Origin of the sequence: Bradyrhizobium sp. LMG 9283 (assembly GCF_045571415.1) — a bacterium.
GTDB lineage: Bacteria > Pseudomonadota > Alphaproteobacteria > Rhizobiales > Xanthobacteraceae > Bradyrhizobium.
This window is the reverse complement of record NZ_CP120691.1, coordinates 2,565,012-2,673,871: the sequence shown is the minus strand read 5'-3', so window position 1 is coordinate 2,673,871 and position 108,860 is coordinate 2,565,012. Positions and strand designations below refer to the sequence as shown.

112 protein-coding genes, 1 other RNA gene and 1 riboswitch (2 of these 114 cut by a window edge) are annotated in these 108,860 nt (G+C 64.6%); of the genes, 62 read left to right on the top strand and 51 right to left on the bottom strand.

Translation table 11 applies throughout. From position 1 onward, the window contains the following. An RNA gene (gene rnpB, locus P6U29_RS12460) (RNase P RNA component class A) lies at window positions 1–269 on the top strand (it extends 157 nt beyond the left edge of the window). A 246-nt stretch (window positions 270–515) separates the two neighbouring features. On the opposite strand, the gene P6U29_RS12455 is transcribed toward rnpB, so the two are convergent. Both P6U29_RS12455 and P6U29_RS12450 read right to left on the bottom strand, forming a co-directional pair. Next, window positions 516–1,229 (bottom strand): alpha/beta fold hydrolase, encoded by a 714-nt coding sequence (locus P6U29_RS12455; protein ID WP_407117865.1) that lies wholly within the window; start codon window positions 1,227–1,229, stop codon window positions 516–518. Between the two features lie 73 nt (window positions 1,230–1,302). Beyond that, the gene (locus P6U29_RS12450) at window positions 1,303–1,731 is read right to left on the bottom strand and encodes a DUF983 domain-containing protein (protein WP_407117864.1); all 429 of its coding nucleotides are present in this window, start codon (window positions 1,729–1,731) and stop codon (window positions 1,303–1,305) included. A gap of 78 nt (window positions 1,732–1,809) precedes the next feature. On the opposite strand from P6U29_RS12450, the gene P6U29_RS12445 reads away from it, so the two are divergent. After that, window positions 1,810–3,180, top strand: coding sequence for a PLP-dependent aminotransferase family protein (locus P6U29_RS12445; protein ID WP_407117863.1), 1,371 nt, complete (start codon window positions 1,810–1,812; stop codon window positions 3,178–3,180). 7 nt (window positions 3,181–3,187) lie between these two features. Here P6U29_RS12445 and P6U29_RS12440 read toward each other — a convergent pair whose 3' ends face one another. Next, on the bottom strand, window positions 3,188–3,448 hold the full coding sequence (locus P6U29_RS12440; protein ID WP_407117862.1) for a hypothetical protein: 261 nt from the start codon (window positions 3,446–3,448) through the stop codon (window positions 3,188–3,190). A 231-nt stretch (window positions 3,449–3,679) separates the two neighbouring features. Between P6U29_RS12440 and P6U29_RS12435 the strand changes: the two genes are divergently transcribed. Then, the gene (locus tag P6U29_RS12435; protein WP_407117861.1) at window positions 3,680–4,423 is read left to right on the top strand and encodes a sulfite exporter TauE/SafE family protein; all 744 of its coding nucleotides are present in this window, start codon (window positions 3,680–3,682) and stop codon (window positions 4,421–4,423) included. A 30-nt stretch (window positions 4,424–4,453) separates the two neighbouring features. Here P6U29_RS12435 and P6U29_RS12430 read toward each other — a convergent pair whose 3' ends face one another. The 4 genes from P6U29_RS12430 to P6U29_RS12415 all read right to left on the bottom strand — a co-directional run bounded on the left by P6U29_RS12430 (window position 4,454) and on the right by P6U29_RS12415 (window position 11,146). Then, on the bottom strand, window positions 4,454–5,860 hold the full coding sequence (locus P6U29_RS12430) for an MATE family efflux transporter (protein WP_407117860.1): 1,407 nt from the start codon (window positions 5,858–5,860) through the stop codon (window positions 4,454–4,456). Between the two features lie 54 nt (window positions 5,861–5,914). Further along, entirely contained in the window at window positions 5,915–7,714 is a 1,800-nt protein-coding gene (locus tag P6U29_RS12425) for an ABC transporter ATP-binding protein (RefSeq protein WP_407117859.1), read from the bottom strand. Between the two features lie 336 nt (window positions 7,715–8,050). Further along, window positions 8,051–9,637 (bottom strand): DHA2 family efflux MFS transporter permease subunit, encoded by a 1,587-nt coding sequence (locus tag P6U29_RS12420; RefSeq protein ID WP_407117858.1) that lies wholly within the window; start codon window positions 9,635–9,637, stop codon window positions 8,051–8,053. 213 nt (window positions 9,638–9,850) lie between these two features. Further along, window positions 9,851–11,146 (bottom strand): HlyD family efflux transporter periplasmic adaptor subunit, encoded by a 1,296-nt coding sequence (locus P6U29_RS12415; protein ID WP_407117857.1) that lies wholly within the window; start codon window positions 11,144–11,146, stop codon window positions 9,851–9,853. A gap of 193 nt (window positions 11,147–11,339) precedes the next feature. Here P6U29_RS12415 and P6U29_RS12410 point away from each other — a divergent pair, with 193 nt between their 5' ends. Both P6U29_RS12410 and P6U29_RS12405 read left to right on the top strand, forming a co-directional pair. Continuing rightward, a complete protein-coding gene (locus P6U29_RS12410) occupies window positions 11,340–11,975 on the top strand; it encodes a TetR/AcrR family transcriptional regulator (RefSeq protein ID WP_407117856.1) in 636 nt (211 codons plus the stop codon). A gap of 43 nt (window positions 11,976–12,018) precedes the next feature. Next, window positions 12,019–12,354, top strand: coding sequence for a DUF6665 family protein (locus P6U29_RS12405; protein ID WP_407117855.1), 336 nt, complete (start codon window positions 12,019–12,021; stop codon window positions 12,352–12,354). 80 nt (window positions 12,355–12,434) lie between these two features. Here the strand turns inward: P6U29_RS12405 and P6U29_RS12400 are convergent, their stop codons facing one another. Then, complete coding sequence (locus P6U29_RS12400) at window positions 12,435–13,637, bottom strand: extensin family protein (protein ID WP_407117854.1); 1,203 nt, start codon at window positions 13,635–13,637, stop codon at window positions 12,435–12,437. Between the two features lie 146 nt (window positions 13,638–13,783). Between P6U29_RS12400 and P6U29_RS12395 the strand changes: the two genes are divergently transcribed. Together P6U29_RS12395 and P6U29_RS12390 are read left to right on the top strand one after the other, a co-directional pair. Continuing rightward, window positions 13,784–13,909 (top strand): hypothetical protein, encoded by a 126-nt coding sequence (locus tag P6U29_RS12395; RefSeq protein ID WP_407117853.1) that lies wholly within the window; start codon window positions 13,784–13,786, stop codon window positions 13,907–13,909. Window positions 13,910–14,415: 506 nt separating this feature from the next. Beyond that, window positions 14,416–15,156 (top strand): DUF2147 domain-containing protein, encoded by a 741-nt coding sequence (locus P6U29_RS12390; protein ID WP_407117852.1) that lies wholly within the window; start codon window positions 14,416–14,418, stop codon window positions 15,154–15,156. A 12-nt stretch (window positions 15,157–15,168) separates the two neighbouring features. On the opposite strand, the gene P6U29_RS12385 is transcribed toward P6U29_RS12390, so the two are convergent. Further along, complete coding sequence (locus P6U29_RS12385) at window positions 15,169–15,309, bottom strand: hypothetical protein (protein WP_407117851.1); 141 nt, start codon at window positions 15,307–15,309, stop codon at window positions 15,169–15,171. A gap of 156 nt (window positions 15,310–15,465) precedes the next feature. Between P6U29_RS12385 and P6U29_RS12380 the strand changes: the two genes are divergently transcribed. After that, window positions 15,466–16,929 carry a FecR domain-containing protein gene (locus P6U29_RS12380; RefSeq protein ID WP_407119304.1) on the top strand — a complete coding sequence of 488 codons (1,464 nt, stop codon included), beginning with the start codon at window positions 15,466–15,468 and terminating at the stop codon, window positions 16,927–16,929. Between the two features lie 69 nt (window positions 16,930–16,998). Here the strand turns inward: P6U29_RS12380 and P6U29_RS12375 are convergent, their stop codons facing one another. Both P6U29_RS12375 and asd read right to left on the bottom strand, forming a co-directional pair. Further along, window positions 16,999–17,559 (bottom strand): NUDIX hydrolase, encoded by a 561-nt coding sequence (locus P6U29_RS12375; protein ID WP_407117850.1) that lies wholly within the window; start codon window positions 17,557–17,559, stop codon window positions 16,999–17,001. A gap of 67 nt (window positions 17,560–17,626) precedes the next feature. After that, entirely contained in the window at window positions 17,627–18,490 is an 864-nt protein-coding gene (asd, locus tag P6U29_RS12370) for an archaetidylserine decarboxylase (protein WP_407117849.1), read from the bottom strand. Between the two features lie 35 nt (window positions 18,491–18,525). Between asd and P6U29_RS12365 the strand changes: the two genes are divergently transcribed. After that, on the top strand, window positions 18,526–20,190 hold the full coding sequence (locus P6U29_RS12365; RefSeq protein ID WP_407117848.1) for an aminotransferase class III-fold pyridoxal phosphate-dependent enzyme: 1,665 nt from the start codon (window positions 18,526–18,528) through the stop codon (window positions 20,188–20,190). A gap of 221 nt (window positions 20,191–20,411) precedes the next feature. Here the strand turns inward: P6U29_RS12365 and P6U29_RS12360 are convergent, their stop codons facing one another. The 3 genes from P6U29_RS12360 to P6U29_RS12350 all read right to left on the bottom strand — a co-directional run bounded on the left by P6U29_RS12360 (window position 20,412) and on the right by P6U29_RS12350 (window position 22,968). Next, on the bottom strand, window positions 20,412–21,071 hold the full coding sequence (locus tag P6U29_RS12360) for a hypothetical protein (RefSeq protein ID WP_407117847.1): 660 nt from the start codon (window positions 21,069–21,071) through the stop codon (window positions 20,412–20,414). Between the two features lie 120 nt (window positions 21,072–21,191). Beyond that, the gene (locus tag P6U29_RS12355) at window positions 21,192–21,881 is read right to left on the bottom strand and encodes a methyltransferase domain-containing protein (RefSeq protein WP_122401944.1); all 690 of its coding nucleotides are present in this window, start codon (window positions 21,879–21,881) and stop codon (window positions 21,192–21,194) included. 34 nt (window positions 21,882–21,915) lie between these two features. Further along, on the bottom strand, window positions 21,916–22,968 hold the full coding sequence (locus tag P6U29_RS12350) for a glycosyltransferase family 4 protein (RefSeq protein WP_407117846.1): 1,053 nt from the start codon (window positions 22,966–22,968) through the stop codon (window positions 21,916–21,918). A 275-nt stretch (window positions 22,969–23,243) separates the two neighbouring features. Here P6U29_RS12350 and P6U29_RS12345 point away from each other — a divergent pair, with 275 nt between their 5' ends. Both P6U29_RS12345 and P6U29_RS12340 read left to right on the top strand, forming a co-directional pair. Then, window positions 23,244–23,960, top strand: coding sequence for a L,D-transpeptidase (locus tag P6U29_RS12345; protein ID WP_407117845.1), 717 nt, complete (start codon window positions 23,244–23,246; stop codon window positions 23,958–23,960). Window positions 23,961–24,072: 112 nt separating this feature from the next. Continuing rightward, window positions 24,073–24,492 (top strand): c-type cytochrome, encoded by a 420-nt coding sequence (locus P6U29_RS12340; protein WP_407117844.1) that lies wholly within the window; start codon window positions 24,073–24,075, stop codon window positions 24,490–24,492. A 201-nt stretch (window positions 24,493–24,693) separates the two neighbouring features. Here P6U29_RS12340 and P6U29_RS12335 read toward each other — a convergent pair whose 3' ends face one another. Both P6U29_RS12335 and P6U29_RS12330 read right to left on the bottom strand, forming a co-directional pair. Further along, window positions 24,694–24,966 carry a hypothetical protein gene (locus P6U29_RS12335; protein WP_407117843.1) on the bottom strand — a complete coding sequence of 91 codons (273 nt, stop codon included), beginning with the start codon at window positions 24,964–24,966 and terminating at the stop codon, window positions 24,694–24,696. Then, window positions 24,959–25,753: a DUF899 domain-containing protein gene (locus tag P6U29_RS12330; RefSeq protein ID WP_407117842.1), complete on the bottom strand. Its 795-nt coding sequence runs from the start codon at window positions 25,751–25,753 to the stop codon at window positions 24,959–24,961. Before P6U29_RS12330 ends, P6U29_RS12335 begins: the two co-directional genes overlap by 8 nt. A gap of 150 nt (window positions 25,754–25,903) precedes the next feature. Between P6U29_RS12330 and P6U29_RS12325 the strand changes: the two genes are divergently transcribed. The 7 genes from P6U29_RS12325 to P6U29_RS12295 all read left to right on the top strand — a co-directional run bounded on the left by P6U29_RS12325 (window position 25,904) and on the right by P6U29_RS12295 (window position 34,196). Further along, entirely contained in the window at window positions 25,904–27,124 is a 1,221-nt protein-coding gene (locus P6U29_RS12325; RefSeq protein ID WP_407117841.1) for a helix-turn-helix domain-containing protein, read from the top strand. A 30-nt stretch (window positions 27,125–27,154) separates the two neighbouring features. Continuing rightward, window positions 27,155–27,793 (top strand): DUF5074 domain-containing protein, encoded by a 639-nt coding sequence (locus tag P6U29_RS12320; RefSeq protein ID WP_407117840.1) that lies wholly within the window; start codon window positions 27,155–27,157, stop codon window positions 27,791–27,793. Window positions 27,794–27,934: 141 nt separating this feature from the next. Next, a complete protein-coding gene (locus P6U29_RS12315; protein WP_407117839.1) occupies window positions 27,935–29,506 on the top strand; it encodes a DUF4403 family protein in 1,572 nt (523 codons plus the stop codon). Between the two features lie 356 nt (window positions 29,507–29,862). Then, window positions 29,863–30,987 (top strand): ABC transporter ATP-binding protein, encoded by a 1,125-nt coding sequence (locus P6U29_RS12310; RefSeq protein WP_407117838.1) that lies wholly within the window; start codon window positions 29,863–29,865, stop codon window positions 30,985–30,987. A 54-nt stretch (window positions 30,988–31,041) separates the two neighbouring features. After that, window positions 31,042–32,100 (top strand): ABC transporter substrate-binding protein, encoded by a 1,059-nt coding sequence (locus P6U29_RS12305; protein WP_407117837.1) that lies wholly within the window; start codon window positions 31,042–31,044, stop codon window positions 32,098–32,100. Window positions 32,101–32,106: 6 nt separating this feature from the next. Continuing rightward, window positions 32,107–33,369 (top strand): ABC transporter permease, encoded by a 1,263-nt coding sequence (locus P6U29_RS12300; RefSeq protein ID WP_407117836.1) that lies wholly within the window; start codon window positions 32,107–32,109, stop codon window positions 33,367–33,369. Beyond that, a complete protein-coding gene (locus P6U29_RS12295; protein WP_407117835.1) occupies window positions 33,366–34,196 on the top strand; it encodes an ABC transporter permease in 831 nt (276 codons plus the stop codon). The genes P6U29_RS12300 and P6U29_RS12295 overlap by 4 nt, the downstream gene beginning before the upstream one ends. A gap of 94 nt (window positions 34,197–34,290) precedes the next feature. Here the strand turns inward: P6U29_RS12295 and P6U29_RS12290 are convergent, their stop codons facing one another. Both P6U29_RS12290 and P6U29_RS12285 read right to left on the bottom strand, forming a co-directional pair. Next, a complete protein-coding gene (locus tag P6U29_RS12290; RefSeq protein ID WP_407117834.1) occupies window positions 34,291–34,809 on the bottom strand; it encodes a PRC-barrel domain-containing protein in 519 nt (172 codons plus the stop codon). Between the two features lie 227 nt (window positions 34,810–35,036). Continuing rightward, a complete protein-coding gene (locus tag P6U29_RS12285) occupies window positions 35,037–35,606 on the bottom strand; it encodes a hypothetical protein (protein WP_407117833.1) in 570 nt (189 codons plus the stop codon). A 179-nt stretch (window positions 35,607–35,785) separates the two neighbouring features. Here P6U29_RS12285 and P6U29_RS12280 point away from each other — a divergent pair, with 179 nt between their 5' ends. Next, window positions 35,786–36,526: a response regulator gene (locus P6U29_RS12280; RefSeq protein ID WP_407117832.1), complete on the top strand. Its 741-nt coding sequence runs from the start codon at window positions 35,786–35,788 to the stop codon at window positions 36,524–36,526. Window positions 36,527–36,539: 13 nt separating this feature from the next. Beyond that, window positions 36,540–37,865 carry an ATP-binding protein gene (locus tag P6U29_RS12275; protein ID WP_407117831.1) on the top strand — a complete coding sequence of 442 codons (1,326 nt, stop codon included), beginning with the start codon at window positions 36,540–36,542 and terminating at the stop codon, window positions 37,863–37,865. 8 nt (window positions 37,866–37,873) lie between these two features. On the opposite strand, the gene P6U29_RS12270 is transcribed toward P6U29_RS12275, so the two are convergent. Next, complete coding sequence (locus tag P6U29_RS12270) at window positions 37,874–38,089, bottom strand: hypothetical protein (protein ID WP_407117830.1); 216 nt, start codon at window positions 38,087–38,089, stop codon at window positions 37,874–37,876. A gap of 287 nt (window positions 38,090–38,376) precedes the next feature. On the opposite strand from P6U29_RS12270, the gene P6U29_RS12265 reads away from it, so the two are divergent. From P6U29_RS12265 to P6U29_RS12215, 11 genes are all read left to right on the top strand, one after another. Further along, window positions 38,377–38,910: a transglycosylase SLT domain-containing protein gene (locus P6U29_RS12265; RefSeq protein ID WP_407117829.1), complete on the top strand. Its 534-nt coding sequence runs from the start codon at window positions 38,377–38,379 to the stop codon at window positions 38,908–38,910. A gap of 191 nt (window positions 38,911–39,101) precedes the next feature. Then, window positions 39,102–39,230, top strand: a riboswitch (TPP riboswitch). After that, window positions 39,218–40,243, top strand: a complete 1,026-nt coding sequence (locus P6U29_RS12260) for an FAD-dependent oxidoreductase (RefSeq protein WP_407117828.1) — start codon at window positions 39,218–39,220, stop codon at window positions 40,241–40,243. Its footprint overlaps the riboswitch before it by 13 nt. Further along, window positions 40,234–40,431, top strand: coding sequence for a sulfur carrier protein ThiS (gene thiS, locus P6U29_RS12255; RefSeq protein WP_407117827.1), 198 nt, complete (start codon window positions 40,234–40,236; stop codon window positions 40,429–40,431). Before P6U29_RS12260 ends, thiS begins: the two co-directional genes overlap by 10 nt. Window positions 40,432–40,626: 195 nt before the next feature. Beyond that, window positions 40,627–41,409 (top strand): thiazole synthase, encoded by a 783-nt coding sequence (locus tag P6U29_RS12250; RefSeq protein WP_407117826.1) that lies wholly within the window; start codon window positions 40,627–40,629, stop codon window positions 41,407–41,409. Then, window positions 41,396–42,004, top strand: a complete 609-nt coding sequence (locus tag P6U29_RS12245; RefSeq protein WP_407117825.1) for a thiamine phosphate synthase — start codon at window positions 41,396–41,398, stop codon at window positions 42,002–42,004. Before P6U29_RS12250 ends, P6U29_RS12245 begins: the two co-directional genes overlap by 14 nt. Window positions 42,005–42,176: 172 nt before the next feature. Further along, window positions 42,177–44,075: a phosphomethylpyrimidine synthase ThiC gene (gene thiC / locus P6U29_RS12240; protein WP_407117824.1), complete on the top strand. Its 1,899-nt coding sequence runs from the start codon at window positions 42,177–42,179 to the stop codon at window positions 44,073–44,075. Between the two features lie 70 nt (window positions 44,076–44,145). Continuing rightward, a complete protein-coding gene (locus P6U29_RS12235) occupies window positions 44,146–44,712 on the top strand; it encodes a hypothetical protein (RefSeq protein ID WP_407117823.1) in 567 nt (188 codons plus the stop codon). A gap of 67 nt (window positions 44,713–44,779) precedes the next feature. After that, the gene (locus P6U29_RS12230) at window positions 44,780–45,325 is read left to right on the top strand and encodes a mismatch-specific DNA-glycosylase (protein ID WP_407117822.1); all 546 of its coding nucleotides are present in this window, start codon (window positions 44,780–44,782) and stop codon (window positions 45,323–45,325) included. 242 nt (window positions 45,326–45,567) lie between these two features. Beyond that, window positions 45,568–46,218: a glutathione S-transferase family protein gene (locus P6U29_RS12225; protein WP_407117821.1), complete on the top strand. Its 651-nt coding sequence runs from the start codon at window positions 45,568–45,570 to the stop codon at window positions 46,216–46,218. Between the two features lie 93 nt (window positions 46,219–46,311). After that, entirely contained in the window at window positions 46,312–46,704 is a 393-nt protein-coding gene (locus tag P6U29_RS12220) for a hypothetical protein (protein WP_407117820.1), read from the top strand. 11 nt (window positions 46,705–46,715) lie between these two features. Further along, on the top strand, window positions 46,716–47,408 hold the full coding sequence (locus P6U29_RS12215) for a glutathione S-transferase family protein (RefSeq protein ID WP_407117819.1): 693 nt from the start codon (window positions 46,716–46,718) through the stop codon (window positions 47,406–47,408). Between the two features lie 90 nt (window positions 47,409–47,498). On the opposite strand, the gene P6U29_RS12210 is transcribed toward P6U29_RS12215, so the two are convergent. Next, on the bottom strand, window positions 47,499–47,933 hold the full coding sequence (locus tag P6U29_RS12210; RefSeq protein ID WP_027572634.1) for a hypothetical protein: 435 nt from the start codon (window positions 47,931–47,933) through the stop codon (window positions 47,499–47,501). 490 nt (window positions 47,934–48,423) lie between these two features. Between P6U29_RS12210 and P6U29_RS12205 the strand changes: the two genes are divergently transcribed. The 3 genes from P6U29_RS12205 to P6U29_RS12195 all read left to right on the top strand — a co-directional run bounded on the left by P6U29_RS12205 (window position 48,424) and on the right by P6U29_RS12195 (window position 49,705). Continuing rightward, window positions 48,424–48,807 carry a RidA family protein gene (locus tag P6U29_RS12205; protein WP_407117818.1) on the top strand — a complete coding sequence of 128 codons (384 nt, stop codon included), beginning with the start codon at window positions 48,424–48,426 and terminating at the stop codon, window positions 48,805–48,807. Window positions 48,808–48,952: 145 nt separating this feature from the next. After that, window positions 48,953–49,213 (top strand): hypothetical protein, encoded by a 261-nt coding sequence (locus tag P6U29_RS12200; protein ID WP_407117817.1) that lies wholly within the window; start codon window positions 48,953–48,955, stop codon window positions 49,211–49,213. 240 nt (window positions 49,214–49,453) lie between these two features. Further along, a complete protein-coding gene (locus P6U29_RS12195; protein WP_407117816.1) occupies window positions 49,454–49,705 on the top strand; it encodes a hypothetical protein in 252 nt (83 codons plus the stop codon). 162 nt (window positions 49,706–49,867) lie between these two features. Here the strand turns inward: P6U29_RS12195 and P6U29_RS12190 are convergent, their stop codons facing one another. After that, window positions 49,868–50,353: a J domain-containing protein gene (locus P6U29_RS12190; RefSeq protein WP_407117815.1), complete on the bottom strand. Its 486-nt coding sequence runs from the start codon at window positions 50,351–50,353 to the stop codon at window positions 49,868–49,870. A 111-nt stretch (window positions 50,354–50,464) separates the two neighbouring features. On the opposite strand from P6U29_RS12190, the gene P6U29_RS12185 reads away from it, so the two are divergent. The 3 genes from P6U29_RS12185 to P6U29_RS12175 all read left to right on the top strand — a co-directional run bounded on the left by P6U29_RS12185 (window position 50,465) and on the right by P6U29_RS12175 (window position 52,380). Continuing rightward, window positions 50,465–51,232, top strand: coding sequence for an SDR family NAD(P)-dependent oxidoreductase (locus P6U29_RS12185; RefSeq protein ID WP_407117814.1), 768 nt, complete (start codon window positions 50,465–50,467; stop codon window positions 51,230–51,232). Window positions 51,233–51,503: 271 nt separating this feature from the next. Further along, complete coding sequence (locus P6U29_RS12180; protein ID WP_407117813.1) at window positions 51,504–51,752, top strand: helix-turn-helix domain-containing protein; 249 nt, start codon at window positions 51,504–51,506, stop codon at window positions 51,750–51,752. 106 nt (window positions 51,753–51,858) lie between these two features. Beyond that, on the top strand, window positions 51,859–52,380 hold the full coding sequence (locus P6U29_RS12175; RefSeq protein WP_407117812.1) for a collagen-like protein: 522 nt from the start codon (window positions 51,859–51,861) through the stop codon (window positions 52,378–52,380). Between the two features lie 9 nt (window positions 52,381–52,389). Here the strand turns inward: P6U29_RS12175 and P6U29_RS12170 are convergent, their stop codons facing one another. Together P6U29_RS12170 and P6U29_RS12165 are read right to left on the bottom strand one after the other, a co-directional pair. Beyond that, window positions 52,390–52,605: a hypothetical protein gene (locus tag P6U29_RS12170; RefSeq protein ID WP_407117811.1), complete on the bottom strand. Its 216-nt coding sequence runs from the start codon at window positions 52,603–52,605 to the stop codon at window positions 52,390–52,392. Between the two features lie 94 nt (window positions 52,606–52,699). After that, a complete protein-coding gene (locus P6U29_RS12165) occupies window positions 52,700–52,969 on the bottom strand; it encodes a DUF2277 domain-containing protein (RefSeq protein WP_407117810.1) in 270 nt (89 codons plus the stop codon). 127 nt (window positions 52,970–53,096) lie between these two features. On the opposite strand from P6U29_RS12165, the gene P6U29_RS12160 reads away from it, so the two are divergent. The 3 genes from P6U29_RS12160 (at window position 53,097) to P6U29_RS12150 (ending at window position 55,365) form a co-directional block, all read left to right on the top strand. After that, complete coding sequence (locus tag P6U29_RS12160; protein WP_407117809.1) at window positions 53,097–54,173, top strand: alpha/beta fold hydrolase; 1,077 nt, start codon at window positions 53,097–53,099, stop codon at window positions 54,171–54,173. A 165-nt stretch (window positions 54,174–54,338) separates the two neighbouring features. After that, window positions 54,339–54,692 (top strand): hypothetical protein, encoded by a 354-nt coding sequence (locus P6U29_RS12155; RefSeq protein ID WP_407117808.1) that lies wholly within the window; start codon window positions 54,339–54,341, stop codon window positions 54,690–54,692. A gap of 70 nt (window positions 54,693–54,762) precedes the next feature. Beyond that, entirely contained in the window at window positions 54,763–55,365 is a 603-nt protein-coding gene (locus P6U29_RS12150) for a pyridoxamine 5'-phosphate oxidase family protein (protein ID WP_407117807.1), read from the top strand. A 132-nt stretch (window positions 55,366–55,497) separates the two neighbouring features. On the opposite strand, the gene bfr is transcribed toward P6U29_RS12150, so the two are convergent. From bfr to P6U29_RS12135, 3 genes are all read right to left on the bottom strand, one after another. After that, window positions 55,498–55,986 carry a bacterioferritin gene (gene bfr / locus P6U29_RS12145; protein WP_197963463.1) on the bottom strand — a complete coding sequence of 163 codons (489 nt, stop codon included), beginning with the start codon at window positions 55,984–55,986 and terminating at the stop codon, window positions 55,498–55,500. 137 nt (window positions 55,987–56,123) lie between these two features. Further along, complete coding sequence (locus tag P6U29_RS12140; protein WP_407117806.1) at window positions 56,124–56,396, bottom strand: bacterioferritin-associated ferredoxin; 273 nt, start codon at window positions 56,394–56,396, stop codon at window positions 56,124–56,126. A gap of 161 nt (window positions 56,397–56,557) precedes the next feature. Continuing rightward, on the bottom strand, window positions 56,558–56,866 hold the full coding sequence (locus tag P6U29_RS12135; protein ID WP_407117805.1) for a hypothetical protein: 309 nt from the start codon (window positions 56,864–56,866) through the stop codon (window positions 56,558–56,560). 132 nt (window positions 56,867–56,998) lie between these two features. Between P6U29_RS12135 and P6U29_RS12130 the strand changes: the two genes are divergently transcribed. Together P6U29_RS12130 and P6U29_RS12125 are read left to right on the top strand one after the other, a co-directional pair. Further along, a complete protein-coding gene (locus P6U29_RS12130; protein WP_407119303.1) occupies window positions 56,999–57,319 on the top strand; it encodes a hypothetical protein in 321 nt (106 codons plus the stop codon). A 210-nt stretch (window positions 57,320–57,529) separates the two neighbouring features. Then, complete coding sequence (locus P6U29_RS12125) at window positions 57,530–57,814, top strand: hypothetical protein (protein WP_027572650.1); 285 nt, start codon at window positions 57,530–57,532, stop codon at window positions 57,812–57,814. Window positions 57,815–57,894: 80 nt separating this feature from the next. On the opposite strand, the gene P6U29_RS12120 is transcribed toward P6U29_RS12125, so the two are convergent. Together P6U29_RS12120 and ettA are read right to left on the bottom strand one after the other, a co-directional pair. Continuing rightward, entirely contained in the window at window positions 57,895–59,121 is a 1,227-nt protein-coding gene (locus P6U29_RS12120) for a lytic murein transglycosylase (protein WP_407117804.1), read from the bottom strand. A 7-nt stretch (window positions 59,122–59,128) separates the two neighbouring features. Further along, entirely contained in the window at window positions 59,129–60,778 is a 1,650-nt protein-coding gene (ettA, locus tag P6U29_RS12115; RefSeq protein WP_407117803.1) for an energy-dependent translational throttle protein EttA, read from the bottom strand. A 234-nt stretch (window positions 60,779–61,012) separates the two neighbouring features. Between ettA and P6U29_RS12110 the strand changes: the two genes are divergently transcribed. Continuing rightward, complete coding sequence (locus P6U29_RS12110; protein ID WP_407117802.1) at window positions 61,013–61,228, top strand: hypothetical protein; 216 nt, start codon at window positions 61,013–61,015, stop codon at window positions 61,226–61,228. A gap of 129 nt (window positions 61,229–61,357) precedes the next feature. After that, window positions 61,358–62,320, top strand: a complete 963-nt coding sequence (locus P6U29_RS12105) for a D-2-hydroxyacid dehydrogenase family protein (protein ID WP_407117801.1) — start codon at window positions 61,358–61,360, stop codon at window positions 62,318–62,320. Window positions 62,321–62,377: 57 nt separating this feature from the next. Here P6U29_RS12105 and P6U29_RS12100 read toward each other — a convergent pair whose 3' ends face one another. Together P6U29_RS12100 and P6U29_RS12095 are read right to left on the bottom strand one after the other, a co-directional pair. After that, complete coding sequence (locus P6U29_RS12100; RefSeq protein WP_407117800.1) at window positions 62,378–63,346, bottom strand: NAD-dependent epimerase/dehydratase family protein; 969 nt, start codon at window positions 63,344–63,346, stop codon at window positions 62,378–62,380. Between the two features lie 163 nt (window positions 63,347–63,509). Further along, complete coding sequence (locus P6U29_RS12095) at window positions 63,510–64,706, bottom strand: L,D-transpeptidase (RefSeq protein ID WP_407117799.1); 1,197 nt, start codon at window positions 64,704–64,706, stop codon at window positions 63,510–63,512. A 366-nt stretch (window positions 64,707–65,072) separates the two neighbouring features. On the opposite strand from P6U29_RS12095, the gene P6U29_RS12090 reads away from it, so the two are divergent. Continuing rightward, window positions 65,073–65,849: a hypothetical protein gene (locus P6U29_RS12090; RefSeq protein WP_407119302.1), complete on the top strand. Its 777-nt coding sequence runs from the start codon at window positions 65,073–65,075 to the stop codon at window positions 65,847–65,849. Window positions 65,850–65,883: 34 nt separating this feature from the next. On the opposite strand, the gene sseA is transcribed toward P6U29_RS12090, so the two are convergent. From sseA to P6U29_RS12075, 3 genes are all read right to left on the bottom strand, one after another. Next, window positions 65,884–66,738, bottom strand: coding sequence for a 3-mercaptopyruvate sulfurtransferase (gene sseA / locus P6U29_RS12085; protein ID WP_407117798.1), 855 nt, complete (start codon window positions 66,736–66,738; stop codon window positions 65,884–65,886). 193 nt (window positions 66,739–66,931) lie between these two features. Beyond that, a complete protein-coding gene (locus P6U29_RS12080) occupies window positions 66,932–67,345 on the bottom strand; it encodes a rhodanese-like domain-containing protein (protein WP_028179894.1) in 414 nt (137 codons plus the stop codon). Between the two features lie 125 nt (window positions 67,346–67,470). After that, on the bottom strand, window positions 67,471–68,646 hold the full coding sequence (locus tag P6U29_RS12075) for a vWA domain-containing protein (protein WP_407117797.1): 1,176 nt from the start codon (window positions 68,644–68,646) through the stop codon (window positions 67,471–67,473). Window positions 68,647–68,908: 262 nt separating this feature from the next. Between P6U29_RS12075 and P6U29_RS12070 the strand changes: the two genes are divergently transcribed. Both P6U29_RS12070 and P6U29_RS12065 read left to right on the top strand, forming a co-directional pair. Further along, entirely contained in the window at window positions 68,909–69,154 is a 246-nt protein-coding gene (locus tag P6U29_RS12070) for a GlsB/YeaQ/YmgE family stress response membrane protein (RefSeq protein WP_100235460.1), read from the top strand. 104 nt (window positions 69,155–69,258) lie between these two features. Continuing rightward, complete coding sequence (locus P6U29_RS12065; protein WP_407117796.1) at window positions 69,259–70,101, top strand: AAA family ATPase; 843 nt, start codon at window positions 69,259–69,261, stop codon at window positions 70,099–70,101. A 565-nt stretch (window positions 70,102–70,666) separates the two neighbouring features. On the opposite strand, the gene P6U29_RS12060 is transcribed toward P6U29_RS12065, so the two are convergent. Next, window positions 70,667–71,767: an IS4 family transposase gene (locus P6U29_RS12060; RefSeq protein ID WP_407116497.1), complete on the bottom strand. Its 1,101-nt coding sequence runs from the start codon at window positions 71,765–71,767 to the stop codon at window positions 70,667–70,669. A 52-nt stretch (window positions 71,768–71,819) separates the two neighbouring features. On the opposite strand from P6U29_RS12060, the gene P6U29_RS12055 reads away from it, so the two are divergent. Further along, window positions 71,820–73,103: an IS110 family transposase gene (locus tag P6U29_RS12055; RefSeq protein WP_407117795.1), complete on the top strand. Its 1,284-nt coding sequence runs from the start codon at window positions 71,820–71,822 to the stop codon at window positions 73,101–73,103. A 667-nt stretch (window positions 73,104–73,770) separates the two neighbouring features. Here P6U29_RS12055 and P6U29_RS12050 read toward each other — a convergent pair. From P6U29_RS12050 to P6U29_RS12035, 4 genes are all read right to left on the bottom strand, one after another. Next, window positions 73,771–75,417, bottom strand: a complete 1,647-nt coding sequence (locus P6U29_RS12050; RefSeq protein ID WP_407117794.1) for a GMC family oxidoreductase — start codon at window positions 75,415–75,417, stop codon at window positions 73,771–73,773. A gap of 222 nt (window positions 75,418–75,639) precedes the next feature. Beyond that, window positions 75,640–76,233 (bottom strand): GNAT family N-acetyltransferase, encoded by a 594-nt coding sequence (locus tag P6U29_RS12045; protein ID WP_407119301.1) that lies wholly within the window; start codon window positions 76,231–76,233, stop codon window positions 75,640–75,642. A 118-nt stretch (window positions 76,234–76,351) separates the two neighbouring features. Continuing rightward, on the bottom strand, window positions 76,352–77,290 hold the full coding sequence (locus P6U29_RS12040) for an SMP-30/gluconolactonase/LRE family protein (RefSeq protein WP_407117793.1): 939 nt from the start codon (window positions 77,288–77,290) through the stop codon (window positions 76,352–76,354). Window positions 77,291–77,517: 227 nt separating this feature from the next. Further along, window positions 77,518–78,351, bottom strand: a complete 834-nt coding sequence (locus P6U29_RS12035; protein ID WP_407117792.1) for a GyrI-like domain-containing protein — start codon at window positions 78,349–78,351, stop codon at window positions 77,518–77,520. A gap of 172 nt (window positions 78,352–78,523) precedes the next feature. Here P6U29_RS12035 and P6U29_RS12030 point away from each other — a divergent pair, with 172 nt between their 5' ends. Continuing rightward, complete coding sequence (locus P6U29_RS12030; RefSeq protein WP_407117791.1) at window positions 78,524–79,627, top strand: mandelate racemase/muconate lactonizing enzyme family protein; 1,104 nt, start codon at window positions 78,524–78,526, stop codon at window positions 79,625–79,627. 7 nt (window positions 79,628–79,634) lie between these two features. Here the strand turns inward: P6U29_RS12030 and P6U29_RS12025 are convergent, their stop codons facing one another. Then, window positions 79,635–79,991: a hypothetical protein gene (locus P6U29_RS12025; protein ID WP_407117790.1), complete on the bottom strand. Its 357-nt coding sequence runs from the start codon at window positions 79,989–79,991 to the stop codon at window positions 79,635–79,637. 184 nt (window positions 79,992–80,175) lie between these two features. On the opposite strand from P6U29_RS12025, the gene P6U29_RS12020 reads away from it, so the two are divergent. Then, complete coding sequence (locus P6U29_RS12020; protein WP_024339451.1) at window positions 80,176–80,400, top strand: hypothetical protein; 225 nt, start codon at window positions 80,176–80,178, stop codon at window positions 80,398–80,400. 280 nt (window positions 80,401–80,680) lie between these two features. Here P6U29_RS12020 and P6U29_RS12015 read toward each other — a convergent pair whose 3' ends face one another. Beyond that, window positions 80,681–81,337: a glutathione S-transferase family protein gene (locus tag P6U29_RS12015; protein ID WP_407117789.1), complete on the bottom strand. Its 657-nt coding sequence runs from the start codon at window positions 81,335–81,337 to the stop codon at window positions 80,681–80,683. A 166-nt stretch (window positions 81,338–81,503) separates the two neighbouring features. Here P6U29_RS12015 and P6U29_RS12010 point away from each other — a divergent pair, with 166 nt between their 5' ends. Beyond that, window positions 81,504–82,727, top strand: coding sequence for a polyhydroxyalkanoate depolymerase (locus tag P6U29_RS12010; protein ID WP_407117788.1), 1,224 nt, complete (start codon window positions 81,504–81,506; stop codon window positions 82,725–82,727). A 121-nt stretch (window positions 82,728–82,848) separates the two neighbouring features. Next, complete coding sequence (locus tag P6U29_RS12005) at window positions 82,849–83,535, top strand: helix-turn-helix domain-containing protein (protein ID WP_198028360.1); 687 nt, start codon at window positions 82,849–82,851, stop codon at window positions 83,533–83,535. 16 nt (window positions 83,536–83,551) lie between these two features. On the opposite strand, the gene P6U29_RS12000 is transcribed toward P6U29_RS12005, so the two are convergent. Both P6U29_RS12000 and P6U29_RS11995 read right to left on the bottom strand, forming a co-directional pair. After that, entirely contained in the window at window positions 83,552–85,015 is a 1,464-nt protein-coding gene (locus P6U29_RS12000; protein WP_407119300.1) for an aldehyde dehydrogenase, read from the bottom strand. Between the two features lie 114 nt (window positions 85,016–85,129). Continuing rightward, window positions 85,130–86,335: an ABC transporter substrate-binding protein gene (locus P6U29_RS11995; RefSeq protein ID WP_407117787.1), complete on the bottom strand. Its 1,206-nt coding sequence runs from the start codon at window positions 86,333–86,335 to the stop codon at window positions 85,130–85,132. Window positions 86,336–86,870: 535 nt separating this feature from the next. Here P6U29_RS11995 and P6U29_RS11990 point away from each other — a divergent pair. Beyond that, entirely contained in the window at window positions 86,871–88,064 is a 1,194-nt protein-coding gene (locus tag P6U29_RS11990) for a CaiB/BaiF CoA transferase family protein (RefSeq protein ID WP_407117786.1), read from the top strand. After that, the gene (locus P6U29_RS11985) at window positions 88,061–88,987 is read left to right on the top strand and encodes a hydroxymethylglutaryl-CoA lyase (protein ID WP_407117785.1); all 927 of its coding nucleotides are present in this window, start codon (window positions 88,061–88,063) and stop codon (window positions 88,985–88,987) included. The genes P6U29_RS11990 and P6U29_RS11985 overlap by 4 nt, the downstream gene beginning before the upstream one ends. Window positions 88,988–89,170: 183 nt before the next feature. Here P6U29_RS11985 and P6U29_RS11980 read toward each other — a convergent pair whose 3' ends face one another. The 7 genes from P6U29_RS11980 to P6U29_RS11950 form a co-directional block, all read right to left on the bottom strand. Next, window positions 89,171–89,713: a hypothetical protein gene (locus P6U29_RS11980; RefSeq protein WP_407117784.1), complete on the bottom strand. Its 543-nt coding sequence runs from the start codon at window positions 89,711–89,713 to the stop codon at window positions 89,171–89,173. A 445-nt stretch (window positions 89,714–90,158) separates the two neighbouring features. Next, window positions 90,159–92,015, bottom strand: coding sequence for an ABC transporter ATP-binding protein (locus tag P6U29_RS11975; protein WP_407117783.1), 1,857 nt, complete (start codon window positions 92,013–92,015; stop codon window positions 90,159–90,161). A 198-nt stretch (window positions 92,016–92,213) separates the two neighbouring features. Beyond that, window positions 92,214–93,140, bottom strand: coding sequence for a 2-hydroxyacid dehydrogenase (locus tag P6U29_RS11970; RefSeq protein ID WP_407117782.1), 927 nt, complete (start codon window positions 93,138–93,140; stop codon window positions 92,214–92,216). Between the two features lie 8 nt (window positions 93,141–93,148). Then, complete coding sequence (locus tag P6U29_RS11965) at window positions 93,149–94,477, bottom strand: NAD(P)/FAD-dependent oxidoreductase (protein WP_407117781.1); 1,329 nt, start codon at window positions 94,475–94,477, stop codon at window positions 93,149–93,151. 40 nt (window positions 94,478–94,517) lie between these two features. Next, window positions 94,518–95,393 carry an ABC transporter permease gene (locus P6U29_RS11960; RefSeq protein WP_407117780.1) on the bottom strand — a complete coding sequence of 292 codons (876 nt, stop codon included), beginning with the start codon at window positions 95,391–95,393 and terminating at the stop codon, window positions 94,518–94,520. 3 nt (window positions 95,394–95,396) lie between these two features. Next, window positions 95,397–96,347 carry an ABC transporter permease gene (locus P6U29_RS11955; protein ID WP_407117779.1) on the bottom strand — a complete coding sequence of 317 codons (951 nt, stop codon included), beginning with the start codon at window positions 96,345–96,347 and terminating at the stop codon, window positions 95,397–95,399. Window positions 96,348–96,374: 27 nt separating this feature from the next. After that, the gene (locus tag P6U29_RS11950; protein WP_407117778.1) at window positions 96,375–98,066 is read right to left on the bottom strand and encodes a peptide ABC transporter substrate-binding protein; all 1,692 of its coding nucleotides are present in this window, start codon (window positions 98,064–98,066) and stop codon (window positions 96,375–96,377) included. 216 nt (window positions 98,067–98,282) lie between these two features. Here P6U29_RS11950 and P6U29_RS11945 point away from each other — a divergent pair, with 216 nt between their 5' ends. Further along, window positions 98,283–98,915: a cupin domain-containing protein gene (locus tag P6U29_RS11945; RefSeq protein ID WP_407117777.1), complete on the top strand. Its 633-nt coding sequence runs from the start codon at window positions 98,283–98,285 to the stop codon at window positions 98,913–98,915. 89 nt (window positions 98,916–99,004) lie between these two features. Here the strand turns inward: P6U29_RS11945 and P6U29_RS11940 are convergent, their stop codons facing one another. Then, the gene (locus P6U29_RS11940; protein WP_407117776.1) at window positions 99,005–100,030 is read right to left on the bottom strand and encodes an AraC family transcriptional regulator; all 1,026 of its coding nucleotides are present in this window, start codon (window positions 100,028–100,030) and stop codon (window positions 99,005–99,007) included. A gap of 188 nt (window positions 100,031–100,218) precedes the next feature. On the opposite strand from P6U29_RS11940, the gene P6U29_RS11935 reads away from it, so the two are divergent. Continuing rightward, window positions 100,219–100,668 carry a cupin domain-containing protein gene (locus tag P6U29_RS11935; RefSeq protein WP_024339447.1) on the top strand — a complete coding sequence of 150 codons (450 nt, stop codon included), beginning with the start codon at window positions 100,219–100,221 and terminating at the stop codon, window positions 100,666–100,668. A gap of 107 nt (window positions 100,669–100,775) precedes the next feature. After that, the gene (locus tag P6U29_RS11930) at window positions 100,776–102,263 is read left to right on the top strand and encodes a flavin-containing monooxygenase (RefSeq protein ID WP_407117775.1); all 1,488 of its coding nucleotides are present in this window, start codon (window positions 100,776–100,778) and stop codon (window positions 102,261–102,263) included. Here P6U29_RS11930 and P6U29_RS11925 read toward each other — a convergent pair. After that, complete coding sequence (locus P6U29_RS11925; protein ID WP_407117774.1) at window positions 102,248–102,973, bottom strand: GntR family transcriptional regulator; 726 nt, start codon at window positions 102,971–102,973, stop codon at window positions 102,248–102,250. The two genes, P6U29_RS11930 and P6U29_RS11925, sit on opposite strands and share 16 nt — an antisense overlap. Window positions 102,974–103,145: 172 nt before the next feature. On the opposite strand from P6U29_RS11925, the gene P6U29_RS11920 reads away from it, so the two are divergent. The 5 genes from P6U29_RS11920 to P6U29_RS11900 all read left to right on the top strand — a co-directional run. Further along, window positions 103,146–104,048: a VOC family protein gene (locus P6U29_RS11920; RefSeq protein ID WP_407117773.1), complete on the top strand. Its 903-nt coding sequence runs from the start codon at window positions 103,146–103,148 to the stop codon at window positions 104,046–104,048. Next, a complete protein-coding gene (locus tag P6U29_RS11915) occupies window positions 104,045–105,652 on the top strand; it encodes a bifunctional 3-(3-hydroxy-phenyl)propionate/3-hydroxycinnamic acid hydroxylase (RefSeq protein ID WP_407117772.1) in 1,608 nt (535 codons plus the stop codon). Before P6U29_RS11920 ends, P6U29_RS11915 begins: the two co-directional genes overlap by 4 nt. Then, window positions 105,649–106,497 (top strand): fumarylacetoacetate hydrolase family protein, encoded by an 849-nt coding sequence (locus tag P6U29_RS11910; protein WP_407117771.1) that lies wholly within the window; start codon window positions 105,649–105,651, stop codon window positions 106,495–106,497. The genes P6U29_RS11915 and P6U29_RS11910 overlap by 4 nt, the downstream gene beginning before the upstream one ends. Before the next feature lie 113 nt (window positions 106,498–106,610). After that, window positions 106,611–107,936 (top strand): MFS transporter, encoded by a 1,326-nt coding sequence (locus P6U29_RS11905; protein ID WP_407117770.1) that lies wholly within the window; start codon window positions 106,611–106,613, stop codon window positions 107,934–107,936. Between the two features lie 101 nt (window positions 107,937–108,037). Then, a protein-coding gene (locus P6U29_RS11900; RefSeq protein ID WP_407117769.1) for a hypothetical protein crosses the window boundary here: on the top strand, window positions 108,038–108,860 show its 5' portion. It continues 251 nt past the right edge of the window; the window shows 823 of its 1,074 coding nt (coding positions 1–823); the start codon lies at window positions 108,038–108,040; the stop codon falls past the right edge of the window.

Here is a 108,860-nt window from a genome sequence, read left to right as displayed (position 1 = left end):
GGGGTAAGGGTGAAAAGGTGCGGTAAGAGCGCACCGCGGTTCCGGCAACGGAGCCGGCATGGCAAACCCCACCGGGAGCAAAACCGAATAGGGACGGCATAGCGGGCTGTTCGCGAAAGCGATAACGCCGCGGGGCGATGTCAGGCCCGCCGTCCGGGTAGGTTGCTCGAGGCCATGTGCAAACATGGTTCCAGAGGAATGGCCGTCGCGTATCGCTCGCGCAAGCGGGCGGTGCCCTACAGAACCCGGCTTACAGGCCGGCTGATATTCTAAAGCGTTTTCGAGCGAAGCGGTTTTCCGGTTCGCGTGAAGAAAACGCGTCTCGCTAAGGAAGCAACGAGGGGTTCGATGCTAGCGCATCGGGCCCCTCACCATTTTGGCCAAGCGCGCAGCCATTCAACCGGTGTCGTTCCGGGGCTCGCGAAGCGAGAACCCGGAATCTATCGGGCGGCAGAGACGGAGGAGAAATGGATTCCGGGTTCGTGCTGCGCACGCCCCGGAATGACGAGCGTGGATCATGTGACGATCTCGTTCAACACTGCCATCAACGCCTGCGGCGCCGTCACGTTCGGCGCATGACTCGCGTCGAGCTCGAAATGGCGCCAACCTTCCTCGCTCTTCACCCGCGTCGCAAACTGCCCGAACACGTCACCCGGGGGAATGCGCGTGCAATAGATGTAGCTGCGCGGCATCGCCGGCTCGCCGTGTTCGAGCCTCAAGCGCGCCTCGAAGCACTTGATCGGCATGGGGACGCGGCGCGCATTGAGCCAGTCGAGATCGGCCTGCGGCGTGTCAGGCGGCGGCGGGTTCGGCGGGATGCGGTAGCCATCGCCGGCAGCGGCTGCCTTGCGCATCGGCTCGCGCCCGCCCTCGTTGAGATCGAACAGCGACTGGCCGTCACGCGGCACGAAGGCGTCGAGATAGATCAGTTGCGTCACACGCTCGCGCGCGCGGTCGGCGACGCCGGTCGCGACCATGCCCCCATAACTGTGGCCGAGCAGGACGATATCGTTGAGGTCCTCGAAGGCGATGACGTTGAGGATGTCCTGAATATGCGTCTCGAGATCGATCGCGGGATTGGCGAGATGCGCGCGCTCGCCGAGCCCGGTATAGGTCGGCGCCACCAGGCGGTGGCCGGCCTGCACCATCAGCGGATGCATCTTCCTCCAGGCCCATCCGCCGGACCACGCGCCATGACAGAGCAGGAAGGTCTTCGCGCGTGCGGTCATCGGCGTTTCCATCGTTCTTGTTTCTACGATGGAGTGTAGCGGCAGGCCGCGGGATGTAAACGCCGCGCTCGGTTCAGGCCGCGCGCGTGTCCGCCTTCACCAGCACCGGCGCGAGCTCACCGGCCCCGCGCCGCAGCTTGCTCGCCTCGAAGCCGTGCATGCCGAGCTGCCATTGCAGCCCGACGATGGCGCCCTTGGTCGGTTGCAGCAGTGCGAGCGAGGCGAACAGCGTCACGGGTAGCCACACCGCAAGCTGCAGCCACTCCGGCGGCGCGTAGGCGGTCTCGACCGCGAGGATTGCCGGCACCACGAGATGGCCGACCACGACCATCACGAGATAGGCGGGAAAGTCGTCGGCGCGCTGGTGAAGCAGCTCCTCGCCGCAATGATCGCAAGCCTCGGTCACCTTCAGGAAGCGGCCGAACATGTGCCCCTCCCCGCAATTGGGACATTTGCCGCTGAAACCGTGCCACATCGCCTTTGCCAGGGAGACCGTCGCCATGACCACACCTCTTCCTTTTCGACGATCCATACAATAATATCTTGCATCCATACATTCAAAGGTTACGAGCCTAATTGCATGGGCTGGATCCCTACAATCTCGGAGCTCTCGGGGCCGCGCTACCAGCGCATCGTCGAGGCCATGGAGGCCGATATCGCCGCCGGGCGGCTGGTGCGCGGCCAGCAATTGCCGACGCAGCGGGCGCTGGCAAAAGCGCTCGGCATCGACCTCACCACGGTGACGCGCGCCTACTCTGAAGCCCGGCGCCGCGGCATCATGGAAGCCCGCGTCGGACAGGGCTCGTTCGTGTCGGAGACCAGCGCGCGCCGCGCCGTCGACCTGCCACACCCGGTCGCGATCGACCTCTCGATGAACGTGCCGCCGCATCCACTGGAGGCGCAGCTCGACGAGCGCATCATCGCCGGAATGGAAGCCATCCGCGCACAATCGGGCCTCACGGCGTATCTCAACTACCAGCCGCCCGGCGGCAGCGCGCATGAGCGCGAGGTCGCGGCGGGCTGGATGCGCGCGCGCGTTCCGCATGTGCAGGCCGACAGGCTCGTAATATTTCCGGGCGCACAGACGATCCTGTTCAACCTGCTCGCTCATCTTGCGCGGCCCGGCGAAACCGTGCTGACCGAAGCCCTCACCTTCCCCGGCGTCAAGGCCGCCGCGGCACAGCTCGGCGTCAAGCTCGTCGGCGTCGCCATGGATGACGGCGGCATTCTGCCCGATGCACTGGCTAAGGCGTGCCGCGTGCACCGGCCCAAAGCCGTCTATCTCATTCCGACGCTGCACAACCCGACCACCGCAACGCTTTCGGCTGAGCGGCGCAGCGCAATCGCAAAGATCATTCGCGATACCGACACGATCGTGATCGAGGACGACGCCTACGGGCTGCTTGATCGCTCGGCGTCGCCGATCGCGAACCTCATTCCGGAGCGGACTTATCTCGCAACCACGCTGTCAAAGTGCCTCGCGCCGGCGCTGCGCGTTGCCTATCTGGTGACGCCCGACGGCGACACGCAGCTTCAGATGCGCGGCCACTTGCAAGCCACCGTCCAGATGCCGCCGCCACTGATGGTGGCTCTTGTGACGCACTGGATCGAGACCGGCATCGCCGACCGCATCATCACTGCCATCCGCAACGAGGCGGTCGGGCGCCAACAGATTGCGCAACGCGCCCTAAAGCGTTTTCAGTTCCTGGCCAAGCCTGCCGCCCATCATCTCTGGCTGCGGCTGCCGGAGGGCCGCCGCGATGTCGCGGCGCATCTGCTGCGGAATGGACTCGCGATCGTGGCAGGCGATGCCTTCACCGTGGATGGAACACCGCCGCATGCGGCACGTGTCGCGCTGGGGGCGGCACGCAACAGGGCGGAATTGACGGAAGCGCTGCGCATCCTGATCGGCGCGCTACATGAGCCCGCCGACACCAGACAGATCGTCTAGACTCTTCCTATCGATGATGACGACGGTGGCGTGGGCGAACGACTGGCGCAACCGCTGCAGGATAAGCCGCATAGGCCTCGCTCGGGGCCACCGCCTCGCCGCGGGCTGCGCGCCCGGCGGGCGTGAGCTGGCCGCCATTGAGCACATCGCGGTCGGGATGCGCGGCCTGATAGGCTGCAGGCTCGGAAAACTGCGCCTCCGCCAATGTCGGCGTCAGGCCGGCGACCGATAACAGCGCGGCCGCAACGGCAATGTTCCTGCGGGTCATGATCATGCTCCATCATCTCATCAGGGACGGTGCGGCGTGACGCCCGGCAGGCCCCAGGATTAAAGTACGAGCGTCATGTAGGCGCGTCTTCCGCGAATGCCCGCCCGCCGGGATCACGCTTGCGTGCGGTTTTGAAATTGACCTTCCCTGCCGCATCTGTGCTATGCGCCAGATGACGTTCAAAAGCAGCGATCAAAGTTCGGCATCGCCGCTAACGACAGGAAATGACAGGTGGAAACGTCCACTTACGCGCTGCTGCTGTTCGGCGCGCTGGCCGGCGGCTTCGTCTCGGGACTGGCCGGGTTCGGCACGGCGCTGATGGCGCTCGGCATCTGGCTCTACGTCCTGCCGCCCTCGCTCGCGGTGCCGCTGGTGCTGATCTGCTCGGTGATCGCGCAGACCTCGACGCTGCCGTCGATGTGGAAGAGTTTTGATCTCTCGCTCGTCTGGCCGTTCCTGATCGGCGGCCTGATCGGCGTACCGCTCGGGACGATGATGGTCGCGTCAGCCGATCCAAAAGTGTTCAAGCTGAGCGTCGGTGTGCTGATCCTGATCTTCTCGAGCGCGCTGTACCTCAACAAGAGGCCGCTCGCCTTCAAATTCGGCGGCCGGATCGCCGACGGCGCGATCGGCTTTGCCGGCGGCATTCTTGGCGGCCTCGCCGGACTCTCGGGGCCGCTGCCGATCCTGTGGGCCAACATCCGCGGCTGGAACAAGCATGAGCGGCGCGGCATCTTCCAGCTCTTCAATTTCACGGTGCTCGCCACCGCGCTGGTGCTGCAGACAGCATCCGGCCTCGTCGCCTTCAAGGTGGTCTGGCTCGCATTGATCGCGTTTCCGGGCACGCTGATCGGCGCATGGGCGGGCGCGCGCGTCTATCACGCGCTGAACGACAAGCATTTCGGCGATGTCGTGCTCGGCCTCTTGTTCCTATCGGGCCTCACCCTCGTCTGGAACAGTGTTGGCGCGCACTGACGCGCACGCCAACACAACAATCAGCCGTCGCTACCCCGGTGCACGCGCGGGAGACGCTTCCGGCTCAGCCTCCGCTGGCGCCAGAACCTCGGGGTGCCGCAGTGGCCCCAGGCGCCTGCCGAATTCGCGGTATAGCAACCACACGCTCAACGCAGCCTGAAGCGTCGTTGTCACAATCGACAAATACCAGACGTGCTCCATCCGAAAGCCCGGCCATGTCGAGAGCCAGATCGACGGCAGGGAATAGGTGAGGACCCGCATTGCCGAGGTCACCAGCACGGGCTTGGTGTTGCCGAGCCCCTGGAACATGCTGGAGGTGGTGAAGATCAGCCCCTGCGCCACCATGTTGAACGAGACGATGCGCAGGAAGAGCCACGCAACCACCAACGTTTCCCGATCACTCGAGAAGCCGGCAAGCAACACACCTGGCGCGAGTTGCGCGAGGATCAGGAACACAATCATCACGGCGCTCGCGACAAGCGCCGCCTTGACAAAGGTCTCCCGCACGCGCGCGCCAATGCCGGCGCCGAAGTTCTGGCCGGCGATGGGCCCCGCAGCCAGCGCGATGGCGAGCGCAGGCATCTGGATCAGGCCGAGGAGACGCGTGCCGATACCAAATCCGGCCTGCGCCGCCGGGCCGAAAACGCTCAGCACATAGTAGCCCACGGCCATGATGATGAAGACCATCACGAACTCACCGCCGGCAGGCAGGCCAACATTGAGGATTCTCTTCCACTGCCAAAGCTGAGGCCGCCATTGCGCAGGATGAAAGGCGACGTAGCGCTCCAGCTTCAGGAAATACGCGAGCAGCATCAGCACGCCGATAAAGACGGCGATCGAGCTTGCGAGGCCAGCCCCAGCGACGCCGAGCGGATGCCCGGTGCCCCAGCCCGAGATCAGGACCGGCGCCAGCGCAATGTTGATGCCCACCGCGAGCGCCTGCACCAGCATGGTCGGCCGCACGATGCCGGTCGCCCGCAATGCCGACGCCATCACTTGCGTCGCGAATTGCAGCGCCAGCGCCGGCATGAACCAGAGCAGATAGACGGTGCCGGCTTCGACCGTTGCCTCGTCGGCCGCGACCGCGCGCATATAGGGACGCGACAGCGCGAAGCCCGCAACCAGTGTCAGCAGCCCGAACAGCACCGACAGGACGACCGACTGGTTGAACACCAGATTGGCATCGTCACGGTCGTTGCGGCCCACGGCATGCGCCATCAACGCAACTGTACCGACGCCGAGCACCTGCATCAGGGCATTGACGAGGAAGCCGGCGTTGCCGGCCGCGGCGACGCCCGCGATCGCAGCCTCGCCCAGGCCCGAGACGAAGTACAGATCGACCAGCTGGCAGATCATGATCGAGATCATGCCGATCATGATCGGCGGCGCCATGGCCAGGATATGTCGCACGATGGAGCCGTGTGTCAGGTCTTTCATCTCATCCATCCTCGCGCGGCCTGGCGGTGGGGCGTTTGCCCCGCTGCCGCGCGCTCATTCCGCTGCTGCGATCTGTCCGAGCTCCACCACTTGGCGCTCGAACAGGCCGCGATAGATACCGCCCGGCTTGGCTGCGAGCAGAGCATGCGTGCCTTGCTCGACGATCTCGCCGCGGTCGAACACCAGGATGCGATCGAGGCTCTTCACCGTCGACAGCCGGTGCGCGATCACGATCGAGGTACGGCCCTTCATCAGCCGCTCCATCGCCTCCTGGATCAGCGCCTCCGATTCCGAATCGAGGCTCGAGGTCGCCTCGTCGAGGATCAGCACCGGCGCGTCCGCCAGGAACGCGCGCGCCAGCGCCACGCGCTGCCGCTCGCCACCCGACAGCTTGACGCCGCGCTCGCCGACCAGCGTGCCGTAACCTTTCGGCAGACGCAGGATGAAGTCGTGCGCATTGGCGAGCCGCGCCGCCTGCTCGATCGCCTCCAGGCTGGCGCCGGGCCGGCCATAGGCGATGTTCTCGGCGAGCGAGCGGTGAAACAGGATCGGCTCCTGCTGCACGATCGCGATCTGGCTGCGCAGCGATTGCTGCGTGGCGAGCGCGATGTCCTGCCCGTCGATCAGCACGCGACCGCCGGTGACGTCGTAGAGCCGCTGCACCAGCTTGACGAAAGTGGTCTTGCCGGAGCCTGAGCGACCGACCAGACCAACGCGTTCGCCGGCACGTATCCTGACCGACAAGCCGTCGTACAGCGGCGCACGATGGCCGCCATAGTGGAACGTGACGTCGTCGAACACGATCTCGCCGCCCTTGATCGCGATCGGCCGCGCATTGGCCGCATCGGCGATGCCGATCGGCTCGTCATGGATCGCCACCAGCTCCTCCATGTCATTCACCGAGCGCTGGAGGTTGTTGATGTGCATGCCGACGTCGCGCAAATAGGCGTGGATGACGTAGTAGCTCGTCAGCACATAGGTGACGTCGCCGGGCGAGGCATACCCCGAGATCCACAGCAGCACAGAGCCGCCGATCACGGAGGCACGCAAGGCCAACAGCAGCGAGAGCTGCGCCATGGCGGTGTAGTTGTAGCGGAGCCAGGTCCGCCGCACGCGCACCCGCCAGCGGTTGATGACGCGGGCAAGCCGCGCATCCTCGCGCGCCTCCGCACCGAAGGATTTCACCACCGCATTGCAGGTCAGCGCATCCGCCAGCGTGCCGCCGACCTTGGTGTCCCAGGCATTGGAGACGCGCGCGGCCGGCGCGATGTAGCGCGTCGAGAACAGCACCGTCATCGTGACATAGGCCAGCGCGCCGAGCGCGATCACCGCGCCGAGCGAGACCCAGTGCACGCCGAGCAGGATCATCGAGCCGATCAGCACGACAAACGAGGGCAAAAGCGCCAACAGAAGTGTGTCGTTGAGCAGGTCGAGCGCCCACATGCCGCGGGTGATCTTGCGTACCGTGGAGCCGGCAAAAGAGTTCGCATGCCAGTCGGTCGAGAAGCGCTGTACGCGCGTGAACGCGTCCTGTGCGACCTCGGACATGATCTTCAGCGTGAACGGCACGATCGCCTGGAGCCCTGCGAGCCGCAGCACCATCGAGGCCGCGCCCAGCGCCACGATGGCGCCGAACGCGACCAGCGCCGCGTGGCGCGCATCGGGATCGGACGGACCGCGGGTCAGCGCATCGACCAGATGCCCCGAGAACACCGGCATGAGCAGGTCGGCGACGGTGGCGCCCAATAAGCCGCCGGCCACCACGAGGCCGCGCCCCGGCTGCTTCAGCCAGTGCCGGAACACGAAGGGCAGCACCACGCGAATCGCTGCGGGCTTCTTTGACAGAGCGGTCATGGCATCATCCGGCCGCTTTCGCGCGGGCCGGCTCCATCGATGGACGCAACTCGGCCGAAGGCCGCAATGGCGTCACGTAAAACTGATTTTGACTTGGGAAGCGAAGCGATCGGGACGCTTGGTCGAAACCTTGGCCCAATCGAAGCTGGCGGAAGAGGCCTCTAACAGGCCGCGTACATACCGAGCCAGGAGATCATCGAGCGCGGGCGTACGATCTGCGAATGCGACGAAATCATGCAAATCCCTCCCGGTTCGATTGAATGAGTTGCGCTTTATAGATGTGTCGCCAGCCAATTGCAACGGGGCTCGCGCGAGATCACGGATGAGTGTTGCAATTTAGTGCGCGTCGCCGCCAGCGCCGAACGGCGAAGCCGGCTTGTTCAGCAGCGCCACCAGCAGGCTGAGGCCGAGATAGAACAGCGTCAGCATGAGGAAGGCGTCGCCAAAACTCATCACCACGGCCTGGCGATGCACGAGCTGGGAGAGCTGCTTCATCGCCATCAGCGTGGAATCGCCGAGCCCCTGGAATTTCTGCATGAACATGGTCAGGGTTTCGGTCGCGGTCGCGTTGCCCCAGGTCACGCGCTCCTGCAGGCGGGTGATGTGCAGGTCGGTGCGGTCGTTGAGCACCGTGTTGATGACGGCAAGGCCGACTGCGCCGCCGAGATTGCGCATCAGGTTGAACAGGCCGCTCGCATTCTTGACCCGGTCGGGCGCCAGGGTGCCGAGCGCGATGTTGTTGGTCGGCACCATCGCGAACATCATGCCGATTCCGCGCAGGATCTGCGGCACCAGCAGCTCGTAGAAATCGTAGTCGCGGGTGATCCAGGTCATCTGGTAGGAGCCGATCGCGAACACGATGAGGCCGAACGCGATCATGTAGCGCATGTCGAGCTTGGCCATGAGACGGCCGACCAGCGGGGCGACCAGGAACATGGTGATGCCGGAGACGAACATGGTCTCGCCGATCATCAGCGCGCTGTAGCCGCGCACTTCGGCGAGATAGCGCGGATAGATGTAGGTCAGGCCGTAGAGGCCGATGCCAATGCAGAACTGCAGCGTGCAGCCGACGGCGAAATTGCGATTGGAGAAGGTGCGCAAATTGACGATCGGCTCGGCCGCCGTGAACACGCGCCAGAAGAAGGCGATCGCCGAGATCGCGCAGATCCAGGCGCAGATCGCGACCGAGGTGTCCTGCATCCATTCATATTGCGGGCCCTCCTCCAGCACATATTCCAGCGTGCCGAGGAAGCCGGCCATGAACAACAGGCCCCACCAGTCGAAGCGGTCGAGCAGCTCGAAATGCGGCTCGTCGAAATCGACCAGCGCGAGCACGCCCAATGTGATGCCGATGCCGGGCACGACATTGATGAAGAACAGCCAGTTCCACGACATCAGATCGGTGATGTAGCCGCCGACCGTCGGCCCGACGGTCGGGGCCAGCGTTGCAACGAGGCCGATGATGGGACCGACGATGTGGAATTTCGTGCGCGGGAACACGGTGTAGGCGGAGGCGAACACCGTCGGGATCATACCGGCGCCGAGAAAGCCCTGGAGCGCGCGCCACAGGATCATCTCCTCGATCGTCGTGGCGAAGCCGCAGAGCAGGCTCGAGGCGGTGAAGCCGGCCGCCGAGATCGCGAACAACAGCCGGGTGCCGAAGGCGCGCGACAAAAAGCCCGACAGCGGGATCGCGATCACCTCGGCGATCAGATAGGCGGTCTGGACCCAGGAGACTTCGCTGGAGCTCGCCGACAATCCGGCCTGGATCTCGCTCAAGGAGGCCGAGACGATCTGGATGTCCAGGATCGACATGAACATCCCGAACACCATGATGATGAACGCAAACAGCCGCTTCGGCGCGATGCGCTCCGAAGCGGGATCCGCCATCATGGCAGGTGAAGCGGTTGTGGCGGTGGCCATTCTCTCACCCAACTCGCACGACGATGCAGAGTCCACCTCTCCCCATCGGGGAGAGGTCGATTTGCGCAGCAAATCGGGTGAGGGGCCGCAACTCCCCCGAGAGGGCGTAACCCCTCACCCGGATCGCATCCCGCGATGCCATCCGACCTCTCCCTACGGGAGAGGTGAAGGATGAAGCGGCGCTCGTCTTGAACATGATTTGCCTATCGGCACCTACTGCGGATGAATCGCGGTGGGATCGTCGAGATCGATCTCGCTGTCGGCGTCGGCGGCGCCCTTGTTGGTGTCGACGGTCGCGTAGACCGACATGCCGGCGCGGAGCAGGTTCTGCTTCGCCACCGACTTCGGCACGCGGATGCGCACCGGCACGCGCTGCACGATCTTGGTGAAATTGCCGGTCGCGTTGTCCGGCGGTAGCAGCGTGAACACCGAGCCCGCGCCCGCCGCGATGCTGTCGACCACGCCGGCGAACTTGCGCATGCCGTAGGCATCGACCTTGATCGTCACCGGCTGGCCGGGACGGATCCGCTTGAGCTGCGTCTCCTTGAAGTTCGCGTCGATATAGACGTCGTCCAGCGGAACGATATTGCCGAGGCGCTGGCCGACCGCGACGAAGTCGCCGGTATTGACCAGACGATTGGAGAACGTGCCGTTGACCGGCGCGCGCACCGCGGTGAATCCGAGGTCGCGCTCGGCCTTGGCCAGCGTGGTCTTGAGTTCTGCAAGCTGAGCCTGCGCTTCGGCCTGCTGCGCCTTGGCGACGTCGACATTGCTGACGGCAACGTCGTAGGCGGCCTGCGCGGCCTTGACCGCGGCGGCGCCCTGATCGCGTCCGGCTTCCGAGCTCTCGAAGGTGGCGCGCGAGGCAAAGCCCTTGCTGCTCAGCGCCTGCTGGCGCTCATAATCGAGGTCGGCGCGCTTGAGGCCCGCTTCGGCGGAGACGAGCTGCGCCTTGGCCTGCGCGACCTGGCTGTCGAGCGCGGCGACCTGACGGCCGATGCGATCGATGGTGGCCTGCTGGGTCGCGATCTTGGTCGCGGCGGCTTCGACCGCGATTCTGTAGTCGCCGTCGTCGATGCGGAAGACGATGTCGCCGGCACGCACCGGCGTGTTGTCGCCGGCGAGGATCGAGGAGATGTGGCCGGCAACGCGCGCGCCGAGCATGGTGTTGTTGGCGCGGACATAGGCGTCGTCCGTGGAGATGTAGAAGCGGCCGACCAGCGTGTAGTAGCCGGCATAGCCCGCAACAGCGAGTGCGAGGACGAGACCGACGCCCATCAGGACGAATTTGCGCTTGCCGGACTTGGGCGCAGCGGCGGCAGGTGCGGCCGGCTTGTCGGTCGCCGGTTTCTCCGGCGCCTCGCGGGTCGGACGCTTCGTTTCCTCGGCGACATGAGCGCGCAACTGCTCGGCAGGGGGTGCGGATGTCTCAGACGCATCATCGCCCGCCTGGTCCTCAACCGCTTCCTGGCGAAGGACGCGAGCAGTCTGGTCTCTCGATACGGCCATCAAGGCCTCCCCAATAAGCGCGATCGAGGGCAGCCGCTGCGCAGCGGTTTCCTCTCGCTGAACCCAAATATCATTGACCGAACGGTTCGGTCAATATACATAATGTTTCCGGCACGACCGTACCGCCGCGAATCCTTTATTCGGGTTTCGTGGCCCATGATCCGATCCAAAAACCGTCCGAGACACTAAACCAATGGTTGTAGCTGCCAACGAACATCTGCACGTCATCCAGGAGGAGGACAGCTCCAAGCGCCGCCAGATCCTCGACGGCGCCCGCAAGGTGTTCATGGATCTTGGTTTCGACGGCGCCAGCATGGGCGAGATCGCGCGCGCCGCGCAGGTCTCCAAGGGCACGCTTTACGTCTACTTCGCCGACAAATCCGCGCTGTTCGAAGCCATCCTCGAGCAGGAAGCGCTCCAGCACGGCCAGGTCGTGTTCAATTTCGATCCGGCGCGGGATGCCGAGACCACGCTGAAGGAGTTCGGTCGGGCCTATATCCATCTGCTCTGCCGGCCCGGCGGCGGATCGGCGATCCGCACCGTGATGGCGATCGCCGAGCGCATGCCCGATGTCGGCCGCCGCTATTATGCGCGCGTGCTGGACAAGAGCATCAATCGCCTCTCCGACTATCTCAAAGCCCAGGTCGCCTCCGGCGATCTCGCGATCGACGATTGCAATCTTGCCGCCTCGCAATTCATGGAGCTGTGCAAAGCCTCGCTCTTCCTGCCCTTCGTGTTCCAGGCCGCACCCGCGCCGTCGGAAGAGCGCATGACCACGGTGGTCGACAGCGCAACACGGATGTTCCTGGCGGCGTATAAGACGAAGTAGCTGCGCGTTGCACCTGCGGGCCGGGCGGCACTATATTGCGGCCATGTCTCGTGATCTTCGCCCGCCGGTCGATATCCTCCACTACGAGGTCGTCCAGGAACAAGCCTCGGCGCTTGGACGGATGGGCCGCGCACTCGAACAGGCGCTGGCGCGTTTGCGTGAGTTCGACGCTGCCCACGCAGCCTCGGAGGTGCCGACCTCGATGCAACCGGCCAGGCGCAAGCTGGTGATGGAAGCCGGCTACGCGCTTTGGATGTTCGTGGTGCAACGTGAGGCAACGGGCCTGCGCGACAGCCGCCATATCATGCGCACCTACAACGTTCCGGGCGAGGTGCAGCGCTGCATGGGGCTGGCGCCCGCACCGTCGAAGCCGACGTAGATCGTAGCCCGCATGAGCGCAGCGATCTGCGGGAAGGCTGCCCCGGATATCGCTGCGCTCATCCGGGCCGCCGGGGAAGGCTAATCGTCGGCGTACTCGTCTTCTTCACGCTTGCGCGTGGCGCTCTTGCGTGCGCCGAGCGAGCCGGTCACTGACAGTTCGCGCGCATTCGCATAGGGGCTGCGCGACTGCGCACGCGCGGCGACCTCTTCGCCGGAGACGGCGGCGGGCTGGCAGATCAGGCGGCGGCTGGCGCGCCGCATCAGATCGACGTGGATGTGATCGTAGTGATAGACGTTCGAGCCCGGCGCGAGCACCGTGGTGAAATGCGCGCACGCACCCGACTGCACATCGCGCAAGAATCCCTGTTCTTCCGGCATGCCGCGCCAGCCGTCCTTCACGGTGACGCGGCGGCCGTCGGCCAGCACGAAGGCGGAGATGTCTAGCGCATTGCCGAAGGCGTGTTCGGAAATATGAGCATGGGGATTGCCGTTCATGCCGCGGCAGGAATAGGCGGAGATCTGCTTGATTTCGGCGACGCGGACGCCGAACCAGCGCATCGCCGAAGGCTGCACCGTGTCGGCGAGCCAGCGGTCGAGCTCGGACACGATCGGACAGGCGAGCGTCGCGGTCGGCTTGATCGCGACGGGACCGACGGCCGTGACGGAATTGCCCTGCGCCGGGCCAAGACGCGGCAGCGGCTGCTGCGCAGGCGCCTGCGAGTAAGGCGCTGGCCGTGCCGGATAGCTCGGTGCATTCATATAGCGCGCCGCGCCTGCGGCATCGGTGCCCTCGGGCGGCAGATCGATCTCGTCTTCCTGCGGCGCTACGCCGGGTGCGTTCAGCGACATCGGCCCGGTTGAAGTGCCGTAGCCCGCGGGCTGGCGTACCGCGCTCTCGGGATAGTTCGAGCGTTGCGGATAGGATGATGCCGGATAATTCTGGCTCTGCGGGTAGTTCGACTGCGGCTGCACTGGCCAGCGCGGCTGGTTGCCGATACTGCCGGGCGGGCGCAACGACTCGTCGGCAAAGCCATAGGTGCTCGAGGCCTCGCCGATCGCAGCAACCTTGAGCGGATACTCGGCGCCGCACATGCCGGGCCCCGAGATCGGGTCGATGCGGACGATGTCGGCGCTCTCCTTGACCGCGCCCGATTTCAGGCACGCCGCTTCAGCCTCGGCCCGCCATGGTTCACGTTCGGCCTGAAAGAAGCCGCGACCGCAACCCGCTAGCGAAACAAGAACGATGGAGCCGACGAGATACAAACGAACTCCGCGCGTCATGCACGCACGTTCGGTGAATTTACTTAAAGACTCTTCAACGTGTCGATTTCAGCCTTCCTTAACCATGGCGGTCCGCGCTGGCTCGGACCTGCCGCCGATGAGCGACAGCAAGACTGACTTTTGTGCGAGGAGACTCTCTGTTAACCATGATGGTCGCGGCAAAGCCCGCGACCAGCGGGAGCGACCTCATGACGTTCGCCGGCAGACTGAGCGTTATCACCGCCTATCTCGCCATGGCCTTCGTCGGCGCGATCGTGCTTGGCATGATTTAGCGGTTCTCAAGGGCATCGAAGGCGGTCTCTTCTTCCTTCTCCCCTTGTTGTGGGAGAAGGTGGCGCGAAGCGCCGGATGAGGGATTCTATCCTCGCGCGCTGGTGCTCGTGGAGACAAACTCCTCACCCCGGTGAGCCAGTGTCGACCAGCGGAGCTGCCCTCTCCCACAAGCGGCGAAGGCGCAGCAATGCGCATTTCGCCTCGTGCAAGAAATCCAGGGCATCAGCCAAAACGCTCAGCTCCTCTCTCTCAACGAGATGAGAGGGATAATATCGGCAAGCCGCAAAGAGCTACGACCGCGCGCTCCATTGACGGGACCCTCGGTGTCGCGATGACGTTACGCAGGGCAGGCGCAGCTGAATGTGCGCTGCATCACCCTGGCGGCGTTCGGTCGTTGTGACGCCCATCACAGAACGTCGGGCCACCCCCGGCATAGGGTCGAACCACGCTTCATCCGCCAGCGACTTCAGTCCATCTCGGGACCACGCAATTTTCGGAGGTTGTCATGAACAAGCTCTCCATCGCCGCCACGGCGCTCCTCCTCGCTTCGACCGCCGCCGCGCATGCCGGCAATTCGATCTCGTTCCAGATCGAGGGCCAGCACATTCGCATCGAGACGCCGCGCAACTGCGCCTCACTCAATTGCGTTACCATCGTCGCGCCGGGCCTGTCGGACAAGCCGATCAAGCTGGACAGCATCAACCTCAAGGGTCTTGGCGGCTCCAAGGACGATGACGTCGACACAACGCCGCCTCCCGCGACCACAACGGCGCAGCCCGCGCCGGCTCCGGTGCAGCAGCAGCCCGTGCCGCAGGCGCCGGTGCAGGCGACCGCGCCGGCCGTCACCGCGCCCGCAGCTCCCGCCCCGTCCGCTAGCTTCGACAACACGCAGCCTGCACCTGTTGCGGCGCCCGCTCCCATTGCGACACCCGCGCCCGTCGCTGCTGCTCCCGTGCCGGCACCGAACTCGCCGATCGGCGTCTGGGCGACCGAAGAGAACAAGGGCAACGTCCGCGTCGAGCAGTGCGGCGCCAATCTCTGCGGTTACGCCGAGAAGACCAATGAGCGCATCCTGATCAACATGAAGCCCGAGGGCTCGAAGTGGAGCGGCCGCATTCGCGACCCCAACTCCGGCCGCAACTACGACTCCACGATCTCGATGAAGGGCCCGAATGCGATGCGCGTGCAGGGCTGCGCCTTCGGCGGCATGTTCTGCGGCGGTCAGACCTGGAAACGGGTGAGCTGACGGCAGAGCGCGTCACCCCGGGGCGATGCGAAGCATCGAACCCGGGATCTCGCGCCGTAGGCAGAAATCTTCGTCATGCCCGGGCTTGTCCCGGGCATCCATGTTCTTGGTGTCGCCAAACAAGGCGTGCATGGCCGGGACAAGCCCGGCCATGACGTTGTCGAGAGAGCCAACCCACGCCGGAGTCGCGCACCGCTCGAACGCTCGTCCCTTCCCGTGCGACAGACGTTCATCCGCCATTCAGACGCCCCCGGCTGAAATCCGCAGCTCTCGCCTTGCGTTCTTCTCCGGGACTTCCTCGTGGCTTCATTGGTGGCTTGGCGCCGCTTCGCGTTCGCGCTTCTGCTGCTGGCCTTGCCGCTGGCAGGTTCAGGTGTGTCATTCGCGTCCGATACCATCGAGCTGGCACAGGCCCAGCCGCAAGCACAACCGGTACCCGCCCCCTCCCCGACGCCATCGGCCTCGCCGGCACCGTCCACAGACGCACAGCCCGCCGCGGTCGAGCCGATCGGCAATGTCGCGACGGTGACGGGGATCGCGACCGTGATCCGCGACAAGAACTCCTATCCACTGCGCGTGCGCGACGACATCTATCTCAACGACGTCGTGCAGACCTCGTCGAACTCCTCGCTCGGCATCACCTTCAACGACGCCACCACGTTCAATCTCTCCGCCAGCGCCCGGATCACCATCGACAATTACGTCTATGACGACGGCGGCAAGCAGAATTCGGCGATCTTCGACGTCGGCAAGGGCACGGTTGCCTTCGTGGCGGCGGCTGTGGCGAAGACCGGCGACATGAAGATCACGACGCCGACGGCAACGCTCGGCATCCGCGGCACAACGGGAGTCGTCGATGTGCCCGAAGGCGCGGCGGCGAACAGGGCGAGCAACGTCAACATCAAGCTCTATCCTGACGCCGATGGCCGGGTCGGCCACATCGATGTCGACGACCGCAGCAGCGGCGCGCGGCTCGGCGCGCTGACGCAGGCCGCGAGCGGCTTTGCAATCCGGCCTGGCGCAAGCGGCCCCGGCGGCGTCATGCGCTTTGCCGCGGTGCCGATCACGATTCCCGCGCGGCAGATCGCGCGCGACCGTAGCTTCGTCAGCCAGGTGCATCTGGCACAGACCGCAGGCCGGCAGATCGTCATCGAGCAGCGCGACTTCCGCCGCGCCAATCCGACCGCGCTCAGCCGCATTCCGCGGCCGGCGCAACCGCGACAGCAGCAGCAATTGCGGCCGACAACGACGCCGGGCCAGCAACCGCAACGGCCGAACGGCCAGTCCGGCCAGAACAATCGTCCGGGTCAGCAGCAGCCGGGCACGCCAGGTCGCCAAGGCGTGCAGCAGCCGCCGCAGCGACAGGGACAACAAGGTGGCGCGGTGCAGCCGGGCACACCGCGTGCGGGCCAACGGCCGCAGCAACAGGGGCAACCGCAGCCCGGCCAGCAGCAAGGTGCAGGTCGCCCAACCGGCGTACCACGCGGCAAAGGCACGCAGCCGGGCGGCGCGCCGCAAATCCCGCCGCAGCGTGGTGGACAGCTTCAAACGCAGCCCGGCGGAATCGTGCCGCCGCCGCCGGGCGCAACTCATCCGCAGCAGCCCGGCTCGCAGCCGCAACTGCCGCGCACCGGCATGCAGCCGGGCCAGCCACCCGCGGTTCAGCAGCCGGGCGTCATCCAGCGCCAAGGCGGCTTCCAGCAGCGCCTGCCCGCCGCGCCACGGCCCGCAGCCCCGCGCAAACCGCTGCCGAAGGAGAAGGAGCGGCGGTGACCTTCTTCCTTCTCCCCTGGCGGGAAAAGGTGCAGCGTCGATGCGGCGCTAGAATTCGGCGTAAGTAACTCATGCCTCGCCGCACAGCCAGGCCTTCACCTTCTGCAACAAACCGTGGCGCAATTCGTCGACGGAGGCCGCTTCAGCCGGCGTCAGCGTCTGCAAGGCGGCATCAATGTCGTCGGTCGCTTGCGCTGCCTCGGACGGCGACGATGCCAACCCTGCCGCCGCCAGCGCGATCGGGCCAACCTGGTTGAGGAACGCGCGCTCATATTCGCGCGAGAGGCGGGCGATCGCATCGTCCAGCGTCAGCCAGTCGACCGCCTTGATGTCGTTCATCAGCTTGCGAACCGGGCCGCCGTCGGCCTCCATCCGCCAGAAATGCACGACCTTGGAGCGCCCGCCGGACTGATAGACGAGCGTTCCCAGAAATTCGTGCACGGCGACGTCGTGGCCGGTCTCCTCCAGCACCTCGCGGTGCGCGGCTTCCTTCGGCGTCTCGCCGTCGTCTAGCTTGCCCTTGGGCAAAACCCATTCGTTGCGCTTGCGCTGACGCACGACCGCAATCAGTGGCGCAGGGCCACGCCGCAGCACAATACCACCCGCCGCCATCACCGGCGCCCGCGCCATCACTAGATCCGTGGTCGTTAAATCATCCCCGCGAACGATATAGACAGCGGAGACGGCGGATTGAAGGCTACTTTCTTCTGAGCAGCGCTTGACCGGCGCGAATGCGCGTGCCCTCGGCAATGCCGTCACAGAAGGTGAAATCGCCGGGCGCGAGGATGATGATGGTCGAGCCGTGCTCGAACCAGCCGAGCTCCTCGCCCTTGGTCACGTTGACGTCGCAAGGAAAATTGACGGGCCCGCGGGTCTGCGCGTTCAGCACCATGTCGAGGAAGTGCAAGCGGATGCTCGCGACCAGGATCGCGGCAACGGGCACCAGCGTCACCGCCTCGCCGGTCGACAGGCGCGTCCGGATCACCGCGCGCTCGTTCTTGCAGAAGAGACGCTCGACCCGCTTGAGCGCGATCGGGTTGACGTTCCAGACATCGCCATGGATCAGCGTGACGCGTTCGATATGCGCGTCATAGGGCGCATGGAAGCGGTGATACATGCTCGAGGTCAGCCGCAGCGTGACGAAGGAGCCGTTGCGGTGCTGCTCGACCAGCGCGGAGTCGCCGACGAGATCCAGAAGCGAATAGGGCGCGCCCTTGACCTGGAACAGTTCGGTGTCGGCGATACGGCCATGAGCGCCGACGATGCCGTCCGAGGGGCTCGCCACCACCGCCGGATCAGGATCGAATGGCCGCAGGCCCGGCTTGAGCTCTCGGGTGAAGCAGTCGTGCAGACTCCTAAAATGCATCTTGCGCGCCTCCGACAGATCGAGGTCGGAGAACAGCTTCCACAGCGCGATCGAGAAGTCCCGCACCAAAGGATTCTCGATCTTGGAGAACCAGCCCATGAAGCGGGTCAGGGCGGCGCGGGGGATGCGGTTGGTCAACAGGAAGTTGAGGTCTTCCTGCTGGGTGAAAGAGGCGATGAGGGCTTTGACTGTCATGAATCTGTCAGCTCGCAGGTTTAGCGCTTGTTGTCATGGAAACGACACTCCCGATTCTCTCGATGTCCGTGGCCGCCGCAGCCTCCGCTGCCGCCGTCCTTCCGAAGATCAAGGCGCGGGTCGAACTCTCCCGCGCCAAGCACCGCTCGCTCGCCGGGCACTCCAAGATGTCGCGCCGGGTGGCGCGGCTGCTCCCGTTCTACGAGTTCGAGGGCGACAAATACTTCGGATGCGACGGCGCGCCGGCGAATATCGTGGCCCAACGCAAGGACGCCTTCTTCCGCCTCGCACGCCTGTACGCCGAGCGCTACCCGAGGGGCCGCGCGATGACGAAGGAGGCGGCGGAGACGATCTCCGATCTGAACTTCACCGAGAGCTACCGCGTGCCGTTCCAGTTCTCGCGTCTGGTGCGCGAGCATTTGGGCACCTCGACCTTCATGGAATCGTCCAGCGGCGTCACCGTCACCGATGTCGACGGCAACACCTCCTACGACCTCACCGGCTCCTACGGCGTCAACATCTTCGGCAACGACTTCTACAAGGAGTGCATCGAGGGCGCCGAGAAGCGCGCACACGCGCTCGGCCCCGTGCTCGGCCCCTACCACCCCGTCATCCTCGAGAACGTGCAGCGGCTCTGCCAGATCTCCGGCCTCGACGAAATCTCGTTCCACATGTCCGGCACCGAGGCCGTGATGCAGGCGGTGCGGCTGGCGCGCTACCACACCAAGCGCACGCATCTCGTCCGTTTCGCCGGCGCCTATCACGGCTGGTGGGGCGACGTGCAGCCGGGCGTCGGCAATCCCATCCCCGCGCACGAGACCTACACCCTCGCCGAGATGTCGGAGAAGACGCTGCACGTGCTGCGCACGCGCCGCGACATCGCCTGCGTGCTGGTCAATCCGCTGCAGGGCCTGCATCCCAACGCCAACGCGCCCGGCGATTCCTCGCTGGTCGATTCCTCCCGCGGCGGCAACTTTGATCGCGCGGCCTATACGCAATGGCTGAAGAAGCTCCGCGAGGTCTGCGACCAGCGCGGCATCGTCTTGATCTTCGACGAGGTCTTCGTCGGCTTCCGTCTCGCCGCCGGCGGTGCCCAGGAATATTTCGGCGTCAAGGCCGACATGGTGACCTACGGCAAGAGCCTCGCCGGCGGCCTGCCGGTCGGCGTGGTCTGCGGCAAACGCGAGCTGATGCGCCGCTTCCGCGACGACCGTCCCGCCGACATCTGCTTCGCCCGCGGCACCTTCAACTCGCACCCGTACGTCATGACGGCGATGGACGAGTTCTTGAGCCGGCTCGCCAGCCCGAATTTCCGCGCCGTCTATGACGGGCTGGAAGAGACCTGGAACGGACGCGTCCAAAAGCTCAACGAGATGATGGAGAGCGCCGACCTGCCGGTGCGGTTCGCCAACTTCTCGTCGATCTGGACGGTGAAATACAACACGCCGTCCCGCTACAACTGGATGCTGCAATATTACCTGCGCGCCGAAGGCCTGGCGCTGAGCTGGGTCGGCACTGGAAGGTTGATCTTCAGCCTGAACTACACCGACGCCGATTTCACCGAGGTCGCCGAACGCTTCGTCCGCGCCGCGCAGAAGATGAAGGCCGACGGCTTCTGGTGGCACGACGGCGCGCTCACGAACAAGCAGATCAAGCGGCAGATCTTGAAAGAGATGTTGTCCAAGCGCTTTGGGCGCTGAGGCTCGCTCCACCCACACAACGACCGTCATTCCGGGGCGGCTCGAAGAGCCGAACCCGCAATCTCGAGATTCTCTGGTGCGCAACCGCGCACCATAGTTCGATGCTTCGCATCGCCCCGGAATGACGCCGGGCATCAAACCCGCGAAGACGTGGATGCCCGGGACAAGCCCGGGCATGACGCAACCTTCAGACATCGCAGTACGCAGTGAGACCAGCGCGCTCAGGCGTGCTGCTCTTCGAGCGAGGGCTCGCCGATCAGGCCCAGCGTGTGCTCGGGGTTGAGATGCAGGCCGGGATCCATCAGCTCGCCGCGCATCAGGGCCAGCGGCGCCTTGCGATAGAGCATCAGATCGTGGAACGGGTCGGTCAGGATCTTGGTCATCCAGACGAGGCCGGTCTCGACGTCGCGGATGAAGAACAGGTGCACGGTGCGGAACAGCAGGCCGCCGCCGCCCACCACGAGCCAGATCTTCGCCACCTGACGCATGAAGTCGGTCGCGGAGGCCCAGGGCGTGAACAGGCCGAACAAGGTGGGATCGGCGACCAGCACCAGCGGCGAGAGCGCCCAGATCGCCATCAGCACGACCTTGCGCTGCAGGTTGTAGCCGACCTTGATCTCTTCCTTGTATTCGTGAGTCGCCTGGTTGATATGGTCGTAAGTGTGCGGCTCGAAGAAGAAGTGGCCGGCCTGGCGCGAGGTCATCGAGACCAGCCAGCCGACCAGCGCGGAGACCACGGGGTCGATGAACAACCAGACATAGGCGAACAGGAAGCTCAGCGCGCTGACGAAGTGCAGGCTCTGATTGATGCGGCTGTGATGATAGTAGCGATGGTCGTCCCAGCGCTGGATCCGCAGCTGCTCGAGATAGTTCTTGATCATGCTCTCCCCCAAAATGCTTTCGGGTCCGGAATTACAGGGATTCGATGTAGGCCGTGTGACATCATCATTTTGTCATGTGACGATGTGCAGCGGCGCGATGACGCACGCGGTCGCGTAAGCTCAAGCCGCCTTGGCGACGTCGACCTTGCGGAAGCGCACCAGTGAGAAATGGCCGAGCGGCGGAATCAAACGGCGCTCGGCGAGCTCCATGCCATGCGCGCCGGCCAGCCACTTCGCGTAGCGCGACCAGGCGAACTCGGCGGTGCGGAAGCCGAGCGGACGCACCACCGGCTGCAGCTTCTGCTCGATGAAGCGGCGCATGCCGGTGTCGGCACTGACGCGGGTGAGGATGATCAGCTCGCCGCCCGGACGCAGCACGCGGGCGAATTCGTCGAGCGCCTTCTCGGGGTTCGGCACGGCGGTGACGACATATTGCGCCATCACGACGTCGAAGGAATTGTCAGGGAATTCGAGCTTCTCGGCGTCCATCACCGCGAGGCCCTCGACGTTCTTCAGCTTCTGCTCTTTTACGCGGCGACGCGCCTTGTCGAGCATCGCTTCCGAGATGTCGGTGCCGAAGATGCGCAGGTTCGGCGCGTAGAGCGGCAGCGAGATGCCGGTGCCGACGCCGACCTCGAGCACGCGGCCGCCGATCTTGTTGGTGGCCGCGATCGCGGCTTGACGACCCTTGGCGAACACGCCGCCGAACACGAGATCGTAGACCGGCGCCCAGCGGTCATAGGCCTGCTCGACCGTGCCGCGGGTGAGGTCGAGCTGCTGAGTGCCGTCAAGGTTCATGATCTTGGCCATCGATGAGGTTCTCGCTGTGGGTTCGAATTGACGATCAGCTGCGCACCGGCCGCCGCGCCATGCGAGGCGAGGCGCGCAAGGCGCGGCTGGGCTGAAGTGAGGTGAGATTGCCGATGAACTGGCGCGCGCTGTTCTCCCAGGAGCGCTCCAGCGCGAAATTGCGGCAGGTCTCACGCGACATGGTGAGCGCGCGCAGGCACGCGGTGCGCAGATCATGGTCGATCGCGCCGATCGGATGATCGGCGATAACGTCCTTCGGACCCGTCACTGGGAACGCCGCAACCGGCGTGCCGCAGGCAAGTGCCTCGAGTTGCACCACGCCGAACGTATCGGTCAGGCTCGGAAAGACAAAGACGTCGGCGGCGGCGAGATGCGCGGTGAGATCCGCCCCCTTCTTCTCGCCGAGGAAGACCGCGTCCGGATATTTCTTTTCGAGCGCCGCCTTCTGCGGGCCGTCGCCGACGACGACCTTGGTGCCGGGCAGGTCGAGCGAGAGGAACGCTTCGAGATTCTTCTCCACAGCCACGCGCCCCATGGTCATGAAGATCGGGCGCGGCAGATCGAGGCTCGCGGGAGCGTCGGGATGGAACAGCTCGGTGTCGACGCCGCGCGTCCAGAAGCCGAGCCGCTTGAAGCCGCGCTCGGACAGCTCCTGCCGCAGCGAGGGCGTCGCCACCATGGTCATGGCGGCGGCATCGTGGAAGTGGCGCAGCACGGCATAGCCGACGCTCGCGGGGATGCCGGTCCGCACCGAAACGTATTCCGGAAAGCGCGTGGTGTAAGAGGTGGTGAAGGCGAGCCGGTTGCGGCGGCAATAGGCTCGCGCGGCCCAGCCGATCGGACCCTCGGTCGCGATGTGCAGCGCGTCCGGCGTCGCCCTCTCGATCCGCCGCGCGATCTCCTTACCCGTAGGCAGCGCAATGCGCAGGCCCGGATAGGTCGGCAGCGGCCAGGACCGAAAGCCGTCGGGGGTGAGGAAGTCGATCTCGACATCGAGGGCCTTGGCGGCATTCGCCAGCGAAGTCAGGGTGCGGACCACACCGTTGACCTGCGGATGCCAGGCGTCGGTCGCGATTAATACCCGCATGGGGAAATCCCGAGAGTTTGATGATTCTCAGGCACCGACCATCAACGAAGGATATTTCAGGCGTGTGACGTCACAGAAGTGTCGGCCCACCGTTTTGTTCGTTAACGGCCTCGTGGAGCCACGAAACTGTCATGAAACAATCCTTGCCGCCATGAAACCGTTTTCGGTTTTCCGCGCAAATGTCCCGAAACGTTTTGCAGTTAATGATCCACGCAACGGAGCACCGAAACGGTGCCGCGGTGAGCAACATCACCGAGCAAAACAGGGGCGATCACATGTTCAATCTGGACACGTTCAAGACGTTTTCGCGCGCCGTTGCGTTCGGCGCAGTCGCGGTCTCCGCAATCGCATTCGCAGGTGCAGCCAAGGCCGCGCCGGTGCAGCTCTTTCCCTTCTTCCAGCCGCTGCCGCCGATGGCCGCGCCGCAGCCGATCCAGCCTTATCAGCCATATCAGGCAACGCCTTACCAGGCCGCACCGTCCGAGGATCAGGACACGGTCGAGTTGCCGGCCCGCTTCCGCCGCCAGACCGTTTCCTACGCGACGCGCGAAGCGCCGGGCACGATCATCATCGATACGCCCAACACCTATCTCTATTACGTGCTCGGCAACGGGCAGGCGCTGCGCTACGGCATCGGCGTCGGCCGCGACGGCTTCACCTGGTCCGGCATCCAGTCGGTGAGCCGCAAGGCCGAGTGGCCGGCCTGGACTCCGCCGCCGGAGATGATCGCCCGCCAGCCCTATCTGCCGCGCCACATGGCCGGCGGCCCCGGCAATCCGTTAGGGGCGCGCGCCATGTATCTCGGCGGCACCATCTATCGCATCCACGGCACCAACGCCCCCGACACCATCGGCAAGCGCGTCTCCTCCGGCTGCATCCGCATGACCAACGAGGACGTCACCGACCTCTATTCCCGCGTCAACGTCGGCACCAAGGTGATCGTGCTGCCGATGACCGAGCGGCGCGCGGATCTCGGCAGCGCGACGCGGTAAAGCGACAGGACATTGTGACGCAAACGGCCCCGGAACCCACCGGGGCCGTTTTCGTTTGCCCTCGAGATCCCAACGCGCGCTCGCTGCGGTGCGGTCTCCAACGGAGGCGCAGATGCAATCACGCCAGCAACCATCGTCAGGCACACGGCTGCGCTCGATTGCCGGCGCTGGAGCATTGACGCTGCTCCTGTCGGCATCCTCCTCGCTGGCGCAGCAGCCGGCGAGCGATGACACCGGCCAGCAGGCCTTCAACAATTCCTGCCGCACCTGCCACTCCATGAAGGAAGGCGACAACCGTCTCGGACCCAACCTCAACAAGATCGTCGGCCGCAAGGCCGGCGCGCTGCCGAACTACAATTACTCCTCGTCAATGAAGGAAGCCGGATTCGTTTGGGACCAGGACAAGCTGACCCGCTTCATGGTCAAGCCGGACGAAGTCGTGTCCGGCCACAAGATGCAGCCTTATGGCGGCGTCTCGGCGGAGGAGGCGGCAAAGGTGGTTGCTTATCTGCAGGCGGCGGGGTCGCAATAAGGACGCCTGCTCCGCGCGGTTTGGGCTTGCATCGGAAGTCACGGCATCCTTCGAGACGCCCGCCCCTGGCGGGCTCCTCAGGATGAGGGCGGAGTGCGCGGCAGCATTGTCGCCGCGGGACCGCTTGGAGTTAGCCTCATTCTGAGGAGCGCGCCCTTGCGCGCGTCTCGAAGGACGAGGCGTTTACACCGGCGGACGCTCCTAGATCCCACCCCGCCACTCCGCGATCAACCTCAACCACGCCCCCGAATGAAACGCGCTCATCAAGAGATACATCGGCACCATCCCGCCGAGCAGAGATCCCTGCCCGGCGCCGCACAGCATGTCCGCCGCTCCGTCGCCGAGCACGGCCGTCAGCAGCGCCATGACCGCGAAGGTCGGCGTGGCCGCAAGGCCGAGCCATCTGGCGAGGTGGCGGGCGGCCACCACGCCATCGCGGCCGGAGGGCGCGGTTGCGCTGACGGGACTAGTCACGACCTTCCGCGGCCTCCTTGCGAAACGCCTTTTCGCCGGCGTCCGAGATCTCGACCCATTTCTTGTCGGGCGCTGCACCTTCCGCGTAGCTGTCGTGCCAATTCCACCATTTATAGGTCGGCGTCTGCGGATAGCCCTTCGGCGAATCCTCCCAGACCTCCTGACGGCCGAGCGGGGTGATGTCGAGATAGTTCCAGGTGCCGCCCATCTGCTCGTCGCCGCGGCTCTTGACGAAATAGGTACGGAAAATGCGCGTCTCGTCGCGGTAGAACACGTTGGTGCCGTGCCACTCGCCGACGCCGAAATCGGCGTCGAAGCTGTCGGTGATGGTGACCCACGGCATGGTCCAACCCATCCGCTGCTTCAGCCGCGCTATATCGGCCTGCGGCGCGCGCGAGGCGAACACGAGCGTGGTGTCGCGGGCGTTGAGGTGCGCGACGTGGGCGACCTGGTCCGCCACCATCGAGCAGCCCCGGCAGGCGTGGTCGGGCCAGCCGAACACGCCGGGCTCGAAGAAGGCGCGGTAGACGATCAGCTGCCGCCGGCCCTGGAACAGGTCGAGCAGACTGAGCTTGCCGCCGGGGCCCTCGAACGCATAGGTTTTGTCTACCGCCATCCACGGCATGCGCCGGCGCTCGGCGGCCAGGGCGTCGCGGGCACGGGTATGCGCCTTTTCCTTCACGAGCAATTGCTGGCGGGCGGCCTCCCAGTCCTGCGGCGACACCACCGGTGGGGTCTGCATGGCGGTCTGTCCGTTCGTCCCTGCTTTATCTGCTGAAGTCATCATGGTTCTCCAAACTTCTTGCCTGACGTCGTGTCCGGGCGACCATCCCGCGTCTCGCGGAACCGATCGCCCCTCGCCGCACATTGTCGGCCGGCAACGATTTCTGGCACTAAGCGGTTGCGCGGTGGGAGTAACAAGTGTGGCGGGATTGACATGGAGTCGCTGATCATCGCCGCCGCGCGCGCGCTCGAAGCCGGCGATCCGCTCGGTGCCTTGAACCGCGTTGCGCTGCGCAACGATGCGCCGTCGCTGGCGCTGCGCGGCATCGCGATGGCGCAGCTCGGCGATCTCGCCAAGGCCAAGTCGCTGCTGCGCACTGCCGCGCGCGCCTTCGGTCCGCGCGAGGCGGTGGCACGCGCACGGTGCATCGTGGCCGAAGCCGAGATCGCGCTGGTCTCGCGCGATCTGAGCTGGCCGGTGAAGACGCTCGCGGCGGCGCGCGCGACGCTCGAGAAGCACGGCGATCTCGCCAATGCCGCCCATGCAGGCCATATCGAGGCGCGCCGTTTTCTTCTGGTCGGGCGCCTTGACGAGGCCGAGCGCACGCTGGCCGAAGTCCGTCCTGCGCCGCTGCCGCCCGCCTCCCAAGTCGTCCGCGAGCTCGTGGTCGCCGGCATCGCAATCAGGCGGCTCAGAACGAAAGAAGCGCGCACGGCCCTCAGCCGCGCGGATCATGCAGCGCGCCTTGCGAAAATCCCGGCGCTCGTGGCCGAGGTGGAGAGCGCAAACGTCATACTCGACACGCCGGCCGCGCGCCTGATCGCACGCGGCAGCGAACATCCGTTGTTGCTCGGCGAGGTCGAGCGACTGGCGACCTCGACGGCGCTCGTCGTGGACACCTTCCATCATGTGGTGCGCAGGCAGGACGTCGTGGTGTCGCTCGGAACGCGCCCCGTGCTGTTCGCGCTCGCGCGTCTGCTGGCGCAGGCATGGCCCGCAGATGTCTCGCGAGAGACGTTGATATCAGGTGCCTTTCAAGCCAAGCACGCCGACGAGTCGCACCGCGCGCGATTGCGCGTCGAGATCGGACGGCTCCGCACCACGCTCAAGCCTCTCGCCGACATCAGCGCGACCAAGCAGGGCTTTGTGCTGGCGCCACGGAAGATTCGCGACGTCCTCGTGCTGGCGCGGCCCGTCGAGGAGAAGCACGCCGCCGTCCTCGCCTTTCTCGCCGACGGCGAGCCGTGGTCGAGCTCGGCGCTCGCACTTGCGCTCGGGATCAGTCCACGCACCGTGCAGCGCGCCCTCGAAGAGCTGGCGCGATCGAGCAAGGTGCAGTCCTTCGGACACGGACGGGCGCGCCGCTGGATGACGCCGCCCGTTCCGGGTTTCCCGACAGGCTTGTTACTCCCCACGCCGCTCCTGAAGACATAAGGTGTGCACCAGTTCAAAGGGATCGAGCACATGAAACGTTCAGCCGCCGAGATCATCAGGGAGTATGGCCCCTTTCCGGATGTCGATGCCGTGCATGGCGTCACCTATGACGGCAAGCATGTCTGGTTCGCATCCGGCGACAAGTTGAACGCTGTCGATCCGGCCAGCGGCAAAATCACGCGCTCAATCGACGTCGCCGCGCATGCGGGAACGGCGTTCGACGGCCAGCACCTGTTCCAGATCGCCGAGGATCGCATCCAGAAGATTGATGCGGCCTCGGGCAAGGTTCTCAGCACCATTCCGGCGCCCGGCGGCGGCGGCGATTCCGGTCTTGCCTGGGCCGAGGGCTCGCTCTGGGTCGGACAATATCGCGAGCGCAAGATCCATCAGATCGATCCCGAAACGGGAAAGGTCCTCCGCACCATCGAGAGCAAGCGCTTCGTGACCGGCGTGACCTGGGTCGATGGCGAGCTCTGGCATGGCACCTGGGAAGGCGAGGAGAGCGATTTGCGGCGGATCAACCCTGAAACGGGCAAGGTGATCGAGCAACTCGACCTGCCCGCAGGGGCGATCGTGTCAGGGTTGGAGTCCGACGGCGGCGATCGCTTCTTCTGCGGCGGCGGCCCGCGCGGCAATGTGAGAGCGATCCGCCGTCCTCGGCGCAGCTAGCTCCGTCGTGATGACTTGAATGCGCGGTAACGGCGCGTTCGCAGCCGTTAACCTGTTCGCCCCAATTCCACCCCACCGGTGCGCTCTAGCGCCCTCCTCGCCCGCCCTGTAAAATCCCCGCCGGGGCGACTTGGGGGATTGATGCGACTCACGTTGAATTTGAAGACCATCCTGATCGGCGTCGCAGTGCTCGCGGCGTCGTTCTTCATCAGCCTGAAGGTAATGGATTTCCTGTCCCCGCGCGCGACGAATTCGACTTCGCCGGCCGTCGCGCAACTGCCGCCGCTGCCGCCCGCCTCGAAGAGCTCCATCGTGGTCGCGCCGGTCGCCATCGCGATTTCTGCGATCCGTGAGCAGGCGGAGAAGGCTGCTCCGCGCAATTTCGCCGGCAAGGCCGACAACCCGATCTCCCAGATCCTGGAGAACGCCGATATCGGCTGGTCCGCAGTGCGCGGGCCGATGGCAGCTAGCGGCGACAAGGACGTGCTGACGATCTCGACGCCACTCACTGGAAAGCTGAACGTGACGGGCTCGCTGTCGTCGAAAGCCACAGGCGCGCTTGGCGATGCGCTCGGCGGTGTGCTCGGCGGTGACGCGGCGAAACGGATCGGCGCGGTCAACATCAAGAACCTGAACGCCAGCGCCGAGATCAAGGGCAACGTCATCGTCACCTCGCGCCCGAAGCTCGCCGCTGCCTGGCATCTGGAGCCCAATCTCGGCGCCCAGGTCAATCTTGGCGACACCAACCTCAATGTCGCCGGCGCCAAGGTCAACGTGCCGGCGCAGGTGAAACCGCTGATCGACAAGAATGTCGGCGAGCAGATCAACGCCGTCTCCGAGCGCATTCGCAACGATCCATCGCTGCGCGAGAATGCGAAAGCGCAATGGGTCAAGGCCTGCCGCTCGATCCCCCTGCAAGGCTCGGGTTCATCGGCCGCGCTGCCGCCGCTCTGGCTGGAGATGAAGCCGGTGCGCGCGATCGCGGCGCAGCCGCGCGTCGACGCGCAGGCCGTGACGCTGCTGCTCGGCCTCGAAGCCGAGACACGCGTCACCTCGACGCCGACCAAGCCCGATTGTCCGTTCCCCGACAAGATCTCGATCGTGCCGCCGACCGGCACCGGCGTGAACATCGGCGTCCCGATCGACGTGCCCTTCACCGAGATCAACAAGCTGATCGCAGCGCAGATGGTCGGCCACACCTATCCTGAGGACGGCTCCGGCCCGGTCGACGTCACCGTCAAGAGCGCCAACGTCATCCCCTCCGGTGACCGGCTGCTGATCTCGCTTCTGGTCCGCGCCAAGGAGAAGAAGAGCTGGTTCGGCCTCGGTGCCGAGGCGACGGTGCACATCTGGGGCCGGCCGGTGCTCGACCAGGCGCAGCAGACGCTGCGGCTCACCGACATTCAGCTCGCGGTGGAATCCGAGGCCGCCTTCGGCCTGCTTGGCGCCGCTGCGCGCGCGGTCGTGCCGCAGATGCAGCAGGCGCTGCTGCAAAAGGCGACGCTCGATCTGAAGCCGATCGCCGCCAACGCGCGCGAGAAGATCGCGGCCGCAATCGCCGACTACCAGAAGACCGAGGATGGCCTCAAGGTCGATGCCAAGATCGACAGCCTGACTCTCGCCGACATCGCCTTCGATTCCAAGACCCTGCGCGTGGTCGCGGAAGCCGGCGGCTCGCTGAATGTGTATGTGACGAAGCTGTCGGGGATGTAGCGCGTCCCACTCACCGCAGGCCATCGCATATGACTTGTTGCGGCGGCCTGCGCGCACGCCTCGTCCTTCGAGACGGCGCTTACGCGCCTCCTCAGGATGAGGCTAATCAGCGTTAGTGCCCTTTGAAGCTGCAGCCGCGCGCTCCGCCCTCATCCTGTGAGGAGCCCGCCTCCAGCGGGCGTCTCGAAGGATGGCCGCAGGGAAAAGCTCTCAAATGCGTAGCCCGGCACTCACCGGGGGCCCGCGCGCCTCTTCGTCGCTTGCGCCGCTGGCATTCTCGCCGGAGGATGCTAAGCTACTTCTCGCACCTTCGGACGAGGTGATGACGGCACGGTAGGGGACAACGCGAGGACAACATGGAAGCCGGCATGGTCACACCCGCGCCGGCGCTGGTGCGTTTTTCCGGCATTCAGAAGACCTATGATGGCGAGCATCTCGTGGTGAAGAACCTCGATCTCGACATCAGGAAGGGCGAGTTCATCACTCTGCTCGGCCCGTCGGGCTCGGGTAAGACCACCACGCTGATGATGCTGGCCGGCTTCGAGGTTCCGACCTATGGCGAGATCTACCTCGCGGACCGCCCGATCAAGAACGTGCCGCCGCACAGGCGTGACATCGGCATGGTATTCCAGAACTACGCCCTGTTTCCGCACCTGACCATCGCGGAGAACATCGCCTTCCCCCTATCCGTTCGCAAGACGGACAAGGCGGACGTGCAGGAGCGCGTCAGCGCGGCGCTGCGCATGATCAAGATGGAAACCCTGGCGCACCGGCGGCCCGGGCAGCTGTCCGGCGGCCAGCAACAGCGCGTGGCGCTGGCCCGGGCGCTGGTCTTCAATCCGCAGCTCGTGCTGATGGACGAGCCGCTCGGCGCGCTCGACAAGCGCCTGCGCGAGCAGATGCAGCTGGAAATCAAGCAGCTGCACGAGAGGATGGGCATCACCATCGTCTACGTCACCCACGATCAGAGCGAAGCGCTCACCATGTCGGACCGCATCGCCGTGTTCAACGACGGCATCGTGCAGCAGATCGACAGGCCCGACGCACTGTATGAGCGTCCGGTCAACAGCTTCGTCGCCCACTTCATCGGTGAGAACAATGTGCTCGCCGGCACCGTCGAGACGGTCGAGAAGGACTATTGCCGCGTTGTGCTGGCCGGAGGCGGCGCCGTGACCGCGCGGGCTGTCAACATCTCAGGCGCGGGCGCATCGACCTCCCTGTCAGTGCGGCCCGAGCGTGTCGCCATTGTCCCGGATGGCACCTCAAGCGAAGGACCGAACCGGCTGCCGGCCAGAGTGCAGAACACAATCTATCTCGGCGACCACGCGCTGGCCGTGCTCGATGTCGCCGGCAACGGCGAGTTCATGGTCAAGCTTCAGCCGGGCGCGCACCACAGCCTGAGACATGGCAGCTTAAGACCTGGCGAAAGCGTCTTCATCACCTTCCGCCCCGAGGATTGCCTCGCGCTCGATCCCGTCTGATCCGAACCGGCATCGATCAACTTCAACGCAACACATGTAGAAGGAACAAGGACCATGCTGAAGCGCAAGATTGGCAAGATCGCTCTAGGGTTCGCCGCGGCGTTCAGCGCGAGCGCTGCGTTGGCGACAGTTGCGCAAGCGCGTGACCTCACCGTTGTGTCGTGGGGCGGTGCGTATCAGGATGCTCAGAAGAAAGTCTATTTCGAGCCGTTCAAGAAGGCGTCTGGCGTTGCGATGAACGATGAATCCTGGGACGGCGGCGTCGGCGTGTTGCGCGCCAAGGTGCAGGGTGGTGCCGCCACCTGGGACGTCGTCCAGGTCGAGAGCGACGAGCTCGCAGTCGGCTGCGAGGAAGGCCTGTTCGAGAAACTGGATTATTCCAAGATCGGCGGCGAAGCCGCCTATATCCCGCCGGCGGTCAATCCTTGCGGCGTCGGCGCCATCCTCTACGATTTCGTTCTCGGCTACGACAAGGACAAGCTCAAGGAGGCCCCCAAAGGCTGGGTCGACTTCTTCGATACCAAGAAGATTCCGGGCAAGCGCGCCCTGCGTCAGGGCCCGAAGACCACGCTGGAGATCGCCCTCATGGCCGACGGCGTCGCACCGAAGGACGTCTACAAGGTGCTGGCGACCGACGAAGGCGTCGATCGCGCCTTCAAGAAGCTCGACACCATCAAGGGCGACATCGTGTGGTGGAAGGCCGGCGCCCAGCCGCCGCAATTGCTCGCCTCCGGCGAGGTGGCGATGACCTCGGTCTATAATGGTCGCATCGACACCGCGAACAAGAACGAGAAGAAGAACTTTGGCATGGTGTGGGACGGAGCGCTTTTCACCCTCGACAGCTGGGTCATCCTGAAGGGCAGCCCAAACAAGGACGCGGCCTACAAGTTCCTCGACTTCGTCGGCAAGGCGGACAACCAGTCCAAACTGTCGGAGAACATCGCCTATGGCACCTCCAACAAGGACGCAGCCGGCAAGTTGCAGCCCGCCGTGCTGAAGGACCTGCCGACCGCGCCTGACAACATCAAGAACGCGGTCGAGATCAATGTCGGCTTCTGGCTCGAGAACATCGACCGCCTGACCGAGCGCTTCAACAAATGGGCGGCGAAATAGCGACCAATGACGAACGCGCTCCTGACCGGCGCCGATGCGTCGACCGAAGTGCCGCTCAAGCGCCGATTACGGCGCGCGGAGCGAACACGCCAGGTCAAGGCATTGGCGCTGGTGCTGCCGCTTCTCGTCTTCCTGCTCTTCACTTTCGCTGGGCCCATCGCCGGCATGCTGTGGCGCGCGGTCGATGACCGGGAGGTGCGCCAGGTTCTGCCGCAAACAATCGCTGCTCTCGCCGATTGGGACGGCAAGGACCTGCCCGACGAAAAGGCCTATGTCGCGCTGGCAAGCGACATCATGGCGGCGCGCGCCTCCGGCAGCATCGCTGTCGCGGCAAAACGGCTCAACTACGCGCTGAACGGCTTCCGCACGATCCTGACCAGCACGGCGCGCAATCTGAAGGCGGCTCCGGAGCCGGGCACGGCCAAGGAGACGTTGGGCAAGATCAACCCGGCCTGGCGTGAACGCGCGACATGGACGACGATCAAGGACGCCAGCGGTCCCATCACGGGCTTCTACCTTCTCGCCGCGCTCGACCTGACGCGGAACGCGGACGGCGCGATCGTCGCAGCCCCGCCGGATCAGGCCATCTACCGCGACGTTTTCGCCCGCACCTTCCTCATCAGCCTCGGTGTCACGGCACTCTGCCTGATCCTCGGCTTCCCGGTCGCCTACTTGCTGGCGACGCTGCCGCCGGCCCGCGCGAACCTGCTGATGATCTTCGTCCTGCTGCCGTTCTGGACGTCGCTTCTGGTCCGCACCTGCGCCTGGATCGTGCTGTTGCAGAGCAAGGGAATCGTGAACGACAGCCTGCACTGGCTCGGCATCATCGACGAGCCGCTGCGCCTGATCTACAATCGCTTCGGCGTCTGCGTGGCCATGACCCACGTTCTCCTGCCGTTCATGATCCTGCCGCTGTACAGCAGCATGAAGGCGATCTCGCCCGCTTACATGCGCGCCGCCGCCTCGCTCGGCGCGCCGCCCCTCATCGCTTTTCTGCGGATCTACCTGCCACAGACCTTGCCCGGTATCGGCGCCGGAAGCCTGCTCGTTTTCATCCTGGCGCTCGGTTACTACATCACACCGGCCCTCGTTGGCGGCGCCGCTGATCAGATGATCAGCTACTTCATCGCACTCTACACCACCGAGACGGCCAATTGGGGCCTTGCTTCAGCATTGGGCGCGGTGCTGCTGCTCGCCACTATTCTGCTCGCTCTCGTCTACGGCAAACTGGTGCAAGGACAGCAGGTCACGGGAGGCATGAAGAATTGAGCGACAATTCCTCCCTCCGCACGCCCAGCCAGCGCATCGCGTGGACCGCGACCATCATCGTCTCCACACTGGTGTTCATCTTCCTGATCGCGCCCATCCTTGCGATCATGCCGCTGTCCTTCAGCTCGGGCTCGTACCTGACCTATCCGCTGCCGGGCCTCTCCTTGCGCTGGTACGACGACTTCATCAATTCGCCACGCTGGATGAATTCCCTGAAGAACAGCATGATCATCGGCATCGCCTCGACGCTGCTGTCGATGGTCCTTGGCACGCTGGCCGCGCTGGGGCTGGCGCAGTGGAAGAACCGGTTCAAACCGCTCGTGCTGGCATTCGTGCTGTCGCCGGTCGTCGTGCCTGGTGTCATCACGGCGGTGGGCCTGTATTTCTTCTTCGCGCCGATCGGACTGACCGGCAGCTATCTCGGCCTGATCCTGGCCCACACCGCGCTGGCGACACCCTTCGTGGTGATCACGGTCGGGGCGACGTTGCAAAGCTTCGACACCAATCTGGCACGCGCCGCCGCCTCGCTCGGCGCCTCGCCAATCTACGCATTCCGCCGCGTGATCCTGCCGCTGATCCTGCCTGGCCTCGCGTCAGGCGCTCTGTTCGCCTTCGCAACCAGCTTCGACGAGGTGGTCATCGTGCTGTTCATGGCAGGTCCCGAGCAGCGCACCCTGCCGCGCGAGATGTTCAGCGGCATCCGCGAGAACATCAGCCCGACCATCACGGCCGCGGCGGTGATCTTGACGACGGTATCGATCATCCTCCTCGCCACCCTGGAGGCCTTGCGCCGGCGCAACGAACGGCTCAAGGGTGGCGGCGCGTGACTGGCAGCGCCGCATCAGGCGAGGTGAAACAGGACACGACAGCGCGCCCAGTGAAAACCGGGCGCGCTTCGTTTGGGCAGTTACGCGAGCCGCATTACTCCGAGTACTTGAACTCGGGCATGTTCTTCAGCTCGTCCTTGCTCGCGTTGAACACGGCGTGGTCGGGATACCATTTCGACGCGGGCGACGTTGTGGCCGTCGCCGTCTTGTCGGTACCGGTCGCTGCGCCGGTCGTCGTGGCCGGCCGACCGGGCGGGCTGGTGGCCGCTGTGCCGCTGTAGACGACGGGCTCGTTGACGAACTTCAGCTTCTCGTAGGGCACCGCAACCAGATGCTCGCCCATGCCGAGGAAGCCGCCGACGCCGATCACGGCGATCTTGATGTTACCGTTCTTGTCCATCAAGAGGTCGTTGATCGAGCCGATGTTCTCGTTGGCCTCGTTATAGACCTTCACGCCCGACATCTTCGATATTCGCCACTGGTCGGACGCGCTCGTCGTCGTGACGGTGGCCGCGGTCGGCGCCTTGTCGGTGGTGGCGGTCGGCGCTTGCGCGAACGCAGCGGTCGCCAGCAGTGCTGTGCCGGCAAGGCCGGCAACGATCGATTTCATCATGTTGTCCTCTCCTTCAACGAAAACCTTGTGTGGAGAAAACAGCGCTGATCACGCGCAGTTCCGTGCGCGCAGCAATTTCGTTGCGCAATGCGCGAGCGGAGAACTCACGAGGCTTGTTCCTGCGTCACTCAGGAACATTTTGCGATGCACGGTTCCCCGCCGACGATCATGCGCCCTGGGTGAAGCATGATCGCGGCGAGGACCGCGCCGACCTGACGTCGCCCAGGTCAGCTCTTGTAGTCGATCAGAAGGGCGGAAAAGCTCGAATTGCCGGTTGAGCTGCCATTGGCAGCATAGGACGATGCCGACGATTGCGATTGCTGGAGCGCCTGGAGGAATTGCTGGAGGATTTCCGCGGTCGTCGCGTCGGCTGACGTGCTGCCGGTCGGGTCCGTCGTCGACGAATCCGGCGAAGTGTCGTCCGGCGGCGGACCGGGCGGCGGGCCGCCCGCGCCACCGGGTTCGCCCGCGCCGCCGGGACCGTTGGCGAAGGCCGACTGAAACACGCCTTTCAGCTCATCGGCCTGGTCGGAGGTCAGCGTCCCGTTCGACACTTCGTTCGAGATGAGGTCGTCGATCTTCGACTGCATCTCCTCCTTGGAGGGACGCGTGCCGCCCGACTGACCGTCTGCCCGGCTCTGCTGGAGCGCGCTATCGATATCGGTCAGCGCCGTCGAGAGCGCGGACTGGTCCGACGACGAGATCGTGCCGGCGGAGACTTGCGATTGCAATTCCTGCTGCAGCCGCTGCAGCGGCGACTGGTGGCTGCCGGCGGAGGCCGCCGAAATCGAGGTCATGATGGCTCCGTGGTTGTTGCGGGGTTTCGTGGCGAACGGCGCCACGGTATGGTTAGCGGCCTTAATGAGATCTTGCCCTTCCGCTGCCCGTCATGTCCCGCCATTGCGACGGGACTTCTGGAAACACTCTGAAACAAAAATCTTCGCCATTTGGCCTGAATCTCGGACAAACAAAACGTATGGCCATTCCCAATCCCAACATCCTGGTCGTCGAGGACGATCGCGAAACACGGACGTTGATCGCGAAATACCTGCGCAACAACGCCTGCAACGTCACCGCCGTAAGCGATGGCCGCGAAATGGCGCGCGCCATGGCCGATCACCGCGTCGACCTCATCATTCTCGACGTCATGCTGCCGGGCGAAGACGGTCTCAGCCTGTGCCGCAAAGTGCGCGCCGAGTCGCAGACGCCGATCATCATGCTGACCGCGCGCGGCGAGGACGTCGATCGCATCGTCGGCCTCGAGATGGGCGCGGACGACTATCTGCCGAAGCCGTTCAATCCGCGCGAGCTGCTCGCCCGCATCAACGCGGTGCTGCGCCGCCAGGCCGCGGCGCAGGCGGCGAGCACGGTCGCGGGCGCCTCCACGCTCGCCTTCGAAGGCTGGCGCATCGATTTGCGACTGCGCGAATTGCGCAATCCCGAAGGCGCGCGCGTCGCGGTGACCAGCGCCGAGTTCGACCTCTTGCGCACATTCTGCGAACGGCCCGGCCGCGTGCTCTCGCGCGACAGCCTGCTCGACCTCACGCAAGGGCGCAACACCGGCTCGTTCGAGCGCTCCATCGACGTGCTGGTCAGCCGCATCCGCCGCAAGATCGAGCCCAATCCGGCCGATCCCACCCTCATCAAGACGGTGCGCTCCGGCGGCTATCTGTTCACGCCGAGAACTGAAGCGGTCGCGACGCCTCTGAGCGGCTGAGCGAGCGCCGACGATGAAGCCGCTCGGGTTCTTCCACCTCAAGGGGATCGGCGGGCAGATCGCCGCGCTGGTGCTGGCGTCGACCGTCGCGCTCCATCTCGTCGTCACCACCGCCTTCCTGATCAGCCGGCCGGACCGCTCGGATGCGCCGCCGGACGGCGCCCATCAATTGACCGATGCCGCGCTGCTGCTCGGCGCGGCCGAGCCCAGCGAGCGGCCGCGCCTCGTCGCCGATCTTGCGCGCGCCTTCCCCAGCCTCGGCATCGAAATGCTGGCGCCCGGCACCGCGGCAATCGTCGAGAAGGCCGACGGTCCGCACCTGCATGGGATGCGCCGTCATCTCGGCCGGGGTTTCAAGGCGGTGCAGCTTGCCTCGGACGGGAATGCGCGCCGCGTCGGCGTGCAATTGCCCGACGGGACCGTGATCGCCGGTCATGTCGATGGCGGCCCGCGGCCGTGGTTCTGGGGCGGACCCTGGCTGACCGCGTTGATGAGCGCCTTCATCTGCGTCACCGTGCTCGGCCTGTGGGCGGCGCGTGCGCTGACGAGGCCGCTGTCGTCCTTCGCGGAGGCCGCCGAGAATTTCAGTCTCGACGGCACCGCCGAGCCGCTGCCCGAGCGCGGCCCGGAAGAGATCCGCGCGGTGGCGCGCGCGCTCAACCGCATGCACGAGCGGATCGCGCGGCTGATGTCGGACCGCACACGGATGCTGGCCGCGATCAGCCACGATCTGCGCACGCCGATCACGCGGTTGCGGCTGCGTGCCGAGTTCATCGAGGACGAGGGCAACCGCAAACGCATGCTGATCGATCTCGACCAGATGCGCTCCATGCTGGAATCGGTGCTGTCGCTCCTGCGCAACGACCGCAAGGTCGAGGCGGTGACGCTGGTCGATGTCGCGAGCACGCTGCAGCTCGTCGCCGACCAGTTCGGCGACATGGGCCATGTCGTGCGCTACGACGGGCCGGCGTCCGCGACCGCCGCCGCGCGGCCCGACGATCTGCATCGCGGCGTCACGAACCTGGTCGAGAACGCGGTGCGGTTCGGCGCCGAAGTGACGATCCGCCTCGACGTCTCTGGCACCGCGCTCGTCATCGACGTCGAGGACGACGGCCCCGGCATTTCGGATGCACGCAAGCAGGAGATGCTGGAGCCGTTCGTGCGCGGCGACGACGCGCGCACCATGGACGAGTCCACCGGCTTCGGACTCGGCCTGTCGATCGCGCGCGCAATCGCGCTCGCCCATGGCGGCGAGCTGTCGCTGCACGACCGCAAGCCGCATGGCTTGATCGTGCGGATGCAATTGCCGGTCTGTCGGGAGCCGCGGCTCGCGGCGTGAGCGCCCCCTTACGCTGCGAGCGGCGGGTGCTCGATGGCCTCATGCGGGAAGATCGCCACCGCCTCGAAGCGATAATTGCAGGCGTGGCAGGTCCAGAGATAGGAGACACGTCCCTCACCCGGCTCGATCCAATCGGGCTGCGCGATCGGCGTGCCGCACTGGGCGCAAGGATTTTCTCTGGGAATGTCGCCGGTGTGTGCAGTGACCAGATCGGCTTTTGTCATGGCACCTCTCCCCATTTGCAGCGCTTGCATACTCGCTTTCGCAAGCCGGCACGAACAGACAGGCGTGCTGTCGCGAGCGGGGGGTCATCCGCCCCGTAGCGCAATTACGCCAGCTTTGAGTCGTAACGGCGGCATGGCAACGCAAAAACGTTAACGGCGGCGTTTGGTCACATCATCGCCGCGTTCGGGTCGCCTAAAGCATGATCCGGAAAAGTGCGCCGCGGTTTTCCGAACAGATCATGCTCGAACATAAGGCAGCCGGGCGCAGGCCACTTAAGGGACATCTGATGAAAATTTTACGCGTCGCTGCGCTGCTCGCGGCCGGATTGACGTTGCCGCAGGCCGCCTTTGCCGGGGAAGCCGAATACGCCGAGATGGTTGCAGCCCATGCCCGCGCCAATGGCGTGCCGGAGGCGCTGGTGCATCGCGTCATCATGCGCGAAAGCCGTTATCAGCCGCACCTTGTCGGCCGTGGCGGCACCATCGGGCTGATGCAGATCAAGCTCGCGACCGCCCGCGGGGTCGGCTACACCGGCGATGCCGCCGGCCTGCGCGATCCCAACACCAACCTCACTTATGCGGTCAAGTACCTCGCCGGCGCCTATCGCGCCGCCAATGGCGACTACGCCCGAGCCGTGCGTTATTTCGCGGGCGGCTATTACTATGCTGCAAAGCGCCAGCGCCAGGAGGCGATGCAGGTCGCCAATGCGGGCGAGACCTGGCTGGAGCCGAACGGCAATCCGCAGCCGATGTTCGGCACTGCGCCACGCCGCAAGTTGGCACAGGGCGTCCGCAACGCGCGGGCGCAGGCGCTGAAGTAGTTCGTGTCCCGGGCAAGCTGCGGCGCAAAAGCGCCGCGGCGCTGAACCGGGACCCAGCGCCCCACGCAAAAATGGGCCCCGGCTCTGCGACGCATCACGCCGCCAAGAGGCGGCGCGCTGCATCGCGTCCGGGGCACGTGCGGTTCCCGGTCAACACGCGTTGACCACCCCGCCTCGCTGGCATACATTAGACGCGTTCCGAGGGGTGCTCCGAGGAGGAGCTGAGATACCGCTAAATGGGCAATTCGGCCCAGGACCGCGGTGACCCTTTGAACCTGATCCGGGTCATGCCGGCGAAGGGACAGGGATGTACCAGACTACCAAGCGACCGGATTCACCGGTTTCCATCATCGGCGCAGGCATCGCAGGCGCCTGGCAGGCGCTGCTGTTCGCGCAGGCCGGGCACGCCGTCACCTTGCACGAGCGCGGTGACGCGGCGATGACGGATGCCACCAGCCATTGGGCCGGCGGCATGCTCGCGCCCTATTGCGAGGCCGAGGTCGCAGAACCCATCATCAGCCGATTGGGGCTTCGCTCCCTCGACATCTGGCGGCGCGAGCTGCCCGACACGCCTTTCAACGGCTCACTCGTCGTCTCCCATCCGCGCGAGCGCAACGATTTCGAACGCTTTGCGCGCATGACCGAGAATCACCGCCGGCTCGACGCCGCAGGCCTCGCCGAGCTCGAGCCGTCGCTGGAGGGCCGCTTCCGCGACGCGCTGTTCTTCCCGGCCGAGGGCCATGTCGAGCCGCGCCGCGTGCTGCCGAAGCTGCACGAGCGCATCCGCGCCGCCGGCGGCACCATCAAATTCTCCAGCGACGTCACCGCAAACGACCTCGCAAACCTGGATCCCGAGGGCATCGTGATCGACTGCCGCGGCATCAGTGCCCGCGACGAAGAGAGCGAGCTTCGCGGCGTCAAGGGCGAGATGATCCTGATCGAGAGCCACGAGGTGCAGCTGGCGCGCCCGGTGCGGCTGATCCATCCGCGCTGGCCGCTCTACGTGATCCCGCGCGAGAACGGGCTTTTCATGCTGGGCGCGACCTCGATCGAGGCGGAGGACACCGGCGTCAGCGTGCGCTCGGCGCTGGAGCTGCTCGGCGCAGCCTACACCGTGCATCCGGCCTTCGGCGAAGCGCGCATCGTCGAATTCGGCTCGGGGCTTCGTCCCGCCTATCCGGACAATCTGCCGCGCATCGGCATTCGCGACAGCAAGATCAGCGTCAACGGACTCTACCGCCACGGCTTCCTGCTCGCGCCGGCGCTCGCCGAGCTGACGCTTGCCTATGTCCAGCGCGGCCAGATCGACAATGAGGTGATGCAGTGCTTGTGATCGTCAACGGCGAGCAGCGCGAAGTGAATTCCGCGAGCGTCGGCGCGCTGCTCAGCGAGCTCGACTACGAGGGCACCCATTTCGCCATCGCGCTCAACTACGACGTCGTGCCGAAAAGCCGCTGGTCCGAGACCGCGCTCAACGCCGGCGACGAGATCGAGATCATCACGCCGCGGCAGGGAGGGTGAGGTGATGAAGGCATTCCAGCCGCGCGGTCCTCTTAACCTCTCCCCGCTTGCGGGGAGAGGTCGGATCGCACTTCGCGATCCGGGTGAGGGGGTACAGGTATCTCGGCATCGGTACGCGCGGAGAGAGCCCCTCACCCCAACCCTCTCCCCGCAAGAGCGGGGCGAGGGAGCAGACCGCAGCAAGCGGAGACACTGATGGTCAACTTCTACGGCAAAGCCTTCGCCTCCCGCCTGCTGATCGGCAGCGCGCTCTATCCCTCGCCGGCGATCATGCAGGACGCGATCCGCGCTTCCGGCTCGAACATCGTCACGGTGTCGCTGCGCCGTGAATCCGCCGGCGGCAAGACCGGGGACGCGTTCTGGAAGCTGATCCGCGAGCTCGACGTCACCGTGCTGCCGAACACCGCCGGCTGCCGCAGCGTGCGCGAGGCAGTGACCACCGCCAAGCTCGCGCGTGAATTGTTCGGCACCCCCTGGATCAAGCTCGAGGTCATCGCCGACAACGACACGCTGCAGCCCGACGTCGTCGGCCTGGTCGAGGCCGCCGCCATCCTGACCAAGGACGGCTTTGAAGTGTTCCCCTATTGCACCGAGGATCTCTCGGTCGCGAACCGCCTGGTCGATGCCGGTTGCAAGGTTGTGATGCCGTGGGCAGCTCCCATCGGCAGCGCCAAGGGCATCACCAATCGCGATGCGCTGCGGCTGCTGCGCGAACGCCTGCCCGACATCACACTGGTGGTCGACGCCGGCTTAGGAGCGCCCAGCCACGCCGCGCAGGCGCTCGAGCTCGGCTATGACGCCGTGCTGCTCAACACCGCCATCGCCAAAGCCGCCGATCCCGTCGCGATGGCCAATGCCTTCCGCTTGGGCATCGAGGCCGGCCGCACCGCATACGAAGCCGGGCTGATGAACGCCCGCGACTTCGCCTCCCCCTCCACCCCTGTCGTTGGGACCCCGTTCTGGCATGCCGTATCCTGATCGCTTCTATCCCGTCGTCGACAGCCTCAAATGGGTCGAGCGCCTGACCAAGCTTGGCGTCGGCACCATCCAGCTGCGCGCGAAAGAGCTGAACGACGCCGACGCGCTGCAGATCGTCACCGACGCGCTGGCGATCACCAAGGGCACGCAAGCCAAGCTGGTGGTGAACGACTACTGGCGTGCAGCGGTCGTCGCCGGCGCGAAGTACCTGCATCTCGGCCAGGAGGATCTGGCGGACGCCGACCTCAAGGCGATCCGCGAGGCTGGGCTCTCGCTCGGCATCTCCACCCATGACGACGAAGAGCTTGCGACCGCGCTCGCGGCAAAGCCGGATTACGTCGCGCTCGGCCCGATCTTCTTCACCACGCTCAAGTCGATGCGATTCGAGCCGCAGGGCATCCCGAAGATCACGGAATGGAAGCAGCGCATCGGCAACATCCCGCTGGTCGCGATCGGCGGCATCAAGTTCGAGCACGCCGCGGAAATCTTTGCCGCGGGTGCGGATTCGATTGCGGTGGTTTCCGATGTCACGCAAAACGCCGACCCCGATGCCCGGGTGCGGCAATGGCTGGACGGTTCAAAGGAGGCGGCGTGATGCATGTCCCGCTCTCTCCACCCGTCATTGCGAGGAGCCCTTGCGACGAAGCAATCCAGACTGTCTCCGCGGACGTATTTCCTGGATTGCTTCGCTACGCTCGCAATGACGGAGCAAGAACTCACCGCCGTCGCTCAAACGCACGCACGACAGAATTAAACCGGAGGATCCCATGAACATCCGCTCCAACCCCGATAAGACCGTTCCCGCCGTCACCACCGGCCCTCTCCCCTCCTCGCGAAAAATCTTCGCAACGCCCGACGCCGCGCCCGATCTGCGCGTGCCCTTGCGCGAGATCATCCTCTCCGAAGGCGCCGGCGAGCCCAACCTTCCCGTCTACGACACCTCCGGCCCCTACACCGACCCGTCCGTCACCATCGATGTCAACGCCGGCCTGCCCCGCAACCGCAAGCAATGGGTGCTGGAGCGCGGCGGCGTCGAGGAATATGAGGGCCGCCAGATCAAGCCGGAGGACAATGGCAGCGTCTCCACCGACAAGGCCGCCCGCGCCTTCTCGGCCTATCACAAGCCGCTGCGCGGCCTCGACGGTCACAAGATCACCCAGCTCGAATTCGCCCGGGCCGGGATCATCACCAAGGAGATGATCTACGTCGCCGAGCGCGAAAACCTTGGCCGCAAGCAGCAGCTCGAGCGCGCCGAAGCCGCCCTCGCCGACGGCGAGAGCTTTGGCGCCTCTGTGCCCGCCTTCATCACGCCGGAGTTCGTTCGCAGCGAGATCGCGCGCGGCCGCGCCATCATCCCCTCGAACATCAACCACAGCGAGCTCGAGCCGATGATCATCGGCCGCAACTTCCTGACCAAGATCAACGCCAATATCGGCAACTCGGCGGTGACCTCGTCGGTCGAGGAAGAGGTCGAGAAGATGGTGTGGGCGATCCGCTGGGGCGCCGACACCGTGATGGACCTCTCCACGGGGCGTAACATCCACACCACCCGCGAATGGATCCTGCGCAACTCGCCGGTGCCGATCGGCACCGTGCCGATCTACCAGGCGCTGGAGAAGTGCAACGGCGATCCCGTGAAGCTCACCTGGGAGCTCTACAAGGACACCTTGATCGAGCAGTGCGAGCAGGGCGTCGATTACTTCACCATCCACGCCGGCGTGCGCCTGCAATACATCCACCTCACCGCCAACCGCGTCACCGGCATCGTCAGCCGCGGCGGCTCGATCATGGCGAAGTGGTGCCTGGCGCATCACAAGGAGAGCTTCCTCTATACGCATTTCGACGAGATCTGCGACCTCATGCGCAAGTATGACGTCTCGTTCTCGCTCGGCGACGGCCTGCGTCCGGGCTCGATCGCGGACGCCAACGACCGCGCGCAGTTCGCGGAGCTGGAGACGCTCGGCGAACTCACCAAGATTGCGTGGGACAAGGGCTGCCAAGTCATGATCGAAGGTCCCGGCCACGTGCCGATGCACAAGATCAAGATCAACATGGACAAGCAGCTCAAGGAGTGCGGCGAAGCGCCGTTCTACACGCTTGGACCGCTGACCACCGACATCGCGCCGGGCTATGACCACATCACCTCGGGCATCGGCGCCGCCATGATCGGCTGGTTCGGCTGCGCCATGCTCTGCTACGTCACCCCGAAGGAGCATCTCGGCCTGCCCGATCGCAACGACGTCAAGACCGGCGTCATCACCTACAAGATCGCCGCCCACGCCGCCGACCTCGCCAAGGGCCACCCCGCAGCCCAACTGCGCGACGACGCCCTCTCCCGCGCGCGGTTCGAATTCCGCTGGACCGACCAGTTCAACCTCGGCCTCGATCCCGATACGGCGAAGAGCTTCCACGACGAGACCCTGCCGAAGGAAGCCCATAAGGTCGCGCATTTCTGCTCGATGTGCGGCCCAAAATTCTGCTCGATGAAGATCACGCAGGACGTGCGGGATTATGCCGCGACGCTGAACGATCCGAACAGCGTGGGGATGTCGATGCAGGGCACCGCCGAAGACGGCATGGCCATGATGAGCGAGAAGTTCAAGGAGATGGGAAGCAACGTTTATCTGGATGCGGAGAAGGTGAAGGAAAGCAATCGGGTGTTGTGAGGGCGTCTTGGTACAGGCTTTTGGGACGACAATTGTCGTCCCAAAAGTCGCAACACTATGCGAACAGTCCATGCGGTTTGAAGTATTGCCAGGACTACCACCTTACGGCCCGCCGGCCATATCGTTCACAGAACGTGGCGATAGCGAGTTTCGTGAAGGTTTGGTTGTTCGCTTCCATCCGAAGAGGTCCGACCCGTGGGTCGATAATTTCCTCGGTGGCATGTCCGATTGCACCAATGTGCTTGACCACCCCAACGGTACGGACGTGATCGTTATCGCTTGGGGCGAGACCTTTATTATCGATCCGGAGCACCGTGCCATTCGAGAGCACCTTGCAAGTGATACTCAGCGGGCAATTCCCGTACCGGCTCTTGGACTAACCGTTTTCCAAGGTCTCGTCGATTTCAGTGCTGTTCGGTCAGATAATTTGCAATGGAGGAGCCCGCGAATTTCGTGGGATAGTTTCCGCAATATCAATTTTCTTGAAACCAAACTTACTGGCGAAGCATGGACTCCGATCGGAGATGCCTGGGTGCCGTTCGCCCTCGATCTTCTGACTGGCCGCTGCACCGGCGCAATCTATGAAACGGACATAGCTCGGGCATTGCGCGCTACACCAAGAGCGGATCAATCGTAGCAAGCGTAGCCCGGATGAGCGTAGCGATATCCGGGATTGACAGCGAACCCACATATCGCTGACGCTCATGCGGGCTACAGTTGCAGATAGCTACGTGCCCGAAGCCACCCACCACCGCCTCCCCGACCAACTCCGTCCCAACCTCCGCCTCGTCTTCGTCGGCACCGCCGCCTCGACGCGCTCGGCCGAGCTCGGGCACTATTACGCCCATCCCGGCAACCGCTTCTGGCGCGCGATCCATGAGGCCGGGATCACGCCGCGGCGCTATCAGCCGGGCGAGTTCGCTTCGCTGATCGAGCTCGGGATCGGCTTCACTGATCTCTGCAAGACCGGCGCCGGGATGGATCACCAGATCGCGGCGGAGATGATCGACCTGCCCGGCTTCAGGGCGAAGATGGACAAGTACTGGCCGCGGACGATTGCGTTCACGAGCAAGAAGGCGGCGAGCTTGTTTTACGGCAGGCCGTCAGCTGCGATTGCGCTGGGGCGGCAGGCGCGCGATGCAAACCTGCCGGAGATCTTCGTGCTGCCGTCGCCGTCAGGGGCGGCGTCCGGGCATTGGACGCTGGAGCCGTGGCGCGAACTTGCAGCGTGGATTGGTCGCGCACGCTGAACGGCAACTCCCGGATCGCATCTGCTCTCGTGTCCCGGGCAAGCGTAGCGCAGACCCGGGACCCAGAAGCTCCGGCACGCGTTCGTCATGGGCCCCGGCTCTGCAGCGCATCACGCCGCAAGTGGCGGCGCGCTGCACTGCGTCCGGGGCACGCCACCACCGATATTTCGCACATAGTCTGTCGGAAAACCGCACCCGTCGTTCGTCCTCTGGAGACAATGCACGATCACCCCGGATCCCACATGCCTCCCACCATCACCGCATTCGAAACCTCGCCCGACCGCGGCAAGGGGCACGCGCGTGACATGCGCGTTCGCTGGGCGCTGGAAGAGGTCGGCCAGCCCTACGACGTTCGCCTCCTCTCGTTCGCAGCGATGAAGCAGCCGGCGCATCTTTCGCTGCATCCGTTCGGGCAGATTCCGACCTATGAGGACGGCGATCTCGCCCTGTTCGAGTCCGGCGCGATCGTGCTGCATATCGCCGAGCGTCATGCCGGGCTGTTGCCAGTCGAGGCGAACGCGAGGAGCCGCGCGATCGCGTGGATGTTCGCCGCACTCAGCACGGTGGAGCCGCCGATCGTCGAGCTTTCGATGGCCATGCTGTTCGAGCACGACAAGGGTTGGTACGCCGAGCGCCTGCCGATGCTGCAGGAGCGCGTTCGCCTCAGGCTCGGCGAACTGTCCCGCCGGCTTGGCAAAGCCCACTGGGTCGACGGTGCGTTCAGCGCCGGCGATCTCCTGATGGTGACCGTGCTGCGCCGGCTGAACACATCGGGCCTCTTGGACGAATACCCTGATATCGCCGCCTATGTCGCCCGTGGCGAGGCGCGGCCGGCTTTCAGGCGGGCTTTCGATGCGCAATTGGCGGTGTTCGAGGCCGCGTCACGTTCGTAGCCCGCGACGCTTGCAAGCCCGTTACTGCGGCGATACGACTTGAGGTGGAAGTCCCCGATATCAAGGGGCCGCATCAACCCGGGAACCAGCGCAATGAGCGACGATCTGACCGGCGTCTGGGACGGCAGCTACATCCAGCCGGGCGTCGGAATGATCACGTTCACGGCGACGCTGGTCGAGACGGCGGGCGCGCTCGGCGGGAGCGTCACCGAACCATGCATGATGCCGGACTGCCCGTTGAGCACGCACAACTCCTCGATTGCGGGTCATCGTTCTGGCAGCGCGGTCTCGTTCGTCAAGCACTACGAGCCGCCCGGCTACGGCTATGACCGTGTCACCTATGAGGGCACGGTGAACGCCGAGACGACCGAGATCGACGGACGCTGGCGCCTGCCAGGCCATTCAGGATCGTTCCTGATGATCCGCTCCAGCAAGCCCGCCCAGGCGGTAACGACCGAGACGCGCGCCAAGGAACCAACCCGCTGAAGGGCGCAACGATGCTGAGCCTCTACTCCTACCCAGAACTCTTCGGCGTCGCTGACAACAACGGCTACGGTCTCAAGGTCTACGCCTTCCTGAAGCTCGCGGGCGTGCCGTTCGTGCACGAGCACATCTTCGATGCTTCCGCCGCGCCGCGCGGGCAGCTGCCGTACGTCGTCGACGACGGCGAGACGATCGGCGACAGCGAGACCATCATCGCGCACGCGATCGCGAAATATCGCCTGACGATCGATGCCGGCTCGTCGTCGGAGCAGCGCCGCACCAACCATTTCCTTACGCGCATGCTGGACGATCTCTACTGGGTGATGTCGTATTCGCGCTGGAAGGACGAGCGCTTCTATCCGGCGTTCCGCGACGCCTTCATCGCGCAGCATCCGCAAGTGACTGCCGAAGGGTTCGAGAAGGCGAAGGCGTATAACGCGCAGCGCTATCATTTTCAGGGCATTGGCCGCTACACGCCCGAGCAGGCCTATGCGCGCGGGCTCGCTGACTTGCAGGTGCTGGCCGAGATCGTGCCGGCCGCCGGCTACGTGCATGGCGCCGCACCCACGAGCATCGATGCCGGCATCTACGGGTTTGTCGCCAACATCTACTTCTTTCCGATTCCGACGCCGCTCAAGGCGTTCGTCGATACGCACGCCAATCTCGTCGCGCATTGCGAGCGGATTCATGCGGCGGTCGGATCGTAGCCCGGATGAGCGAACGCGACATCCGGGACCAGAGTTGACCCGCATGTCGCTGTCGCTCATGCGGGCTACGCGTTAAGGGGAAGCGTTCTCCTACCGCATCGTGATAGCAAGCCCGCTGAGATCGGCATTCGCCATCAAGCCCACCTGCGTGCCCGACAGCTCCAGCACCGCGCCCTTCTGGTTGGTGAGCACGATGGCACGGGCGCCGGCGCCCACCGCAAGGCCGGCACCGGCGGCGCCATAGACGCCGGCGACGTCAGAGGGGCGGTTGATGTTGGAGACGCGGCCGCGCAGCACGGTCTTGGAGCCGCCGAATACGAGGCCGTAGTCGAGGCCGCCGGTGGAGAGCCCGTAAGTGCGGCCGCGGAAGTTGAGCACGCCGCTGCCTCCCGAGCCGCCGATGATCCAGCCCGCCTTGTATATCGTCAGCGTCACGAAGCCGCTGTCGGCCTGCGCCGCGGTCGAGAGGCCGGCCAGGGCGGCGATGGCGACGCACGCGGCACGGAAGGTGGATGCGATCTTCATGGGTGTCTCCGGGGGGCTATTTTTCAAGGGTGGAATCGAATCAGACGCTGCGAATCTATCCGATCGATCGCGGCGGCAACATGATTGCAGCGCTGCGCACGGCGGACAACCGCGCTCGCGGCGAGCACGATGCGCTCCCTCGCCCCGTTCTTACGGGGGAGAGGGTTGGGGTGAGGGGCTGCCTCCACAATCACGCTGCCAGACGGGCTCGCGGAGACTCCCCCTCACCCGGAATTTGCTCACGCAAATTCCGGCCTCTCCCCGCACGCGGGGAGAGGCGAACCACCGCGACTGCCGTCAGCATGCCATCCTGCCCCTGTTTTGCCCGACGGAGCAAGCGGATATTTCGTTCTTCCCGAATTTTCAAAAAAGCCCAATGATCTCTGCATGATCGCTACTGTGCATGGGGTTGTTTTCGCGTTTTTTGTTTGGAGCGGCCCTGTCCTGCCGCTACGCTCATGGGCCTTAGCCCTTCACCTGAGGTGAGCCCATGCCGATCCAACATTTCGCGCCCCCGCCGCACGTCAAGGCGCCGCCGCTGTCGTTTGCGACACGCGTCGGTGACCTCCTGTTCGTCTCCGGCATTCCCGGCTTCGATGCCAATGGCGCGCTGCCCGACGGTTTCGAGGCGCAGTTCGCCAACGTCGTCGTCAACATCAAGCGTGTGCTGGGCGAGGCCGGCGCCAGCACGCACGACCTCGTCAAGGTCAACGTGCTCCTGACCCGCGCCTCCGACGTCGCCGCCATGAACGCGCTCTATGCCGGCGCCTTCGGCCCGCCGCCCTACCCGGCGCGGACAACTTGCGTGGTGCACGCGCTGCCCGATCCGAAGATGCTGATCGAGATCGAGGCGGTCGCGTCACTGGTGAGATGAGCGTGTGGCTTGTCGGGCACGCAGCCAAACCAAATGCTCCGGGAGCAGCTGACATGTCCGTGAATGGCGGCTCCCCGGCTTGCAAAGGACCCGCTTTTACCGCACGAATTTCTCTGATCCCACTTCCCCGATAAGGAGATACTTCATGCGTCGCGTTCTCGCGCTCTGTGCCGTTGCCGGAATCGCTAATTCCGTGTTCGCCGTGCCCGCATCCGCGAAGGTCGGCTATTACGTGATCCGCTGGGACAACACCGGCATCTGCCAGGTCTGGAACGAGGACCTGCAGTACAAGCCATTCCAAATCGGGGTGTCGACCTACAAGGTCGTCAGCAAACCGTTGCCGACCTTCCAGCAGGCGTCCGACCTCCAGATCAAGATGCGCGCCGAGCGCCGCTGCACGCTCTGAGCTCCAGGCGAGAGATCGCGTTTCAAGGGCGGGTCGCGCGAGCGATCCGCCCTCGTCTGTTCGCGCGGGACCGCTCGTCCTCCGGCCGAAATCAGCCAATTCCAGCGCACGCCGTTTGAACCTGATCCGCGCAAGCAGCTACTCACATCTTGTCCGGGGCGCATCCCCCAAAGCGTCCCGCACCACCCCTCCCGTCATTGTCGGGAGGCGCATCACATCATTCATTTTGAGGAGCTGATCATGCGTCGTCTTTCCGTGCTGTGCGCTGCCGCCGGTCTTGCCGTCACTGCGTTCGCCGCTGCGAGCCCTGCCGAGGCCAGCTATCATCTGATCCGCTGGCACGACACCGGCTTCTGCCAGATCTGGGACGAGAGCATCCCGACCACGCCGTGGCCGGCCGGCTATCACCGCGCCAGCGCGACCGTGCCGACCTTCATCGACGCGCTCGCGGTGAAGGATTCCGCGCTGAAGAACGGCCACTGCACCTGGTAACCATTCGATCGGCGGACGAAGAGCCGGGTAAGGACTCGCATCCTTGCCCGGTTTTTTTCGAGAAGTCGTAGGGTGGGCAAAGCGAAGCGTGCCCACCAATTGCTTTGGTGAGAAAGATGGTGGGCACGGCGCTTCGCGTCTTTGCCCACCCTACGAGATGCGTCACGTGTCCTTGTGTGCGCCGGGATGGATCAGGATGTCGCGCGCGGCGGCGAGGTCGATGAAGGCTTCCGCGCTGCCGCCCTGGTCGGGGTGCAGGCCCTTGGCGGCACGGCGATAGGCCTGGTTGATGTCCTCGCAGGTGAGCTGCACGGCGAGCGGCAGGCCAAGCACCTTGCGGGCGCGATCCTCGCTGGACAATTGCTTCGGCATGGCGTTGCGGCGGCCGAAACGCGGGGCAGTCAGGTCGTGGACGACCTCAAGCACCACGCCGAGACGACGCTGGGCCGCCAGCGTCACGCCGTGATCGTCATTGTCCACGGCCTGGCGCAGCACCGGAAGCGCCTGCTCGGCGGCCTGTCGCAGCGTGACGTCGCTGCTCATCCGCGCGATCTCCGCCACGAGCCGGCCGGCCTCGGCCCAATCGGGCGAGTGCGCCGACCGCAGGCGTTCCAGAGCGAGTTTCCAGGAGTCGAGCCGTTCCATCATGGGCGCAACGTGTAGCAATGAAGATCAGTATGCCAAGGCCGCCGTTTCCGACCCCTTAATTTCGAGTTAGCTTTTCGTGAAACTTCGAAAAGAAATCGGGAGGAATATGTCATGGCCTTGCTCGCAAACCACATCGCCGTCGTCACGGGTGCCGGCTCCGGCATCGGCCGCGCGATCGCCGCCGGTTATGCGCGCGAGGGCGCGCAGGTCGTGCTGCTCGACCTCAACGCCGAGACGGTGGCAGAGGCCGCGCAGGAGATCCGGCAAGCCGGCGGCAAGGCCGAGAGCTTTCCGCTCGACGTGACCCGGCGCGAGGATTGCTTCGCGCTGGCGAAGCAGGTCGCCGACAAGGTCGGGCAGGTGTCGATCCTCGTCAACAATGCCGGCATCACCCGCCGCAACGCCTTCACCGCTGAGACCGAGACGGTGGCGAAGGACTGGAACGACATCATCTCGCTCAACCTCAACGGCGTCTTCAACATGACGCAGGCGTTCCTCGCTCCCTTGCGCGCCAGCAAGGGCCGCATCGTCAATATCGGCTCGATCCAGTCCTTCGTGCATCTGCGCACGCCGAGCTCGGCGGCCTACACCACCTCGAAACACGGCGTGCTCGGCTTCACCAAGGCGCTCGCGGTCGAGCTCGGCAAGGAAGGCGTGCGCGTCAACGCGATCGGACCGGGCTTCATCGAGACCAACATCAACGCCAATGTGCGCGCGACCAATCCGGCGCTGGTGCAGGCCTTCGTCGATCACACCCCGCTGGCGCGCACCGGCAAGCCCGAGGACATCGTGGGACCTGCGATCTTCCTCGCCTCGGATCTGTCGGCCTATGTCACGGGAACGATCGTGATGGTGGACGGCGGATATCGGACGGTGTGAAGGGACGACTCAGCATCCGCATATGCGATGTCACCGCATACTGCCCGCCTGCGCGGGCATGACGTCAGCTCGAGCAGCGAGATAGGTCCGCATCACCACGCATCTCCCGCCAATCGCGGCGGCTTCGCGGCATTCCTGAGGTCAATTGGTGCGATCGCCCGCGGTTAACCCTTCATTAACCAAACCCGACCACCGTGGATCTACGGCTTGGGGGTCGTTGGTTCTCGATCCGCTTCCAACGATGGGAGCGGGCGTTGGTCGGGAGGTGTTGATGACCACTGTTCACGTCGCTGCGTCCGAGCCGGACGCACAATTCCTTGCTCCAAACCAGATCGTTCCGCTTCTGATCGGCGCCACCGTCGACGAGGTCGAGCGTGAGCTCGTGCTCCAGACGCTGGCGCGCTGCGACGGCAATCGCACGCGCGCCTCGCGTGTTCTCGGTCTGTCGGTGCGCACGCTGCGCAACAAGATCAGGCTCTATGCCGCCTCCGGCATCGACGTGCCTGCCCATCAAGACTAGCGCGTGCGACGGCGTGCCGATTGATGTTGACCGATCTCACGCGGGCAGAATTGCTGCTGTCGTCAAACGCCGCTAAGTAGCTTCCTTCGGTGAAGGGAGCAGTGGCGTGGCAGACGATCAGGGACGACGGCAGGGGCCTCAGGGTCCGCGCGGGCGGCAAGGCGAGCCGGGACGGCCGGGGCCGCAGGGTCACCCGGGCCGGCGCGGCCCCGACGGGGCGCGCGGCAAGCCGGGGCCGCAGGGCAAGCCGGGACCGATCGGCAAGGCCGGCCCGGCTGGCAAGCCCGGTCCGCAAGGCAAGCAGGGCGAAGCCGGGCCACGCGGAGCAGCCGGCGCGCCGGGACCTGCCGGACCGCAGGGGCCAGCGGGACCGCAAGGCCCGCGCGGCGAGCCGGGTCCGCCCGGCCAATTACCGTCGATCGAGCAAATACTGCCGTGGCTGGAACAGCTCTTCGACGCCTGGGACGAACGCCGCCGCCAGCGCGAACGTGAAGCCGCCGAGCGCGAAGCGCTCGAGGCCGCCGTCCAGGAAACCGGCGAGGCAATCGTCGATGACGAGAGCGATGACGGCGACGATTACAAGAAGACAAAGAAGAAGAAAAAGAAGAAGCGCGCTCCCAAGGGCTAGCAGGCGAGCCTATTTCGACCGGTTCTCACGCGGCGGCAGCATGCCCATGCGCTCGAACTGCCAGCGCATGGCGCGATACCAGAGATAGCCGACCGCCGCGCCGCACAGGGCGAGGATGATCACGTTTGCGCTCGAGAACGAGCCGCTCCACCACATCATCCATGCGGTCCATAGCAGCGTGAAGACGATGGCACCTGCTTTCAAAGGAAGAAGGGGGCGGCTCATGGTCGTGCTCCGGGCGATCAAAACCCCGGCCACCACCATCGCAAGTTGAGGCAGCAGATACCGTGAGCCAGATCACGGAGCGCGTTGTTGGAGTTCACGAACCGAAGCGCAGCCGCGAGCGCTCTTTCGCCCTCTCCGCCTCGACTTCACGGTCGCGCGCCGGGGCATGCGTATGCAGCGACGTCAGAAGTTTTCGCGCGGCTGCAGAGACCTCGGCCACCGCACGCTCGAACGCTGCCTCGTTGACCTGCGACGGCTTGTTGAAACCGGACAGCTTTCGCACGAACTGCAGCGCGCTGGCGTGGATCTCATCCTCCGTCGCCGGCGGCTCGAAATTGAACAGCGTCTTGATGTTGCGGCACATGCAGGGTCTCCGGATGTTTCCCCCAAGGACGTTCGACGGCGACGAAATCCTACATCTTCCCCTGCGCTTCTGTTAAGTTCCGCCGCAACGCGGCCGCCGACCATGAGCCGCACGGGGGGAAATGAACATGAGAGCTTCTGGCGCGGCGCTGTCTGCCATCCTGCTGTCCCTTTCAATGCTGGCTATCTCCACACCGGTATTGTCCGCCGACTACCTGCCCCCAAAGCAAGGCGACTGGATCGCCAAGGATTTCAAGTTCCACACCGGCGAGACCATGCCGGAACTGAAGCTGCACTACACCACTGTCGGTGAGCCCTCAGGCCAGCCGGTGCTGGTGCTGCACGGAACGGGTGGCTCGGGCGCGAGCATGCTGACTCCCTCCTTTGCCGGCGAGCTGTTCGGCGCGGGGCAGCCGCTCGACGCCTCCAAATATTACATCATCATTCCCGATGCGATCGGCCACGGCAAATCGTCAAAGCCCTCCGACGGCATGAAGACGAGCTTCCCGAAATACGATTACGATGACATGGTCGAGGCGCAATATCGCCTGGTGACGGAAGGCCTCGGAATCAAGCATTTGCGGCTCGTCATCGGCAACTCGATGGGCGGCATGCACACCTGGCTGTGGGGTGAGAAATATCCGAAGGTGATGGACGCACTGATCCCGATGGCCTCGCAGCCAACCGAGATGGCGTCCCGCAACTGGATGCTGCGGCGGATCATGCTCGACACCATCCGCAACGATCCCGACTACAATGGCGGCAATTACACCAGCCAGCCGCGCATGATGAAATATGCCATCACCGCCTACGGCATAGCCAGCATCGGCGGGACGCTCGCCTATCAATCGCAGGCGCCGACCGCGGCCAAGGCCGACAAGATGGTCGACGACCGGCTAGCGGTGCCGATCGCGGCGGACGCCAACGACTTCGTCTATCAGTGGGAGTCCTCGCACGACTATAATGCCGGCGAGAAGCTCGAGCAGATCGAGGCCCCTCTGCTGCTGATCAATTCCGCCGACGACGAACGCAACCCGCCGGAGACCGGAATCACGGATGCCGCCATGAAGCGGGTCAAGAACGGGCGCCTGTACCTGATCCCGGCGAGCACCGAGACGCGCGGCCACGGCACCACGAGCAACGCCAAGTTCTATAGCGAGCCTATCAGGCAATTGCTGCAATCCACGCCGCAGCGAGCGATGTAGGATCACCAAGAACGCGTTCATATCGCAATGCATCATGTGCGGCGGTCCGCCGCCGCATATTATTTGAGCATGCAATGCGCTGACAGCTCGGGCTTAATTATCTCAATAGTCGAATCGACGCGCGGACGAATCATGCGCGAATGGCAAGACGCGACGAGGAGGATCATGCACAGGCTGGCACTGTGCGTTTGGCTGGCTGCGACGGCGGCGCTGACGAGCGCCGCGTTCGCATTCGACAACGGGCAATATGATCACGTCCCGCCCGACATCCGTGCCTGGTTCAAGAGCGTGATCGCGCCGAATGGCGTGCCCTGCTGCGACATCTCCGACGGCCATCGCACCGACTACGACGTGCGTGGCGGCACCTATTGGGTGCCGATCGAGGGGCAGTGGATCGAGGTGCCTGAGCGCGCCATCATTCGCGATCGCGGCAACCCGGTCGGCCAGGCCGTGGTGTGGTACGTCCATCACCGCGGCGCCGTCATTATCAGCTGCTTCGTGCCGGCGGACGCAGTTTAGCGCGTTGGATTTCGTTGGCTGAACGCGCCTGATCGGATAGCTTTGGCCAAACTGAAGCGGAGGCATGCCGTTGACCGATCTTAGCGCCGAAGACCTCGCGACCATCTATGCCAAGCCGAGCCCGCGCGTGATCGCGAAGGCACGGCCCACGATCGATGCGCATGCGAAGAAGTTCATCGAGATGTCGCCGTTCTGCGTGCTGGCGACCTCGGGCGCGGACGGCAGCGTCGACGCCTCGCCGCGCGGCGGCAGCATCGGCTTCGTCCACGTCGCCGGCCCGAACCAGCTCCTGATGCCCGACCGCTCCGGCAACAACCGCATCGACAGTTTTCGGAACGTCGTCGAAGGCTCCGGCTTCGTGCATCTGTTGTTCTTCGTGCCGGGGATCGACGAGACGCTGCGCGTCGGCGGACGCGGCACGCTGTCGGCCAATCCGGATCTGCTCGCCTCCATGGTGGAGTTCGGCAAGCCGCCGCGCGCGGTGCTGAACGTCGCCGTCAGCGAAGTCTATTTCCATTGCGGCAAGGCGCTGATGCGCTCGAAGCTGTGGACGTCGGAGAAGGTGCAGCGCTCGGTGATGCCGAGCATCGGCGAGGTCATTCACGAGCAGACGGGCTTAGGGGAACCGGAAAGTCAGCAGATCGTGGAAGAGCGCTACAAGACGCAATTGTAGGTGATGCGTTCGCTGCTTAGGCACGCCGTCATGCCCGGGCTTGCCCCGGGCATCCACGTCTTTGTCATGGCAGCAACACGTGGATAGCCGGGTCAAGCTCGGCCATGACGAATGGAGAGAGGCGGGCGGAGCTTAATGCCCGTCGCCCTCGAGCCCGCCGACGTGTTTCTGGGTGTAGAGCTCGAGGCCGATGCGACCGATCAGGTCGAGCTGGGTTTCGAGGAAGTCGATGTGGTGCTCCTCGTCGCTCATCAGCTTCTCGAACAGGTCGCGCGTGACGTAGTCCTTGACGCTGTGGCAGTAGGTCGCCGCTTCCTGATAGAGCGCCCGCGCGCTCATCTCGGCGGCGAGGTCGCACTCGATGATCTCCTTGACGTTCTGGCCGATGCGCAGGGGATCGAGCACCTGCATGTTCGGGAAGCCATCGAGGAACAGGATGCGCGCGGTGAGCTTGTCTGCGTGCTCCATCTCCTCAATGGACTCCTTGCGCCAGACCTTGGCCATGTCCAGGAGGCCCCAATTGTCGAGGAAGCGGTAGTGCAGCCAGTACTGGTTGATCGCAGTCAGCTCATGACGCAGCGCCTTGTTGAGATAGTCGATGACTTTTGGGTCGGCCTGCATGATTCACTCCAACTCTCGCAGTCCAAATCGGACCTAACCGAATTTAGAATACTTCTAAATTAAATGAGTTTGCGGACGAGAGCAACCAAGCACACGGACGCAGCCGGGGAAAAGCTCAGCCGACGTTGCGGAAGTTCTTAGCAGGCCGCCAGGGCGAACTGCGCGGGTTCGGCCGTCTCGTCATTGGCGGCCATGGTGTGGCTGTGCGGACAGCCGGCGCAGCAGGACTGGGCGCAGGGGCCGAGGGCTTCGTCGATGATGGTCTTGATGGTCCGGGCACAGCGACCGCATTCGGCGCTACAGCCGAGGCATCCGTAGACCTGCTTGGCATGGCGCACGGCGTCCTCGGACTCGGCGACGGCGGCGCGGATATCGTCATCGCTCAGCACGTTACAGGAACAAACGATCATGGAAGCGGCAGGCCCTTCGGTGATGCGTCATCATCGATATTTAACAGGCTGGTCGGATGCAAAAGGAAAAACCGGTATTTGAAGCTATTCCAAACTGGCCCCGTCAAAGCCTAGAACGGCTCTAAAACAAGCTGTTGCGCTGGATCAAGATTCGCGAGGTTCTAGTCCCCACCACCGCCTCCACCACCATCGCCGCCACCTCCGCAATCCCCGCCGCTGCTGCCGCCATCGCTGCTGGAACAGCTGCCGCCGTCAGTCGAACTCCCCGGGCTGTCACTGGAAAACCAGCTTCCCAGCGAGAAGCCGTCGCTCGTCCCGGAATAACTGTCGCTGCCGCTGCTCCCTCCGTCGCTGCCGGCCGCTGCGCGGGAGCGCCGTCCGCGATTCTGGAGGTATGTGATCCAGCCGTAGCCGATCGCGAAGACGATCCCGGCAGCAATCAATGCATTGACCATCGCGTTGCCTATCATCGTCTCCCTGGCGGAGCTGCGTCCATATCAATTGGTCGTCCCCGGCGAAGGTGCCGTTCATTGATCATTCAAGCGAAATATGGAACTCTGCGCCCAAAGAGTTCCCGCGTGATTGTGCGAAAGGTCAAGCCGATGAAGAAGTCGCTCCTGGCAGTTGCTGCCGTCGTCACCCTGGCGCTGACGGCCGGAACAGCCGCCCATGCCCAGCGCGGCGTCGCCGCGGGCGTGGCCGCGGGGATCATCGGCGGCGCGATTGTCGGTGGTGCGCTCGCCTCTCCGTATTACTACGGACCAGGCTATGGCTACTATGAGCCCGGCTACTACCCGCCGCGCTACTACGCACCAGGCCCGGGCTATGCCGCCGACGACTATTACGGCGGCTGTGTCTGGCAGAAGCAGCGCTTCTGGGACGGCTATGCCTGGCGCGTCCGCCGCGTCAGAGTCTGTGGCTAAGTCGCCAGGACCGGTTCACTACGGATGGGCCGTTCATCTCGGAGCCTGAAAAAGACCGCTTTTTCTCGTCACAGCTCCGTGTGCGTTTACCGTGGATTGACCATTTGCGCGCTTGCTAGCCCAACGGCCAATTCCATCAGAGTGTGCGTGAACCTTTGAAACCCGGGCCACCCCTTACAGGGGAGTCCATCTCCCAGGAGAGCCAAGAGCATGAAGAAGACTTTAGTTGCTGCCCTTACGGTTGCAACGGTCGCCGGTTCGCTGGTGACCGCCACCCCGTCCGCCAAAGCCGGCGACGGCGTCGGCGCCGGCATTGCGGCCGGCCTGATCGGCGGCGCGATCGTCGGCGGCGCCATTGCGTCGAGCCGTCCCGCCTATGGCGGCCCCGTCTATGTCGCCGAGCCTGGCCCGCCGCCCCCGCCCTGCTACTGGCGTCGTGAGCGGTATTGGGACGGCTACGGCTGGGTCGTCCGTCCGGTTCGCGTTTGCTACTGATCTGATCGCTACGCGCGCATCCGCGCCGCGATCGAAGCCCGGCCGAATATCTCGGCCGGGCTTTTTCTTTTGCGGCTCCGCTATCGCGCCGCCTGGATCGAGCGCAGCACCTCTTCGCTGGGCCAGCAATCGACCTTCAGACCCGCCGACTTCTGATAGGCGCCGAGCGCGGCGCGTGTCTGCATGCCGGCTTTGCCGTCGATCTTGTCCTTGTAGAGCCCGATACGCGTCAGCCCGCGCTGCATGGTCTCGACGTCCTTGGTGCGCAACTGCTTGGACGCCGACCAGGGCGTTGCGAACGGCAGCGGGCTCATCATGCGCTCGCTGAGATGGCCGACGAACAGCACGTAGAGATCGGAGAAATTGTATTCCTTGATGACGAAGTAGTTCTTCGTGGTCAGGAACGACGGGCCGTAAATTCCCTCCGGCTGGAGCAGCGAGGCTGGCTGCGCCTGCTCGGCCGCGCTGAGCTTTTGCCCACGCACCGGCACAAAACCTTCGCGCAGCCATTGGCCGATCGGCTTCGTCACCTCCGGCACGCCAACCGTGCAATCGACCTTCGCCGGCGCCTGCACCTCGTAGGCCCAGCGCAAGCCGCTCTGCCAGCCCTTGTTGACGAGCTGCTGCGCGGCGGAGGCCAGCGCATCCGGCACGGAGTGCCAGATATCGATACGGCCGTCGCCATCGAAGTCGATGCCATGCTTGTAGTATTCCGAGGGCAGGAACTGCGTCAGCCCGGTGGCGCCGGCCCAGGACGAGCGCATGTCCTTGCGTGTCACCACGCCTTCTCCCAGGATCTTCAGCGCGAGGACGAACTCGTTGCGATACTGGTCCTTGCGGCGGCCGACATAGGCCTGCGTCGCCAGCACGCGGACGAGATCGTACGGCAGCGTGTAGCGGCCATAATCGGTCTCTCGGCCCCAGATCGCGAGCATGACGGTGGCAGGCACGCCGGAGCTTTTCTCGATTGAGCTAAGAGCCGGACGATATTTCTGCAGCAGCCGCTGCCCCTCACCGGCAAGGCGCGCGATCGAAGCTTCCTTGACGTAGTCGGCCGGGATCTGCACGAACTCGGCCTGCGACGGCGCCCCGGTCGCGGGACGTCCCGGCAGGATCAGATCGGGCAGCTTGTAGTCGGGATCAAGCCCGCGCGTCTCACGCTCGAATGTCGTGCGCGAGACGCCAGCCGCCTGCGCCTCCGGCCAGAGCGAATCAACGAACTGCGTGAAGGCCGCGTCGGCAGCGTGGGCGGACGACCAGCCGCAGGTGATGACGATCACGGCCGCGATGAGCGCCCGCCGCATCATGCCGGGATCACCGCGTCAGTTTCTTGTACTTCACGCGGTGCGGAATGATGCTGTCCTGGCCGAGGCGGCGCATCTTGTCTTTCTCGTAGTCCTGGAAGTTGCCTTCGAACCATTCGACATGGCTGTCGCCTTCGAAGGCCAGGATGTGGGTCGCGATGCGGTCGAGGAACCAGCGATCGTGGCTGATGATGACGGCGCAGCCGGCAAAGTCCTCCAGCGCCTCTTCGAGCGCACGCAGCGTGTCGACATCGAGGTCGTTGGTCGGTTCGTCGAGCAGCAGGACGTTGGCGCCGGACTTCAGCATCTTGGCGAGATGCACGCGGTTGCGTTCACCGCCCGAGAGCGCACCAACCCTCTTCTGCTGGTCGGCGCCTTTGAAGTTGAACGCCGAGCAATAGCCGCGCGAGTTCACCTCTTTCTTGCCGAGCAGGATCAGCTCGTTGCCGCCGGAGATTTCTTCCCACACGGTCTTTTTGCCGTCGAGCGCATCGCGCGACTGGTCGACATAGCCGAGATGCACGGTCTCCCCGACCGTGATCAAGCCGGAGTCCGGCTTGTCCTGGCCGGTGATCATCCTGAACAACGTGGTCTTGCCGGCACCGTTGGCACCGATCACGCCGACGATACCGCCCGGCGGCAGCTTGAAGGTGAGATCGTCGATCAGGAGACGATCGCCGAAACCTTTGCTGAGGCCCTCGAAGTCCACCACGTTGGTCCCGAGCCGCTCGGCGACCGGAATGATGATCTGTGCGGTCTGGGTCTGCTTCTCGCTCGCTTTCTTGAGCAGCTCCTCATAGCGCTGGTAGCGCGCTTTCGACTTGGCCTGGCGCGCCTTGGGGGAGGAGGCGACCCATTCTTGCTCGCGGGCCAGCGTCTTCTGGTGCGCGGCGTCCTCGCGTCCCTCCTGCTCCAGGCGCTTCTGCTTCTGCACCAGCCAGGACGAGTAATTGCCTTCGTAGGGAATGCCGCGACCGCGATCGAGCTCGAGGATCCATCCCGTGACGTTGTCGAGGAAGTAGCGGTCGTGGGTGACGATCAGGATCGCACCGGGATAGTTGCGCAGGTGCCCTTCCAGCCACGACACGGATTCGGCGTCGAGATGGTTGGTCGGCTCGTCCAGCAGCAAGAGCTCGGGCTGGTCGAGCAGCAGCCGGCACAGCGCGACGCGGCGGCGCTCACCGCCGGAGAGTTTGGTCACGTCGGCGTCGTCGGACGGACAGCGCAGCGCGTCCATGGCCTGGTCGACCTTGCTGTCGAGATCCCACAGGCCCTGCGCCTCGATCTCGTCCTGGAGCTTGGTCATCTCGTCGGCGGTCTCGTCCGAATAGTTGACTGCGAGCTCGTTGTAGCGGTCGAGGATCGCCTTCTGCTTGGCGACGCCCTGCATGACGTTCTCGCGCACGGTCAGTTTGGGATCGAGCTGCGGCTCCTGCTCGAGATAGCCGACGCGGGCGCCCTCGGCGACCCAGGCTTCGCCGGTATATTCCTTGTCGAGGCCGGCCATGATCTTGAGCAGGGTCGACTTACCCGAGCCGTTGACGCCGAGCACGCCGATCTTGGCGTCCGGGTAGAAGCTCAAATGGATGTTATCGAGCACCTTCCGGGTCGGGTAGCTCTTGGTCAGGCCCTGCATGAAATAGATGAACTGGCGCGCCATCGGTCCCGTGAAACCTTCGATTTGAGGAAATTTGCTTGCCGCCGATGTAGCGATCCCGCCCTGAAAGGGCAACGTTTTCCGTCCGTTCACCACGGATGAATACGGGACGGACACCATCCGGCCACCGATCCGGACAATTGAAACCATTTTTTAATAAAGCAGGCCAAAGCTCGGTTTCGCGCGGAAACAGCGTCACCCGCTCAGAACGAACGGGGAGCACAGCGAGGCCGCATCATGGCTCTGATCGAGACCAACTCTCTTCATGTTCCGGCATCAGCCGGGCACGTCTCCGGGTTCGCCTCGGAGATCAAGGCCTTCTGGAAGCGCTTCTTCACCACCGCCTTCAACCCCTACCGGCCCGAGCTGCACTACATGCGTGGCCCCGGCCCGGCCTGGCGCGCCAAGCACGGCATGGATGCGCCGTTCCGCCTTAAGCCCCGCGACCGCTGATCCCCACTTTCCTATCGGACTTTTGAAGACGCGAGCGGCTTGCGCGCCGTCCTGATTGCGCGCAACCATGGTCAGGTTCCGACGAGCGCGCCCGCTCGCGCCGTCACCTCTCGCCATGGATGAACGCTGATGAGCCGGCTGCGCTGTGCAATTCTCGACGACTATTTCAACCTCGCTCTCGACGTCGCCGACTGGCCGAAACTATCCGACCGCGTCGACGTCACCGTATTCAGCCATCCCTTCGCCTCCGAGCAGGCGGCTGCCAGCGCACTGGCCGATTTCGAGATCGTCTGCGCGATGCGCGAGCGCACCGCGTTTCCCAAGAGCCTGTTCGAGAGCCTGCCGAAACTGAAGCTGCTGCTGACCTCAGGCATGCGCAACGCTTCCATCGATATGGAGGCTGCGAAGGTTCGCAATGTGGCCGTGGGCGGCACCCAATATTCCCGCGATCCGACCGCGCCGCTGACGATGGGCCTGATCCTGGAGCTGACCCGCGGCATCGGCCGCGAGAACGCGCGCATGCATGCCGGCGAGCCCTGGCAGAGCTTTGCCGGTGTCGAGATCGAGGGGATGACGCTCGGCATCGTCGGGCTCGGCAAGCTCGGCAGCAAGATGGCGGAGATCGCGAAGGCGTTCGGCATGAACGTGATCGCCTGGAGCCCGAATCTCACGCCGGAGAAATGTGCGGCGGCCGGCGTCGGTTACGCCACCAAGGAGGAGCTGTTCGCCAAGGCCGACATCGTCACCATCCATGTCGTGCTGAGCGAGCGTTCGCGTGGCCTCGTCAGCCGCGCCGATCTCGCACGGATGAAGCCGACGGCCTTCCTCGTCAACACCGCGCGCGGTCCGATCGTGGACGAGCAAGCGCTGCTCGAGGCGCTGCAGCAGCGGAAGATCGCGGGCGCCGGCTTGGACGTGTTCTCGATCGAGCCGCTGCCGGTTGGCCACCCCTTCCGCAAGCTCGACAATCTCGTGCTGACACCGCATCTTGGCTACGCCACCACGGATGGATTGCGCATCCATTACGGCCAGATGGTCGAGACGATCGACGCCTGGACCAGGAGCGGCGAGCTGCCGCGGCGGCTTGCCTGAAACGCGATGAGGCCGGGATGATCATCATCTCGCTGCAGGCTGTCATCGAGCACGATCTCAGGCCGCAGAGCGCTGGCCGGCGGAAGAGCCTGCGGCGTCGGCAAAGCCATCACGCCAGGACGGGTGCGCCGGCAGCCAAGCCAGCTCGCGCTTGGCCTTGGCGTTGGAGGCGCCGCGCACCTCGGTCATCATCGCCGTCATATGCTCGCCCGCGAGCAGTCGCCCGAGCCAGGCGGGGACGTGAAGCGGCGGCCTGGCGCCGAGCACTTTGGCGAGCGCCGGCAGCCAGTCCCTGACCTGTGCCGGATAATCGTCGACGATGTTATAGATCTCGCCAGTTCGTCCGCGCTCGATGGCGGCCGCCGTCGCAGAGGCAGCATCTTCGGTGTGGATGAATGACCAGTAGCCACCGCCATCGCCGATCACCGGCACACGCCGGCGACGGAGCTGCTCCCTCATCGGCGGCGACAGCGTGCCGGTGTCCGGACCATAGAAGAATCCGTAACGCAACACGATCCCCTCGGGCACAGCCGATGCTGGCACCGTGCGCTCGAGATACCGGATCGCTTCGAGGGTGCGGCGAAGCTCCTCAGGCGGATTGGGATCAAGCTGATCCGCTTCCGTCTTGATCGCTCCCCCGTCGCGGCTAAAGGTCCAGCCGCAGAAGCTCTGGGCAATGAAGCGCTTGGCACCGGCCTCGCGCGCGGCCGCGAGCAGAATGTCGGTTCCGCGGGTGCGCAACTCGTTGGTCCGCGCGAATGCGCGATCGAAATGCCGCAGATCAGTAGCCGCGGCGAGATCCGTCATTTCATGAATGACCACATCCGGCCGCGCCGTCGTCACGGCCGCGCGCATGCCCGCCGCGTCCAGACCATCGGCGACGGCGGGTTCGGCCCCAAGCTCCCTAAGAAGGCCGGCCTTCGCGGCGCTCCGGGTTGAGCCGATGACCGAGTGACCGGCGGCAACAAGGAGGGGGACGAGCTTGCGCCCTACGGCGCCGGTGGCGCCCGCAACAAAGATTCGCATCTTGTGCTCCTCGCATTCGTGGCAACCAGCCGGGACGTAGTTGAATCCGGCTCGAATTCAAGGAAGCGAACGTGCGGACGCGGCAGGGAGCATGCGTCAAATGATTACGGCGCGTGGCCGAAGCGCACGCGCCGTTTCTCGGTCGATGTTTGAGCGAACTGCCTTAGCGCACGGTGACCGGTGCGGGCAGCGGCGGCACCACCGTCGGCTGCGTTCCGGGGACCGGGCCAGCCTGGGCGGCCATCGGAGCCGGACCGGCAGCACCGGGGGTCGGCGCAGCTGAGGCGGTCGCCGTTCCCGGCGACGGGCCGCCCGGCAGCACCACCACGCGGGTGCCGACCTTGACGCGATCGAACAGGTCGGAGACGTCCTCGTTCAGCATGCCGATGCAGCCGGAGGAGACGAACTTGCCGATCGTCGAAGGCTGGTTGGTGCCGTGGATGCGGTAGACGGTCGAGCCGAGATACATCGCGCGGGCACCGAGCGGATTGCCGGGGCCCCCGGCCATGAAGCGCGGCAGGTAGGGCTGACGCTCGATCATCTCGGTCGGCGGATGCCAATCGGGCCACTCGGCCTTGCGGGTGATCTTCTGCACGCCGGTCCAGGTGAAGCCGTCGCGCCCGACGCGGACGCCGTAGCGGACCGCGCGGCCGTTTCCGAGCACGTAATAGAGGTAGGTATTGGGCGTATCGACCACGATGGTGCCGGCCGGCTCCTTGGTCTGGAACGCGACTTCCTGGCGACGCAGGTTCGGCGGCAGCTGCGCCGGAGCAGCATCTGGCTGCTCCTCGGGTGGCAGCGAGGCGACCGTCATCGGCCGGCCGTCGGCGCCGACAGGCGGCTGGCCGGACTGCACCGCTCCGGTCGCGGCCGGACCACCGACCGCCTCCGGCGGACGCAGGCCATCATTGGCCGGCGCCTGGGCCGGACGGTCGGCGTAGATCACCGGCGGCGGGCCGGCGGGCCGGCCATAGCGGGGATCATCGGGCGACATCACGGGCCCCTGGGGCGGCGCCGCCGAATAGACCGGCGGAGCGCCAGCCGGACGGCCATAGCGCGGATCATCCGGCGACATCACTGGCCCCTGCGGCGGGGCGGCCGAATAGACCGGAGGCGCGCCGGCCGGGCGGCCGTAGCGCGGATCGTCAGCCAGACCGGGCGGCGGCAGCGAAGCCTGCGGCATCGCGTCGTCGGCTTCGTCCAGCGCGTCGAAATTCGGCGTGCGGTCGCCGGGCCGATATTCGGCCGGGGCACCATAGCTTGGCGCCTGCTGGACCGGATAGCTCTGAGCCTGAGCGAGCGAGGTTCCCGCCGCAGCGACTGTCGCGGCAGCGCATATCGTCAGAAAGTGTTTGATCATCATCGCTCTTGTATAGTCCCCAAGCCCGATCGGACCGTTAACGGCCAGATGACGGAAGATAGCGGCACATTCAAGACATATCAGGCTTATTTGCGCCGGATTGGCCGATTTGTGATCCGCAAGACTACCGTTGCCCCGTTGCATCGCGGGGCTGAAATCGTATCGCGCCATCAGTTGCCGCGATGTTCGGCCGCGATTTTAACAGAACGATGCCGAAGCCTTGCGATATGGTCGAATCAGCCTGATTCGCCACCTTTTTGAGCTCGGATCCGCGTGGCGAACGCGGCAAGCAGTACCGTCACCGCGTTCAGATGGCTCTTGGGCCCTGGCCACCTCGCCGCCGGGGCGGAAATTCGCAATCGCTCGATGCTTCCCGGCTTTCGCTTCCTGTTTGCCGCGATCCTGCTGTCAACCTCTATCCTGGTGTTCGGCCTAGGGGCCGCCGCGCTGCTGCGGGCGACCCATCAGCAGTATGTCAGCAACCCCAGCTGGCGAAACGGCCCGCAGGAGCAGGTGTTTGCGCAAGTGCCCGAACCGGCCCAGCCGGTGCTCGCGGTGTTGCGGGCCGAGCCGGAGGTGCCCGCCGAGACCACGCCATCGCTGCGCGACCAGGTGCCGACCATTGGATTGCCGGTGAGCGAACCCGAACAGGTGGCCGCGCTGGCCGCCACAGAGATCGACGTTCAGCCGCAGGCCACAGCGCCTCTGGCTGAGGTCCCGGCTGTCGAACCAGCCAAGCCCGAAGCGACCGTAGAGGCTGCACCGCCAACGGCGACCGACACGCTCACCCCGGCCGACACCACGGCGTCGATTGCAGAGGCCCAGCCCGCCGCAACGGCCAGCGAGCCGGCGCCGCCCGAGCCCACCGCCACCCTCGCCTCCCCGGCGGTTGATGTCGCCTCCGCGAAGCTGGCCGCGCTGAACGAACCCGCGACGACGGCGGTGAAGGATGCGCCGGCGAAGGCCAAAGCCGAGAGTAAGAAGTCGGATAGCAGCGCATCGGACAGCAAGGCGGCCAAGCGCAAGGCGAAGGCGAAGAAGCGGCCTCGTGTGGTACGCCGCCCGCCGCCTCAGCAGTTGCAGCAGCAGCTCGATCCGTTCGGTCAGCAGACCTTCGCGACGACGACCACGCGCACGCGCTGACGCTCCTTCTCCGCCTCTCGCTGCTGCGACGAGCCTACGCCGGCCCGGTCGCGATCGGCGGGCCGCCGGCCTGGCCCCATTCCGACCAGGAGCCGTCATAGAGCGCGGTGTCGGTGATCCCCAGGCGATAGAGAGCGAGCGTCAGCACGCCCGCGGACACACCGGAGCCGCAGCTCGTCACGATGGGCGCGTCGAGCTTGACGCCGGCATTCGTGAAGGCGGCGCGGAGATCGTCGAGCGGCTTCATCTCACCGGTCGCGGCATCGAACAGCAGATTGTAGGGCACGTTGCGGGCGCCGGGGATGTGGCCGGAGCGGATGCCGGGCCGCGGCTCGGGCGCACGGCCCTCGAAACGGTCGGCGGCGCGCGCGTCGATCACCTGCTCCTTGCTGCTTTCGAGGTTGGCGATCAGCTGCTGCATGCTGCGCACGCGTTTTGAATCATAACTCGCCCTAAACGTCGCAGGCTTGGGCTTCACCTCGCCGCCCTCGACCGCACGCCCTTCCGCGCGCCACTTCTTCAGGCCGCCATTGAGGATGCGTACATTGCTGTGGCCGAAGGCCAGGAACATCCACCACGCACGCGGTGCTGCGACCCAGCCGCCGGCATCGTAGAGCACGACCGTGTCGGAATTGGAGATGCCGAGATTGCCGACATCGCGGCCGAACTGCTCGGCGCTCGGATACATGTGCGGCAGCGGGTTGGAATGATCCGACACCGCATCGACATCGAAGAACACCGCGCCCGGCAGATGCGCGGCGAGATAATCGTCCTTCGGCAGCGGCAGCACGCCCGGCAGCTTGAAGCTGGCGTCGAGGATCTTGACGTTGGCATCGCCCATGTGGGCGGCGAGCCATTCGGTGGAGACGAGAGGGTCGGTGGCGGTCATCTGTCTTTCCTTGCAGTCATTCCGGGGCGCGCGCAGCACGAGTGAGGCTGAAGCAGCGCGCGTCAAACTCCGCTGTCATCGCCCGGCTCGACCGGGCGATCCAGTACTCCGAGACGGTTGTAATTGCACCGATGGGCTGCGGCGTACTGGATTCCCCGCTTTCGCGGGGAATGACGGGTGGAGAGAGCGAGGCTCACCCCTTCTTCTTCGGCTCCCACTTCTCCGTCGGGCCACCCGCATCACGCCAAGCGGCATAGCCGCCGGCGATGTGGGCGACGGGCTTCAGGCCCATGTCCTGCGCGGTCTTGGCCGCGAGCGCGGAGCGCAGGCCGCCGGCGCAGTGGAAGACGAACTTCTTGTCCTCCTGGAAGATCGGCTTGGCGTAGGGGCTCTGCGGGTCGATCCAGAATTCGAGCATGCCGCGGGTGCAGGCGAAGGCGCCGGGGATGCGGCCGTCGCGCTCGATCTCGCGGGGATCACGGATATCGACGATGACGACGTCGCCGTTCTTGGAGATCTCGATGGCGTCCTTGGCGGTGAGCGTCTCGATCTCGGCATTGGCCTCGTCGATCAGCGCCTTGATGCCGCGGGTGATGGTCTGGGGCATATATCTCTCCCTCTTGTCATTCCGGGGCACGCGTAGCGCGAACCCGGAATCCATTTCTCTACACGCGCTGCAGCCCGATGGATTCCGGGCTCGATGCTTCGCATCGCCCCGGAATGACGGCAGCGCTAATGCGTCAATTCCTTCATCGCGGCTTCCAGCCCCTCGATCGTGATCGGGTACATCCGGTTGGCGAAGATGCGCTTGATGATGGTGGTCGATTCCGAATAGTCCCAGTGCTTCTGCTGCACTGGGTTCAGCCACACCGCGTGCGGATAGGTGCGGATGATGCGGTCGAGCCAGACCGAGCCCGGCTCCTCGTTGACGTGCTCGACCGAGCCGCCGGGCACCATGATCTCGTAAGGCGACATCGAGGCGTCGCCGACGAACACGACCTTGTAGTCGTGCGGGTATTTGTGCAGCACGTCCCAAGTCGGGGTGCGGTCGGTGAAGCGGCGCTTGTTCTGCTTCCACACGCCTTCATAGAGGCAGTTGTGGAAGTAGAAATACTCCATGTGCTTGAACTCGCTCTTCGCCGCCGAGAACAGCTCCTCGACCTGCTCGATATGTGCGTCCATCGAGCCGCCGATGTCGAAGAACACCAGGAGCTTGACCGCGTTGCGCCGCTCGGGGCGCATGTGCACGTCGAGATAGCCGTGATTGGCGGTCTCGCGAATGGTGGTGTCGAGATCGAGCTCGTCGGGCGCGCCGGTGCGGGCGAATTTGCGCAGGCGGCGTAGCGCCACCTTGATGTTGCGGATGCCGAGCTCGACATTGCCGTCGAGGTCCTTGAATTCCCGCCTGTCCCACACCTTCACGGCGCGGTTGTTGCGGTTCTTCTCCTGGCCGATGCGGACGCCCTCGGGGTTGTAGCCGTAGGCCCCAAAGGGTGAAGTGCCGGCGGTGCCGATCCATTTCGAGCCGCCCTGGTGCCGGCCCTTCTGCTCCTCGAGGCGCTTCTTCAGGGTCTCCATGAGCTTGTCCCAGCCCATGGCCTCGATCTGCTTCTTCTCTTCTTCCGTCAGATATTTCTCGGCGAGCTTCTTCAGCCACTCCTCGGGGATCTCGGCCTTCTCCATGGCGTCGAGCAGGCTTTCCAGCCCCTTGAAGACAGTGCCGAAGACGCGGTCGAACTTGTCGAGATTGCGCTCGTCCTTCACCAGCGAAGCGCGCGACAAGTAATAGAAATTCTCGACCGTGTAGTCCGCAAGGTCAGCGTCGAGCGCCTCCATCAGCGTGAGGTATTCGCGCAGCGTCACGGGGACCTGCGCATCGCGCAGAGAGGTGAAGAATTGCAGGAACATGGGTGACAGATTGCCCGTCGGGGGACGGACGTCAAGGGGCGCAGCTTCACCTCTCCCATAGGGAGAGGTCGGCACGCAGTGCCGGGTGAGGGGTTTCGCTCCCTCGTGCGCCGGCCCCCTCACCCGGATCGCTGACGCGATCCGACCTCTCCCCGCTGGGGAGAGGTGAACCACGCGCGTCGGCGCGCCAATTCAACATAGACCCAAGCGCTTTTTGCTCTAGAATTGACCGCCTCACGGGGTTGTTTTGGGGACGTTTGCAATGGGAATTCTCGCGGCGCTCATCATCGGCGCGATCGCCGGCTGGCTCGCGGGCAAGATTGTCCACGGGGCGGGATTTGGGCTGGTCGGCAACATCGTCGTCGGCATCATCGGCGCGCTGGTGGCGAGCTGGGTGCTGCCCCAGCTGCACATCGCGCTCGCCACCGGCACGTTAGGTGCCATCGTCGACGCCACGATCGGCGCGGTGATTGTGCTGGTGATCCTTTCGCTGATAAGACGGGTCTGAAAGCCTGACCGAACCAGGAACGGCCGCCCTGCGCGGCCGTTCCCATGTCGCGACCGGGGCGATGAAAGTGCGATGTCTCGGACGACGACCAACAAGGACGCGCGATGAAATTTACCGGCACCAAGGACTATGTTGCGACCGACGATCTCAAGGTCGCCGTCAATGCCTCGATCGTGCTCGAGCGCCCGCTGCTGGTGAAGGGCGAGCCCGGCACCGGCAAGACGGTGCTGGCCGAGGAAGTCGCGAAGGCGCTGAACGCGCCGCTGCTGACCTGGCACATCAAGTCCACCACCAAGGCGCAGCAGGGGCTCTACGAGTACGACGCGGTGTCGCGCCTGCGCGACAGCCAGCTCGGCGATGCCCGCGTATCGGACATCAAGAACTACATCAAGCGCGGCAAGCTGTGGGAAGCCTTCACCAGCGAGCAGCGCCCGGTGCTCTTGATCGACGAGATCGACAAGGCCGACATCGAATTCCCCAACGACCTGCTGCTCGAGCTCGACCGCATGGAATTCCACGTCTACGAGACCGGCGAGACGATCAAGGCCAAGCAGCGCCCGATCATGATGATCACCTCCAACAATGAGAAGGAGCTGCCGGACGCCTTCCTGCGCCGCTGCTTCTTCCACTACATCAAGTTCCCCGATGCCGACACCATGCATCGCATAGTCGACGTCCACTTCCCCGGCATCAAGAAGCGCCTGGTCGAGGAAGCCTTGCGCATCTTCTTCGAGGTCCGCGAGGTACCGGGCCTGAAGAAGAAGCCGTCGACCTCGGAGCTGCTCGACTGGCTCAAGCTGCTGCTCAACGAAGACATGAGCGCCGAGCAGCTGAGGGAACGCGACCCGCGCAAACTGATCCCGCCGCTGCACGGCGCGCTGCTCAAGAACGAGCAGGACGTGCATCTGTTCGAGCGGCTGGCGTTCCTGAGCAGAAGGGAAGTGTAGGCTTCGTGTCCCGGACGCGCTGCAGCGTGAAACGCTGCTGCGCAGAGCCGGGACCCAGAAGGCCGCACGGGCTGCTCGGAGACATGGGCCCCGGCTCTGCAACGCACCGCAAGGGCGCTGCGCTGCGTCCGGGGCACGAGAGCGGAGTTCGCCGCACGCTCTCTCCACATCGTCATTGCGAGCGCAGCGAAGCATCCAGAATCCTCCGCGGAACGATTCTGGATTGCTTCGTCGCAAGCGCTCTTCGCAATGACGGAGCAAGCCGCATGGGCATCGCTCTCCAACTCGCCTCTCAATCTCAGGCACGTCTTCGCATTCTCGCGGCGCATTTAGCCCGAACTTTGCTTCATTCCTCACCCCCAAGGAAAGAGGGCGCAGGGAAGGCCGCATAGGCGTTAAGGTAGCGCGAGCATCGATTGATACGGACGTTTTCGAGGAGGCTCGCGCAGGTGCCGCCCAAGCGCTCGCTTTCTGCGGCGGAAGCAACGGATGGTTGGTTGTGGAATGATCGCTTGTAGCAAGGATGCAACGAGTTGTTGCAAAACACGCCAAGCGCCAGGTGCCGTCAGGCGGCCTGCATCCAGCGGGGAGAGTCCTCGAAGTCGCGGGCAAGCGGCTCGAGCAGCAGGATGATCAAGAGGTGTGCCAGCAAGTAGGGCTTGGCGGAGCGCGGATCGGTTCCAGGTGGCGTCTTGAGACCAATCAGACTCTTCAGTCGCTTGAAGCCAAGTTCGATGCGCCATCGCAGTCGATAGAGCGCAAGTACATCCTTGGTGGAGAACTCGTCCCGTGCGAGCGACGTGACCAGAATGACCCAATCCGCGGCTTCCAGAGTTTCTTTGGAGATGACGCGGTTTTCGTCTTGTGCGTCGCGCCGGGCTTTACGACGCGAAGCCGCGACTGCACCGGCGGGCTTCTTGACTGCGACCAGACGCATAGCCAGAGGCGCACCGTCCTTGCGTTTGATCCAAATCCTCCGATCGATCAGTCCGTGCGCCTTCGCCGCACGCAATTGGGCCATCAGATCGAACGGAAGGCCTTTGCCATCAAGCCAACGTGCGTTCTTCCAGCCCGCTCGGATCAAAACGTCTGCCCCGGCGTCGCGGACAGCGGCGATGCGGTCAGGTTGCAGATAAGCGCGGTCAGCAATGCGGATCTCGTTCTTGACCACCGGTATCCGGTCAAACGTTTCGCCCTCTTGCTGATCTGTCAGCTCGAAGTGACCAAAGCGCTCATATGGCAGATCGAATGCACTATGAACGCGCCAAAGCTCACTGTTCCTGCGCGCAGCCGGTCCTGCCTGAGGCACTGTCGTCGCATCGATAATGCGGATCAGGCGGCCTCGGCTCGCCTTCGGGGCTGCCGCAGCCAGCAAGCCCTCCACCAGCACTGCAAACCAATCGCCACATTGACGCAGGCGATAGAACAACGCCACGCTGCTGAGGTCGGCAAGGCCAACAGAAGCGGCCCATGCGGCTGTCGATCTCAACCCTCTTTCACCCAGACAATAGGCCAGCATCAGCCGAAGTAACGACACCGCATCTGGAATTTGGCGCCGCCGCACGAAAGCCTTCGTCTGGCGCGCACTTATTTCAAGCTGCGCAGCCCCGCCGAGCTGCGCAACCACTCTCGTCCAGTCCTCGTTCAGAAGCGATTCGTCTGCCATCCCGCCTTGGAATCACGTGTGATTCCAACACTCAAGAATAAACTTAACGCCTATGGGGAAGGCCGGGTGCCGGCTGGCACCCACGGTCCGCTGCGCGAAAAGTGCACGCAGAGAAACCGCACAGCGGCATACAGGTGAAGCCCAACACACGGCCTTCCCTGCGCGATGGTCGGACGGCTTATACCGCGCTCTTGTGTCTGCAAATTGTGCCAAAAAACGCCAACGGGCGGTTCTGACCAACCGCCCGTCGCTGGATCTGAGCCCGACCGTGCTCAAAGGCCTTGAGAGCCTGTCCGGGAGCGTGGGACAGATCCGGTGTCTTCCTCAACCCGAACAGTTGCATGGGCTTCGAGCCCGAACCGAGCAAGGAAGGGAGTGGATGATGGCACAAAACGGTGGCGTTGTCGTCGGGATCGATGTGGCCAAGGACAAGGTGGATGCATGCATCCGCGCGGTGTCGCAACGGCAGACGTTTCCTAGCACTGCAGAAGGACGGCGCGGTCTGATCCGCTGGCTGCGCAAATACAAGGTTGCCAAGGCGGTCATGGAGGCATCTGGCGGTTACGAGCGAGAGTGGGCTAAGGCGCTGCGTCAGGCCGACATCGAAGCCCGGATCGTCGACCCCAAGCGCGTGCGTGATTTCGCTCGATCAGCCGGACAACTCGCCAAGAACGATGCGATCGATGCGGAGATGATCGCCTGGTTTGCCGAGACCTTCACCGATGCTCCAGATCAGGCCCATGACACGGCCCGCGAGAATCTGGTGCAGGTCGTAAAAGCGCGCCAGAGCCTGCTCGATCTGCAGACGAGCCTGAAAAATAGGGGCGAGCATGCCGCCCCCAAAATCGTCCAGCAGATGCAGGCTCGGTTGTTAAAGCAGATCGCAGACGAAGTTGCCAAGCTCGAGGTTGCGATCGCCGCAATGATCAAGGCCGCGCCACATTTGGCCGAACTTGCCGAGATCATCGAGAGCGTGCCAGGGCTCGGCAAGATCACATCCGCCGGTCTGGTCGCCGCGATGCCGGAACTTGGCCAGGTGAGCAACAGGATCGCCGCTGCGCTGTTGGGAGCAGCTCCTTACGATGACGACAGCGGGAAGCGACGCGGTGATCGCCATGTAAAAGGTGGACGCCGAAAGGTTCGCAATCTCTTCTACATGGCTTGCCTCGGCGCTGCGACGCGGCACAACCCTGTGATCATGGCCTTCTATGATCGTCTGATCGCTAAAGGGAAGGAGCCGAAGGTTGCGCTGATCGCCTGCATGCGCAAGCTCATCGGCATTCTCAACACCATGATCGCCCGCGCCAGAAATGGGATGCTCGCCGCTACGAACTGAGCGAACCCGCTCGGCCTCAGCCGAGCGCATGCACCGCCTGAAGACCGGTGAGCGGGCGGGGTCAAGGCCGTCAGCCGCCGAAGGCGGGGGCGCACAGCGCCAGCCTTGAGCCCGCTCGATCACCGGTCTACTTCAACACAGTTGCTCCCGGGAGCCGAGTTCCTTCTGGCCTCCCTCACCTCGGCGAAAGTCGCCGGCATCGCGCCGGTTGACGCGACTGCCGCATTCGCCAAGGCTTGACCGTAGCAACGACGGCCAGGACCACACGGTTTTGCCGTACGCACACAGCGCCGTTCGTCCGCACGAAGCTTCGGGTTCACGGAGAGCAATCCGCCCTGCCCTTGACATCTCGCACACGACGCTGCCGCGTCCACCGCAACCCGGCCCGCGTTTCGAACGACTCGCGAACCGCCCCTCTTCCGTGAGCCGGGCTGCGTCGACTTATGCCGCAATTCCGAATTTCGGTAAAGTGGAATATTTTTGGCGGAAGGGGTTGACGGGTTGCGGGGTGTTTTGCCCAACGGGACAATTCACATGTCGCTGCACGTCGTAGCCCGGATGGAGCGAAAGCGTAATCCGGGGAAAGCGCCGAAGGCCGGGCGAGCGGCCCCGGATTGCGCTCCGCTCCATCCGGGCTACGAACCTCCGTATCGGCAGAAGTGCCGGGTCACGCCACCGCCGTGTCCGGAATCCTTGCGGCTTCCATCGGCTGCTTGCCGCGGATCAGGTCGGAGGCGCGGTCCGCGATCATCATGGTGGAGGCGTTGAGGTTCGCCGAGATCATACGCGGCATGACCGAGGCATCGATGACGCGCAGGCCCTCCAGGCCGTGGACGCGGAGGTGGTCGTCGACCACTGCCCAGGTGGAGTCCGCCGGGCCCATGCGGCAGGTGCAGCCGGGGTGGAAGGTGGTGGTGCCGCGCTGGGTGGCGGCGTGCAGAAATTCGTCGTCGGTGTTGACGTTGGGACCGGGGAAATCCTCGTAGGCGTAGTAGGGCGACAGCGGGGCACTCTTCAAAAGCTTGCGCGCGAGCTTCATGCCGCCGACGATGACGCGGCGGTCGAGCTCGGCGTCGAGATAGTTGGTCTGGATGATCGGCGGCGCGAACGGATCGCTGGAGCGGATGCGGACGTAGCCGCGGCTCTCGGGGCGCTGCTGCCAGGACGCCACCGTCATGCCGGGCTCGTCCTCGAGCTGGCCCTGCACGCCCTCCTTGTAGCTTGCCGGCGTGAAGGTGAGCTGAAGGTCGGAGCTCTCCGCGCTCTCGCCGGAATGCCAGAAGCAATAGACCATGGTCGGCGACAGCGACAGCAGGCCGCGGCGCGCGGTGGCCCATTTCGCTGCTTCGATCCAGAGACGCCAGCCGCGGCGGAGCTCGTTGATGGTCTTGATGTCCTTGACGCGCGCGACCGTGCGCGGCGCATAATGGTCCTGAAGGCCCTCGCCGACGGGGAGCGCGTGACGCACCGCGATGCCGTGCTGCTGCAACAGATCGGGCGAGCCGACGCCGGAGAGCTGCAGGAGCTGCGGCGAATTATAGGTGCCGCCGGAGAGGATGACTTCCTTGTTGGCGCGCACTTCGACAGGATGGCCGCCGCGGCCGCCTTTCATGTAGCGCACGCCGACCGCGCGCTTGCCTTCAAAAATGATCTCGGTCGCGTGCGCATGCGTGTGCACATGCACGTTGGGCCGCTTCATCGCCGGCTTGAGGAACGCGGTCGCGCCGGAGACGCGCAGGCCGTTGTTGATGGTGCGCTGGCAGTAGGAGACGCCTTCCTGGGTCTTGCCGTTGTAGTCGGGGTTGCGGGGAATGCCGAGCGAGACCGCACCTTCCATGAAGGCCTCGCAGAGCGGATCGCGCCAGTTCATGGTGGTGACGATGAGGTTGCCGTCGCGGCCGCGATAGGTGTCCTCGCCCTCGCCGACCCGCTTCTCCAGCCGGCGGAAGTAGGGAAGCACGTCGGCATAGCCCCAGCCGCGATTGCCCATCTGCGCCCAGGTGTCGAAATCCATGCGCTGGCCGCGGTTGTAGATGTGGCCGTTGATCGAGGACGAGCCGCCGAGCGTCTTGCCGCGCGGCGCGTAGATGCTGCGCCCGCCGGTCCAGGGCCCCGGCTCCTGCTGGTACGCCCAGTTGATGCTCTTCATGTGGAAGGTCTTGATGAAGCCCGCCGGCAGATGGATGTACGGGTGCCAGTCGGAAGGGCCCGCCTCGAGCACGCAGACGCTGACATTCGGATCTTCGCTGAGCCGGCTGGCGAGCACGCAACCGGCGGAGCCCGCGCCGACGATCACATAATCAAATCTGTCCATGGTGCCTCGGCCGCTTATCGCTCAATTGATTTAGCTGAACTGTTGCCGCGCTCGCGATCACCTCTCCCATAGGGAGAGGTCGGCGCGGAGCGCCGGGTGAGGGGTGCGGTCTCTCGTGGGACCGGAGCCCCCTCACCCGATTTGCTGCGCAAATCACCTCTCCCCTCCGGGGAGAGGTGAGGACCATCGCGGCGAATTCGTATCGATCAGAAGACATCTCTTCTAGCGCGGCTTGTCGTTGAGTTGGAATTCCAGATGCGCCTGCACCGTCGGCCATTCGGCGGCGGTGATGCTGTAAACAACAGTATCACGCAGCGTGCCGTTCGGCGCGATCTGGTGGCTGCGCAGAATGCCGTCCTGCTTGGCGCCCAGGCGCTCGATGGCGCGGCGGCTCTGGTGGTTGAAGAAGTGCGTGCGGAACTCGACCGCGATGCAGTTCAGCGTCTCGAAGGCATGGCGCATCAGCAACAGCTTGCATTGCGTGTTGAGCGGGCCGCGCTGCGCGCTCTTGCCATACCAGGTCGAGCCGATCTCGACGCGGCGGTTGGCGGCATCGATGTTCATGTAGGTGGTCATGCCGACGATCCTGCCGCCGGCATCGAACACGGTGAAGGGCAGCATCGAACCTGCGGCCTGCAAGCCGAGGCGGCGGTCGATCTCCTTGCCCATGTTCTCCGGCAGCGGGATCGCCGTGTACCAGAGTTTTGACAGCTCGCCGTCCTTGACGGCCTCGACCAGACCCTCGCGATGATCATGCGACAGCGGCTCGAGACGGGCGTGCTGTCCGCGCAGGGTGATGGGATCGGGCCAGGGCATTCTATCGTTCCTCATGATGTCATTCCGGGGCGATCCGCAGGACCGAGCCCGGAATCTCGAGATCCCGGGTTCGGCTCTTCGAGCCGCCCCGGGATGACGATGGCGTACTACGTCATCGTCACTTGTTCAAAAAATTCAACGGCAAACCGCCGCGCGGCCAGTCCATGGCGATCAGCTCGCCCTTGCCCGACAGCGTGATATAGGCGGTCTTCAGCTCGGGGCCGCCGAAGGCGATATTGGTGGTGACGCGGTCGCCGGTCGGAACCTGCTCGACCAGGGTGCCGTCTGGCGCGATCACGGAGATGCAGCCGGAGACGAGGGTGGCGACGCAGACATTGCCGTTCGCTTCCACTGCGAGCGAGTCGAACATCTGATAGCCGCCGAGGCCGCAGATCGGCTTGCCCCGCTCGCCGCGATAGATCGCATCGCGCGGCTTGAGCGTGCCCGGCGCCGAGAGCTCATAGGCCCAGAGCCGGCCGGTCGGCGTCTCCGCGATGTAGACCGTGTTCTCGTCCGGCGATAGCCCGATGCCGTTGGCCGGCAGCACGCCATGCACGACTTCCACGATCTCGGTCATGCCGGGCTTCAGGTAATACATGCCGCCGACGTCCATCTCGCGGGCGCGGCGCTTGCCGAGATCGGAGAACCAGAGGCCGCCCTGCTTGTCGAAGACGAGGTCGTTCGGCCCGCGCAGATCGTGCGCCCCGCATTTGGTCACGACGGTCTCGACCTTGCCGGATTGCAGATCGACGCGCTGGATCGAACCGCCGAGATAATCGTCTGGCTGCGGACCGGGCATGATCATGTTGCGGGTCGGGATCCAGGAGAAGCCGCCATTGTTGCAAATGTAGATCTTGCCGTCGGGCCCGAGCGCGGCGCCATTCGGGCCGCCCGGCACCTTGGCGACGATCTCCTTGCGGCCGTCGGGATAAACCCGCGTCAGGCGCTGGCCGCGGATCTCCACCAGCACCACCGAGCCGTCCGGCATCACGACCGGCCCCTCGGGAAATTCGAGGTCGGTGGCGAGGACGCGTATGTTGGGCGTGCTAATGGACATTTGGGACCCTCCCGGCTGCCTATTATGATTATGGCTTGCACGGGATGTCCGGCACGGGCCCCGCAGGCAAGATTTGCCTGCGGTTATGACAAAGTCGCCAAGGCTTGCCAAGCAAGCGGGACGGTATGCCAGCCTTGCAACCTAAAGCGCGACGGGATTTCGCGATTTAGGTTCTTGCTTGAGCATGATCTTTTCGGAAAACCGCTGCGCACTTTTCCGGATCATGCTTACTCCCGCACTGGTATCCAAATCTCGAAGCCGCCATGGCCGGTTGCGGGGTCGAACTTCTCGTCATAGCGCTCGAAGTTCGGCGCATCCGCGGCTTTCAAACAGGACGCCGGCAACCACTGATTCCAGATCGTGTTGACGGTGCGCCGGATCGAGGCGACGTGCTCGGTATGCGTGAAAACCGCATAGCGCTGCTCGGGAATGCGGATGCGACCGAAGCGGCGCGGCAGGTCGGAGAAGTCGGCGACCTCGACGCCGGCGATGTAATCGAAATTGCCGGCATCATCGCCGTTGCAGCAGACGCCGTAGGCGACGTTACCAACGCGGGCGGGGATGTCGGCAACCTCCTGATGGAAGCGTTGCCAAAGACCGGGGATCATGGCGCCATTGTCGCAGGAGATGCGCTCGGCGGGACCGGCAATGAGGAAGGCCTTGGCGGTCTCGAAACGTGGCGGGGCGAGAGTATCGAGCATGGTGGAATCCATGAGGATCGGCTCCTGAAGCTTGAGGTGGCCAGTGCACGTTGCCGCCCTCACCGCTTCCGGCGTGGTGCCGAACTGGTCGCGGAACGCGCGGGTGAATGCTTCGTGCGAGCCGTAATCCGCCTCCAGCGCCAGTGACAGGATGTCGGGCGCGCCCTTTGCCAGACTGCGCGCCGCCTCCGTCAGCCGCCGCGCGCGCACGTACCGCATCACCGGAAGACTGACTGCTGCGGCAAACGCACGCACAAGGTGGAACCGCGACACGCCCGAGACCGCCGCGATCTCGTCGAGCGTCATCGGCTCGGCCAGATGGCTCTCGATATACCAGAGCGCGCGCTGGGCTGGGTTCATGGCGATTCAGGCTCTCGTTCGAAACGCGGCGATGATGCGCTGGTCAGCAGCACTCTGCTTGATCGGCATTGCTGTCCTTCGCATGAGCATAGTCCGGCAATGACCACTGGCAACGCCCTGGTGTTCGTGGCTACACTCGTTGAAACCGCTCACGAGAAAGAGGAACCGGGTCATGGAAATCACCGATGTGCGGGCGCACCATATCCGCATTCCCTATGACGCCGGTGTCGCGAGCTTTCGCCAGGGCGCTTCCGCCATCACCGCCCTCGACATGGTCCTCGTCGAGGTCACGACCGATTCCGGGCTGACCGGCTGGGGCGATGCTTTCGCCTATGTCTGCCCGCGCACGACGCGCAGCGCCGTCGAGGAGATGATCGCGCCGCAGGCCCGCGGGCTAGAGGTGCCCGATGCCGCCGGCATTCCCGCGGTGATGGAACAGATCCAGCGCAATCTGCATCTGTTCGGCCGCTACGGCATCACCATGTTCGCGATCTCCGGGCTCGATATCGCATTGTGGGACCTTGCCGCCAAGATAGAGGGCGTGCCGGTGCACCGCCTGCTGGGCGAGATCAGGCGCACGGCCATTCCAGCTTACGCGAGCCTGCTGCGGATCGGCTCGCCCGATAACATCGCCGCCGAATGCAGGAAGGCGCTCGCGCTCGGCTATGGCGCGATCAAGCTGCACGAGACCACGGCGCCGGCCGTGTTTGCCGCGCGCGAGGCGATCGGCCCCAACATTCCGCTGATGATCGACATGAACTGCCCGCTCACGGCCGAGCAGGCGATCGCATTCGCGGTGACGTGCCGGGACGCGCAACCGATGTTTCTGGAGGAGCCGGTCTGGCCGCCCGAGGATTTCACCGCGCTCGCCGACGTGCGCCGCAAGAGCGGACTCGGCATCGCCGCCGGCGAGAATGCCTGCACGGAATATCAATTCCGCCAGATGATGGAGGCGGGCGCGGTGAGCCACGCCCAGCCGTCAGTCATCAAGGTCGGCGGCATCACGGAGTTTCTGAAAGTCGCGGCGCTGGCCGATCGGTCCGGCGTCAAGATCGTGCCGCACTCTCCTTATTTTGGCCCCGGCCTGCTGGCGACGCTGCATCTGCTCGCGACGCGCGACGACGGACTGGTCGAGATGTTCTATTTGAAGCGCGAGGCCTGCCTCTGGAACAGCCGCGCCGATGTCGATGGCAGCGGCCATGTCGCGGTGCCCTCAGGCCCCGGGCTCGGTTACGAGCCCGATCGTGGCGTGATGGAGCGATATCGCGTCGCGTGAACGGCGCTTATTTCGCCGCGTCCTTGGGCGGCGGCGCGTCCTGCTTCTTCTTCAGATCCTCGGCCGTCTTCGCCTGCGCGGCCTGCAGGTCGCCAAGCGTCTTCTGAAGGCCGGCGAGGCTCGTCTTCAGCGCGTCGATCTGGCGGTTGGCCGCATCGAGTTTCTGCTGGTGGTCGAGATTGAGCTTGGTGATGGTCTTTTGGAGGAAATCGACATTGCTCTGCAGACAGCTGGTGCGCCGCTCCATGGTCTTCTCGACCGTGCAGATCTCGATGCCGGGCACGTCCTGCGCGTGCACCGGCAGAGGCGCCAGCGCTGCGAGCAGCAAGATCGTGAAACAAATGTCAGCGTTTCGAAGCAGCATGAAAGTTCCTCGGCCAGTCGATCACGGCAATGTGCGCTGTTTGCGCAGAGCCGCGTGAGGCTACCACACTCGCACCGCATTCTCGCGTTGAGCTTGGGCTCGTTCCCCTGGGACGGGGAGCATGAACCGCACGCGGAAGAAGTGGGCGCTCTTCCCGCGGCTTTGATTAGGGGAGATTTTCGGAATGGCAACGCGCGATAGACGTTTGGCGGAATTCGATGGCGCCGGAGAACCACCGCCGGGCCTGCCACTCGAAGTGCTGTGCGAGGATCACAGCGGAACGTATCAACTGCCGTTCGCCTGCCGCTATGTCGAGGGACGCTGGCAGAACCACGAGGCCGGTATTGCGGTCGAAGCAACCGTGATCGGCTGGCGCCTGCCGCGCGTGAAGCAGCGCGGTGCCGCCTGAAGGCGGTCTCTGTTTCAAAATGCGACGGGGCCGCGCTTGGCTTTAACCTTCGGAACGCGGCCCGAACGAATCACGTCCGAATCAGCTGAAAGGCCGTGTACGCACCTGTTCACGGCTAGATGTCGGTGCGGCTCTGCGGGCGTGTACAAGATCTCGGCAGCGCGCCGGCTGGGCCCGGCCTGGCACCGGCGCCAAAGGTTAATCGTGGCAAAGGCATCGCCGTGAGGCCGCCGCGGGAGGGCCCCCGCCGCCGAAACAGGCAGGGCCGCGCAATATCTGCCTAATATTCGACCTCGAGCTCCTCGATCTCGGCCGGCTCCTCCCTCGCTGCCGCGATCCATTCCTGCATCTCGGGCATGGCCATGATGGTGTCGGCATAGGCCTTCAGCGGCGGCGCGAGCTTGACGTCATAGGTCACAAAGCGCGTCACCACCGGGGCATACATCGCATCTGCCATGGTGCGCTGCGCGCCGAACAGGAAGGGACCGCCCGATTTCTCCAGGCAGTCGCGCCAGATGAACCAGACGCGGTCGATGTCGGCCTGCGCCCGCGACCAGATCTTAAAGCCGGGAAAGTGCCCCTTCAGGTTGACCGGCAGCGAGGCGCGCAGCGTGGTGAAGCCGGAATGGATTTCGCCCGAGATCGAGCGGCAATGGGCGCGCTGGATGCGATCGGCCGGCAACAGGCCGGCGTCCGGCATCACCTCGTTGAGATATTCGGCAATCGCCAGCGTATCCCAGACCACGGCGCCCTCGTGCCGCAGGCACGGCACAAGGATCGACGACGACAGCAGCAGGATCTCGGCGCGCGCCGATGGATCGTCGGGCGCGGTGACGATCTCCTCGAAATCGAGCCCGGAGAATTTCGTCAGCAGCCAGCCACGCAGCGACCAGGATGAGTAGTTCTTGCTGCTGATGGTCAGTGTCGCCTTCGCCATAGAGCCCTTCCCTCACCCCTGGGGCAACGCACCGCCACGCGTGCGGGCCCGTGACCTGTGCTTCCCGCCCAGAGAGCAGCAAGCGACGTGCCAATTTTCCGGGCGGTCCGGCTCCCGTCTGGCTTCGATATTGCATCACGACGGGGGGACAGGTGGGCACTTCAGTATGATGTCGATGTATTATCAGGCCTTTCAGAACCACATGGACCTGACGGCGCCGTGGCGCGCGGGCGCTTCCTCCGCGCTTAAATTCCTCAATCTGGTGCCTCAGGGCCTATCGGACCAGGTCGTCGGCCGGCTGTCGGCCGCGCTGGAGCTGATCTCGCGTTCCACCCTCACCTATGACCGACCGGCCTACGGCATCGACAGCGTCATGGTCGGCAACCGCGAAATCGCCGTCACCGAGGAGATCGCCTACGCGACGCCGTTCGGCTCGCTGCTGCACTTCAAGAAGGATGGCGCCCCCGAGCAGCCGCGCATGCTGCTGGTCGCGCCGATGTCCGGACATTTCGCCACGCTGCTGCGCGGCACCGTGATGACGCTGCTCCAGGACCACGACGTCTACATCACCGACTGGCACAATCCGCGCGACATTCCGCGCAGCGAAGGCCGCTTCGGGCTCGACGACTACACCGAGCACCTGATCGATTTCCTCGGACAGCTCGGCCCGCGGCCGCACATGGTCGCGATCTGCCAGCCCTCCGTCTCCGCGCTCGCGGCCGCCGCGATCATGTGCGAGGACAACCATCCCTCGCGCCCGGCGACGCTGACGCTGATGGCGGGCCCGATCGACACGCGGATCCAGCCGACCAGGGTCAACGAGTTCGCCAAGAGCAAGCCGATCGAGTGGTTCGAGCGCAACCTCATCAACTACGTGCCGATGCAGTGCCGCGGCGCCTTGCGCAAGGTCTATCCCGGCTTCGTGCAGCTGACCGCCTTCGTCTCGATGAATCTCGAGCGCCATATCAAGCAGCATCTCGATCTCGCCAACCACATCGCCAAGGGCGAGAAGGAGAAGGCCGCGACGATCAAGACGTTCTACGACGAATATTTCGCCGTGATGGATCTTCCGGCGGAATTCTACATCGAGACCGTGCGCGACGTATTCCAGGAGCACCTCCTGCCACAGGGCAAGCTGATGCATCGCGGACGGCCGGTGAACACCAAAGCCGTCAGCCGCATGGGCCTGATGACGGTCGAGGGCGAGAAGGACGACATCTGCTCGATCGGCCAGACCCTCGCAGCGCAAGACCTCTGCACCAGCGTGCGCGCCTATCGGCGCGTCCACCACATGCAGGCGGGCGTCGGCCATTACGGCGTGTTCTCGGGCAAGCGCTGGAACAACGAGATCTACCCGCTGCTGCGGGATTTCGTGCACGTCAATTCGTAGAGCACGGCTTATTCGTCAAGGCGGACCGCCGCAGGCGATCCGCGGCCGAACGGCGCTTCCGCGCGAGACCGGAACACATACAACCTTGTGAGGCGGCCCAACTTCTGAAAATATGCACGGCATGCACGACAGATTGCCTGCACGACGACAGAAGACCTCGGAAGCGCCCGGAAACGAGGGCGCAACTTCGCGCAAAACTCCGACAAAATCGAAGCGGCAGCAGCGAACCGGCCGTGCCGGCGACGACGCCATCATCATCGAAGTCGGCAGCCGGGTAAAGCAGCTACGGACGCAGGCAGGCCTGACGCTGGAGGAATTTGCGGCGCAATCCGGCGTCAGCCGCGCCATGCTGTCCAAGGTCGAACGCGGCGAGAAGAGCCCCACTCTTGCGATCATCGTGCGGATTGCCAAGGGACTCAATGTCTCGATGTCCACGCTGATGGGCGCGGAGCCCGATCCCGCGCAAGTCACCGTGATCCGGAAAGCCAATCGGCTGGCCTTCAAGGATCCCGAGACCGGCTTCGAGCGTCACAACCTGTCGCCGACTCATCTGGACAACGACCTCGAGTTTTTGCTGCACCGGATTCCCCCGGGCGAGTCTTCGGGCGAACTGCCGCCCTACAAGGTGCCGACCGAGAAATACATCGTCGTGCATGAGGGCCAGCTGACGCTCCAGACGGGGGAGGCCAACTACGTGCTCGAGACCGGCGACTCCTTCTACTTCGAGGTCCGAGACTCCTACCGCTTGATCAACGCCGGTAAAACGCCCTGCGCCTACTACCTCGTTATTCGGCGCCGCCGGATATGATCCGTGCCACGCCTGTCTATTGCAGCGTAAACGGATTGGAAATCGACGGCTTCGGATTGATGAATACGCTCTTGGGCTCGAGATACTCGTAGATTGCTTCAAGCCCGTTCTCCCTGCCGAGGCCCGATTCCTTGAAGCCGCCGAATGGCGAGAGATAGCTGACCACACGATAGGCGTTGACCCAGACCGTCCCTGCCCGCAGCCGCTTCGGCATCGCGATTGCCCGCGCCAGATCGGTGGTCCACAAACCGGCCGCGAGGCCGAAAGGCGTGTCATTGGCGAGCGCGATCGCCTCGTCGTCGGAATCGAACTTGATCACGCTCAAAATCGGACCGAACACCTCTTCGCGCGCGATTCGCATGTCGTTGGTGACATCGGCGAAGATAGTCGGCTCCACGAACCAACCCTGCCCGCATTCCCCCTGGGTGGCTCGCCGCCCACCAAGGACACACCGGGCGCCCTCTTCCTTCGCCAGCTCTATATATTGAAGGACCTTCGCAAGCTGCTGCTCGGTCGCCAGCGGTCCGACGTCGGTCTCCGGGTTGTTGGGATCGCCGAGCCGCGCAGCCTTCATCACTTCGACCAGACGCGCAAGGAACGCGTCGTGGATCGAGGAATGCAGCAGCAACCGCGATCCCGCCATGCAAGTCTGGCCGCTTGCGGCGAAGATGCCGGAGATGACACCCTTGACCGCGTCCTCGATGCTGGCATCGCCGAAGACGATGTTGGGCGACTTGCCCCCGAGCTCGAGCGAGACGCGCTTGAACTGCCGTGCGGCGGCCTCGTAGATCTTGCGGCCGGCAAGATTGCCTCCGGTGAAGGCAATCCGATCGACAAAGGGATGATTGACCAGGGGCTCGCCAGTCTCAGCGCCCACACCCGTGACGACGTTGACCACGCCTTTGGGAAAACCGGCCTGTTCGAATAGCCGGACCAGTGCGAGCAGGGACGTCGAGGCGAATTCAGACGGCTTGATCACCACGGTGTTGCCGGCGGCGAGCGCAGGTGCGAGTTTCCAGACCGTCAGCAGCAGCGGCGAATTCCACGGCGTGATGGCACCGACGACGCCGACCGGCTCGTAGGAGACGTAGTGCAGCATGCCCTTCTTGTCGGTCGGCGGCATGCGGCCTTCGATCTTATCGGCGAGCCCCCCATAGTATTGGAACCAGCGCGGCAGGTATTTCATCTGCCCGAGCATCTCGACCCTGAGCTTGCCGTTGTCGCGCACTTCCAGCTCGGCCAACCGCTCCGCATTCGCGGCAATCAGCTCGCCCACGCGGTGCAGCAGGAGCCCGCGATCGCTCGGATGCATGCTCGCCCAGGCACCGCCGACAAAGGCGCGGTTCGCCGCCTGCACGGCGCGGTCGATGTCCTCGGCATTGCCGCGGGGAATGATGGCCCACGCATTTCCCGTGAACGGATTTTTGGTCTCAAGCCAGCGGCCGGAGGCGGCTTCGCACCATTCACCATCGATGTACATTTTGAAGACTTCAAGCTGGTGCGGGACGTCGCCCCGCACCTCGCCCGGCGGTGATGTCGTGCGCGTCGAGCCTTCAGCATTCATGACCATACTCCAATTCCAACTTTGATGTTCTCACCGCACGGCGAGATAGGGACATCCGCTCTTCTCGGCTGCCACGAACAGGCCATCACCCGGCAGTGTCGCGACGAGCTTGTACAGATCCGCCGGGCTCTTGGAGTCCTGCGGACTCTTTACCTCGAAGATGTGCATGTCGGACACGACGCGGCCGTTGGGCTGGATGTGCGCGTGCTGGATCAGATTGCTGTCGATCGGCTGCTGCAGCATTCTGGTCTGGACCTGCGCGGCATCGTCGGTCCCGGCCGCAGTCACCGCCTTGAGGTAGTGCGTGGTAGCCAGATAGGCGAGCACATGGCCCATGGTCGGCACATTGTTGCCGTTGCGCGCCATGAAGCGCTTCGACCAGGCGCGGGTCTCTTCGTTCAGGTCCCAGTAGAAGGAGGCAGCAAGCCGCAGGCCTTGCGCGGTGGACAGGCCGAGCGCGGTGACATTGTTCTCGAACACCAGCATGGTCGCCAGCTTGGCGCTCACGCCGAATTCCCTGGCCTGCTTGATGGCGAGCACGAGATCCGGGCCGGCATTGGCCAGCCCGATCACGTCGGCGCCGGAGCTTTGCGCCGCCAGGAGCTGCGAGGCGAGATCGGTGACGTTGAGCGGATGCAGCACCTGACCCACGACCTGGCCACCGGACGCCTTGACGGTCTCGCCGGCGTCGGCCGCGAGGTTCTTGCCGAACACGTAGTCGGCGACGATGAAGAACCATTTCTTGCCGCCGGCATCGACAATGCCCTTGGCGATGGTCTTGGACAGCTCGCTGGTGGATGGCGCCCATTGAGTCCCATAAGGTGAACAGCCGTCGCCGCTGAAGTTCGAAGCGTAGCCGCCGCTGACCAGGGTTGTCTTCTTCAGCGAGCGCGCGATCGCTTGCACTGCAAGGCCGACCGAGCTTGCGCCACCGGGGATGATGGCGCTGACACCCTGCTGCTCGATGAACTGGCGCGCCAGCGCGGCACCGATGTCGGGCTTGCTCTGGTGATCGGCCGAGACCACCTCGATCGGACGTCCCAGCACCTTGCCGCCGAAATCCTCCACCGCCATCTTGGTCGCCAGCACCGTACCGGGCCCGCCATTGCCGGAATAGATGCCCGACATGTCGTCGATCACGCCGATCCGGAATGGCGCATTCTCGGCGAACGCAGCGGCAGGAACGGCGCCGAGCAGCACGGCGATGGACGCCACGCGAAGCAGTGACACAATCATGTTTTCCTCCCTTGTGATGACGGATTGTCCATTCCCATCGTCAGAACGCGATCTCCACCGCGCCCTGCGCCGCGAATTGCGGATTGTTGTTGCCGACGTGCTCGCTGCCGTCACCATGCCCGTGACATTGCCAAGGCCGGAAAAACGCCGTTGTAGGCGTAATCGTTGGTCTTGATGAAGCGTAGCTCGTGAATTGCGAGAGCCATTGCAGCGTCCCTGGCCGTTGCCACAGGCGCCGTAGGGCGCCGACTGCGGAAAGGCGATCGGACAATTGCGCGACACGTCGAGCAGGCTGTCGCCGAATCCGTAGATCGCCCCGAGCTGCTGCGCCTGCGCCGTGGCAACAGACATTCCTGCGGCCCGCAGCAGGCTGCGGCCGTTACAGCCGACGTGAGTCACGGCATCCCCCTTTTGCGTTGTCGTCCCGGAGTGGCGTCTTGTGGATGCGCGCCTTCTCGAACCAAACCCTAGCAGAAATTTTCTATTATAAAAGAGAAATCTTCTATAGGAGATTTTGCAGATCCAGGGAGGCGACATGAAAGGTCCACTCAGCGGCGTTCGCGTGCTCGAGTTCGGCACGCTGATCGCAGCACCGTTTGCAGCACGATTGTTCGCCGAATTCGGCGCAGAGGTGATCAAGATCGAACAGCCGGGCCAGGGCGATCCCTTGCGCAAGTGGCGCAAGCTGCATCAAGGCACGTCGCTGTGGTGGTACCTGCAATCACGCAACAAGAAATCCATCGCGCTCGACCTCAAATGCGAAGACGGCCTTGCGATCGCAAAGGCTCTCGCGGCTAAGGCGGACGTCGTCATTGAGAATTTCCGGCCCGGCATCCTGGAGAAGATGGGCCTCGGCTGGGATGTGCTCTCCGCGCTCAATCCCAACCTGACGCTGGTGCGCATCTCCGGTTACGGGCAAACCGGCCCCTATCGCGACCGCCCGGGCTTCGGCGCCATCGGTGAAGCGATGGGCGGGCTGCGCTACACGACCGGCGATCTCGAATCTCCGCCCGCGCGCACAGGTATCAGCATCGGCGACAGCCTCGCCTCACTGCACGCAGTGATCGGCGCACTGATGTCGCTGCTGCACGTCAAGGCAGGCGGCGGCAAGGGACAGATCGTCGACGTCTCGCTGTTCGAAAGCGTCTTCAATCTGATGGAGAGCCTGGTTCCGGAATACGATCTGATGGGCCATGTCCGTACCCGCAGCGGGGGCGCGCTGCCCGGCATCAGTCCATCCAACACCTATCCGACGCGCGATGGCGGTTACGTCGTCATTGCCGGAAACAGCGATGCGATCTTCAAGCGGCTGATGGTGGCTGTCGACAGACCCGATCTTGCCGCGGATGAAGGTCTTGCAACCAATGACGGGCGTGTCGCCCGCAATGCCGAGCTCGATGCAGCGATCGCGGATTGGACCCGCCGGCACACCGTTGCGGAAGCGCTCGAGATTCTCGAAACGGCCGGCGTCCCCGCCGGGCGCATCTATTCGGCAGCCGATATCGTCGACGACCCGCACTATGCCGCGCGCGAGATGATCGTCCCGGCCATCCTGCCCGGCGACGTGTCCGTGAAGATGCCTGGCATTGTGCCGAAGCTCTCGGACACACCCGGCGCGATCCTCTGGAGCGGCCCTGATCTCGGCGCACACACCGAAGTCGTCCTCGCCGAACTCGGCAAGACCGAACAGGATATTCGGGAGCTGCGGCAGCGTGGTGTCGTCCAATGAACGCCACACCTGATATCATCATTCAGGAGGTCTGCCCGCGCGATGGCCTCCAGATCGAGCCGGTCATCGTGTCGACGGAACGCAAGGTCGCACTGATTGACCGCTTGTCCGAGTTGGGCTTTCCCCGGATCGAGGCGGGGTCCTTCGTCTCGCCGAAGGCGGTCCCTGCCCTCGCCGATGGTGATGCCGTATTCCGTTCCATCGTTCGACGCGAAGGCGTGATCTTCGTTGCTCTCATTCCCAATCTCAGGGGAGCCGAACGTGCTCTGGCGGCTGGTGCCGACGAGCTGAATCTCGTGATGTCGGCGAGCGTGACACACAATCGGGTCAATATGGGCATGGGCCATGAGGGTTCACTATCGGCTCTGGCCGAAGCCACTGCGGCGACCGGTGGGCGCATTCACGTCAATGCGACCCTGGCGACCGCCTTCGGTTGTCCGTTCGAAGGCCAGCAGGACGAGGGCAAGGTGCTGCGCCTGATCGAGGCATATCTCCGTCTCGGCGCGCAAAGCATCACACTCGCTGATACCACCGGCATGGCCAATCCGAAGCTTGTCAGACGGCGTGTCAAATCCGCACTCGGTCTCGTCCCACGCGACGGATTGACTCTGCATTTCCACAATACGAGGGGACTGGGACTCGTCAATGTGATGGCTGGCTTCGAGGCCGGCGCGCTCCGTTTCGATGCGTCGCTCGGCGGTCTCGGCGGCTGCCCGTTTGCGCCAGGTGCGTCGGGCAATGTCTGCACCGAGGACCTCGTCAATCTCTGCGAGGAGGTCGGGCTGAACACCGGCATCGACCTCGAAGGCCTGATCGCATTGTCACGCGAGTTGCCGTCGATCGTCGGACACCCCGTACCGGGTCAAGTCGCCAAGGCGGGCCGCTCCTGCGATCTCCACCCGGCCCCGCCGACGCCACCATGATGGCACGTCTTGTTTGTTACGCGACAACTTAGGTTACCGATACCGCTTTCAAGCAACGACACCACTCGATGCGAACGGCTTTGCTATTAAACATCGTTGGCAAGCAGCGTTGGAGTGCAGAGGTTGCGATGAGCCGTTACTGTCGTTCCGGACCAGAAACCGAACCAACGCTGCGGCCTGTGCTCACGGCGCACTTTTCGTGACCGCAGTTCCTTCATTGCTCGCTATCTGCGCTTCATAGCTGCGAGCCATCGTGCCCGCCGCAACTTGGAGCGAAGAACCAACCACCCAACAGCCGGCAACAAAGCCTATCAGGCCATTAGGCAGGTTTTGGTCAAGGACAAGGATGCTGACGGACAGAGTCGCGGCGATCGCCGCGCCGAACGTTCCGGCCGCACTCATGATCTCGATCGGCTCGGAACCGTTCCATTCTTCCGAGATGCTCGATTTCGGTCCCCGTGCGACATTGCCGGACAAATCAATTCCGACGTAATAGCTCAGAGCCCCGTAGAGCATCGTTATCAGCACGATCCAGCCGCTTTCAAACAGTCCCCTCTGACGCAACAGAGTCGCACCAACATAAAGGCCGCAAGAGGCCCCAACGGTTGCCAGCCCGATTCTTTCAAGAAGATGAGCCGATTTGATCAGACTGGAACGGGCGATCCGAAGATTGCTGACGCGCCTGGTTAAAGAAAAGGCGCTGGAAATTGCGCTGCTTATCTTCATAGGAGCTCCTTCTGAGCAAGTAGCAGCCTACCGGCCGACCCCGAACAGAAGCTGCGTGAGTTGCGCGATGCCCTTTCATTCCAATTTCTGAAAGATCTTTGCTGAGTGATGGGATTGGTTTGCTCGTGAGCAAGACGAAGCCAATCCAAAGCTGCGAGCATGCGGCTACGCAGGCATTGCATCCCACCCGTGTTTGGCAAATGGTGCGGGTGCGGCAATTTCTTGCGGGAGTGGTAATTCAGAAAGAGAGCGATCGACTATGAAGCGGTTCACACACTGCTCTTTCCTGTCGCTCCATTCGCTCACAATTTCCGGAGGACGCGTCTGCATCGTCGCGCTAACCGGACCGCAAACACGCTGGATCTGCAACGCGCGGTTGATCAGCAAGCTGCCCGCGTCTCGCCCATATCAAGGATCCGCGCTTGGCCTCGTGAAGCTCGCAGCGTTAGCTCGACCACTCTTCGCCCCAGACCTGGACGACGTGGCCGGGCGACACTTCTCGATATTGACGCACTGGCGGCTGATAATCCGGCGCGCGCACCGGGCTTCTGATCTCGTCGTTGGATGCTCCGCGGCGCGTGCCGCGGCGCGACGGGTCGGGCACCGGCACGGCAGCCATCAGCTTCTTGGTATAGGGATGCTGGGGATTGCCGAACACCGAAGCGCGCGGGCCGATTTCGACGATCTCGCCGAGATACATCACGGCGACGCGGTGGCTCATGCGCTCGACCACGGCGATATCGTGGGAGATGAAGAGGTAGGCAAGGCCCATGCTGGCCTGAAGGTCGAGCATCAAATTGACGACCTGCGCCTTGACCGAGACATCGAGCGCCGAGACGGCTTCGTCCGCGACGATCAGCTTCGGTCCGAGCGCGAGTGCACGCGCGATGCAGATGCGCTGGCGTTGGCCGCCGGAGAATTCGTGCGGGAAGCGCGCGGCCATGTCGGCGGCGAGGCCGACGCGGACGAGCAGGTCGGCGACCTTGTCGCGCGCCTGCGCAGCCGAGGCGAGTCCGTTGGCGAGCAGAGGTGCTGCGATCGCCGTTCCCACCGACATGCGCGGATTGAGGCTGGCGAACGGATCCTGAAACACGATCTGCATGTTCTTGCGGAAATCCCGTAATGCTCGGCCGTTCATGGCCAGCACATCCTGGCCATCGATCAGGACCGTTCCGCTGTCCGGCTCCGTCAGCTTCAGAATGGAGCGCCCCGTGGTCGACTTGCCGCAACCGGATTCGCCGACCAGAGCCAGAGTCTCGCCGGCGCGCAAGGTGAAGGAGACGTTCTCGACCGCATGGACGCGGCCCGAGACCTTCCCGAACAGGCCCGAGCGGATCGGAAAACGCGTGGTGAGGTCTGAGACCTCCAGCAACGGCCGCTCGGCCGTCGAAATGGTATCGGGTGTTTCCACCGGATCGTCCGAGGTGCCCGTCACCTTGTCGACGATGGGAAAACGCATCGGCCGCGGGCGCCCCTCCATCGAGCCGAGGCGCGGCACGGTGGCAAGCAGCGCGCGGGTGTAGGGATGCGCGGGCGCGGCGAAGATGCGCGCGGTGGCGTCAGTCTCCACCGCCTGCCCGCCATACATCACCACGGTGCGATCCGCGATCTCGGCGACCACGCCCATGTCGTGGGTGATGAAGAGGATCGACATTCCCTCCTCCCGCTGAAGCTCCTTCAACAGCTCGAGGATCTGGGCCTGGATGGTGACGTCGAGCGCGGTGGTCGGCTCGTCCGCGATCAAGAGTTTCGGCTTGCAGGCCAGCGCCATCGCGATCATCACGCGCTGGCGCATGCCGCCGGAGAAGCGGTGCGGATGCTCGTGAAAGCGCGATTTCGCCGCCGGGATGCGGACGCGGTCGAGCAGGCGCACGGTCTCGGCCTCCGCTGCCGCCCGCGTCAGGCCGCGATGCTGGATCAGCGCCTCCGCGATCTGGAAGCCGATGGTGAGCACCGGGTTGAGGCTCGTCATCGGCTCCTGGAAGATCATGGCGACGTCGTTGCCGCGGATGTCTTTCATGCTCGCCTCGGGCAGCGCGAGCAGATCGCGCCCCGCCAGCATGACGCGGCCCTCGACGCGACCGATCTCCTGCGGAATCAGCCGCATGATCGAGAGCGCGGTGACGCTCTTGCCCGAGCCGGACTCGCCGACGATTGCGACGGTTTCGCGCGGCGCGATATCGAACGAGACGTTGCGGACGACGGGAATCCATCGCCGCTCGAGCATGAAGGAGGTGGTGAGGCCGGAGACCGAGAGCACGGGGGCTTCGACGACAACAGGGTTGGTCGCGCCGGTGCTCATACGTGGACCTCAAGGTCTGCCGCGCGGAAGGTGCGCTCCCTCCCCCGCTTGCGGGGGAGGGTCGGGGCGTGGGTGTCTCGACAACGAAGGCTCCCCCAGAGAGAGCCCTCACCCGCCGCTTCGCGCCGACCTCTCCCGCACGCGGGAGAGGTGAACTGCGCTCGTGGCCGCACCGATGTTCTCAGCACCATCCCGCCCTCAGTAGCCACGGCTGCGATCGACACGCCCCGGCAGCTCCTCGCCGAGGCGGTGACGGGCGATGACGTCGAGCACGAAATCGACGGCCGTATCGGGCGTCGTCATGCTGGCATTGTGCGGCGTCAGCAGGATGCGCGGATGGCTCCAGAACGGATGTCCTGTAGGCAGCGGCTCGGGATCGGTGACATCGAGCACCGCGCCTGACAGCGCGCCGCTGTCGAGTGCCGCAAGGAAATCGGCCTCGACGAGATGCGGGCCACGACCGACATTGACGAGCCCTGCCCCGCGCGGCAGGCGCGCGAACAGGTCGGCATTGAGAATGCCGCGCGTCTGATCCGTCAGCGGCAGCAGGCAGACGAGAATGTCGGCCTGGGCCAGAAAGTCCGGCAAGGCGTCAGCGCCCGCGTAGCAGGTGACGCCCTCGATCTGGCGCGGCGAGCGATTCCATCCCGATAGCGGAAAGGCGAACGCCTTGAGACGTTCGAGCACAGCCTGACCGAGCTGGCCGAGCCCCATCACGCCGACACGCCGGCGCTTGGCCGGCGTGATCCGGATCTCGCGCCAGATCTGCTGCTTCTGCTGGCTGATGAAGTCAAGGAGATCGCGATGCAGGGCGAGCACGGCCATGGTGACGTATTCGACCATCGTCTCGGCGATGCCGGGCTCCAGCATGCGGACCAGCGGAATGTGCGCTGGGACTTTCGAGGTATCGAACTGATCGACGCCCGCACCAACCGAGAAGACCAGCTCGAGATTGGGAAAGGTCGTCGCGATGTCATCCGGCGGCACCCATGCCACGAGATAGCGGACGTCGGCGGGATCGCCGATGTCGGGCCAGAGCCGGAACGGCATGTCGGGCGCGCGCTCCGCGAACAAGCGCGCCCACTCGGCGCCGCGCACCATGTTGGCCTTGTAGAGAACCGTCATGCCCGCCCTCAGAACGGGCTGACCGGCGCGAGCCGCCGGCCATCGATCATGCGCTTATGGCTGTAGGCCGCGGGATCGACCAGCGGCGTCGAGCCCGTCACGATGTCGGCGGCAAGCTTGCCGGCCGCGGGGCCGATGCCAAAACCGTGGCCGGAGAAGCCGGTGGCGAGGAAGAAGCCGGGCAGCGCATCGACCGGCGAGATCACCGGAATCGTGTCCGGCGTGCAGTCGATCGTGCCGCCCCAGGCTTCCGCGATCTCGATGTCCTTCAATTCCGGATTCGACTTGATCAGCGCAGCCAGCGCCGAATTGACCAGCGACATGTCAGGCGCGGGATCACGCACGCGCTCGGCCTCGAACGGCGACGGCTTGTCGAAGCTCCAGCTGGTGCCGCGCATGAGCTGGTCGAAGAACGACTTGCCGAACGACAGTTTCAGGCCGTTCTTGCGATGCTGATAGGTCGGCCAGAAGGTGCGCGCGTAGCGGAACAGGTCCGGCGACAGCTCCACCGTGCCGCGGTTGCGCAGCGCCAGCGTGAAGCCGCCGTCAAGGCGACGGCGGATGCAATAGAAGTCCGTGCCGAGCGCGCCGGAGGTGATCTCCGGGCTCGGCGTGGTCCGGCACGCGGTGGCATTGATGAGGCCGATCGGCAGCTCGATGCCGTGACGGCGGCAGAACAGCGACGACCATGCGCCGCCCGCGAGCAGCACCGCCTGCGTGCGGATGGTGCCCTTCTCGGTGACGACGGCGCTGACGCGCCCGCCCTGCGTCTCCAGTCCGCGTGCGGCGCAGCCCTGGTGAATGGTCACGCCATGCTTGCGTGCGGCGGTGGCGAGCGCGGGCACGGCCATCGACGGCTCGGCGCGTCCGTCGCTCGGCGTGTGCAGGCCGCCGACCCATTGATCCGCATTGCCCGGCATGCGCGCAGCAACCTCAGCCGGTGTCAGCACGGTGGAGTGGACCTGCTGCTCGCGCGCGACCGCTGCCCAGCGCTCCCAGCTTGCGAGTTCATCCTTGCTCTTGGTGAGGAAGAGGACGCCGGTGCGGCGGAAGCCGGCATCGACGCCGGCATCGTTCTGCATGTCCTCCCACAGCCGCAGCGCCTCGCGCGCGAGCGGAATCTCCTCGCGGGCGCGGCCCTGCTGGCGGCACCAGCCCCAGTTGCGGCTCGACTGCTCACCGCCGACATGGCCCTTCTCGACCAGCGCGACGGAGTGCCCCTTCTTCGCCAGATGATAGGCCGCGGAAACGCCGATGACGCCGCCGCCAATGACGACGACATCCACCTGCGCCGGCAGGCGTTCGTCGCTATTTATACGGTTGAGCGGCGGGGACATGGGGCACTCCTGGAGATCAGTTCGATCGAATTCTTGCTCGTCATGGAATGTTCATTCGCGGATCGAGCGCATCGCGCAGGCCGTCGCCGAGGAAGTTGAAGCTGGTCACCGCGAGTGTGATGGCCACGCCCGGCGCGATCGCAAGCCACGGCGCGCTGGTCAGGTAGATCTGTGCGTTGTTCAGCATGTTGCCCCAGCTCGCGGCCGGCGGCTGGATACCGTAGCCGAGATAGCTGACATAGGATTCGAGCAGGATCGCCTTGGCGACGTTCAGCGTCGCGGCGACCACGATCGGCGCGATCGCATTGGGCACGAGCTCGCGGAACATGATGCGCAGGTTCGACGAGCCGAAAGCGAGCGCAGCGACGGCAAACTCGCGCTCGCGCAGCGATCGCACCTGGGCCTCGACGACACGGGCAACGGCCATCCAGGCGGTGGCCGCGATCAGCACGGTGGTGGTGACGAGGCCGGGCTCGGTGAGCGCGGCGAGCGCAAGCAGCAGGAAGATCGTCGGAAAGCACAAGACGGCATCGACGAGCCGCATGAGCACCGCGCCGACCGCCCCGCCATAAAAGCCGGCGAAGGCGCCGACAACGATGCCGACCGCCATCGCGATCACCATTGCCACGATGCCGATCGAGAGCGAGACGCGGCCCCCCATCATCAGCCGCGCCAGCACGTCGCGGCCGAGCTCGTCGGTGCCGAGGATATGCGCGCCGGAGAGCGGCGGCGCGAACCGCTTCATGATGTCGATATAGGTGTCGTCGAACGGCAGCAGATACGGACCGAAGGCCGAGCCGAGCACGAGCACCAGAATGATCACGGCACCCGCAAGCGCGAGCCGGTGGCGACGGAAGCGCCGCCACGCGGCCTGGCCGGGGGCGAGCTGGACGGTGGAGAGCGCTGCGGTCGCCATTGCCTAGCCCACCCGAATGCGCGGGTCGACCACGGCATAGAGGATGTCGGCGAGCAGCGAGCCGATCAGCACCATCGTCGCCGAGAACATCAGGATGCCCATCACCACGGGATAGTCACGGTAACCGATCGAATCCAGGAACAGGCGGCCCATGCCGGGCCAGGTGAACACGGTCTCCGCAACCAGCGCACCGCCGAGCAGCGTCGGAAATTGCAGGCCGGCCACCGTGATCATAGGCAGCAGCGCGTTACGGAGTGCGTGCACCGAGAGAATGCGCCATTCCGGCATGCCCTTGGCCCGCGCGGTGCGGATGTAGTCCTGGTTGATCACCTCGAGCATGGAGGAGCGCATGAAGCGGCCCCACATCGCGGTCTCGACCAGCGCCAGCACCATGGCCGGCGCGATCAGGTGATGCAGCAGGTCAAACAGCGAGCCGTCGCCGACGGTCTCGCGGTTGCCGGCCGGCAGCCAGCCGAGCTTCACCGAGAAGACATAGATGGTGACGAGGCCGAACCAGAACGTCGGGATCGACAGCGCGATCATCGCGCCGACGGTGGCGAGCGTATCGAACAGCGAATAGCGGCGCAGCGCGCCCAGCACCCCGATCCAGCAGCCGAGCAGCACCGCGATGATCGTCGCCGTCGCCATCAGCTCCAGCGTCGCCCCGAGATGCGAGGAGATCACCGACAGCACCGCCTCGCCGTCACGATAGGAGCGGCCCCAATCGCCTTTGAGCATGCGGCCGAACCAGTCGAGATACTGGATCGGCAGCGGCCGATCGAGCCCGAGCTGCCTGGTGACCCGGTCGAGATCCTCCTGCGTCATCTGGCCGGAGATGGCAAACTGCGACAGCGGACCACCGGGCGCCATGTGCAGGATGGCAAAGCCGATTCCCGAGACGATCACCAGCAGCATGATCGCCTGCGCCAGGCGATTGACGACGTAACGGGCCATCTCAGGCTGCCCCGAGAATTGGACGCATCACGCCCAATACCATTCGCGGATATTCCAGCAGTTGATCGAGGTGTTGATGTTGGGACGGAAGCCCTGCAGCCCCTCCTTGACGCCCTCGGCAATGAACCCCTGAAACAATGGCAGGATGGCGAGATCGTTGCGGATCAGCTTTTGCAGCTCGCCATAGGTCGCCTTGCGCTGTGACAGATCGAACTGCTTGGCGCCTTCGGCGAGCAGCCGATCGGCCTCCGCGCTCCGGTACTGATAGGTGTTGTAGCCGCGCCCGCCTTTGGCAGGAATGGAGCCCGAGCCGAAGCGCGGCGTCACGTCGGGGTCGCTGCCCAACATGAAATTCACGCCCACAATCACCGAGTTGAATTTCGACTGCTGCCAGAAGTCGCCCCAGATCACGGCCGCCGGCATGTTGTTGACGCGCATCGCAGCGCCGATCGCGCGCCAGTCCTGGATCAGGAGCTGCTGGGTCTGCTCGCGCACCGCGTTGCCCGATGTCGTGGAGTTGGCGAATTCGAGCTTGACGCCGCCCTTCTCGCGAACGCCACCGGCGCCGCGCACCCATCCGGCAGCATCGAGCAGCGCGTTGGCCTTGGCCGGATCGTATTTATGCTGCGGCAGTCCCTGCTGGAACGACCAGGCCTGCTGCGGCACGAAGCTCTCGGTCTGCTTGGGCAGTCCGTAATTGAGGGCATCGATGATCGCCTGCTTGTTGATCGCGAGGTAGAGCGCCTCGCGCACCGTGCGGTCGGAGAAGGGCCCGAATTCCAGGTTGGGCGCGATGTGTTCCACCGAGGACGTCGAGGAAACGAATATCTTGCGGCCCTTCAGCGTCTTCGCCTCCTGCACGAAGTTCGGCAAGATGCCTTGCAGGCCGGTGTAGTCGACCTGGCCGGTCCGGAATTGCGTGTAGAGAACGGTGAGATCAGGGATGTATTTGAAGACGACGCGTTCGACGTAAGGCCCCTTGCCGTGATAGCTGGAATGGGAGTTCAGCTGGATGTGATCGCCGGGCACGCGTTCGCCCCAGCGGAACGGCCCGGTGCCGACGGGCGCATTGTGGAACGGCGAGGCGTTCGGATCGGACACCTTCTCCAGGATGTGTTTTGGCACGATGAAGGTCAGCGATCCCAGGATCGACATGTAGGGCGAATAGGGCGCTTCCATGCGCCAATGGATCTCGTCGGCTGCGACGACCTTGATGTCCTTCACAAGGCTGTGGCCGACGCGGCTGCGCGCGCGGAAATTGGGATCGTTGATCAATTCGAGCGAGAACTTCACGTCCTCGGCGGTGAAAGGCGTGCCGTCGTGCCACTTCACGTCATTGCGCAGCTTGATCTTCCAGGTCAGGCCGTCGGCCGAGAGACCGCCATTCTCGATGGTCGGGACTTCGCGTGCGAGGTCGGGAACGAAATTGCCGGCGGGATCGATGAACCAGAGCAGCGAGAACACCTGCCACCAAATGGCTTGGTCGACCTCGATGCCCGGCATCAAGGGATGAAAGACGGTCGGCTCTTGCGACAGCGCCGCGATCACCTGGCCGCGCGGCTTGTCCGGCGGATTGGTGGGACGTTCGGTTTGGGCGAAGGCGTTGTCTGAAAGCGTCCATCCCGCTGCGGCGCCCGCGCCGAGCTGGAAGAATTGACGGCGATTCGGAATGCCGAGATGCAGTGCCCCAACGCCACGTTTGCCAGTGTCGTCTGCCATCACCCACTCTCCGTTTCCGCACGCGGCACCGTCTCCCGCGCCCCCGAGACCCCGGCAAAGGGACAGGAGTGGGCTTTAGTGCTTCTAAATTTTTCGATCAAAAGTTCATCATGACTAAATACAGCTGTCAATCACATTGCTAGTATGCGCGATCTTTTCACTCCGACTGAAGTCGCGGGACTCGATGCCCGAGGCTGAGATGCATGGGAGAGCGACATGGATGGTCGCGGCGACACGCACGGCACCAAGGACGCTCCGGCGATCGAAGCTGACGATGCGGTCGACCAGCGCCTGGGTGAAACCGTGCGGCTGCTGCGGCAGCGCGCCGGCCTCTCGATCCAGGACGTCGCCAACAAGACCGGTCTGTCCACCGGCATGATCAGCCAGCTCGAACGCGCGCGCGCCATGCCGTCGGTCCGCACGCTGCGCCTGCTCAGCATCGCGCTCGAGGTTCCCATCTCCTACTTCTTCGAGAGCAGCGATCCCGCCGATGGGCAACGCTACATCGTTCGCAAGAACAGCCGGCGGCTGCTGCGGCTCACCGCCAGCGGTGTCGTCAAGGAAGCGCTGACCCCGGAAGGCAAAGGCCAGCTCGAGCTCTACGAGCTGACGCTCAATCCCGGGGCCTCCTCCGGCACCGACTTCCTGCAGCACACCGGCGAGAAGGCGGGGTACATCCTTTCGGGCAGCCTGCGGCTGTGGCTCGACAACCAGGCCCACTTGCTCGAGGCCGGCGACAGCTTTCGTTTCCCGAGCATCGTGCCGCACATGTTCGACAACCCGACCCAGCAGGTGGCGCGCGCGATCTGGGTGACGACGCTGCTCCAGACCGATTCGCCGGCCGGCTGAGAGGCCCGGAAGTAGAGCGGGATGAGTTCTGGTTGAGTTGACGGCGCCCAGAACTCGGATCACCTCTCCCTAGGAGAGGTAATCACTCGCTAGCTCATCCGTCGCCGCAGCGTGGCCGACGGCGTCTCGCCGAATTTTTCGCGGTAGGCGCCGGCCATGCGGCCGAGGTGGGTGAAGCCGAGATCGAAGGCGATCTCGGTGATGGAGGCATCGGGGGCGGCCTGCGCGAGGCGCGTGTGCAGGCCAGCAAGGCGCATGTCGAGCAGCATCTGCGAGATGGACACGCCGAAATGACGGCGGAAGCCGAGCTGGAGCGCGCGGATGCCGATGCCGGACACGCAGGCGAGCTGCGCGAGATCGAGCGGCTCGCCGGCATTGTCCGCCAGATGGTCGCGCGCGGCGCGGAGCGCGCGCGGCAAGCGCTCGGCCTGTCCTGAGAACGTTTGAATCGCGTCCGACAGGCCATGCCTCTGCTCGTTCAGGAGATGATCGAGCAGCGCTTCGCGCCAATCGGCCATCGCGACTGGCGACAGCCTGCCGGAGGGACCGACACGCTCGGCGAGCGTCATCAACTCGGCAAGACTGGTCTGCAGGGCCCGTCCGGAGGGCGCGTCCAGCTCGATCACGGGATCGAATTCGACCGTGCCGACCGCCCTGCCCGACAGCGCCGCGGCGCGCTGCTCGACCATGCGGCGTTCGAGCAGCAGGATCGCTTGGGCGCAGTCGGTCCAGATCATCCGCGTCCGGATCGTCGGCGACAGCAGTGACGCCGTCCGGTCCGGCGCGGAATCGAGCTCACAGCCGCCGGCACGAATGCGGGCGGTGCCCGCCAGCGGGACCTGCACCAGGAAGAAGCGCTCGAGGCAGCCGGGATCGATACTGACCGATCCGCCATAGGCGACATAGTTGATGGAGAAGCCGTCGAAATCAGCGCAATTGTGCCGGGCGGAGAAGCCGGTCGCCCGCGCCTGTCCCGGCTTGAGATCATGCGGGCAGAAGATGCGCCCGATCTGCTCGGCGGCTTCGTCGACATTGTCAGTGGTGACGCGGGCGAAGGCCGCAAGCCGCTCGGCTGCAGGCGCCCTTGTGCTCATTTCCAGCACGGCTGCGGACATCGTCGACCACGCTTCGCGTCACGGAATTGCTTTAAGCCTATAATAGTTCCGCGGATGCGAAAAGGGCGGCTCCTGCAAAATCCTCGTGCTGCATAGCAATGGCGGCGTTCGGATTCGTTTAGCGGATAGACAGGCGGCCTATAGCTGGCGGAAGCTCCGTCCCCGCCGGAATCCATGAGGAGCAAGCCATGACTGCACTCGAAAAGGGCATTACCGCGAACGGCACGGGCTATGGCGGTAAGAGCTGGAACATCCTTGGCCAGGTCTATTTCCCCAAAGCCGTCACCGACTCCACCTTCGCGTTCGAGACCAACAGCGATCCCGGCCAGTTCGTGCCGGTGCACATCCATCCGACCCAGGACGAGTTCATCCTGGTACAGGAAGGCACGCTCGACCTCAAGCTGGATGGCCAATGGGTCAAGGCCCATGCCGGCGACCTCGTGCGCATGCCGCGCGGCATTCCGCATGGCTATTTCAACAAGTCCGACAAGCCGTGCCGCGCACTGTTCTGGGTCTCGCCGATGCAGAAGCTGGAGGCGCTGTTCAACCAGCTGCACAATCTGACCGACCCTGCCGAGGTCGTGCGCATCTCGGCGCTGCACGAGGTCGATTTCCTGCCGCCCGAGGCCAACGACTAGGCAGCCCGCCACCTCGCCCACTTTCATCTGCTAGCAGCTCGGCCGGCCGCGCCTTGCGGCCGAACGTGGCCGCATGCGCGGAAAACACATCCATTGCGAGCAATCCCATGGTCAGCCCCAAACATGTCTGCGTGATCGGCGCCGGCGTCTCCGGCCTTGCCGCCGCAAAAGCGTTCGCCACCCGCGGCCACCGCGTCAGCATCGTCGAGCGCAGCTCAGATCTCGGCGGCGTCTGGGAGCCAGCGCGCTCCTATCCTGAGGTGCAGACGCAGAGCCCGAAGGAGCTCTACCGCTACACCGATCGCGCCATGCCGGATGCCTATCCGGAATGGCCGACCGGGCCGCAGGTCCATGCCTATCTCGCCGACTACGCCAAGAGCTTTTGCCTCGATCGCATGCTGCGCCTCACCACCGAAGTTGCCGGCATGGCCCGTCGCGCGGACGGCAAGCCGGGCTGGACGCTCGCGCTGAAGAACAGGGACGGCGTCGCAAACGAGGACTTCGATTTCGTCGCGGTCTGCACCGGCCAGTTCAACGAGCCGCGCGAGCTGCATTGCCCCGGCGAGGACGGCTTTCTGGCGCAGGGCGGCCAGATCCTGCACTCATCGAAATACGGCGATCCGACGTTGGCGAAAGGTCGCCGCGTTGTCGTGCTCGGCGGCTCGAAGTCTGCGACCGACATCGCCGTGAACGCGGTGAAATCGGGCGCGCGCGAGGTGACGATCGTGATGCGCGAGCCGGTCTGGCGCATTCCCTATTTCATCGGCGGGCTCGTGAACTTCAAGCGCATCCTCTACATCCGCGCGCAGGAGGAGATGTTTCCGGGCTGGGGCGCGAGCGCGATGGCGCGGCTTGCGCATCGCATAGCCGCGCCGCTGGTCTGGGCGAACTGGCGCGGGCTGGAGAGCCTGTTGAAGGCACAGCTCAAGCTTGGCCGCTGCAAGATGGTGCCGAAGGAACGGATCGAGGACGGCGTCAACTGCTCGGTGCCGATCGCAACGCCGGGCTTCTATCCGATGGTCGCCGACGGCCGCATCAAGGCGGTGTTCGGCACGTTCGACCATTATGAAGGCGACACGATCGTGATGAGCGGCGGCGAGCGCATCAAGGCCGACGTCGCGGTGCTCGCGATCGGCTACAAGCTCGTCGTGCCGTTCCTCCCGGAAGCGTATCGGCAGAAGCTGGTCGACGCCGACGGACAGTATCGGCTCTATCGCCTGATCGCCAACCCTGATCTGCCTGACATGGGCTTCGTCGGCTTCAACTCGTCGTTCTGCACCGTGCTCTGCGCCGATCTCGCCGCCAACTGGCTGGTGCGCTACGCCGACGGCCAGCTCGCGAACCAGCCGACGGCGCAACAGATGCGCGACAACATCGAGATGATGCTGCACTTCAAGCGCGTCGAACGGCCGGCCGCGGGCGTCTATGGCGGCCTGTGCGTCGCGCCCTATCACTATCGCCATTTCGACGAGCTGATGGCCGACATCGGCGCGAAGAACTGGAAGCGCGGCGGGCTCGCAGACCGCTTCACGCCGCCGGATGCGGATGCCTATGCGAAGTTCCTGGCGACGGCGCCGGACTACCGGGCGGCGTGAGACGAGTCGGACTTCGGTAGCACCGTCTCGAGATCCGAATCGATCACATTCGCCGTGCGCTGATAGTGCTGCTGCAGCAGCATGACAGCATGATCGGTCTTCCGGTCCAGCACGGCCTGGAGGATATGTGCATGCTCGGTCCCGATCTTCCGGACCGGGTAGGCCTTCGCAATCGACATCATGCGGTATCGGTAGAGCCGGTCGGCAAGCTGCTCGCAGAAGCCGAGCAGCGGGCGCGAGCCGCACAGGCCAATCAGCGTCGCGTGAAACGCGCGGTGCGCCTTCTCCCACTCGGGATTGTCCGCGAACTTTTCCGGATCGAGCGAACGTGGCGTGCGGTCGAGGCGGTGGTGCATCACCAGAAGCGCCTCTTCCCATTCTTGCGTCGCGTTCTGCATGGATTCGCGCAAGGCCAGCCCTTCGACCCAGCAGCGCGTCTTGGTCAATTCCCGGAGCTCATCCTTGCTGACCGGCTTCACGTAGAAGCCGCGCTGCTCCATGCCGACGACGAACTCCTCGGTGGTGAGACGGTTGAGCGCCTCGCGGAGCGGAGTCTGCCCGACATTGTAGTGCTCCATCAGAAAGCGGGACTGGAGCTTGCGTCCAGGCGCAAGCCGCGTGGTCAGGATGTCGGCCTTGAGGCGGGCATAGATGCTCGTCGCCAACGTCGCCGGCTGCTCCATTTTCTGGCTCGACAGGTCAGAGCTCATGAGAGTTTCTCACTGATTCACCTAGATTTTTTGTACATCAGCTCGGTCGATGGCATAATTTATAAATTTTTGCTTTACTGAGCCTTTTCTATAGATTATCGGTGGGCCAACAACAACAGATTCTTGCGGGGGCGGCGCCGGCCGGCCCGCGAACTCTGAACGAGGAAGCCCAATGTCCAATTTCCCCGTGGCCGCCCTGCGCAGCGTCGAGATCACGACGCCGCGCCTTGGCGCCTCGGCCGACTTCTACGCAAAGGTCTGGGGCCTCGATGTCGCTGCCGAAGCCGAGGGCACGGTCTATCTCGCCGCCACCGGAGCGGATCTTCACGTTCTCGAGCTCACGCAGGGCGAACGGGCTGCGCTGCGCAAGGTCACTTTTCGCGTCCGCTCGCGTGACGATCTCGACCGCCTGTTCGCGCGCGCATGTGAGGCGGATTGCGAGATCATCACGCCGCCCGGGGCATCGTACGCGCCGTCGGGCGGCACGCACTTCGTGATCCGCGAGCCGCAAGGCTGCTGCATGGAGTTCGTCCACGGCGATCGCACCAAGACGGCGCGCACTGTGGCTGACCGCCCCGAGCGACTCGCCCACGTCAACATCAACAGCGCCGACATCGAAAAGCTCTCGACGTTCTACCAGCAGGTGCTCGGCTTTCGCCTGACCGACCGCTCGAAACTGATGGCATTCCTGTGCTGCAACAGCGATCACCACGCCGTCGTACTCGCGGAAGGACCGGTCAACGGTCTCAACCACGTCGCCTTCTTGATGCCGGATCTGGAATCGGTGATGCGCGGCTCCGGCCGCATGATTGATCACGGCTTTCCGATCGGCTGGGGAGTCGGCCGGCACGGGCCCGGCGACAATGTGTTCGCCTATTTCGTCGATCCGGATGGGGTCGTCATCGAATACACCGCCGAAGTCCTCCAGGTCGACGACAACTACCGCGCGAAAGGACCCGCCGAATGGGTCTGGCCACCGGGACGCACCGACCAATGGGGCATTGCGCCGCCCAAGAGCGAAGCCTGCAAGAACGCGCAACTCTCCGTGCTCTTCGACGTGGATCGCCACGCATGACGACGCCCTCGACCACCACGGACTACGACGTGCTCGTCGTCGGCTTCGGACCCACCGGCGCAGTCGCGACCGGCCTGCTCGGCCATCTCGGCCACCGCACGCTCGTCGTCGACCGCCTCACCGACATCTACGACAAGCCACGCGCGATCGCGCTCGATCACGAGATCTTTCGCCACTTCGACAATATGGGATTGGCCGATGCGATCGCGCCCCATGTCGAGCCCTTCACCGCCTCCGAGCATTTTGGCGTCGACGGCCAGTTGATCCGGCGCGTCCACATGATCGCAAAGCCCTATCCGCTCGGGTACACGCCGAGCATGGTGTTCAGCCAGCCGCCGGTCGAGGCGGAGCTGCGTCGTCACGCCACGAGCTTTGCCTGCGTGCAGGCCGAGCTCGGCGCCGAGCTGGTCGATCTCCTGCAGCGGCCGGATCGTGTCGAGGCGAAGCTGAAGGATGCCGGCGGACAATTGCGCACGGTGACGGCGCGGTACGTCCTCGGCTGCGATGGCGCCTCGAGCACGGTGCGCCAGATCGCCGGGATCGCGCTCGAAGATCTGATCTTCGACGAGCCCTGGCTGGTGGTCGACGTGCGGGTTGATGAGGCCGCGCTCGCAAAGCTGCCGCGAAACTCCGCGCAGTTCTGTAGTCCGGCGCGGCCCGTGAGCTTCCTGATCGGCCCCAGGAACCATCGCCGCTGGGAGATCATGCTGCTGCCGGGCGAAGACCCCAGGCAGATGGAGCGGCCGGAAAATGTGTGGAAACTGCTCGCGCAGTGGCTCGCGCCGGAGGATGGCGAATTGTGGCGCGCGGCATCCTACCGTTTCCACGCGCTGGTGGCCGCCGATTGGCGCAACGATCGCATCATCATCGCCGGCGATGCCGCGCATCAGCAGCCGCCGTTCATCGGCCAGGGCATGTGCCAGGGCCTGCGCGATGCGACCAACCTCGTCTGGAAGCTCGATTCCGTGCTGAGGGGCGTCTCGCCCGACGCCCTGCTCGACAGCTACACGGCCGAACGCAAGCAGCACGTCATCGAGCTGACCGGTAAGATCAAGGCGATCGGCCAGTCGATCTGCGAGCGTGATCCGGCCGCCGCGCGACGCCGCGATGCACAGATCCTGACTGAAGGCGGCGGCAAGCCGCTCGAAATCACGCGCCAGGAGATCATCCCACCGCTCCGCACCGGCTTCCTGGCCGATCAGGATGGCGCCGCATGCGGCAGCCTGTTTCCGCAGCCCCGAGTCCTGCACGATGGCGCGCCTTGTCTGCTCGACAACATCACCGGGGCCCGCTTGCGCGTGCTCATCGACGGCCGCCGCAGCGAGGCGCCCTCCCTCATGGCGCTCTGCGCCGCGCATCCGGAGTTGATCGCAACGACAATCGCGCCTGCCGGAGCCGGTGCATCCGGTGTGCTCGAAGAGAGCGAGGGCGTGCTGGCCGACTGGTTCGACCGCCACGGCGTCGTCGCCGCGATCGTACGGCCCGATCATTACGTGTTCGGGACGGCGCGCAACCCGGCCGAGCTCGGCGGTCTCTTGCGCGAGATCAGCTCACGCCTGCACGGCGATCCCGATCCGGATTTCAAAATGGAGAAGACAGCATGAAACTCGCGACCGTTGCGATCGACGGACGGACCACCTGGGGCCTCGTCGAGGGCGACAATTTCCTCGATGTCGGCGCCGTGCTCGCTACCCACTATGCCGATCTGAGCGCCGCTATCGCCGGTGCGCTCGCAGGCGTCGCGGATGCGAAGCTCAAGGCGGCCGCCACGCCGCTTGCCAGGCTCAGCTGGCTGCCGGTCGTTCCGAACCCGGACAAGATCCTGTGCGTCGGCCTGAATTACGAGACGCACCGGAAGGAAACCGGCCGCCCCGAGGTCGAGCACCCCACCATCTTCTCGCGTTATTCCAACAGTCAGACCGGGCATCTGAGCCCCATCATCCGGCCGCGCGTCTCGACCCATCTCGACTTCGAGGGCGAGCTCGCGGTCATCATCGGCAAGGGCGGCCGATACATCTCCCGCAGCGAAGCGATGGGTCACGTCGCCGGATACTCCTGCTATAACGACGGCAGCATCCGCGATTTCCAGCGCCACACCCACCAGTTCACGCCCGGCAAGAATTTTCCCGATACCGGCGCGTTCGGCCCGTGGATGATGACGCCGGACGAGCTCGGCGAGCTCGGCGAGCTCAAGCTCACCACACGCCTCAACGGGCAGGTCGTGCAGGAAGCGCAGATCAAGCACATGATCTTCGATATCCCGCGCCAGATCGAATATTGCTCGACGTTCACCCGGCTCGAGCCCGGTGACGTCATCGTCAGCGGCACGCCCGGCGGCGTCGGCGCCAAGCGTACCCCACCGCTCTGGATGAAGCCTGGCGACGTCGTCGAGGTCGAGGTCGAGAAGCTCGCAGTCTTGCGCAATCCCGTCGTCGACGAGGCGCAGTGAGCGCGATTTGAACAAGTCTTTGCACCCTGGCGGCGGAGCCCGCCGCGCTCCGCCGCCAGGCCGGCGCGCCTGATTTGAGACGGACATAAGCATAAGCAGAGAGGGGGAAACGTATGAGCAACACTGCCGAGGTCATCACCGGGACGGGTGGCCGCACCGAAGCGAGCCCGATCACTCCCGCGTTCCGTAAGCTCGTGATCGCGTCCTCGCTCGGATCGGTGATCGAACACTATGATTTCTTCATCTACGCCTTCACCGCTCCCATCGTGTTCGACCGCTTCTTCTTTCCGAAGATGGATTCGACGGCAAGCATGCTGGCGGTCTACGCGACGTTTGCAGTCGGCTTCGTCGCCCGCCCGCTCGGCGGCATGGTATTCGGCCATTACGGCGATCAGCTCGGCCGCAAGGCGATGCTGACGATCACCTTCGTGCTGATGGGTGTCGCGAGCTTCCTGATCGGCTGCCTGCCGAGCTACGATTCGATCGGTCTCCTGGCGCCGATCGCGCTGGTCTCTTTGCGCTTCGTGCAGGGGTTTGCCTTCGGCGGCGAATACATGAACGCGGTGTCGCTGACGCTGGAGAACGCGCCGTCGGCAAGGCGCGGCTTCTTCGCCTCCTTCGTCAACGCGTCCGGTCCGATCGGCGTAATCCTGGCATCCGGCTTCATTGCCTTGCTCGGCTTCGCCTCGACCCCGCAGGATTTTGCGCAATGGGTCTGGCGCGCGCCCTTCGTGCTCAGCCTCGTCCTGGTGGTGCTCGGCACCTACATCCGACTCCAAGTCGACGAGTCCACCCTTTTCAAGGCGGTCCAGGCATCGGCCGCGAGGCCGAAGGCACCACTGCTCGACGTCACGCGGTCGTGGAAGAAGTCGGTGCTGTTCGGCTGCCTCGCCAACATGGCACACAGCACGTTCCAGTACATGAGCACGGTCTTCGTGCTCGGCTATGCCGTCAAGACGCTCGGTATGGCGCAATCCAGTGTCACCTTCGGCACGATGATCGCCAACGTGCTGGAAATGTGCATGGTGCCGCTGATCGCGGCCTATTCGGACCGCTTCGGCCGCCGCCCGTTCATCGCAATCGGCATCCTGCTGGCGGCGGCGTGGTACCCGATCTACTTCCAGCTCGTCGCGACCAAGGACCCGACACTGCTCATCATGGGCCTGGTCGTCTCGATCGGAATCATTCATGCCTTGATGTTCGCGCCGGAAGCAGCCTTCACGGCGGAGCAGTTTCCGACAGAGGTTCGCGTCAGCGGCTCCTCGCTCGGCAAGCAGCTCGGCATCATCCTGGGCGGCGGCATCGCGCCCCTAGTCGGCACCGCCCTGATGGGATCGACCGGCAACTTCACCGCTGTGATCCTCTACTTCGAGGCGATCGCGGCCTGCGCCTTCATCGGCATCCTGCTCGCCCCGGAAAGTTCGAAACGCGCGCTATAAGTGGAGAAGGTAGCCGCCGGCTCAGGAGAGATTGCATCTCGCTAGTCTCCGTCTGATGCTTACGTTCCGTGGCCGCGATTCGACAGCCGCCGGGGAACCGCATGGGACCGAGATACCTTGTTGCCGCAACCTTGACGGCTCTTGCCCTGCTCGTGACGGCATCCGCGGTCGGACAGCAAGGCACGCTCACGCCAAAGCAATCCGAGGCGCTCGCCACCTACGAGCGGGCGCTCGGCGATTTCAAATCCATCCTCGCCGAGCGACGGCGCCAGATCGAGGCGAAGGAGCCGCTGCCAAACCTACCGGGACAGGCACTCTATCTCGCGCGCGTCGCTGTGATCAGTTCGTACAAGGACCTCACGGACGCCATGCCGTCGCGGATCGGCCGGCCCAACAAGTTCGAGATTCCTCCGGCCTATTTCGACGCCGACATCGAGCCGCTGGTCGACGAATACGGAAAGCTGTTCGACGTCATGGAGGCGCCGCCTGCCAGCGCGCAGAATTCGCCGACGCCGTTCAAGGACGTCGTCGATCTCGCCAGGGCGATCGCGCGCGCCAAGGGGCTTGCGCCTGAACATGCCGAGGCTGCGGGGCGCATCAGCCTTGGTCTGTTCTTTGCCGAGACCAACGGCAAGCAGAATGTCAGCAATGCGCGCTCGAACACCTATATGGGCAGCTTTCAGACCGGCCCCTCCGAAGACCGCAACGGGCGCCGGAAATGGGAGGCCGTCAAGGGCGACATCGCCGCGATCGATCCGGCGCTGAGTGCGCGCGACGACAAGGAAGAGGCGCGCGCCCGCGGCACCGATCACCGCTTCAACCACTGGACCAACGTGCGTGACGGGCTGATGAACGCGCACGCCGACCTGTTCCGTGAAATACCCGGAATCGTGAAGACGCTGCCTGATCCGATCGACCAGATGA

What these genes read in the sequence shown, in the direction of transcription:
- P6U29_RS12455 (WP_407117865.1), bottom strand. Translation starts at nt 1,229, where the DNA reads ATGACCGCACGCGCGAAGACCTTCCTGCTCTGTCATGGCGCGTGGTCC.
- P6U29_RS12450 (WP_407117864.1), bottom strand. Translation starts at nt 1,731, where the DNA reads ATGGCGACGGTCTCCCTGGCAAAGGCGATGTGGCACGGTTTCAGCGGC.
- P6U29_RS12445 (WP_407117863.1), top strand. Translation starts at nt 1,810, where the DNA reads ATGGGCTGGATCCCTACAATCTCGGAGCTCTCGGGGCCGCGCTACCAG.
- P6U29_RS12440 (WP_407117862.1), bottom strand. Translation starts at nt 3,448, where the DNA reads ATGACCCGCAGGAACATTGCCGTTGCGGCCGCGCTGTTATCGGTCGCC.
- P6U29_RS12430 (WP_407117860.1), bottom strand. Translation starts at nt 5,860, where the DNA reads ATGAAAGACCTGACACACGGCTCCATCGTGCGACATATCCTGGCCATG.
- P6U29_RS12425 (WP_407117859.1), bottom strand. Translation starts at nt 7,714, where the DNA reads ATGACCGCTCTGTCAAAGAAGCCCGCAGCGATTCGCGTGGTGCTGCCC.
- P6U29_RS12420 (WP_407117858.1), bottom strand. Translation starts at nt 9,637, where the DNA reads ATGGCCACCGCCACAACCGCTTCACCTGCCATGATGGCGGATCCCGCT.
- P6U29_RS12415 (WP_407117857.1), bottom strand. Translation starts at nt 11,146, where the DNA reads ATGGCCGTATCGAGAGACCAGACTGCTCGCGTCCTTCGCCAGGAAGCG.
- P6U29_RS12410 (WP_407117856.1), top strand. Translation starts at nt 11,340, where the DNA reads ATGGTTGTAGCTGCCAACGAACATCTGCACGTCATCCAGGAGGAGGAC.
- P6U29_RS12405 (WP_407117855.1), top strand. Translation starts at nt 12,019, where the DNA reads ATGTCTCGTGATCTTCGCCCGCCGGTCGATATCCTCCACTACGAGGTC.
- P6U29_RS12400 (WP_407117854.1), bottom strand. Translation starts at nt 13,637, where the DNA reads ATGACGCGCGGAGTTCGTTTGTATCTCGTCGGCTCCATCGTTCTTGTT.
- P6U29_RS12395 (WP_407117853.1), top strand. Translation starts at nt 13,784, where the DNA reads ATGATGGTCGCGGCAAAGCCCGCGACCAGCGGGAGCGACCTCATGACG.
- P6U29_RS12390 (WP_407117852.1), top strand. Translation starts at nt 14,416, where the DNA reads ATGAACAAGCTCTCCATCGCCGCCACGGCGCTCCTCCTCGCTTCGACC.
- P6U29_RS12385 (WP_407117851.1), bottom strand. Translation starts at nt 15,309, where the DNA reads ATGGCCGGGCTTGTCCCGGCCATGCACGCCTTGTTTGGCGACACCAAG.
- P6U29_RS12375 (WP_407117850.1), bottom strand. Translation starts at nt 17,559, where the DNA reads ATGGCGCGGGCGCCGGTGATGGCGGCGGGTGGTATTGTGCTGCGGCGT.
- asd (WP_407117849.1), bottom strand. Translation starts at nt 18,490, where the DNA reads ATGACAGTCAAAGCCCTCATCGCCTCTTTCACCCAGCAGGAAGACCTC.
- P6U29_RS12365 (WP_407117848.1), top strand. Translation starts at nt 18,526, where the DNA reads ATGGAAACGACACTCCCGATTCTCTCGATGTCCGTGGCCGCCGCAGCC.
- P6U29_RS12360 (WP_407117847.1), bottom strand. Translation starts at nt 21,071, where the DNA reads ATGATCAAGAACTATCTCGAGCAGCTGCGGATCCAGCGCTGGGACGAC.
- P6U29_RS12355 (WP_122401944.1), bottom strand. Translation starts at nt 21,881, where the DNA reads ATGGCCAAGATCATGAACCTTGACGGCACTCAGCAGCTCGACCTCACC.
- P6U29_RS12350 (WP_407117846.1), bottom strand. Translation starts at nt 22,968, where the DNA reads ATGCGGGTATTAATCGCGACCGACGCCTGGCATCCGCAGGTCAACGGT.
- P6U29_RS12345 (WP_407117845.1), top strand. Translation starts at nt 23,244, where the DNA reads ATGTTCAATCTGGACACGTTCAAGACGTTTTCGCGCGCCGTTGCGTTC.
- P6U29_RS12340 (WP_407117844.1), top strand. Translation starts at nt 24,073, where the DNA reads ATGCAATCACGCCAGCAACCATCGTCAGGCACACGGCTGCGCTCGATT.
- P6U29_RS12330 (WP_407117842.1), bottom strand. Translation starts at nt 25,753, where the DNA reads ATGATGACTTCAGCAGATAAAGCAGGGACGAACGGACAGACCGCCATG.
- P6U29_RS12325 (WP_407117841.1), top strand. Translation starts at nt 25,904, where the DNA reads ATGGAGTCGCTGATCATCGCCGCCGCGCGCGCGCTCGAAGCCGGCGAT.
- P6U29_RS12320 (WP_407117840.1), top strand. Translation starts at nt 27,155, where the DNA reads ATGAAACGTTCAGCCGCCGAGATCATCAGGGAGTATGGCCCCTTTCCG.
- P6U29_RS12315 (WP_407117839.1), top strand. Translation starts at nt 27,935, where the DNA reads ATGCGACTCACGTTGAATTTGAAGACCATCCTGATCGGCGTCGCAGTG.
- P6U29_RS12310 (WP_407117838.1), top strand. Translation starts at nt 29,863, where the DNA reads ATGGAAGCCGGCATGGTCACACCCGCGCCGGCGCTGGTGCGTTTTTCC.
- P6U29_RS12305 (WP_407117837.1), top strand. Translation starts at nt 31,042, where the DNA reads ATGCTGAAGCGCAAGATTGGCAAGATCGCTCTAGGGTTCGCCGCGGCG.
- P6U29_RS12300 (WP_407117836.1), top strand. Translation starts at nt 32,107, where the DNA reads ATGACGAACGCGCTCCTGACCGGCGCCGATGCGTCGACCGAAGTGCCG.
- P6U29_RS12290 (WP_407117834.1), bottom strand. Translation starts at nt 34,809, where the DNA reads ATGATGAAATCGATCGTTGCCGGCCTTGCCGGCACAGCACTGCTGGCG.
- P6U29_RS12285 (WP_407117833.1), bottom strand. Translation starts at nt 35,606, where the DNA reads ATGACCTCGATTTCGGCGGCCTCCGCCGGCAGCCACCAGTCGCCGCTG.
- P6U29_RS12280 (WP_407117832.1), top strand. Translation starts at nt 35,786, where the DNA reads ATGGCCATTCCCAATCCCAACATCCTGGTCGTCGAGGACGATCGCGAA.
- P6U29_RS12275 (WP_407117831.1), top strand. Translation starts at nt 36,540, where the DNA reads ATGAAGCCGCTCGGGTTCTTCCACCTCAAGGGGATCGGCGGGCAGATC.
- P6U29_RS12270 (WP_407117830.1), bottom strand. Translation starts at nt 38,089, where the DNA reads ATGACAAAAGCCGATCTGGTCACTGCACACACCGGCGACATTCCCAGA.
- P6U29_RS12265 (WP_407117829.1), top strand. Translation starts at nt 38,377, where the DNA reads ATGAAAATTTTACGCGTCGCTGCGCTGCTCGCGGCCGGATTGACGTTG.
- P6U29_RS12260 (WP_407117828.1), top strand. Translation starts at nt 39,218, where the DNA reads ATGTACCAGACTACCAAGCGACCGGATTCACCGGTTTCCATCATCGGC.
- P6U29_RS12250 (WP_407117826.1), top strand. Translation starts at nt 40,627, where the DNA reads ATGGTCAACTTCTACGGCAAAGCCTTCGCCTCCCGCCTGCTGATCGGC.
- P6U29_RS12245 (WP_407117825.1), top strand. Translation starts at nt 41,396, where the DNA reads ATGCCGTATCCTGATCGCTTCTATCCCGTCGTCGACAGCCTCAAATGG.
- thiC (WP_407117824.1), top strand. Translation starts at nt 42,177, where the DNA reads ATGAACATCCGCTCCAACCCCGATAAGACCGTTCCCGCCGTCACCACC.
- P6U29_RS12235 (WP_407117823.1), top strand. Translation starts at nt 44,146, where the DNA reads ATGCGGTTTGAAGTATTGCCAGGACTACCACCTTACGGCCCGCCGGCC.
- P6U29_RS12230 (WP_407117822.1), top strand. Translation starts at nt 44,780, where the DNA reads ATGCGGGCTACAGTTGCAGATAGCTACGTGCCCGAAGCCACCCACCAC.
- P6U29_RS12225 (WP_407117821.1), top strand. Translation starts at nt 45,568, where the DNA reads ATGCCTCCCACCATCACCGCATTCGAAACCTCGCCCGACCGCGGCAAG.
- P6U29_RS12220 (WP_407117820.1), top strand. Translation starts at nt 46,312, where the DNA reads ATGAGCGACGATCTGACCGGCGTCTGGGACGGCAGCTACATCCAGCCG.
- P6U29_RS12215 (WP_407117819.1), top strand. Translation starts at nt 46,716, where the DNA reads ATGCTGAGCCTCTACTCCTACCCAGAACTCTTCGGCGTCGCTGACAAC.
- P6U29_RS12210 (WP_027572634.1), bottom strand. Translation starts at nt 47,933, where the DNA reads ATGAAGATCGCATCCACCTTCCGTGCCGCGTGCGTCGCCATCGCCGCC.
- P6U29_RS12205 (WP_407117818.1), top strand. Translation starts at nt 48,424, where the DNA reads ATGCCGATCCAACATTTCGCGCCCCCGCCGCACGTCAAGGCGCCGCCG.
- P6U29_RS12200 (WP_407117817.1), top strand. Translation starts at nt 48,953, where the DNA reads ATGCGTCGCGTTCTCGCGCTCTGTGCCGTTGCCGGAATCGCTAATTCC.
- P6U29_RS12195 (WP_407117816.1), top strand. Translation starts at nt 49,454, where the DNA reads ATGCGTCGTCTTTCCGTGCTGTGCGCTGCCGCCGGTCTTGCCGTCACT.
- P6U29_RS12190 (WP_407117815.1), bottom strand. Translation starts at nt 50,353, where the DNA reads ATGATGGAACGGCTCGACTCCTGGAAACTCGCTCTGGAACGCCTGCGG.
- P6U29_RS12185 (WP_407117814.1), top strand. Translation starts at nt 50,465, where the DNA reads ATGGCCTTGCTCGCAAACCACATCGCCGTCGTCACGGGTGCCGGCTCC.
- P6U29_RS12180 (WP_407117813.1), top strand. Translation starts at nt 51,504, where the DNA reads ATGACCACTGTTCACGTCGCTGCGTCCGAGCCGGACGCACAATTCCTT.
- P6U29_RS12170 (WP_407117811.1), bottom strand. Translation starts at nt 52,605, where the DNA reads ATGAGCCGCCCCCTTCTTCCTTTGAAAGCAGGTGCCATCGTCTTCACG.
- P6U29_RS12165 (WP_407117810.1), bottom strand. Translation starts at nt 52,969, where the DNA reads ATGTGCCGCAACATCAAGACGCTGTTCAATTTCGAGCCGCCGGCGACG.
- P6U29_RS12160 (WP_407117809.1), top strand. Translation starts at nt 53,097, where the DNA reads ATGAGAGCTTCTGGCGCGGCGCTGTCTGCCATCCTGCTGTCCCTTTCA.
- P6U29_RS12155 (WP_407117808.1), top strand. Translation starts at nt 54,339, where the DNA reads ATGCACAGGCTGGCACTGTGCGTTTGGCTGGCTGCGACGGCGGCGCTG.
- bfr (WP_197963463.1), bottom strand. Translation starts at nt 55,986, where the DNA reads ATGCAGGCCGACCCAAAAGTCATCGACTATCTCAACAAGGCGCTGCGT.
- P6U29_RS12140 (WP_407117806.1), bottom strand. Translation starts at nt 56,396, where the DNA reads ATGATCGTTTGTTCCTGTAACGTGCTGAGCGATGACGATATCCGCGCC.
- P6U29_RS12135 (WP_407117805.1), bottom strand. Translation starts at nt 56,866, where the DNA reads ATGATAGGCAACGCGATGGTCAATGCATTGATTGCTGCCGGGATCGTC.
- P6U29_RS12130 (WP_407119303.1), top strand. Translation starts at nt 56,999, where the DNA reads ATGAAGAAGTCGCTCCTGGCAGTTGCTGCCGTCGTCACCCTGGCGCTG.
- P6U29_RS12125 (WP_027572650.1), top strand. Translation starts at nt 57,530, where the DNA reads ATGAAGAAGACTTTAGTTGCTGCCCTTACGGTTGCAACGGTCGCCGGT.
- P6U29_RS12120 (WP_407117804.1), bottom strand. Translation starts at nt 59,121, where the DNA reads ATGATGCGGCGGGCGCTCATCGCGGCCGTGATCGTCATCACCTGCGGC.
- ettA (WP_407117803.1), bottom strand. Translation starts at nt 60,778, where the DNA reads ATGGCGCGCCAGTTCATCTATTTCATGCAGGGCCTGACCAAGAGCTAC.
- P6U29_RS12110 (WP_407117802.1), top strand. Translation starts at nt 61,013, where the DNA reads ATGGCTCTGATCGAGACCAACTCTCTTCATGTTCCGGCATCAGCCGGG.
- P6U29_RS12105 (WP_407117801.1), top strand. Translation starts at nt 61,358, where the DNA reads ATGAGCCGGCTGCGCTGTGCAATTCTCGACGACTATTTCAACCTCGCT.
- P6U29_RS12100 (WP_407117800.1), bottom strand. Translation starts at nt 63,346, where the DNA reads ATGCGAATCTTTGTTGCGGGCGCCACCGGCGCCGTAGGGCGCAAGCTC.
- P6U29_RS12095 (WP_407117799.1), bottom strand. Translation starts at nt 64,706, where the DNA reads ATGATCAAACACTTTCTGACGATATGCGCTGCCGCGACAGTCGCTGCG.
- P6U29_RS12090 (WP_407119302.1), top strand. Translation starts at nt 65,073, where the DNA reads ATGCTTCCCGGCTTTCGCTTCCTGTTTGCCGCGATCCTGCTGTCAACC.
- sseA (WP_407117798.1), bottom strand. Translation starts at nt 66,738, where the DNA reads ATGACCGCCACCGACCCTCTCGTCTCCACCGAATGGCTCGCCGCCCAC.
- P6U29_RS12080 (WP_028179894.1), bottom strand. Translation starts at nt 67,345, where the DNA reads ATGCCCCAGACCATCACCCGCGGCATCAAGGCGCTGATCGACGAGGCC.
- P6U29_RS12075 (WP_407117797.1), bottom strand. Translation starts at nt 68,646, where the DNA reads ATGTTCCTGCAATTCTTCACCTCTCTGCGCGATGCGCAGGTCCCCGTG.
- P6U29_RS12070 (WP_100235460.1), top strand. Translation starts at nt 68,909, where the DNA reads ATGGGAATTCTCGCGGCGCTCATCATCGGCGCGATCGCCGGCTGGCTC.
- P6U29_RS12065 (WP_407117796.1), top strand. Translation starts at nt 69,259, where the DNA reads ATGAAATTTACCGGCACCAAGGACTATGTTGCGACCGACGATCTCAAG.
- P6U29_RS12060 (WP_407116497.1), bottom strand. Translation starts at nt 71,767, where the DNA reads ATGGCAGACGAATCGCTTCTGAACGAGGACTGGACGAGAGTGGTTGCG.
- P6U29_RS12055 (WP_407117795.1), top strand. Translation starts at nt 71,820, where the DNA reads ATGGGGAAGGCCGGGTGCCGGCTGGCACCCACGGTCCGCTGCGCGAAA.
- P6U29_RS12050 (WP_407117794.1), bottom strand. Translation starts at nt 75,417, where the DNA reads ATGGACAGATTTGATTATGTGATCGTCGGCGCGGGCTCCGCCGGTTGC.
- P6U29_RS12045 (WP_407119301.1), bottom strand. Translation starts at nt 76,233, where the DNA reads ATGCCCTGGCCCGATCCCATCACCCTGCGCGGACAGCACGCCCGTCTC.
- P6U29_RS12040 (WP_407117793.1), bottom strand. Translation starts at nt 77,290, where the DNA reads ATGTCCATTAGCACGCCCAACATACGCGTCCTCGCCACCGACCTCGAA.
- P6U29_RS12035 (WP_407117792.1), bottom strand. Translation starts at nt 78,351, where the DNA reads ATGAACCCAGCCCAGCGCGCGCTCTGGTATATCGAGAGCCATCTGGCC.
- P6U29_RS12030 (WP_407117791.1), top strand. Translation starts at nt 78,524, where the DNA reads ATGGAAATCACCGATGTGCGGGCGCACCATATCCGCATTCCCTATGAC.
- P6U29_RS12025 (WP_407117790.1), bottom strand. Translation starts at nt 79,991, where the DNA reads ATGCTGCTTCGAAACGCTGACATTTGTTTCACGATCTTGCTGCTCGCA.
- P6U29_RS12020 (WP_024339451.1), top strand. Translation starts at nt 80,176, where the DNA reads ATGGCAACGCGCGATAGACGTTTGGCGGAATTCGATGGCGCCGGAGAA.
- P6U29_RS12015 (WP_407117789.1), bottom strand. Translation starts at nt 81,337, where the DNA reads ATGGCGAAGGCGACACTGACCATCAGCAGCAAGAACTACTCATCCTGG.
- P6U29_RS12010 (WP_407117788.1), top strand. Translation starts at nt 81,504, where the DNA reads ATGATGTCGATGTATTATCAGGCCTTTCAGAACCACATGGACCTGACG.
- P6U29_RS12005 (WP_198028360.1), top strand. Translation starts at nt 82,849, where the DNA reads ATGCACGACAGATTGCCTGCACGACGACAGAAGACCTCGGAAGCGCCC.
- P6U29_RS12000 (WP_407119300.1), bottom strand. Translation starts at nt 85,015, where the DNA reads ATGTACATCGATGGTGAATGGTGCGAAGCCGCCTCCGGCCGCTGGCTT.
- P6U29_RS11995 (WP_407117787.1), bottom strand. Translation starts at nt 86,335, where the DNA reads ATGATTGTGTCACTGCTTCGCGTGGCGTCCATCGCCGTGCTGCTCGGC.
- P6U29_RS11990 (WP_407117786.1), top strand. Translation starts at nt 86,871, where the DNA reads ATGAAAGGTCCACTCAGCGGCGTTCGCGTGCTCGAGTTCGGCACGCTG.
- P6U29_RS11985 (WP_407117785.1), top strand. Translation starts at nt 88,061, where the DNA reads ATGAACGCCACACCTGATATCATCATTCAGGAGGTCTGCCCGCGCGAT.
- P6U29_RS11980 (WP_407117784.1), bottom strand. Translation starts at nt 89,713, where the DNA reads ATGAAGATAAGCAGCGCAATTTCCAGCGCCTTTTCTTTAACCAGGCGC.
- P6U29_RS11975 (WP_407117783.1), bottom strand. Translation starts at nt 92,015, where the DNA reads ATGAGCACCGGCGCGACCAACCCTGTTGTCGTCGAAGCCCCCGTGCTC.
- P6U29_RS11970 (WP_407117782.1), bottom strand. Translation starts at nt 93,140, where the DNA reads ATGACGGTTCTCTACAAGGCCAACATGGTGCGCGGCGCCGAGTGGGCG.
- P6U29_RS11965 (WP_407117781.1), bottom strand. Translation starts at nt 94,477, where the DNA reads ATGTCCCCGCCGCTCAACCGTATAAATAGCGACGAACGCCTGCCGGCG.
- P6U29_RS11960 (WP_407117780.1), bottom strand. Translation starts at nt 95,393, where the DNA reads ATGGCGACCGCAGCGCTCTCCACCGTCCAGCTCGCCCCCGGCCAGGCC.
- P6U29_RS11955 (WP_407117779.1), bottom strand. Translation starts at nt 96,347, where the DNA reads ATGGCCCGTTACGTCGTCAATCGCCTGGCGCAGGCGATCATGCTGCTG.
- P6U29_RS11950 (WP_407117778.1), bottom strand. Translation starts at nt 98,066, where the DNA reads ATGGCAGACGACACTGGCAAACGTGGCGTTGGGGCACTGCATCTCGGC.
- P6U29_RS11945 (WP_407117777.1), top strand. Translation starts at nt 98,283, where the DNA reads ATGGATGGTCGCGGCGACACGCACGGCACCAAGGACGCTCCGGCGATC.
- P6U29_RS11940 (WP_407117776.1), bottom strand. Translation starts at nt 100,030, where the DNA reads ATGTCCGCAGCCGTGCTGGAAATGAGCACAAGGGCGCCTGCAGCCGAG.
- P6U29_RS11935 (WP_024339447.1), top strand. Translation starts at nt 100,219, where the DNA reads ATGACTGCACTCGAAAAGGGCATTACCGCGAACGGCACGGGCTATGGC.
- P6U29_RS11930 (WP_407117775.1), top strand. Translation starts at nt 100,776, where the DNA reads ATGGTCAGCCCCAAACATGTCTGCGTGATCGGCGCCGGCGTCTCCGGC.
- P6U29_RS11925 (WP_407117774.1), bottom strand. Translation starts at nt 102,973, where the DNA reads ATGAGCTCTGACCTGTCGAGCCAGAAAATGGAGCAGCCGGCGACGTTG.
- P6U29_RS11920 (WP_407117773.1), top strand. Translation starts at nt 103,146, where the DNA reads ATGTCCAATTTCCCCGTGGCCGCCCTGCGCAGCGTCGAGATCACGACG.
- P6U29_RS11915 (WP_407117772.1), top strand. Translation starts at nt 104,045, where the DNA reads ATGACGACGCCCTCGACCACCACGGACTACGACGTGCTCGTCGTCGGC.
- P6U29_RS11910 (WP_407117771.1), top strand. Translation starts at nt 105,649, where the DNA reads ATGAAACTCGCGACCGTTGCGATCGACGGACGGACCACCTGGGGCCTC.
- P6U29_RS11905 (WP_407117770.1), top strand. Translation starts at nt 106,611, where the DNA reads ATGAGCAACACTGCCGAGGTCATCACCGGGACGGGTGGCCGCACCGAA.